77 protein-coding genes (1 of these 77 only partly in view) are annotated in these 89,988 nt (G+C 60.5%); 33 read left to right on the top strand and 44 right to left on the bottom strand.

Annotation, left to right across the window (positions count from 1 at the left end; all coding sequences use genetic code 11):
- Nucleotides 1-41: 41 nt before the first annotated feature.
- The 6 genes from I7X13_RS04835 to I7X13_RS04810 all read right to left on the bottom strand — a co-directional run bounded on the left by I7X13_RS04835 (nucleotide 42) and on the right by I7X13_RS04810 (nucleotide 8,110).
- A complete protein-coding gene (locus I7X13_RS04835; RefSeq protein ID WP_198074555.1) occupies nucleotides 42-974 on the bottom strand; it encodes a metallophosphoesterase in 933 nt (310 codons plus the stop codon).
- Nucleotides 975-1,284: 310 nt separating this feature from the next.
- Nucleotides 1,285-2,967: an LVIVD repeat-containing protein gene (locus I7X13_RS04830; RefSeq protein ID WP_198074554.1), complete on the bottom strand. Its 1,683-nt coding sequence runs from the start codon at nucleotides 2,965-2,967 to the stop codon at nucleotides 1,285-1,287.
- Nucleotides 2,968-3,118: 151 nt separating this feature from the next.
- Nucleotides 3,119-4,033: a hypothetical protein gene (locus I7X13_RS04825; protein WP_198074553.1), complete on the bottom strand. Its 915-nt coding sequence runs from the start codon at nucleotides 4,031-4,033 to the stop codon at nucleotides 3,119-3,121.
- 43 nt (nucleotides 4,034-4,076) lie between these two features.
- The gene (locus I7X13_RS04820; RefSeq protein WP_198074552.1) at nucleotides 4,077-5,573 is read right to left on the bottom strand and encodes a hypothetical protein; all 1,497 of its coding nucleotides are present in this window, start codon (nucleotides 5,571-5,573) and stop codon (nucleotides 4,077-4,079) included.
- Nucleotides 5,574-5,735: 162 nt separating this feature from the next.
- Nucleotides 5,736-6,977, bottom strand: a complete 1,242-nt coding sequence (locus I7X13_RS04815) for a Smr/MutS family protein (RefSeq protein WP_198074551.1) — start codon at nucleotides 6,975-6,977, stop codon at nucleotides 5,736-5,738.
- 134 nt (nucleotides 6,978-7,111) lie between these two features.
- Nucleotides 7,112-8,110: a DUF2279 domain-containing protein gene (locus I7X13_RS04810; RefSeq protein WP_198074550.1), complete on the bottom strand. Its 999-nt coding sequence runs from the start codon at nucleotides 8,108-8,110 to the stop codon at nucleotides 7,112-7,114.
- 197 nt (nucleotides 8,111-8,307) lie between these two features.
- Here I7X13_RS04810 and I7X13_RS04805 point away from each other — a divergent pair, with 197 nt between their 5' ends.
- Nucleotides 8,308-11,166 (top strand): DUF4961 domain-containing protein, encoded by a 2,859-nt coding sequence (locus tag I7X13_RS04805; RefSeq protein WP_198074549.1) that lies wholly within the window; start codon nucleotides 8,308-8,310, stop codon nucleotides 11,164-11,166.
- A gap of 129 nt (nucleotides 11,167-11,295) precedes the next feature.
- Here I7X13_RS04805 and I7X13_RS04800 read toward each other — a convergent pair whose 3' ends face one another.
- The 4 genes from I7X13_RS04800 to I7X13_RS04785 form a co-directional block, all read right to left on the bottom strand.
- Complete coding sequence (locus tag I7X13_RS04800; RefSeq protein ID WP_198068801.1) at nucleotides 11,296-12,150, bottom strand: N-acetylglucosamine kinase; 855 nt, start codon at nucleotides 12,148-12,150, stop codon at nucleotides 11,296-11,298.
- A gap of 311 nt (nucleotides 12,151-12,461) precedes the next feature.
- Nucleotides 12,462-13,256, bottom strand: a complete 795-nt coding sequence (locus I7X13_RS04795; protein WP_198068800.1) for a SusE domain-containing protein — start codon at nucleotides 13,254-13,256, stop codon at nucleotides 12,462-12,464.
- Nucleotides 13,257-13,322: 66 nt separating this feature from the next.
- Entirely contained in the window at nucleotides 13,323-14,939 is a 1,617-nt protein-coding gene (locus I7X13_RS04790; RefSeq protein WP_198068799.1) for a RagB/SusD family nutrient uptake outer membrane protein, read from the bottom strand.
- 25 nt (nucleotides 14,940-14,964) lie between these two features.
- Nucleotides 14,965-18,045, bottom strand: a complete 3,081-nt coding sequence (locus I7X13_RS04785; protein ID WP_198074548.1) for a SusC/RagA family TonB-linked outer membrane protein — start codon at nucleotides 18,043-18,045, stop codon at nucleotides 14,965-14,967.
- Nucleotides 18,046-18,688: 643 nt separating this feature from the next.
- Here I7X13_RS04785 and I7X13_RS04780 point away from each other — a divergent pair.
- From I7X13_RS04780 to I7X13_RS04725, 12 genes are all read left to right on the top strand, one after another.
- On the top strand, nucleotides 18,689-19,390 hold the full coding sequence (locus I7X13_RS04780) for a hypothetical protein (protein ID WP_198074547.1): 702 nt from the start codon (nucleotides 18,689-18,691) through the stop codon (nucleotides 19,388-19,390).
- A 3-nt stretch (nucleotides 19,391-19,393) separates the two neighbouring features.
- Nucleotides 19,394-20,611 carry an alpha/beta hydrolase gene (locus tag I7X13_RS04775; protein ID WP_198074546.1) on the top strand — a complete coding sequence of 406 codons (1,218 nt, stop codon included), beginning with the start codon at nucleotides 19,394-19,396 and terminating at the stop codon, nucleotides 20,609-20,611.
- A gap of 313 nt (nucleotides 20,612-20,924) precedes the next feature.
- Nucleotides 20,925-22,352 (top strand): anthranilate synthase component I family protein, encoded by a 1,428-nt coding sequence (locus tag I7X13_RS04770; protein ID WP_317191524.1) that lies wholly within the window; start codon nucleotides 20,925-20,927, stop codon nucleotides 22,350-22,352.
- Between the two features lie 15 nt (nucleotides 22,353-22,367).
- Nucleotides 22,368-22,937, top strand: a complete 570-nt coding sequence (locus tag I7X13_RS04765; RefSeq protein WP_198074545.1) for an anthranilate synthase component II — start codon at nucleotides 22,368-22,370, stop codon at nucleotides 22,935-22,937.
- 152 nt (nucleotides 22,938-23,089) lie between these two features.
- Nucleotides 23,090-24,085 (top strand): anthranilate phosphoribosyltransferase, encoded by a 996-nt coding sequence (gene trpD / locus I7X13_RS04760; protein ID WP_198074544.1) that lies wholly within the window; start codon nucleotides 23,090-23,092, stop codon nucleotides 24,083-24,085.
- Nucleotides 24,086-24,183: 98 nt separating this feature from the next.
- Nucleotides 24,184-25,005 carry an indole-3-glycerol phosphate synthase TrpC gene (gene trpC / locus I7X13_RS04755; protein ID WP_198074543.1) on the top strand — a complete coding sequence of 274 codons (822 nt, stop codon included), beginning with the start codon at nucleotides 24,184-24,186 and terminating at the stop codon, nucleotides 25,003-25,005.
- A 9-nt stretch (nucleotides 25,006-25,014) separates the two neighbouring features.
- A complete protein-coding gene (locus I7X13_RS04750; protein WP_198074542.1) occupies nucleotides 25,015-25,734 on the top strand; it encodes a phosphoribosylanthranilate isomerase in 720 nt (239 codons plus the stop codon).
- Between the two features lie 50 nt (nucleotides 25,735-25,784).
- Nucleotides 25,785-26,981, top strand: coding sequence for a tryptophan synthase subunit beta (gene trpB, locus I7X13_RS04745; protein ID WP_198074541.1), 1,197 nt, complete (start codon nucleotides 25,785-25,787; stop codon nucleotides 26,979-26,981).
- Nucleotides 26,982-27,006: 25 nt separating this feature from the next.
- Entirely contained in the window at nucleotides 27,007-27,786 is a 780-nt protein-coding gene (gene trpA / locus I7X13_RS04740; protein ID WP_198074540.1) for a tryptophan synthase subunit alpha, read from the top strand.
- Between the two features lie 134 nt (nucleotides 27,787-27,920).
- A complete protein-coding gene (gene aroF / locus I7X13_RS04735) occupies nucleotides 27,921-28,925 on the top strand; it encodes a 3-deoxy-7-phosphoheptulonate synthase (protein WP_198068788.1) in 1,005 nt (334 codons plus the stop codon).
- A gap of 261 nt (nucleotides 28,926-29,186) precedes the next feature.
- Entirely contained in the window at nucleotides 29,187-29,903 is a 717-nt protein-coding gene (locus I7X13_RS04730; RefSeq protein WP_198068787.1) for a phenylalanine-4-hydroxylase, read from the top strand.
- Between the two features lie 102 nt (nucleotides 29,904-30,005).
- Nucleotides 30,006-31,379, top strand: coding sequence for a helix-turn-helix domain-containing protein (locus I7X13_RS04725; RefSeq protein WP_233454655.1), 1,374 nt, complete (start codon nucleotides 30,006-30,008; stop codon nucleotides 31,377-31,379).
- A gap of 40 nt (nucleotides 31,380-31,419) precedes the next feature.
- Here I7X13_RS04725 and I7X13_RS04720 read toward each other — a convergent pair whose 3' ends face one another.
- The 9 genes from I7X13_RS04720 to I7X13_RS04680 form a co-directional block, all read right to left on the bottom strand.
- Nucleotides 31,420-31,890 carry an Mpo1 family 2-hydroxy fatty acid dioxygenase gene (locus I7X13_RS04720; protein ID WP_198074539.1) on the bottom strand — a complete coding sequence of 157 codons (471 nt, stop codon included), beginning with the start codon at nucleotides 31,888-31,890 and terminating at the stop codon, nucleotides 31,420-31,422.
- Between the two features lie 123 nt (nucleotides 31,891-32,013).
- Nucleotides 32,014-32,892 carry a dienelactone hydrolase family protein gene (locus I7X13_RS04715; protein WP_198074538.1) on the bottom strand — a complete coding sequence of 293 codons (879 nt, stop codon included), beginning with the start codon at nucleotides 32,890-32,892 and terminating at the stop codon, nucleotides 32,014-32,016.
- Between the two features lie 41 nt (nucleotides 32,893-32,933).
- Nucleotides 32,934-33,479: a hypothetical protein gene (locus tag I7X13_RS04710; RefSeq protein WP_198074537.1), complete on the bottom strand. Its 546-nt coding sequence runs from the start codon at nucleotides 33,477-33,479 to the stop codon at nucleotides 32,934-32,936.
- Between the two features lie 31 nt (nucleotides 33,480-33,510).
- Nucleotides 33,511-34,827, bottom strand: coding sequence for an ABC1 kinase family protein (locus I7X13_RS04705; RefSeq protein ID WP_198074536.1), 1,317 nt, complete (start codon nucleotides 34,825-34,827; stop codon nucleotides 33,511-33,513).
- A gap of 8 nt (nucleotides 34,828-34,835) precedes the next feature.
- The gene (locus tag I7X13_RS04700) at nucleotides 34,836-35,465 is read right to left on the bottom strand and encodes a TetR family transcriptional regulator C-terminal domain-containing protein (protein WP_198074535.1); all 630 of its coding nucleotides are present in this window, start codon (nucleotides 35,463-35,465) and stop codon (nucleotides 34,836-34,838) included.
- Between the two features lie 70 nt (nucleotides 35,466-35,535).
- On the bottom strand, nucleotides 35,536-36,861 hold the full coding sequence (locus I7X13_RS04695; RefSeq protein WP_198074534.1) for a cryptochrome/photolyase family protein: 1,326 nt from the start codon (nucleotides 36,859-36,861) through the stop codon (nucleotides 35,536-35,538).
- A 9-nt stretch (nucleotides 36,862-36,870) separates the two neighbouring features.
- Nucleotides 36,871-37,587 (bottom strand): SDR family NAD(P)-dependent oxidoreductase, encoded by a 717-nt coding sequence (locus I7X13_RS04690; protein ID WP_198068780.1) that lies wholly within the window; start codon nucleotides 37,585-37,587, stop codon nucleotides 36,871-36,873.
- A gap of 67 nt (nucleotides 37,588-37,654) precedes the next feature.
- The gene (locus I7X13_RS04685) at nucleotides 37,655-38,236 is read right to left on the bottom strand and encodes a hypothetical protein (protein ID WP_198074533.1); all 582 of its coding nucleotides are present in this window, start codon (nucleotides 38,234-38,236) and stop codon (nucleotides 37,655-37,657) included.
- Nucleotides 38,237-38,263: 27 nt separating this feature from the next.
- Nucleotides 38,264-38,869: a hypothetical protein gene (locus tag I7X13_RS04680; protein WP_198074532.1), complete on the bottom strand. Its 606-nt coding sequence runs from the start codon at nucleotides 38,867-38,869 to the stop codon at nucleotides 38,264-38,266.
- Nucleotides 38,870-39,045: 176 nt separating this feature from the next.
- Here I7X13_RS04680 and I7X13_RS04675 point away from each other — a divergent pair, with 176 nt between their 5' ends.
- Together I7X13_RS04675 and I7X13_RS04670 are read left to right on the top strand one after the other, a co-directional pair.
- Nucleotides 39,046-42,486: a pyruvate carboxylase gene (locus I7X13_RS04675; RefSeq protein ID WP_198074531.1), complete on the top strand. Its 3,441-nt coding sequence runs from the start codon at nucleotides 39,046-39,048 to the stop codon at nucleotides 42,484-42,486.
- Between the two features lie 123 nt (nucleotides 42,487-42,609).
- The gene (locus I7X13_RS04670) at nucleotides 42,610-43,950 is read left to right on the top strand and encodes a M20/M25/M40 family metallo-hydrolase (protein ID WP_198074530.1); all 1,341 of its coding nucleotides are present in this window, start codon (nucleotides 42,610-42,612) and stop codon (nucleotides 43,948-43,950) included.
- 91 nt (nucleotides 43,951-44,041) lie between these two features.
- Here I7X13_RS04670 and I7X13_RS04665 read toward each other — a convergent pair whose 3' ends face one another.
- The gene (locus tag I7X13_RS04665) at nucleotides 44,042-44,494 is read right to left on the bottom strand and encodes an META domain-containing protein (protein ID WP_198074529.1); all 453 of its coding nucleotides are present in this window, start codon (nucleotides 44,492-44,494) and stop codon (nucleotides 44,042-44,044) included.
- Nucleotides 44,495-44,593: 99 nt separating this feature from the next.
- Complete coding sequence (locus I7X13_RS04660) at nucleotides 44,594-45,415, bottom strand: transporter (protein ID WP_198074528.1); 822 nt, start codon at nucleotides 45,413-45,415, stop codon at nucleotides 44,594-44,596.
- A gap of 167 nt (nucleotides 45,416-45,582) precedes the next feature.
- On the opposite strand from I7X13_RS04660, the gene I7X13_RS04655 reads away from it, so the two are divergent.
- Together I7X13_RS04655 and I7X13_RS04650 are read left to right on the top strand one after the other, a co-directional pair.
- A complete protein-coding gene (locus I7X13_RS04655) occupies nucleotides 45,583-46,482 on the top strand; it encodes an alpha/beta hydrolase (protein WP_198074527.1) in 900 nt (299 codons plus the stop codon).
- Nucleotides 46,482-47,672 carry a hypothetical protein gene (locus I7X13_RS04650; RefSeq protein WP_198074526.1) on the top strand — a complete coding sequence of 397 codons (1,191 nt, stop codon included), beginning with the start codon at nucleotides 46,482-46,484 and terminating at the stop codon, nucleotides 47,670-47,672. Before I7X13_RS04655 ends, I7X13_RS04650 begins: the two co-directional genes overlap by 1 nt.
- Nucleotides 47,673-47,776: 104 nt before the next feature.
- Here I7X13_RS04650 and I7X13_RS04645 read toward each other — a convergent pair whose 3' ends face one another.
- Nucleotides 47,777-49,099 carry a leucine-rich repeat-containing protein kinase family protein gene (locus I7X13_RS04645; RefSeq protein WP_198074525.1) on the bottom strand — a complete coding sequence of 441 codons (1,323 nt, stop codon included), beginning with the start codon at nucleotides 49,097-49,099 and terminating at the stop codon, nucleotides 47,777-47,779.
- Nucleotides 49,100-49,286: 187 nt separating this feature from the next.
- Complete coding sequence (locus I7X13_RS04640; RefSeq protein ID WP_198074524.1) at nucleotides 49,287-49,580, bottom strand: hypothetical protein; 294 nt, start codon at nucleotides 49,578-49,580, stop codon at nucleotides 49,287-49,289.
- Nucleotides 49,581-49,668: 88 nt separating this feature from the next.
- On the opposite strand from I7X13_RS04640, the gene I7X13_RS04635 reads away from it, so the two are divergent.
- Nucleotides 49,669-50,130 (top strand): DUF6756 family protein, encoded by a 462-nt coding sequence (locus I7X13_RS04635; RefSeq protein WP_198074523.1) that lies wholly within the window; start codon nucleotides 49,669-49,671, stop codon nucleotides 50,128-50,130.
- Between the two features lie 9 nt (nucleotides 50,131-50,139).
- On the opposite strand, the gene I7X13_RS04630 is transcribed toward I7X13_RS04635, so the two are convergent.
- Nucleotides 50,140-53,538: a UvrD-helicase domain-containing protein gene (locus tag I7X13_RS04630; protein WP_198074522.1), complete on the bottom strand. Its 3,399-nt coding sequence runs from the start codon at nucleotides 53,536-53,538 to the stop codon at nucleotides 50,140-50,142.
- A gap of 43 nt (nucleotides 53,539-53,581) precedes the next feature.
- On the opposite strand from I7X13_RS04630, the gene I7X13_RS04625 reads away from it, so the two are divergent.
- Nucleotides 53,582-54,028, top strand: coding sequence for a hypothetical protein (locus I7X13_RS04625; protein ID WP_198074521.1), 447 nt, complete (start codon nucleotides 53,582-53,584; stop codon nucleotides 54,026-54,028).
- 4 nt (nucleotides 54,029-54,032) lie between these two features.
- Here I7X13_RS04625 and I7X13_RS04620 read toward each other — a convergent pair whose 3' ends face one another.
- On the bottom strand, nucleotides 54,033-54,446 hold the full coding sequence (locus I7X13_RS04620) for an acyl-CoA thioesterase (protein ID WP_198074520.1): 414 nt from the start codon (nucleotides 54,444-54,446) through the stop codon (nucleotides 54,033-54,035).
- 156 nt (nucleotides 54,447-54,602) lie between these two features.
- Here I7X13_RS04620 and I7X13_RS04615 point away from each other — a divergent pair, with 156 nt between their 5' ends.
- Together I7X13_RS04615 and I7X13_RS04610 are read left to right on the top strand one after the other, a co-directional pair.
- A complete protein-coding gene (locus I7X13_RS04615) occupies nucleotides 54,603-54,797 on the top strand; it encodes a cold-shock protein (RefSeq protein WP_068239330.1) in 195 nt (64 codons plus the stop codon).
- Between the two features lie 451 nt (nucleotides 54,798-55,248).
- Nucleotides 55,249-57,249, top strand: a complete 2,001-nt coding sequence (locus I7X13_RS04610; RefSeq protein WP_198074519.1) for a DEAD/DEAH box helicase — start codon at nucleotides 55,249-55,251, stop codon at nucleotides 57,247-57,249.
- Nucleotides 57,250-57,517: 268 nt separating this feature from the next.
- Here I7X13_RS04610 and I7X13_RS04605 read toward each other — a convergent pair whose 3' ends face one another.
- The 3 genes from I7X13_RS04605 to I7X13_RS04595 all read right to left on the bottom strand — a co-directional run bounded on the left by I7X13_RS04605 (nucleotide 57,518) and on the right by I7X13_RS04595 (nucleotide 60,231).
- Nucleotides 57,518-57,976: a PA2169 family four-helix-bundle protein gene (locus I7X13_RS04605; protein ID WP_198068762.1), complete on the bottom strand. Its 459-nt coding sequence runs from the start codon at nucleotides 57,974-57,976 to the stop codon at nucleotides 57,518-57,520.
- A 61-nt stretch (nucleotides 57,977-58,037) separates the two neighbouring features.
- Entirely contained in the window at nucleotides 58,038-59,312 is a 1,275-nt protein-coding gene (locus I7X13_RS04600; protein ID WP_317191522.1) for a BaiN/RdsA family NAD(P)/FAD-dependent oxidoreductase, read from the bottom strand.
- A 40-nt stretch (nucleotides 59,313-59,352) separates the two neighbouring features.
- Entirely contained in the window at nucleotides 59,353-60,231 is an 879-nt protein-coding gene (locus I7X13_RS04595) for a Rossmann-fold NAD(P)-binding domain-containing protein (RefSeq protein ID WP_198074517.1), read from the bottom strand.
- Nucleotides 60,232-60,418: 187 nt separating this feature from the next.
- Between I7X13_RS04595 and I7X13_RS04590 the strand changes: the two genes are divergently transcribed.
- Complete coding sequence (locus I7X13_RS04590; protein ID WP_233454654.1) at nucleotides 60,419-61,291, top strand: SDR family oxidoreductase; 873 nt, start codon at nucleotides 60,419-60,421, stop codon at nucleotides 61,289-61,291.
- Nucleotides 61,292-61,436: 145 nt separating this feature from the next.
- Here I7X13_RS04590 and I7X13_RS04585 read toward each other — a convergent pair whose 3' ends face one another.
- From I7X13_RS04585 to I7X13_RS04550, 8 genes are all read right to left on the bottom strand, one after another.
- A complete protein-coding gene (locus tag I7X13_RS04585; RefSeq protein ID WP_198074516.1) occupies nucleotides 61,437-62,309 on the bottom strand; it encodes a LysM peptidoglycan-binding domain-containing protein in 873 nt (290 codons plus the stop codon).
- A gap of 55 nt (nucleotides 62,310-62,364) precedes the next feature.
- Complete coding sequence (locus I7X13_RS04580; RefSeq protein WP_198068754.1) at nucleotides 62,365-62,664, bottom strand: YciI family protein; 300 nt, start codon at nucleotides 62,662-62,664, stop codon at nucleotides 62,365-62,367.
- Nucleotides 62,665-62,804: 140 nt separating this feature from the next.
- Nucleotides 62,805-63,326 (bottom strand): YkvA family protein, encoded by a 522-nt coding sequence (locus I7X13_RS22015; protein ID WP_394368573.1) that lies wholly within the window; start codon nucleotides 63,324-63,326, stop codon nucleotides 62,805-62,807.
- An 86-nt stretch (nucleotides 63,327-63,412) separates the two neighbouring features.
- The gene (locus I7X13_RS04570; RefSeq protein ID WP_198074514.1) at nucleotides 63,413-64,603 is read right to left on the bottom strand and encodes a hypothetical protein; all 1,191 of its coding nucleotides are present in this window, start codon (nucleotides 64,601-64,603) and stop codon (nucleotides 63,413-63,415) included.
- Nucleotides 64,604-64,634: 31 nt separating this feature from the next.
- Nucleotides 64,635-65,459, bottom strand: a complete 825-nt coding sequence (locus I7X13_RS04565) for a type 1 glutamine amidotransferase (RefSeq protein ID WP_198074513.1) — start codon at nucleotides 65,457-65,459, stop codon at nucleotides 64,635-64,637.
- A gap of 120 nt (nucleotides 65,460-65,579) precedes the next feature.
- Nucleotides 65,580-66,683 carry a carboxylate-amine ligase gene (locus I7X13_RS04560; RefSeq protein ID WP_198068746.1) on the bottom strand — a complete coding sequence of 368 codons (1,104 nt, stop codon included), beginning with the start codon at nucleotides 66,681-66,683 and terminating at the stop codon, nucleotides 65,580-65,582.
- 82 nt (nucleotides 66,684-66,765) lie between these two features.
- Nucleotides 66,766-67,962, bottom strand: coding sequence for an ATP-grasp domain-containing protein (locus I7X13_RS04555; RefSeq protein WP_198074512.1), 1,197 nt, complete (start codon nucleotides 67,960-67,962; stop codon nucleotides 66,766-66,768).
- A 60-nt stretch (nucleotides 67,963-68,022) separates the two neighbouring features.
- On the bottom strand, nucleotides 68,023-68,730 hold the full coding sequence (locus I7X13_RS04550) for an alpha/beta fold hydrolase (RefSeq protein ID WP_198068744.1): 708 nt from the start codon (nucleotides 68,728-68,730) through the stop codon (nucleotides 68,023-68,025).
- Nucleotides 68,731-68,929: 199 nt separating this feature from the next.
- Here I7X13_RS04550 and I7X13_RS21405 point away from each other — a divergent pair, with 199 nt between their 5' ends.
- Entirely contained in the window at nucleotides 68,930-70,429 is a 1,500-nt protein-coding gene (locus tag I7X13_RS21405) for an alpha/beta hydrolase-fold protein (RefSeq protein ID WP_317191521.1), read from the top strand.
- Nucleotides 70,430-70,845: 416 nt separating this feature from the next.
- Here I7X13_RS21405 and I7X13_RS04535 read toward each other — a convergent pair whose 3' ends face one another.
- The gene (locus I7X13_RS04535; protein WP_198074511.1) at nucleotides 70,846-71,472 is read right to left on the bottom strand and encodes an AlbA family DNA-binding domain-containing protein; all 627 of its coding nucleotides are present in this window, start codon (nucleotides 71,470-71,472) and stop codon (nucleotides 70,846-70,848) included.
- A 108-nt stretch (nucleotides 71,473-71,580) separates the two neighbouring features.
- The gene (locus tag I7X13_RS04530; protein WP_198068742.1) at nucleotides 71,581-71,994 is read right to left on the bottom strand and encodes a DUF3127 domain-containing protein; all 414 of its coding nucleotides are present in this window, start codon (nucleotides 71,992-71,994) and stop codon (nucleotides 71,581-71,583) included.
- A gap of 133 nt (nucleotides 71,995-72,127) precedes the next feature.
- Here I7X13_RS04530 and I7X13_RS04525 point away from each other — a divergent pair, with 133 nt between their 5' ends.
- Nucleotides 72,128-73,108 (top strand): isoaspartyl peptidase/L-asparaginase family protein, encoded by a 981-nt coding sequence (locus I7X13_RS04525; RefSeq protein ID WP_198074510.1) that lies wholly within the window; start codon nucleotides 72,128-72,130, stop codon nucleotides 73,106-73,108.
- Nucleotides 73,109-73,203: 95 nt separating this feature from the next.
- On the opposite strand, the gene I7X13_RS04520 is transcribed toward I7X13_RS04525, so the two are convergent.
- Both I7X13_RS04520 and I7X13_RS04515 read right to left on the bottom strand, forming a co-directional pair.
- Nucleotides 73,204-74,124: a cyanophycinase gene (locus I7X13_RS04520; protein WP_198074509.1), complete on the bottom strand. Its 921-nt coding sequence runs from the start codon at nucleotides 74,122-74,124 to the stop codon at nucleotides 73,204-73,206.
- 92 nt (nucleotides 74,125-74,216) lie between these two features.
- Complete coding sequence (locus I7X13_RS04515; protein ID WP_198074508.1) at nucleotides 74,217-76,055, bottom strand: M1 family metallopeptidase; 1,839 nt, start codon at nucleotides 76,053-76,055, stop codon at nucleotides 74,217-74,219.
- A gap of 390 nt (nucleotides 76,056-76,445) precedes the next feature.
- Here I7X13_RS04515 and I7X13_RS04510 point away from each other — a divergent pair, with 390 nt between their 5' ends.
- The 3 genes from I7X13_RS04510 to I7X13_RS04500 all read left to right on the top strand — a co-directional run bounded on the left by I7X13_RS04510 (nucleotide 76,446) and on the right by I7X13_RS04500 (nucleotide 80,564).
- A complete protein-coding gene (locus tag I7X13_RS04510; protein ID WP_198074507.1) occupies nucleotides 76,446-78,203 on the top strand; it encodes a L,D-transpeptidase family protein in 1,758 nt (585 codons plus the stop codon).
- A 418-nt stretch (nucleotides 78,204-78,621) separates the two neighbouring features.
- Nucleotides 78,622-79,425: a helix-turn-helix domain-containing protein gene (locus I7X13_RS04505; RefSeq protein ID WP_198074506.1), complete on the top strand. Its 804-nt coding sequence runs from the start codon at nucleotides 78,622-78,624 to the stop codon at nucleotides 79,423-79,425.
- A 953-nt stretch (nucleotides 79,426-80,378) separates the two neighbouring features.
- On the top strand, nucleotides 80,379-80,564 hold the full coding sequence (locus I7X13_RS04500; RefSeq protein ID WP_198068736.1) for a hypothetical protein: 186 nt from the start codon (nucleotides 80,379-80,381) through the stop codon (nucleotides 80,562-80,564).
- A gap of 124 nt (nucleotides 80,565-80,688) precedes the next feature.
- Here the strand turns inward: I7X13_RS04500 and I7X13_RS04495 are convergent, their stop codons facing one another.
- A complete protein-coding gene (locus I7X13_RS04495; RefSeq protein WP_198074505.1) occupies nucleotides 80,689-81,171 on the bottom strand; it encodes a hypothetical protein in 483 nt (160 codons plus the stop codon).
- Between the two features lie 121 nt (nucleotides 81,172-81,292).
- The gene (locus I7X13_RS04490; protein WP_198074504.1) at nucleotides 81,293-82,801 is read right to left on the bottom strand and encodes a DEAD/DEAH box helicase; all 1,509 of its coding nucleotides are present in this window, start codon (nucleotides 82,799-82,801) and stop codon (nucleotides 81,293-81,295) included.
- Between the two features lie 300 nt (nucleotides 82,802-83,101).
- Here I7X13_RS04490 and I7X13_RS04485 point away from each other — a divergent pair, with 300 nt between their 5' ends.
- Nucleotides 83,102-83,614, top strand: coding sequence for an NUDIX domain-containing protein (locus I7X13_RS04485; RefSeq protein ID WP_198074503.1), 513 nt, complete (start codon nucleotides 83,102-83,104; stop codon nucleotides 83,612-83,614).
- Nucleotides 83,615-83,697: 83 nt separating this feature from the next.
- On the opposite strand, the gene I7X13_RS04480 is transcribed toward I7X13_RS04485, so the two are convergent.
- Nucleotides 83,698-84,294 (bottom strand): hypothetical protein, encoded by a 597-nt coding sequence (locus tag I7X13_RS04480; protein ID WP_198074502.1) that lies wholly within the window; start codon nucleotides 84,292-84,294, stop codon nucleotides 83,698-83,700.
- A 227-nt stretch (nucleotides 84,295-84,521) separates the two neighbouring features.
- Here I7X13_RS04480 and I7X13_RS04475 point away from each other — a divergent pair, with 227 nt between their 5' ends.
- The 4 genes from I7X13_RS04475 to I7X13_RS04460 all read left to right on the top strand — a co-directional run bounded on the left by I7X13_RS04475 (nucleotide 84,522) and on the right by I7X13_RS04460 (nucleotide 88,286).
- On the top strand, nucleotides 84,522-84,749 hold the full coding sequence (locus I7X13_RS04475; RefSeq protein ID WP_198068728.1) for a hypothetical protein: 228 nt from the start codon (nucleotides 84,522-84,524) through the stop codon (nucleotides 84,747-84,749).
- On the top strand, nucleotides 84,746-85,669 hold the full coding sequence (locus I7X13_RS04470) for a UDP-2,3-diacylglucosamine diphosphatase (protein WP_233454652.1): 924 nt from the start codon (nucleotides 84,746-84,748) through the stop codon (nucleotides 85,667-85,669). The genes I7X13_RS04475 and I7X13_RS04470 overlap by 4 nt, the downstream gene beginning before the upstream one ends.
- Before the next feature lie 68 nt (nucleotides 85,670-85,737).
- Nucleotides 85,738-86,790: a glycosyltransferase family protein gene (locus I7X13_RS04465; RefSeq protein WP_198074500.1), complete on the top strand. Its 1,053-nt coding sequence runs from the start codon at nucleotides 85,738-85,740 to the stop codon at nucleotides 86,788-86,790.
- A 32-nt stretch (nucleotides 86,791-86,822) separates the two neighbouring features.
- Nucleotides 86,823-88,286, top strand: a complete 1,464-nt coding sequence (locus I7X13_RS04460; RefSeq protein WP_198074499.1) for a GH1 family beta-glucosidase — start codon at nucleotides 86,823-86,825, stop codon at nucleotides 88,284-88,286.
- A 102-nt stretch (nucleotides 88,287-88,388) separates the two neighbouring features.
- On the opposite strand, the gene I7X13_RS04455 is transcribed toward I7X13_RS04460, so the two are convergent.
- Complete coding sequence (locus tag I7X13_RS04455) at nucleotides 88,389-89,021, bottom strand: hypothetical protein (RefSeq protein ID WP_198074498.1); 633 nt, start codon at nucleotides 89,019-89,021, stop codon at nucleotides 88,389-88,391.
- A gap of 141 nt (nucleotides 89,022-89,162) precedes the next feature.
- Between I7X13_RS04455 and I7X13_RS04450 the strand changes: the two genes are divergently transcribed.
- On the top strand, nucleotides 89,163-89,988 hold the 5' portion of the coding sequence (locus I7X13_RS04450; protein WP_198074497.1) for a 3' terminal RNA ribose 2'-O-methyltransferase Hen1. Its footprint extends 671 nt past the window's final position; the window shows 826 of its 1,497 coding nt (coding positions 1-826); it begins with the start codon at nucleotides 89,163-89,165; its stop codon lies off the right edge, out of view.

Raw genomic sequence — 89,988 nt, 5'->3', positions numbered from 1 at the left:
GATGTAGGGGCAGGGGCAAGCCCCGCCCCTACATCGCGCGGCTAATGCCCATTCACCACGCGCACCAGGCCGGTGGGCGTAAGCGTCTGCTCGCCGTGCCAGCGGTAGCCTACCAGCTCGCCGCCCCGGGCCACGCTGTAGTCGAGGCACACGGAGTGGGGCGTGAGCAGGCGGGGCTCGCCCTTTAGCCAGTAGTGGCCGAAGAAAACGGGCGTCTCGTCCTGGTAGTAGCTGGCATTGGGCAGGGCGGCTACGTCCACGGGCTGACCGGCTAGGGCTTCAATGGGTTCGAGGAAGTAGTCGTTGTAAGTGGCAGCGGCGGGGTCGCGCCACCATGCGGTGCGCATTTTGGTGCGGCGGTGGCCGTCCTTGTCAAAGAAGTGGTGGTCGCCGGGCAGGTCGGTTTCGTGGCCTTTGAGGGTGATTTCTACGGCATCCATTTCCGCCGAGCCCTTGCGGCTGGCGCGCAGCAGGAACTCGGGCGTGAGGCGGTCGTCGGGCAGCCAGGCGCGCAGCCGGGCAATGTAGCGGGCATCCCAGCAGGCGTGCACCACGCGCAGGCCGGGCAGCTCCAGAAACAGCGGCAGCGTGTAGAACCACGCCAAGTAGTCCTGCCACTCGGCAAAAAGCTCCTTGCTGCGGAACTCCTTAATGGTTTCGAGATGCTGAATGATGTGGACCGGTTTGTGGGGCCGCAGGTGCCCGCCAGTGGGGTCGAAGGTCCAGAAGGCAAGCGCATTGTACTCGTGGTTGCCCATCACGGCCAGGGCCGCGCCGCCGTCCACCATGCCGCGCACAAGTTGCAGCGTCTCCCGTATGGCCGGCCCCCGGTCGATGAAATCCCCCACGAAAATGACCTGCCGGCCGCCGGCGTGGCGGTACACGCCAGCGGCGTCGGGGATATAATCAAGCTGCTCAAGAAGCTGGCGCAGCTCGGCAGCGTGGCCGTGGATGTCGCCGATGAGGTCATACATGGGGGAGTGGGTGAAGGAAAGTGGAAAAGGAAATGACCCGCGCAGGCTAGGCGGCGCATTGTTGGGCCTGCCTGCCCGCAATAGTAATTCAGGCAACAGGATTAGGAACAAGGGGCAGGCGGCTTTGGGGCGTTTTGTACGGGGCCCCGCCTTGTTTCGAGGCCGCTACCCCAGCTGGAATGCCGGCCGCATTGGCGCCAATATCAACGGACCCTCACTCCTTTTAGCTGGCACAAAACAGCACTGCGCCCATAAAAAAGCCCCCAGCCAGATGGCTGGGGGTGGGAGTTATTTACGTAAAGCTTTGGGCTTAGCGCCCAATCACAATCCAGCCCGAGCCGTCGCTCTGCATTGACAGGCGCTCACCCGAGCCGATAAAGGTGATGGTGGCATTGGCTACGTCGTCGTAGATGCCCCCGCCGCTCTGCACGCTCAGGCCGACGTTGGAGCCCGAGCCTCGGGAACTGATGATGACGTAGATGCGCCCCGGGCAGGTGCTGGCATCTGGAATGCTGATGTTGTTACAAGCTCCAAAGCGCCGCACCGTGTAGTGCGCCGCTGTGAGGGTGAAGGTGCCGCTGGTACTGCCGGTGGTGGTGTAGGGCAGCGCTACCGCACCACCCACCTGCAAGGGGCTGGTGAGGGTGCCGCTGGTGCCGAGGCCCACGCTGCCGCCCACCACGGCGCTGCCGCTGATGCGAAAGCTGGCGGCCTGGGCCGTGGCCGTCTGATTCTGGATGAAGTCGGTGCTGCTGAGCGTGGGCGCGCTGCCGGCGGTGCCGTCGGGGTTCACCACCACCGCGCGGGTGGGCTGGGTGAACACCTGCAGGTCGTTGGCGGCGCTGGCATTGGCGGCTAGTACCAGGGTACTGGTCACGGCCACGTTGTTGGCGCTGGCATCGAGGGCCGCCGTGCCGCGCAGCACGGCGCTGGCCCCGCTCACATCAATTATTTGTAAGGTGCTGCTGCCCTGGCAGGCCACGTAGGCCAAGCTACCGTTCAGGGCCACGCTCACGGGGTTGGCCGCAGTGGTGTAGAGGTGGCGCAGGCTGAGGGCCCCGGCGGTGCTCACGTTGTACGTGGCCAGTTCGGCGGTGGCAGGGTTCAGGGTGCAGAGGGTGGTGGTGCTGAGGGCCACCGGCTCGTCACGGCCGTTGTAGCCGCCGGCGGTGGTGCCCCCCACCAAGCCAGTGCGGGTGATGGCGGCGGGGTTGCTCACGTCGAGCAGCGCGGCGCCGGCGTAAGCATGGCCCACGGCCACAAAGTTGCCGGCCGCCGCCACGGTCTGCGGGGTGAAATAGCCGGAGTTGCCAGTGGGGCAGGTGGTGCAGGGCGCGGTCGGGTTCAGCAGGTTGGTGGTGCCGGGCGTGCTCACGTCGTAGGCGTAGAGGTAGCCGTAGGAACTGCTGCGGTCGAAGGTGGCGTACAGCATCGTGCCCGTCAGGGCAATACCACTGTAAGTCCCGTTCGACGACGCGGGCGGGGTCAGCGTATTCACCAGCGTCGGGGCCCCGCTGCCCAGGGTATAGAGCAGCACCGAGCCCGTGCCCGCGCTGCTGAGCACAGCGGCCGTGCTGCCACTCACGGCCACTTCCACCCCGGAGCTGATGCCCGTGGCCGTGCCGCGCAGCACCAGCGCGGCGGGGTTGCTGGCATCGTAGAGGCTGAGGGTGCCAGCACCTTTGTTGAGCACCACCGCCAGCGTGCCGCTTACAGCTACCAGCGGGTTATTGAGGCTGGTGACGGTGCTGGCCAGCGCCGGAACAACCGCCGCCGAAGCCGGATAAGCGGTGGCTGAGGGGCTGAGGTTGCCAGCGGCATCAACCTGCAACAGGCGGGTGTCGGTGCCGCCGAGGCTGCGCACGCGCAGGTTGCCGTTCACGTCGAGCTTCTGAGTGGGGCTGTTGGTGCCGATGCCCACGTTCTGAGCCTGGGCAAAGAAGGGCAGGGCCAGCAGCAGCACGCCGCCCAGGCGGGGGAAGATGTTCGTCATAATCAAGCAGGAATGAAATTGTCTCCCAGCTAAGGCAAAGGTACCGCCAGGTATTATCGCAAGCGGATGGGTAATGTGGTACCGTCCGATGCCCTGTGGGTGGGCTCGGAAGAAAAAATGCCCCCAGCCGGGCCACCGGGGCCGACGACGGCTAGTTACCGCTCCGAATAAAGGTCCAGTTGGTGCCGTCGGAAATGGCCGTAATGGTTTTGGTTGCGCCGGAAGTTTGCATGAAATAGGCACCAGCCGCAGCGGCCGTCGCCCCGCCATCGAATATGAGGCCACCCTGGGTGCCCACGTAGGCAATGTTGGACGAACTGTTGTTGCGCAGGTAATACACGCGGCCCACGCAGGTAGCGGCATCGGGCAGCAGGTAATAGTCGGCCCCGGTGGCAGGGCTCAGGCCCAGGTAGCCGCCACCCGTGAGCAGGGTGCCGCTGTTGTTACCAGCCACGTTCATAACCACGCCCACGGCATTGGTGCCTACCACCTGCAGCGTGCTAGTGGGGGCGCTGCTGGTGCCGATGCCCACGTTGCCAGTGCCCGTAATAGTGAGGTTTTTGCCACCCGTGGCAATGGTGGTAGCCTGCGTGAGGGTGCCGCCGAGCACAACATTCGACCCGGATTTTGTCAGGCCATTGCTGGCCGAGGTCACTGCGCTGGAACTAAGCACACTGATTTGTGAGCTCAAAGAGGTTGTCTGGGTACTCAACTGGCTATTCAAACTGCTTACGTTGCCATTGGTCACGGCCAGCTGCGACGAACTCACCAGCTGCAACCAGTTAGGACTGGTGGTGGTGCCTGCGTTGTAGTAATAGCCAGCAGTGCCGCCGGTTTGGTATACTACCAGGCCGGTAGCGGGGCTGGTCACATCAGTGGTAGCGGCCACGCGGGGCAGTAGCGCGCCCTTGGTGCCGCTCACCAGCTCAATAATGGCCGAGGCATCGGGCGCGCCGGTTGCGCCAATGCGCACGCCCTGCGCCTGGGCGGCCAGGCTGCTGGCTACCAGCAAAGCCGTCAGGGCCAGGCCCCGATAGAAATAAGCAGGAGTAAAAAGATTATTCATTAATCGTAAACGAGCTGAGGATAAGTCGGATGAGACAAAAAGGCTACTCCACCACGCAGCGGCTGGTGAAGCGGGTCGTGGCCGTGGTGTAGCGCAGCACGTAGCTGCCAATGGCCAAACCGGCCAGGGGCACTTCGCCGGTGGCACGGCCGTCTACTGCCAGGGTGCGCACGGTACGTCCCAGCAGGTCGAGCACCTGCAGGGTGCCAGCCTCGGCCGGACCGGTGTAGAGGTAAGTAGCGGCCTGCCCGGCAGCCACGTGGGTGGGGTACACGGCAAAGCCCGCCGCCTGCGGCGCCAGCGCCACCGAGCGAATGGGCGAGTAGCTAACCTCGCCGCTGGCATCCGTCTGGCTTAGGCGGTAATAGAGCACGGTCACGCTGCCGGGCAGCTTCGTGTCGAGCAGGGCGTAGTCGTGGCGGGTGGTGCTGGTGCCCGCCCCGGCCACCGTGCCAATGGCGGCAAACGAGCGGGCATCGAAGCTGCGCTCTACGGTGAAGCCGGCGTTGTTCAGTTCCTGGGCCGTGGTCCAGCTCAGGCGCACGGCCGCTGGGCCGTCGGCCTGGGCCGAGAAATCGACGAGGGTGACGGGCAGTGGGTTGGCCGCGTTGCTCACCGTGAAGCGGCTGAGCGAGGCGGGGTTCATCGAGATGCTGCGGCTGCTGGCGTTGGCCAAGGGGCTGCGCACGGCCCAGGGCTGACCAACGGCCGACTGCTGCCACACGCGGGCCTGGCTAAAATCGATGAGGCCGTTGTCGTTGTCGGGCAGCCAGCTCAGGGTGAGCTGCACGGCGGCGCTGGGCTGCGTGGCCGGCACCACCGTCCAGATGCGGTCGATGCCTTTGTAGGCGGTGTTGGCGAAGTTCACGCCGCGGCTCACGTCATCCGTGAGCAGGCCCGCCGTGCGGGTGATGGCCACGGTGCCCAGGTTGTTAGTGGTGGGGTCGAGCACGGCCCCGTGGCCGAAGTCCACGGCCGCGCCGCTCACGGCGTTGCGCGTGATTTCGAGGTTGCCCAGCACGTAGCGGCCGGAAGCCTCGCCTGCGAGCGTGGCCTCGTTGGGCAGGCGCAGCGTATTCACGGTGCTGCCGTTTTTGGTGGTGACGAGGCCGCTGGTCAGGCTGAGTAGGTTGCTCACCGTGAGGTCGCCGGCTAGGCGTAGGGTGTTGGCCCCGGCTGTGGGCTTGTTCAGCAGCAGCTGGTAGAAGGTGGCCCCGCCAGGGGTGAGCAACTGGTCGGCGGTGCCGCTGAAGGTGACCGGGCTGGTACCGGGCACGATAGCACCCGAATTGGCAAAGTCGCCCTTCACTTCCAGTGCACCGTTGCTCAGGTCGATGGTGCCGGCGTTGGCGGTGGGGCCGTCCACGCGCAAAGTGCCCTGGTTGGTGATGGTGCCGCCGGCCTGATTGCTAAGGCCGCCGGTGCCCACGTACACGGCCGTGCCGGACTGCACCGTGATGGTCGCGCCCGCATTGGTCAGGTCCTGGGCCGCGACGGGAGCCGCCAGCAGCAGGGATGCCGCAAAGTAGAGTTTGGTCATTAAATATGTCGTAGGAAAAAAAGTGGGATTGCCGGAATTACAAAAATACAGTCCCGCTGGTGTTTAATGGATGAAAAAAAGCACCCGTCCGGCCGTCGGGGCCAGATGGGTGCTTTTCCTCGGTAAACGGAAGAATGGCGGCGGGTTACCGAATGGTGTTGGCTACTTCAACCGTACCAGCGTGGCCCCGAAACCAAATTTCTCCTTGCGGGCATCCTCGAAGAACTTGATGTCCTTGTTGCGGCTCAGCTGGCGATGGATTTCCTTGCGCAGCACGCCGTTGCCCATGCCGTGGATGAACACGATTTCGTGCATGTTGGTGGCCAGGGCGCGGCTCAGCGCATCTTCAAAGGCATCGAGCTGGAGGCGCAGGATAGCGGTGTTGCTCAGCTCCTCCTTGTTGTCGGGGCGCAGGGCTTCGAGGTGCAGGTCAAGCTCGTGCGGCGGGGCCACCACCGGCGCAGCCGGTTTAGCGGGCGCGGCAGCCACCACGGCGGCCGGCTTGGCCGGGGCGTCGCCGCTGAGCTGGGCCTTGAGGGCGGCTGCATCCAAGCCGGCGGGTTTAGCGGGGGCGGCGGGAGCAGTTGCGGGTACTTCCTCAGCGAGCTTCTCGGGTGCGATGGCGGCGGCAGCTTTCTCATCCAGCTGGAAGAGATAGGCGTCCTTGCCAATAACCGGCGCGGGCTTCTGGCTGCCGTAGAACGTGCTGGCCTTGAAGGCCTGGCGCTTGGTGAGCAGCTCGTAAGCGGCATCGCCGTTCAGCTTAGTGGGCAGCAGCTGAAACACGACGGCGGGCCAGGCCTCAAAGTCCTTCAGGTGCAGGAAGGAGAGGGGCTTGGTGCTGGTTTTGGGGCCGAGCTTGTCAGCGGCCAGGGCCCGGTAGGGGCGGGCGGCGGTTTCTTCGCCGTAGGTGAAAAGCACGTCGGCCTCGGTGTTGTTGATGAGCGTGACGCCCAGCAGCTCCGGTGACTGGTGCACCAGGGCCAAAAACAGGCCTTTGGCTGCGGCCGGCTGCTTGCCGCTGGCAGCGGCGGCACCGCGGCTATCCGGGCCGGTGTTCACGGGCCGGGCCACGCCTGCTCCGCTCGACGCGGCGGCGGCCAGCGCCTCCTGCAGCGAGGGTTGCGCTAGCTTGGGGGCGGCCGGCTGGTGCTGCGGGCGCTTGCTGTTATCCTTTTTGCTGGCGTTGGCATTCTTGCCGGGCGTCTGGCCGGGGCCGTAGTCCACGGCGGTACGGTCGAAGTTCTTGCCTTCTTCCTGGGCCACCACCACCACTTCGCGGCGCAGCACAGGAATGGTAAAATCGTTGTCAATGGCCACTTCCACCAGCTCGCTGTCGAGCAGGCGGGTGACAATTCCTTCTTCGGTGCCGGTCAGGAGCCGGACTCTATCTCCTACGTTCATAATATCACGGATTTACGCCGGCAGGCGCTGTTGCTTGAGTTCGTAGAACAGCGGGCGGCATGGGGTGGGTTCGTCAAAAGTACGGGTAGATGGGGCGGAGCGGATGGATATTCCGTTTTTAGTCCCCGGTGGGCCTACATATAGAGCCCGTGGAAGCCAAAACCGTTGCGTGGGTTGTACTCCAGCGCCGGAGCCGGCAAATGGAAGATGCTGAGCGTGTAGAACACGCGCTTCAGCAGCACGCTGTGCGTGGGGATGCGGCGCAAATCCACGTCGAGCGAGAGGTAGAACTGGCGGTAGGGGCGCAGGCCCCGGGCGGCGTTGGTGCCGTCGTCGTTGTACACCATATCCTGGCCGCCGTAGCCGAAGGCAGGCTGCAGCCAGCGCGGCCAGCGGTTGCCGGGCTTGAGGAACGCGCCAACATCGGCACACAGCCAGTAAGTCTGGCCGTTGTAGTCCTTCAACAGGCGCTCGGGCACGGTGCTCCCCAGTACGTTGGGCCGCATCTTGGCGTAGCTGGTGAGGTGGAACGACCATTTGGGCATAATGCGGACATCGTGCCACGCCAGCTGCTGGGCCAGCAGCCCGGCCGAACCCAGAAAGTTGGCCGCCAGGTCGGTGGCCGAGGCGCCGTATTCGGGGTCCTGTCCGTCGAAGTATTCGATGGGGCTTTGCAGGGCAAACCCCACGAACGAGCCGTACCAAATGGCTTTCTTTTCGCTCAGGCCGGCCCAGCGCAGCATGTCCACGGCCCCGCGGCTTTCCTGAAAGGCGCCCCAGAAGTGGCCGCACTTGTCGAGCTGCTGCCACTCGGGCAGGTCGTTGAACCAGTGCAGGGGCACCCGCGCACCGGTGTACCACGAGGTGGCTAGGCCGGCATACACCGTCCCGTAGCCCAGCACCGAGCCGCCTACCAGCAGGCGCAGGCGGCGCTTGCGCCGCGCTGCCGAATCGGCCGGAAAATTACCGGGCGAGGAAGTGAGGGCCGTGGGAACCTGCGGGGCGGCCGCGCTGTCGGTACGAAGTGGGGCCTGTCCGAGGCCGGTGAGCGGCAGTGCCAGCGCACCGGACACCGCCAGCCCGGCCAGCCGCTGGCGGCCAATCAAATTCAAAACCAAAGAGACAAGCGCCATGCGGGCCATAAAAAGGGCCCAAAGGTACGCCCCGGAAAGCCGGCTGCTGGCCCCAATAGCGTATCTTGCGACTTGGTTTGCCAACAGAAATAATTAATTAAAGGCGCGGCAAACGTTTCGACAAGCTCCCGTTTCAGTCACTCCATTCCATTCCCACGTAGCTGTTTCCTAATCATTTCGCATCCTCAAAATTCCCAATGCAAACATTTCGACGCCTGACAGCCCTGCTGTTAACCCTTGTGGCCTGGACCGCCCAGGCCCAGGTTACCACCTCGCCGGTGTTCTTCACCGATACTACGCCCGTTACCATCACCTACGACGCCAGCCAAGGCAACGGGGCGCTGAATAACTTCACCGGCAACGTCTACATCTGGACCGGCACCGTGACCAGCCTGAGCTCCAGCAACACCAACTGGCGCAACGTGCACAGCCCCACCTTCGGTGCGGCCGACCCCACCGCCCTGATGACGCGCAGCGCCACCAACCCCAACATCTACACCATCACCTTCACGCCGCGCACCTATTACCCCATTCCGACGGGTGAGACGCTGCTGCGCCTGGGCATGATTTTCAAGAATGCCGACGGCTCCATCGTGGGCCGGAATGCGAGCGGCGGCGATATTTTCGTGGATGCGGCGACGTCCGCCCTGTCGGCCCGCATCACCAACCCAACCGCCAATGCCAACGGCAACCCGCTGTTCGTGAACCTGGGCGCGCAAATCAGCGTGACGGGCACGGCCTCGGCCACTGCCAACCTGGCCTTTAGCCTCAACGGCACGCAGGTGGCCAGCCAGGCCAGCGCCACCACGCTCACCACCACCGTGACGGCCGCCAGCGGCCGCAACGTGGTGCGCTTTACGGCGGTTTCGGGTGCTTCAACGGCCGTCGATTCGCTGATTTTTGTGGTGCGCCCGGCCGTGACCGTGGCCGCGCTGCCCGCCGGAGCCAAGGACGGCATTACCTATTTGAATGGCGGCACGTCGGTTATCCTCAACCTGACGGCTCCGAATAAGCAGTTTGCCTACGCCATCGGCGAGTTCAACAACTGGCAGACCACCAACGCCAGCTACATGAACAAGACGCCCGACGGCAACCGCTGGTGGGTGCAAATCAACGGCCTCACGCCAGGCCGCGAATACGCCTACCAGTACCTCGTAGACGGTACCCTGCGCGTGGCCGACCCCTACTGCGAGAAAATCCTGGACCCGAACGACGACCAGTACATCCCGGCCGTAACCTACCCCAACCTGAAAGCTTACCCCACGGGCCGGACCACGGGCATCGTGTCGGTGCTGCAAACCAACCAGACGCCCTACGTGTGGACGGCCACCAATTTCCAGCGCCCCAGCCGCACCAACCTGGTGGTGTACGAGCTGCTGATGCGCGATTTCATTGCCCGCCACGATTACCAGACCCTGCGCGACACGCTGAATTACCTCTCGCGCCTCGGCGTGAACGCCATCGAGCTGATGCCCGTCAATGAGTTCGACGGCAACGACAACTGGGGCTACAGCCCCGATTTCTTCTTCGCGCCCGACAAATACTACGGCACCAAGCAGGCCTTCAAACAGTTCATCGACGAGTGCCACCGCCGCGGCATCGCCGTGATTATGGACATGGTGCTCAATCACGCCACCGGCCAGTGTCCGATGGTGCAGCTCTACGGCAGCACGGCCGGCCCCACCGCCGACAATCCCTGGTTCAACGTGACGGCCCCGCACCCGTACAGTGTCTACAACGATTTCAACCACGAAAGCGCCTTCACCAAGTACTTCTCGAAGCAGGTGATGTCATTCTGGCTGCAGGAGTACCACATCGATGGTTACCGGTTTGACCTGGCCGGCGGCTTTACGCAGCAGCAAAGCACGCCCAACACCTACGGCAACTACGACCAGAGCCGCATCAACATCTGGCTGGATTACTACCAGCACATGATTGGCGTTGATGCCAACCTGTACCCCATCCTGGAGCATTTCCCCGAAAACCGCGAAGCCAAAACCCTGGCCGATGCCGGCTTTATGATATGGGGCAACGCCGTGACCAACTACAACGAGGCTACGATGGGCTACCTGTCCAACTCCAACTTCAGCTACGGCTACTACGGCAGCACCGCCCAGGGCGGCCGCGGCTGGAACAGCCCCAACCTGGTGACCTACATGGAAAGCCACGACGAGGAGCGCCTGATGTACAAAAACCTCACCTTCGGCAATTCCTCGGGCAGCTACAGCACCCGCGACCTCAACACCGCCCTGGCCCGCATCGAGCTGGCGTCGGCCTTCTTCTTCACTGTGCCCGGCCCCAAAATGCTGTGGCAGTTTGGCGAAATTGGTTACGACAAGTCCATCTTCATGTGCTCGAACGGCACGGTGCCCACGCCCTACGGCAACGACCAGTGCAAGCTGAGCGCCAAGCCGCCCGTGTGGAGCTACTACCAGGATGCCAACCGCCGCCAGCTCTACGACGTGCAGCGCGCCCTCATTGCCCTCAAAAAGCAGGAGCCCGCCTTCGCAAACCCCACCAGCTACACCCAGCAGCTGGCCGGCGCCGGTAAGTCCATCCACGTGAGCAACGCCACCCAGAACATCACCGTCATCGGCAACTTCGACGTGGTGAGCACCACCATTGACCCCGCCTTCCAGCGCACCGGCAAGTGGTACAACTACCTCTCCGGCGACAGTATCACCGTGACCAACGTTAATGCCCTCATCACGCTGCAGCCCGGGGCCTACGCCGTGTACACCACGCGCCGCCTCAAAAAGGCCACTTTGCTGAGCACCACTGCCCGCCGCACCGACGCCCTGCGCCTCGTGGCCGTGCCCAACCCCAGCAGCAGCACCGCCAGCCTGCAGTATGAGCTGGCCGCTCCGGCCGTCGTCACCGTCACCGTGCACAACGTGCTGGGCGCTACCGTGCGCACCATCAGCAGCCGCGCTACGCAGGCCGCCGGCGCGCACGAGCTCACGCTGCCTGTGCAGGATTTGGCCAACGGCATCTACGTGGTGCGCCTGAGTACCGGCCAGTTGACGCAAACTACCCGCCTCGTGGTGCAGCACTAGCGCTTCCCCAACGCAAGGCCACAAAAAAGGCCGCTTCCTTTTGGAAGCGGCCTTTTTTGTTGAGTGAATATTGAGAACGTCATGCTTCGACTACGCTCAGCATGACGTTCTAATTAAACATTCATGCCTCTAGCGCACCGGCAATTCGTCGTGGTACGCCACCAAATCGTCGATAGGGGAGCGGATAATCTTGCCCACTTCCATACCGTGGGTTTTGGCTACCTGCGTCAGCACGTCGCGGAAATTATAGCCCACCGAGCCCACGCAGTTAAAGGTGTATTCCTGAAAGCGCGGGTAATGCAGCACCAGGTTCTGGAAGAAGGTTTCGAAGCCTTCGAGCACGATTTCGCGGCAGTAGCTCACGTTGTTGTGGTCGTAGGCAAACTTGGCGAAATTGGCCAGGTAGCGGTTGGGCAGCGGCTGGTTGTAGAGGCGGTCCAGAATATCGTTGCGGGTGCCCAGCGAGTACGTTTCCTTGAAAATATCCTGCAGGCCATCGGGCAGCAGGCCGCGCAGGTAGTCGCGCAGCAGCCGCTTACCGAAGTACGAGCCCGACCCTTCATCGCCCAGAAAGTAGCCCAGCGAATCCACGTTGTAAATGATTTTTTCGCCATCGTAGAGGCAGGAGTTGGTGCCCGTGCCCAGAATGGCCGCGAAGCCGGGCTTGTGGCCCAGCAGCGCCCGGGCCGCCGCCAGCAGGTCTTCGGTCACGTGCGCCTTTGTTTTGGGAAATACCTGGCGCAGGGCCGCCGCAATCACCTCCGCCTTCTGCGCCGACGACACGCCCGCGCCGTAGAAATGCACATCGGTCACTTCTTCGCGGGGCAGCGTGCTGGGCAGGTTCTGGTTGAGCGAGGCCACAATGGCTGCCGTGTCCATAAAATCGGGGTTGTAGCCCTCCGTGTTAAAGTACACGCGGTTGTGCGCGTCGTCGAGCTGGCACCAGCTGCACTTTGTTGAGCCGCCGTCGGCAATTAGTATCATAGGAGAGGGAATGATGAAGGGGGCAACGAAAGTAATAATTCAGGTTGGAAAGTGGGGTTGGTTGCCAGACGGACAAACGATTGCAAAAGTGTTTTGGTGAAAAAAAAGGTGATTCAGGCCCGGAATGAACAAAATCTGCTCTGCGCCGGGCATTGTTCACCTTCGGGGGGCAGCTCGGCAACGACTTCCAAGGACCCGGAAACGCGATTTTTTGATAGTGCGGGAATTCTTATACACCCCGAAAAACAAAGCAGCCACCGGCCGAGGGCCAGTGGCTGCTTACGTACGTCAGGAAGTACTGACGGAAAAAATCAGGGGGTGATGGTCACCTTGCCGTCCACTACACCGCCGGAAGCATTGTGATTCACTTCCAGTTTGATGGTGTAGGTGCCAGCCGCTTTAACCCAGTTAAGGTCGGCGCCCGACGTGCTGAGAGCTACCCCTTTCGTGAAGTCGCCGGCGGGGCCGCCCAATTTGGTGGCCCATGCCTTATCCATGCGGAACAGGAAAGGGCCGGGCTGCAAATTCGTGGTGATGGTAAAAGCCCGCACTTTGCAATCGTAAGTCAACATCCGGTCGGTGGCAGTGGCGCCGGGCCAGCCATCAGCGGCCGGGCCAACGAGGCCCCAGGTTTCGGTGGGCAGCGTCACGGCCAGGTAGGGCGTAGCAGTGATGCTCTTGACTCCGGACATTTGGGCCGCAGCCGCATCGCCAACGCTCGATTTAACCCGCACATCCAGCGCCGTGGGCACCGACGTGAGCGTGCAATCGAGCGAGTTGTACACGTCGTTGAGCTCCGTCTGGTTGAAGGACTTGGACAGGGCATTGCCCACGTTGTAGTCGGCCGTATTGGCAAAGTTGGTACCTGCCTTGGCAAACTGCAGGGTGTAGGTCACGGCGGCCGGATAGTTAAAGTCGGCTGCCTTCCAGCTATACGTTACCGCCGGGCTGGTATCGTTGCGGTTGATGGTAGCCGTCGTGGCCGATGCCGTCAGTTGCGGTGCTGCATTAGCGCCCAGCACGGCTTGGCTTTCGTCCTTTTTACAGGAACCAACCGCCAGCAGAACTGCTGCACCGGTAGCAAAATTGAGAAACCAGTTTTTCATAAATAACAAAGAGAAAATTAAAACCATTGGGGCCGGCCCGAGAACATCGGGCCGGCCGAAAAAAGTTTAGTAGCCCGGGTTTTGGTGGCCAGCCAGGTTGGGGTTCGCCACCAGGTCGGTGGTGGGCAGCGGGAACAGCGCGCGGGTAGCGGGCACATCGGCACCGGCTTTCACACCGCCTTTGAAGGGCCAGTTGTAGTTGCTGGTAAACTTGCCAAAGCGGATAAGGTCGGTGCGGCGCTGGCCTTCCCAGAACAACTCGCGGGTTCGCTCGTTGAACACATCGTCCAGGCCGTCGCCGGTCAGGGCGGGTAGGTCGTTGGTGTGGCTGCTCAGGTTGCCGGTAGCACGGGCCCGCACTTGGTTAATCAAGGCCAGGGCGGTGGTTTTGTCGGGGCTGGCTTTGCGCAGCAAGCCTTCGGCCTTAATCAGGAGCACGTCGGCCAGGCGGAACATGGGGAAGTCAGTGTCCGGGAAGTCACCAACCGTATCGGAGCCAGGCTTGCCACCCGACGTCACGTTGCGGTACTTGGTGATGAGCGGGCCGCTGCTGAATACGCCAATCGTGTCCACGTTCGGGTTCTGGCCGCGGGTAAACACCATGTCCTTGCGCGAGTCGGTAGCGCTCGTGTTGTTGATGATGCTGGTCAGCTGCGGCTTGGCGCGCAGGCCGGCCCAGCCCCCGTTGATGCCCGCGCTGCTGGCCGATACGGCCCGGCCCACGGCCGCGTGCACGAGGTAGGTCATGCCCCCGTAGGTCTTGGTGCGCAACCCGTCAAACGTAATCGGGAAGATAATTTCGTTGGCCCCGGTCGTGTTGTTGTCGGCCAGGAACAGGTTGGCGTAGGTCGGCGTGAGGGTATAGCCGGCGTTGATGACGCTGTCGGCATACACCACGGCATCGGCCGAGCGGTCGGTGTTGGTGTACACCTTGGCGTTCAGGTACAGCTTGGATTGCAGCGTCCAGCGCATGGCGCGGTCGGCGCGGCCGTACACCTGGCGGGGGTTCAGCAGCACTTTGCCTTTGTCCAGGTTTTTCAGCTCATTCTCCACGTAGGTAAAGAGCTGCTGGCGGGTGTAGTAGGGCGGGTTCACGCCCAGGGCCGAGTTCTCGTCGGTGAAGGGGCCACCGCCAAACAGGTCGATGGCGTGCCAGTAGCTCAGGGCGCGCAGCAAGCGGGCTTCGGCGCGGTACTGACGGATGAGCTTGGCATCCGAATCCGTCACGCCGCGCTCGCTCAGGCGGGCATCGGTGGTCTGGCGAATGAACTCGTTGCAGAGGCCGATTTCGTAAAAAATCCGGTCGTAGGTGGCGCGCACAAACTCGTTGTCGGCGTTCCACTGCAGAGTGTTCACGTAGATGAGGTTACCATCGTTCCAGCCCAGAATGGCTTCGTCGGTGGTAATCTCCTGGAGCTGCCAGTACTGGCGCAGGTAGTTTGAGAAGCCTTCGTCGATGCCCGAAATGTCGGGGCTGCCGGCGGGGCCGGTCTGGCCGCTCACCGCGAAGGTGGCGTAGAGACGGGCCAGAACCTGTTCGGCGCTGGCCGCCGTTTTATACACTACCTCGGCGTTGGCCGAGTAGCTCGGAATCTGGTCGAGGTCTTTATTACAGGATGCAACCGGGAGCAGCATGGCACCAAGGGCCAGCATTCCAAGGGTACGGGTGAATTTTTGGTTCATGGTAAGGGAGGAATGAAGCCGTGATTTAGATACCAACATTGATGCCCACCGTGAAAGTGCGCGGACGCGGATAAATCGTGTTGTCGATGCCGCCAATTACTTCGGGGTCGAGGCCTTTGTAGTTGGTGATGAGGAACAGGTTCTGGGCGGCCAGCGACACGCTCACGTTCGAGCCCTTGCGGATAATCTCGCCGAAGTTGTAGCCCAAAGTCAGGTTCTCCATGCGCAGGAACGAGCCATTCTCCACGAAGTAATCGGAGAAGTATTGGGCGGCGTTGAAGCGCGAATCCAGGAATTCACGGTTGCGGTTCGGCACGAAGCCGTTGGTGCTGATGTCGTAGAAAGAGTTCGAGCGCACGTTGTTGTACACGTAGTTGCCCAGGTTGGCACGCAGCGTGAAGGCCAGGCTCAGCTTCTGGTAGGTCATGTTGGCACCGCCGCCGAGGATAACCGTGGGGCGCGACGACTTGTAGCGGTACCGGTCTTTGCTGTCGATGGTGCCATCGCCGGAGCGGTCCACGTAGATGCCCTGCAGCGGCTTGCCATCGGTGCCGTACACTTGCTGGTTCACGTAGAAGGTGTTGCTGGCGTAGCCCACCGTGTTAATTTGAATGTTGTTGCCGACACCGCCGGAAATGCCGCCCGTGGGCTGGCCCAGGTCGCCGGGAGCGTCAGCACCGGTGAGTTTGGTGAGGCGGTTCTGGTTGAACGTAGCGTTGGCGTTTACCGTGAGGTTGAACCGGTCCCCTTTCACGGCGTCCACGTTCGCAATTACTTCAACGCCTTTGTTGGTCAGCGAACCCACGTTGTAGGTACCGCCGTTCGACAGGCCCGAACCGGCCGAAATATTTACGAAGTTGAGCAGGTCCTCGGTTTTGCGGTTATACAAATCAACCGAGCCGTAGAAGCGGCCGCCGAAGAAACCGTAGTCCAGACCCACGTTGTAGGTAGTCGTGGTTTCCCAGGTGATGTTGGCGTTGTACTGGTCAGCCCGCAGGGTGCGGATGTAGCGGGGGGTGCCATCGGCGTTGTAGCCCAGCTGGTACGAGGCCGACAGGTTGCTCAGCGTCAGGTTGGCCAGGAAAGGGTAGTAGTTGCCGCCCAGGTCCTGCTGGCCGGTTTTGCCGTAGCCCACGCGCAGCTTCAGGTCCGAAATGGCGGTGGAGTTCTTCAGGAATTCCTCGCCCTTGATGCGCCAGGCAAACGCGCCCGACGGGAAGTAGCCGAAGTGGTTGGGGCTGAAGCGCGACGTACCATCGGCGCGGAAGGTGCCGGTGAAGAGGTACTTGTCCTGAATGTTGTAGTTCAGGCGGGTGTAGTAGCTCACCAGCACGTTGGTGTTCAGGTAAGTGTCCTGGTTCGAGTAGCTCAGCGAAACCGGGTTCAGCTCCGTGCCGTTGGCGCGGTAGTCGGCAAACACGTAGTTGCGGTTTTCAAAGCGCTGGTACGAATAGCCGGCCAGCAGCTCCAGGCGGCCCGGGCCCACGGTGTGCTCATACTTGCCGTAAGCTTCCAGAATGGTGTTGTTCAAATCCTGGGCGTAGATGTTGTTGACGCCCTGGCGGTTGAAGTTCGAAGCCGCTTCGGCCGGCACGAAGGTGGTGCCGCGGCCGCGCTGAATGTCGTAGCCCATGTTCAGGTTGGCGCTCAAGCCGTCGATGAAGGGCAGTTTGTAATCGAGCTGCAGGTTGCCGATGCTCCGCTTCACGGTGCTGCGGTTGCGGCTCTGGTTGATGAGGCCGATGGGGTTGCGGGGCGAGAGGGTGTTCAGCGAAATGGTCTTGTCGTCGTTGAGCTGGCTGAACTCGGTGTACCCGCCGTAACGGCTAATTTGGGCATTGGTCAGGCCGAAGGGGTTGCCGGCCGCGCCGTTGTAAATCGCGGTAGGCGCACCGGTGGCGTCCACCGTAATCGGCTGCGTGGGGTCGAAGCTCACGGCATTGCCCACGGCGCTCTGGTCCGAGAAGTTGTTGTCAATCCAAGTGCCTTTCACGTTCAGGTTCACGCGCAGCTTGCCGTCGAGCAATACCGGCGACAGGTTCAGGGCGCCGCTGAAACGCTTCAGGTCGTTGCGCTTCAGAATGCCCTGCTGGCTGAGGTAGCCGCCCGATACCCGGTAGGGAATTGCGCCGGCCGAACCGCTCACGCTCACGTTGTTGTCGCTGCTGAAAGCCGGACGGAAAATCTCCTTCTGCCAATCGGTGCTGGCTTTGCCCAGCGTAGCCTTTTGCGAAGCCGAACCGTACTGGTTCACCACGGCGCGGTAGTCGTCGGCGCTCAGCACCGGCACGTACTTGTAAGCGCTGGCCACCGAGTTCTGCGACGAAACGTTGACGTGCATCGCATCGCCCTGCAGGCCTTTCTTGGTGGTCACCAGAATCACGCCGTTCGAAGCGCGCACCCCGTAGATGGCGGTCGACGAAGCGTCCTTGAGCACGGTGATGCTCTCGATGTCGTTGGGGTTAATCAGGCTGAGGGGGTTGGAAACCCCGGCCAGGCTGGTATTATCCACCGGCACGCCGTCGATGATGATAAGTGGCGAGTTCGAAGCCGATAGCGACGAGCCGCCGCGAATCAGAATCTGCGAGTTCGAACCGGGAGCACCACCACCGGTGGTAATCTGTACCCCGGCTACCTTGCCTTGCACCAGCTGCTCGGGGTTGGTTACCTGGCCCTTCACAAACTGCTTCTCCGAGATTTGCTCTACGGCACCCGTCAGGTCCTGCCGCCGCTGCGAGCCGTAGCCCACTACCACAGCCTCGGCCAGTTGGGTGGTGTTCTCGGTGAGGCCAGTCGATACTTCGGCGTTTTGGCCGGCTACCACCGTCACGGGACGACGCACGGCGTTGTAGCCCACAAAGGAAATTACCACCGTGTGCGGACCTGCGGGCACGTTCTGAATGCTGTAGGTGCCATCTACGCTTGAAGAGCTGCCCAACGAAGTGCCTTCGATGAGGACCGTGGCGCCGGGGATGCCTTCGTTTTTGCTATCGGTCACGCGGCCGCTAACCGAACCGGTCGACTGAGCAAAGGCCGCCGAAGGGAGGAAGCCAAAGCCCGCTAACAATAGCAGAAACAGGAGCTTCGCTAAATAAGGGTGTCTCATGGGAAACTTCTTAAATGTGTTGATGGTGGGAAATTTTAAAAGATTGGGGCTGCAAGTTACCAAAATATTGCGTTACAGAAGGTTTAAAGGCGTTTTTTTAAAAAATCTGGTACTACGCAAATGCGAAAAAACGTTTGCTCAAATTCAGCTGTTTTTTGCGCATATTTAGTCAATATATCGTCTTGAAATGATGTTAATTTAAAGATTCAAGTACTGTATATTAAGCACTTAGCTATGGCATTTGCATTGGGTATAGGGGGGTGTGCAATGCAAACGATTCGTGGGTGATGCGCATAATGAATTAAAATTAGGCTTTTTTCGATGTTTTTCTGGATAAAATAAGTTTGAAAGGCATATTTTTTTTGGGTGTGTATCTACTCATCCAGGGTGTGTAGCTACTCATTCGGGCGGTTTACCAATCCACCAGTGCTTTCCTTTGCCCAAAGCCGCCGGGCACCTGCAAATCAATTGCTGAATAGCTGGCAGAGTGATGAGGGCGTTTGGCAATTCCGCATCAACCACCTTTGCCAGGGGTATAATCCGGCCCGGCCCGTCCTATAATGGCACTGTTTTCCCTCAACTGGCGCAGTAATTGCCTTGTCGGGCCATATTCTCCTCGTTACTTTTGGCTTTTCCTCAGAAAATGAAAAAGCACCTACCATTACTCGCGTTGCTATTGGCCGGTACGGTGACCGAGGCCATAGCCCAGTCCCGTCCTGGTTCGCGCAAGCCAGCCCCTAAAAGTGCGGGCAAGCCCGCGCCCGGTGCCCGTGGGGTGGTGAAACCGCCGCCGGTGTACACGCCCATCACTACGCAGCGCGCCACCGACAACGAGGATGCGCCACCGCCCTTGGTGGTGAGCAAGCTGAAGCTGAAAAAGCCGGTGCTGGTGTATTACGAGGAGCCCGCCCCCGGCAAAACGGTGCAGCAGCTCATCATGTCGGAGGAAAACCTGGCCCTGCTCAAAACCCTGGACCTGGAGCACCTTATGGCCCGCCGCGAAATATTTGTGGATGGCCTAGGCAACCTGACCCCGCCCGGGGCCGACGTAGCTAAGTACCGGCTGCTGGGCACCAGCGCCGTGGCCGAAACCACGCGCCGGCCGGCCGGCGACGGCCGCAGCTTTTTCTCGCGCCTGAAAGTGCCGTCGCCGGGGGTGCTGTACGTGGTGCGCGAATCGGCTGAGGAGTATCGGCACTTCGTGAAAGGCCCCCAGAAAAAGGGCGCCCTGCTGGATTTTCAGGCCAACGGCCTGCCGGGTATCGACTCGGTGCGGGCCGTGTACACCCTGCGCAAAACCGAAGCCGCCGAGCGCGGTGCCGGCAGCGGTGAAACCATTCGATAACCAATGAACCAACAATTGCTGTTGAAACGCACGGGGCTGCTGGTCAGTGCCCTGGGCTTTGCGTGGGGCACTGCTGGTGCCCAAACCATTCTGAAGCTAACCCAAGTGCCGGCCTCCACGCCGGCTAAAGACACGCTGTTCGTGGCGGGCTCTTTCAATAACTGGAACCCGCACAGCCGCGCCCATGCCTTGCAGAAGCAGGCCGACGGCACCTACCAAATCAGCCTGCCGCCCAGCCTGGGCAGCATCGAATACAAGTTTACCCGCGGCAGCTGGCCGACGGTGGAAGTGGACGGCAAAAACGACCAGATTGCCAACCGCAAAGCCGACCTGACCACAACCCGCGAAATCACTAACCAAGTGCTGGCCTGGAACGCCCCGAGCGACGCGGCCAAGAAGCACACCGCTACGCCGCAGGTGAGCATATTGTCGGCCTCCTTCGCCATGCCGCAGCTGGGACGGCAGCGGCGCGTGTGGCTATACCTGCCCGCCGACTACGCGGCCAACCCCGCCCGGCGCTACCCCGTACTTTACCTGCACGACGGCCAGAACGTGTTCGACGATGCCACCAGTTTCGGCGGCGAGTGGGGCGTGGACGAAACCCTCGACCGCCTGCGCAAGACCGGGCAGGACGCCACAGGCAGCATCGTGGTGGCCGTGGACAATGGCGACCAGTTCCGTTCCGACGAATACATTCCCTGGGCCAGCCCCGAACTCAAGGACCAGCCCCACCGGGGCGGCCAGGGCAGCGCCTACGTCGATTTCCTGGCCCTCACACTCAAGCCTTATATCGATGCCCACTACCGCACCCGGCCCGAGGCAGCGCACACCGGCATCGCTGGCTCCAGCCTGGGCGGGCTGATTTCGGTGTATGCCGCGCTGAAATACCCCAAGGTTTTTGGCGAGGTGGGCGCGTTTTCACCAGCCTTCTGGGTGTGCAATGACTCGCTGCGGGCCTATGCCAAAACTCACCCGGCGGCCCGCACGGCGCGCTTCTATTTCGTGTGCGGCCCCAAGGAGTCGAAAACCATGCTGCCGCTGATGACGCAGTGGCGCGATGAGCTGCGGGCCGAAGGCGTGCCAGCCGCCAACCTGGCTTTTTCGGCCCCGGCCGATGGGGAGCACCGGGAGTGGTTCTGGCGGCGGGAATTTCCGGCGGCCTATCAGTTTCTGTTCGGTCCGACAGTGAAAACCAGCACTTCAGGTCCGAAGCGGAAGTAGTATCGGAGCTTTGTGCCGATTTGAATATTGGTTAAAAAGGAACCGGAAGGTTACTGGTTTCGTATAAAAAATTGTTGTCAATTACACTAATTTCAAAATTGCTGCTTTACCTTTGCATTGCGTTTCGCCCGAAGCGCCTTTTCTAACATGAATTCGACGCGTATTTCTCAGGCTTGGTGGTGGCAGTTCCGAAACATCGGACCGGCCTGCCTGTGCGCCTTGTGAAGTCAACCTGATTTTACCTTGCAACCACGAAAAGCCCGGCCCATCAGCCGGGCTTTTTTCGTGGTTGCTGTTTCCATTTTTTCTCCTCGTGCCTTACCAACTCCTCACCCGCACCCGCCGCCTGCTCGCCGACACGGTGACGCCCGTGGGCCTGTTTTTGCGCCTGCGCGACCAGTATGCCAACTGCCTGCTGCTGGAAAGCGCCGACTACCACGGCCAGCAAAACGCCTTCAGCTACCTGGTGTGCGAGCCGCTGGCCACGTTTGAGCTGCGGCGCGGCGGCGTGCTACGTCAGCTGCTGCCCGGTGCGCCAGAGACTACTGAAACCCTGGACCAGCCCCGCGAGGCGCTGGCCCGGCTGCGCGATTTTGCCGCCGCCGGCACGCCCGATGCATCGGTCGAAAGGCTGCCCTTCATCAGCACCGGCCTGTTTGGCTACATGGGCTACGAGGCGGTGCAAAGCTTTGAAGACGTGCAGCTAAACCCGGAAAAAGTGCCGGCCGGCGACATTCCGCTGATTCGCTACGGCGTGTACCGCTACGTCATCGCCTTCAACCACTTCCGCCAGGAGTTGCACCTGTTCGAGCACAGCGTGGCCGGTGAGGCCCCGGCCGAGACCGACGGTCTCGACCGACTCGAAAACCTGGTGCGCCACCCCAGCGTGCCCAACTTCGGCTTTGCCACAGTAGGCGTGGAGCAGACCAACCAGACCGATGCCGAGTTTCTGGCGCGCCTCACCCAGGGCCAGGCCCACTGCCTGCGCGGCGACGTGTTTCAGATTGTGCTTTCACGGCGGTTCCAGCAGGGGTTTTCGGGCGATGAGTTCAACGTGTACCGGGCGCTGCGGTCCATCAATCCCTCGCCTTACCTGTTCTACTTCGACTACGGCGACTATAAAATCTTCGGTTCCTCGCCCGAGGCGCAGGTACTGGTGCAGGGCCGCGAGGCCACGCTGTTCCCCATTGCAGGCACCTACCGCCGCACCGGCGACGACGCGGCCGATGCCGCCGCCGCCCAGCGCCTGGCCGCCGACCCCAAGGAAAACGCCGAACACGTGATGCTGGTGGACCTGGCCCGCAACGACTTAGCCCGTCATGGTACCAAAGTAGAGGTGCGCACGCTGCGTGAAATCCAGTTTTACTCGCACGTAATTCACCTGGTAAGCAAGGTGACGGCCGAACTGGCTGATAATACCGATACCCTACAAGTGGTGGCCGACACGTTCCCGGCCGGCACGCTCTCCGGTGCACCTAAGTTTCGGGCTATTCAACTAATTGATAAGCTGGAGCCTACGGCGCGTGGCTACTACGGCGGCTGTCTGGGCCATCTGGGTTTTGATGGCAGCTTCAACCACGCCATCATGATTCGCTCTTTTCTGAGCACCGGCAACCAGTTGTATTTCCAGGCCGGCGCGGGCGTGGTAGCAGCTTCCAGCGTGCAGTCGGAACTGGAAGAGGTGCACCATAAACTGGGGGCCCTGCGCGCCGCGCTGCGAGCTGCTGAAGACGTTAAATAATTTCAGTCTATCGTCATGAAAATCCTCGTCCTCGATAACTACGACTCCTTCACCTACAACCTGGTGCACCTGCTGCGCGAACTCGGCCACGGCCCTAACATGACGGTGACGCGCAACGACCAACTGACGCTCGATGATGTAGCATCTTATGACGCCATCCTTCTTTCGCCCGGCCCCGGCATCCCAACCGAAGCCGGCCTGATGCCGGCCATCATCCAGAAATACGCGCCTACCAAGCGCATCCTAGGCGTGTGCCTCGGCCACCAGGGCCTGGCCGAAAGCTTCGGCGCGGAGCTTTACAACATCTCGGCCGTGCTGCACGGCGTAGCCAATGAGGCCGAAGTAACCGTAAGCGACGAGCGCCTCTTTGCCGGCCTGCCCGAGCGATTCCAGGTGGGACGCTACCATTCGTGGGCGGTGCGGCCCGAGTCGATGCCGGCGACGCTGGAAGTAACCGCCCGTGACGCCCACGGCGAGGTGCTGGCCTTTCGCCACCGCGAGTATGATGTGCGCGGCGTGCAGTTCCACCCGGAAAGCATTCTCACTGAGCACGGCGCGCAAATGCTGGCCAACTGGCTGAGCTAGTTCGTAGCAAATGCCAATTGGTCGTCATGCTGAGCGCAGTCGAAGCATCTCTACCATGTAAGTAATCAATTCAACGAAGCGGTAAAGATGCTTCGACTGCGCTTAGCATGACGTTCTAAGAGGACGGGGCTTTTTATAGAAACACAGACACTTTGAAACAGATTCTCACCAAGCTTTTCGACCACCAGCCCCTCACGCATGCCGAGGCTCACGCTGCTATGCGCCAGCTGGGGGAAGGCGGGGCCAACCCGGCCGAAACAGCGGCCTTCCTTGCCGTATATCGCATGCGGCCCATCACGGTGGCTGAGCTGGCCGGTTTCCGGCAGGCGCTGCTTGACCTCAGTCGCGACCCGGAGCTGGGCACCCACGAAGTCGTGGACATTGTGGGCACGGGCGGCGATGGCAAAAACACGCTCAACATCTCCACGCTGGCTTGCTTCATCGTGGCCGGGGCGGGCACGCTGGTGGCCAAGCACGGCAACTTCGGCGTGTCGTCGGTGTCGGGCGCGTCGAATGTGCTGGCGCACTTTGGCTATAACTTCGAGGCCGGCTCCGACCAACTGCGGCGGCAGCTCGACCGGGCGGGAATTTGCTTTCTGCACGCGCCAGCCTTCCATCCGGCCATGCGCCACGCCGGGCCGGTCCGGCGCGAGCTAGGCTTGCGTACCTTCTTCAATATCCTCGGCCCGTTGGTAAACCCGGCCCGGCCGGCGGCTCAACTGCTGGGCGTGTTCAGCCTAGAACTGCAGCGGCTCTACCACTACCTGATGCAGCCCACCGGCACCCGCTACGCCGTAGTGCACGCCCTTGATGGCTACGACGAGCTGGCCCTCACCGGCCCGGCCAAAGTAGTTTCCTCATTTGAAGGCGAGCGAATGCTGACGGCCGATGCCCTGAATCTGCCCGCCTGCACCGCCGACGACCTGGCCGGCGGCAGCACCGTAGCCGCCGCCGCCGAACTGTTCAAGCGGGTGCTCGATGGCGACGGCACCGCAGCCCAACGCACCGTGACCACCGCCAACGCCGCCCTCGCTCTGCAATGCGCCCGCCCCGGCCTGAGCTGGGCCGATGCCCTGGCCCTTAGCCGAGAGTCGCTGGACTCTGGCGCGGCCCGTAAGGCCTTCGAAACCATGCTTTCATTGAGTTAGAAGTTAAAAGTTATGAGTTAAGAGTTAGGTATGCTTATCCAATACCTGGTCTTGACTGCAATAACTCTTAACTCTCAACTCCTAACTCTTAATTTAATATGTCCACCATCCTCGATACCATCGTCGCGCACAAGCGCCAGGAAGTTGCCAGTCGCCGCGAGCTGGTGCCCGTCAAGCTGCTTGAAACCAGTCTGTATTTCAACTCGCAACCGCTGTCGCTGCGCAAGTACCTGCTGCGCGAGGGCGGCAGCGGCCTCATCGCCGAATTCAAGCGCAAGTCGCCTTCGAAGGGCTGGATTAATCAGTACGCGCCCGTCGAGCGCACCACGCTGGGCTACATGCAGGCGGGCGCGGCGGCGCTGTCCATCCTCACCGATGCCGAGTTTTTCGGCGGCAAAAATGAGGATTTGACTACGGCACGCAAATTCAATTTCTGCCCCATCCTGCGCAAGGATTTCGTGGTGGACGAGTACCAGATTCTCGAAGCCAAAAGCATCGGAGCCGATGCCGTGCTGCTGATTGCAGCCGTGCTCACGCCCGCCGAAATCGATACACTGGGTCGGCTGGCCCGCTCGCTGGGCCTCGAAGTGCTGCTCGAAGTGCACGACGGCGAAGAGTTGGCTCGCTCCATCAATGCCGATGCTGTGAACCTCATAGGCGTGAACAACCGCAACCTGCACGATTTCAGCCTCAGCCTCGATACTTCGATGGCGCTGGCCGAAGCCATTCCGAGTGAATTTGTGAAAGTATCGGAAAGCGGCATTTCCACGGCTGCGGCCATTGGCCAGTTGCGCGAAGTGGGCTACCGCGGCTTCCTGTTGGGCGAGGCGTTCATGCGCCATGCCCGCCCCGAGCGTGCCTGCGCCATGCTGGTGCAGGAAATTGCAGCCCTGCCGAAACCAGAAACCGCTGTTGCTTAGCTGGCCGAAATGAAAACGCCCCGCCCCAACTTATCCGATTTAGCCGCAACTCCTGGCGTGCCCGGCGCGGAAGCCACTGCGGCACCTGCTACCCCGTCGCGGCTACTCATAAAGGTGTGCGGCATGCGCGACGCTGCCGCATTGACTGAGGTGGCCGCATTGGGGCCGGACTTCCTGGGCTTCATCTTCGCGCCAAAGTCCCCTCGCTTCGTGGGCGACGTGCTGGCTCCGGAGCTGGTGCAGGCCCTGCCGCCAACCATCTGGAAAGTAGGCGTGTTCGTGAACGAAACCACCGAAAACATCCTCGCCACGGCGCAGCGGTTCGGCCTGGCGGCTGTGCAGCTGCACGGGCAGGAAACACCCGCGCAGTGCGAAGAGCTCAACGAAGCGGGCCTGCTGGTGATGAAAGCCTTTTCGGTAGGGGAGAAGATTGATTTTGCTCCCCTGCTGCCTTACGTACCGTATTGCGACTACTTTCTCTTTGACACCAAAGGCGCCGCGCCCGGCGGCAACGGGGCCACGTTCAAGTGGAATCTGCTGCAGTCTTACAACTTGCCCGTGCCCTATTTCCTGGCCGGTGGCTTGGGTTTGGAACACGCCGCCGAACTGGCCAACCTGCGCTTGCCCGGTCTGGCTGGCGTCGATTTGAACAGTGGTTTTGAAACCGCGCCGGGCGTGAAAGATGCCAAGCGAGTGGGGCAGATGCTGCAAGCACTGCGCCCGCTCTGAAGCGCTGGCACCAAATACCCAATACCTAATACCGACGACCAGATATTATCATGACCACATCCTATAAACAGCCCACGACCCGCGGCTACTACGGCCAGTTCGGCGGCGCCTTCGTGCCCGAAATGCTTTTTCCCAACGTGGAAGAACTGCGCACGCAGTACCTGGAAATCATGGCCGACCCGGCGTTTCAGGCCGAGCTGCAAGGGCTGCTGCGCGACTACGTGGGCCGGCCCACGCCGCTGTTTGAAGCCAAGCGCCTGTCGGCCAAATACAACACCCGCATATTTCTTAAGCGCGAGGACCTTTGCCACACCGGTGCCCACAAAATCAACAACACCGTGGGGCAGATTCTGCTGGCCAAGCGGCTGGGCAAAACGCGCATCATAGCCGAAACCGGGGCCGGGCAGCACGGTGTGGCCACGGCCACCGTATGTGCCCTGATGGGCCTACCCTGTGTGGTGTACATGGGCGCTATCGACATGGAGCGCCAGGCCCCCAATGTGGCCCGCATGCGCCTGCTCGGGGCCGAAGTGCGCCGCGCCACCAGCGGCAGCCAGACCCTGAAAGATGCCACCAACGAGGCCATCCGTGACTGGATTGCCAACCCCGTCGATACGCACTACATCATCGGCTCGGTAGTGGGCCCGCACCCGTACCCCGATTTGGTGGCGCGCCTGCAAGCTGTTATCAGCGAGGAAATGCGCAAGCAGCTGCTGGAAAAAACCGGCTCCGAGCTGCCCGATTTCGTGGTGGCCTGCGTGGGCGGCGGCTCCAATGCAGCAGGCGCGTTCTACCACTTCCTGGATGAGCCCGAGGTGCGCCTGGTTGCGGTGGAAGCGGCCGGGCACGGCGTCCACTCAGGCCATTCGGCGGCTACGTCGGTGCTGGGCAAGCCGGGCATCATTCATGGCAGCAAGACTTTGCTGATGCAGGACGAGCACGGCCAGATTACTGAGCCCTACTCGCTGAGCGCGGGGCTCGACTACCCCGGCATCGGGCCGCTGCACGCCTACCTGGGCGAGGTGGGCCGCGCCGAGTTCATCGCCATTACCGATGAGGAAGCCCTGGCGGCCGTGGCCGAGCTGAGCCGTCTCGAAGGCATCATCCCGGCCCTGGAAACCGCCCACGCGCTGGCGGCGCTGGGCCAGCTTGGAGCGGGTCCGGACGACGTAGTGGTGGTGAACCTCTCCGGCCGCGGCGACAAGGATTTGGAAACCTACCTCAAGAACATGGATAAGCTGATTTAGCCTGCGGCTTTCCAAAACGATTTATATGGACCGCATTAAACACGCCTTCGCGAGCAAGCACAATTTGCTCAATACTTATTTCACCGCCGGCTACCCCAGCCTGCACGACACCATTCCGCTGGCCAAAGCGCTGGTGGAAGCCGGGGCCGACATTCTCGAAATCGGCATGCCGTTTTCCGACCCGCTGGCCGATGGCCCCATCATCCAGGGCAGCAGCAGCGTGGCGCTGGCCAACGGCATGAACCTGCCTGTGCTGTTTGAGCAATTGAAAGGCCTGCGCGCCGCCGTGCCCGAAACCCCGGTGCTGCTCATGGGCTACCTCAACCCCGTGATGCAGTTTGGGGTGGAAGAATTCTGCCGCCAGGCCGCCGCCGTGGGCGTGGATGGCCTTATTCTGCCCGACCTGCCGCTCGATGAATACGAAGAATTCTATCAGGAAACCTTCCAGAAATACGGCCTGAACGCTGTATTTCTTATCACCCCGCAAACCTCGGAGGAGCGTATTCGCCGCCTCGACAGCCTCACCGAAGCTTTTCTATACTTAGTATCTGGCCCCGGCACCACCGGCGGCACCACGCAGCCAGATGCTGAGATTCAGGCCAAATACTTCGAGCGCATCGCGGCCCTAAACCTGCGCAATCCCCGCCTCATCGGCTTCGGCATTGCCGATAAAGCCGGTTTCGACCGCGCTTGTCAGCACGCCGAGGGCGCTATTATCGGCTCAGCTCTCATCCGAGCGCTGGAAGATGTGGCGGATGCGCCGGCTGAAGCTGCACGTTTCGTGCGGAGCATCAAGGCGGCATAATCAATCTGAAACAATCATTTAAGAACGTCATGCTGAGCGTAGGCGCAGCCGCAGTCGAAGCATCTCTACCGCTTTGTTGCAAGAGCATTGATTAGTTACACGGGCAAGATGTTCTGTTCTCTCTGACTCATTCCATGATAATCCAACTTGAAAAATCTGCTTCGGTAGCCGCCATCACCGAGCACCTGAAGCAGCAGGGCTACAAAGCCACCGAAGTCACGACCCAGCACGCCCATTACCTGGTGGCCATCGGCAAAAAAGACTTCGATATCCGCACCATCGGCCAGCTGCCGGGCGTGCGCGACGTGCACCGCGTGAGCGACGACTACAAGCTCGTGAGCCGCAAGTGGCGCGTGAAACCCACCGTGCTCGACCTCGGCGACGGCGTCACCATTGGCGGCAACTCGCTGGCTATCTGCGCCGGGCCGTGCAGCATCGAGAGCGAAGCCCAGATGGAAAAGGTGATGGACCACCTCGTGGCCAACGGTGTGCGGCTGATGCGCGGCGGCGTGTTCAAGCCCCGCTCGTCGCCCTATGCCTTCCGCGGGCTGGGGCTGGAGGGGCTGCGCGATTTCCACCGCATGGCCCGGGCGCGTGGCCTCAAAATCGTGACCGAAGTGATGCAGGTATCGCAGGTGGAGGAGATGCACGATTTCGTGGACGTGTTCCAGGTAGGCGCCCGCAACACCCAGAATTTCAACCTGCTGGATGCCCTGGGCGGCGTGGACAAGCCGGTGCTGCTGAAGCGTGGCATTTCGGGCTCGATTGAAGAATTGCTGTCTTCAGCCGAGTACGTGTTTTCGGGTGGCAACGAGAAGCTGATTCTCTGCGAGCGCGGCATTCGCACGTTCGAAACCGCTAGCCGCAATACTTTGGATTTGAATGCGGTGCCCATTCTCAAAGCTAAAAGCCACCTGCCCGTAATTGTCGACCCCTCGCACGGCATCGGCATCCGCGAGTATGTCCCCACAATGGCGTTGGCCGGCGTGATGGCCGGGGCCGACGGCATCGTGTACGAAACCCACGAAACGCCCGAAACTGCCGCTTCGGACGGGGCCCAGACGCTGGATTTCGAGGAATCGGCCCGCCTCATTCGCAACCTGCGGCGCGTGTATCAGCTGCGGCAGGAACTCGAATAAAGAAAAATTAATGTGGGCAAATGCTTGCATTCTCGAAATCGGTCCCTAAATTCGTCTCAATCATGCGCCACCAATTCGTCAATTGCATTAACACCCTAATGACTGCCCCCAAACAGGGCGGGTACGGGCTGCGATTGGCGCTAACGGAAGAAGAGGCATGACACCCAAACTTCTCTAGAAACCTTCGAAAGCCCGAATCCGTCAGGATATCGGGCTTTTTTTTCGCCCGATTTTAATCACGCTTACCTTTTTCGTTACGCTATGTTTACCAAACCCAACTCCGCCACCGCCGCCAGCCAGGACCAACTCATCTGGAAGATGCTGTTTGACCGCCAGACCGCGCTGCTGCACCGGCGGGCCGTGCCAGCGTTTTGGGAAGGATTGGCCCGGCTGGGCTTTCGGCGCGAAGCCATCCCCGACATCCGGGAGCTGAGCGCCACGGTGGAGGCCGAAACCGGCTGGCAGCTGGCCCCGGTGGGCCGTCCGTTTGAGCCAGCCGCGTTTTTCGCCCTGCTGGCCGAGCGTAAGTTTCCGATTGTGACGCGTATCCGGTCCATGCAGGCCTTTGATTTCAGCCCCCAACCGGACTTATTCCACGACCTGTTTGGGCACGTGCCGATGCTGCTCGATGAGGGCCTGGCCAACTTCCTGCACGAGCTGGGGCAGGCCTACGTGGCTCAGCCGGCGGGCTCGCCGGCGCGGGAGCAGTTGTGGGCGCTGTACTTCTTCACGGCCGAATTTGGCTTGGTGCAGCATGAGGGCAAGCCCATGCTGTATGGGGCGGGTCTGCTGTCGTCTGCTGGTGAAATCCACCACTGCGTGAACGAGTTAACTCCGCGCCCGGCCTTCGACCTGGCCACGGTGCTGCGCACGCCCGTGACCGGGGCCCGTTACCAAAACCAGTATTTCATGCTGCCCGCCTGGGAGCAGCTCACCGAATGCGTGGCCGAGCTGGCCGGCATGCTGGCGCTGAGATAGGGTGTGAGGGTAGGTAGGAGGGTAAGAGGTTGTTTCTGCTTTTCTCTCTTACCCCCATACCCTCTTAACCTCCCACCCTAAAAAACTCACTAGCTTCGCAGCATGCTGTTTGAGTTTGGTTTACACAGCGCACTGCTGCTGCCTTTTGTGGTGCCGGGGCTGGTACTGGCGGCGCATTTGCTGGTTCGGAATTTCCGTTTCGGCGCCTTGCCCGATGGGCTGCTGGCGTTGCTGCTGTTCCTGAATGTGCTGCCCGTGACGCAGTGGATGCTGGGCTTCGCCGGCTGGTACGACAGCCACGACGGCTACTCTACGGCCATGTTCTACGTGCCCTGGCAGCCCTGGCTAGCTTGGGGACCGGCCTTTTACCTGTACTTCCGCAGCCTCACCAATCAGGAGTTTGAGCTGCGGAAGCATTGGCAACATCTGTTGCCGGGGCTGCTGTTTGCGGGCCTGTACGCGGCGGCGGCGCTTTACGATTTGGTCTGGGGCCGGGCCGGGCACGGTTGGGCGCTGCCCTATCATTTTGGCACCAAAGGCGCCGCTGCTAATTTTCTCGATGCGCTGAGTGCGCCTGCTGAATGGCTAGGCTATGGCTTGATGCTGGGTTATGGGCTGGCCACGCTGCGGCTTTTCCGCCGCTACCGCCGCTACCTCGACGACAATTTTTCGGACACGGCGCGGCTGCGGTTTCGGGGGCTGCGCGATTTGCTGGTGGCCGCGCTGCTGGGTTTGTTATTGTGGGTGGGCTTTGAAGTGGTGAACCGCGCCGTTGGGCCGCTGGGCTATGGCGACTATTGGTACGCCTATTTCGCCAACGGCGCGCTGGTCTATTACCTGAGCATTGTGGGGTTGCAGGCCAACTTCGCGGCCGTAACTCCGCTGCGATTTGAACCCGCAGTGGCTGGCGTTGGCGAAGTTCCTTTTAATTCTGAGCCATTGATATCGGCTGAAATAGCGCCCGGGCCTGGTACAATAACCGAAGAAATGGCCACTGCGCCGGCCACTCCGGCTGTGGCTATGCCACCCGTTCCCGCTGTTGCCGTGGCAGATGCGCCAAAAGCGGCTGCCGTCGCTGCTACGCGGGTCGGAGGAGCATCAGAACGTGAAGCCACGGCCGACGCGCTGGCCCCCGAGCTGCACCCGTGGCGCGAAAAACTGCTGACTTTGATGGCCGAACAGCAGCCCTGGCTCGAACCCGAGCTCACCCTGGCCGAGCTGGCCCACCGCCTGCGCACCAACACTTCGCTGCTCTCGCACGTCATCAACACCGGTTGCGGGCAAAACTTCAACGACTTTGTGAACCGCTACCGCGTGGCCGAGGCCGAGCGCAAGCTGCAAGACCCGCGCTTGGCGCATTACTCACTGGTTGGCATTGCGTTGGAGTCGGGCTTTAACTCCAAGTCTACCTTCAACCGGGTGTTCAAAAAGCTGACGGGCCGCACGCCGGGCGAGCTCAGTCGGCCCAAGCCGTGAGGGACAATTTGATGGAAGAGAATGGCTTTATGCCTCCAAGTCAATACCCCCAGCCCAGCCGGCGGTACACGAAATGCAGCAGCCACAGTGGCCCAATCAGCAGAAACTGCAGGTCCTTGAGGAAACTGGGTTTCTTGCCTTCTACCTTGTGGCCCCAGAACTGGCCCACCCAAGCCAAGGCGAAGATGATGAGGCAAATAGCCCACAGCGGCAGCGCTGCCGCGCCCGCCACTACGCGCAGGGCCACTGCCATGGCCACCCACACCAGCACCATGCCCAGTGCCAGCCGCCCGCTCAGCCGCACGTAGTACACAAGGGCCAGCGTCATCACCAGCGTGCCCCAGTTCAGCCAGGGGCTGATTTGCTGGATGGCCGCCGGCACCGGCACCGACCACAGCAGGCCGATGAGCGAGAACATTATCAGCGGCACGCACACCCAGTGCACCAGTTTGTTGGTGGGGTTCTGGTGGCTTTCGCCGTATTCGGAGAGGAGGGCAGTGAGCGAGGCCATAGCAGTGGGAATTGGAGCAGCGCGAACTTTTAGTTGCGAGAAAGAGGGTGCAGGCTCACCAAAGTAGCACAAAAAAGCCTTCCCGGTTGGGAAGGCTTTTCCGTTTCAAACAAACCCCAAAAATTAGGCTTTCGATTTGAAGCGACCGCGCAGGTAGGCCAGCGCCTGGCCGTGGGCTTTGGTAGCGTATTCCTTGTTGAACTTTGGGTTCGACGGATTGGCGAAGGCGTGGTCGGCGTCGTAGTTTTCGATGGTGACGCTTTTGCCGGCGGCGGTCATGTCTTTCTTAAACTGGCCCACCACTTCGGGGTTAATCCATTTATCCTGAGTGGCAAAAATGCCCAATACGTCGCTGTTCAGGCTCTTGAGTTTGGAGGGGTCCTTTTCGGGCATGCCGTAATACATCACGCAGCCCACCGTTTGCTTGCCGCCGAGCAGGGCTTCCTGCAGGCTCCAGCCACCGCCGAAGCACCAGCCGATGCTGGCCAATTGGGCTTTGGGGCCGGCATACATTTGGGCCCCTTTGAGGATGGACACGGCGCGCTCAGTTTTCACTTCGCCCATGTATTTGCCGGCCTCTTCGGGCGTGGTTGCCACCTTGCCGTCGTAGAGGTCCACGGCAATGACGTTGACATCGGGCATTTCGTTGGCGAAGGTGGCGGCCTCCTTCTTGATGTAGTCATTCAGGCCCCACCATTCGTGAATCACGAACAGGTATTTGTTGCTGGGCTTGGCGCTTTTGATTTCGAAGCCGTGGCCAGGCGTGCCGTCCGGGGTTTTGAACTCTATCATCTTGCCTTCGCCGGCATACGAATAGGGCAGAGGCGCGTCGTGGCCGCCCGAAAAATCTTTGTCGCTGGCGAGCATGGCGAAGGCTTCGGTGGCCGAGGCCGACAGGTTAGCGGCGGGGCGGGCGCAGCAGCTGGCCATCTGTTGGGCCGAAGCCGAGAAGGAGAGGCTGAGCAGGGCCGCGCCAAGCGTGAGTAGTTTTTTGGTGAGCATGGGAATTGGTAAAAATTGAAACGAATGAGCCGGTGCAACAGCTAGCCCGGCAAAACTTCCCGCACAAGATTGCGAAGTTTCGGCAGTTCGCGCGCGGCCCGGCTGCGCAGCGCGGCCGAAGCGGTCGAGTTTAGGGCGGTTTCGATGGCGGCTACCACCTCGGCGGCCAACTCGGGGTAGGGGCCGGCGAGGCGGGCGGCGGCGGTGAGGGCGTAGGCCCGAATGGCCACCGGCTCGCGGGGCGCCCGCAGCAGCCCCAGGCAAGTGTCGAAGGCTAGGGCCTGCCACTCCTCGGGCACGGGCACAAATTGCAAGGCCCGCACCACGGCCCGCCGGATGGCCGGGTGCTGCTCCAGGCCGGGTTGGGCGGCGGCCAGCAGGCCCGGCAGGTGGGGCACCAGCCATTTGGGCCGGCGCTCGCCCACCCAGCCCAGCACGTCGGCGGCCAGCTGGCGCTCGCGCTCCGCGCCGTACCAGAACAGTTGCAGGAGTTCGGCCAGGGCCGTGGGGTGGGCGCAGGCGTATTCGGCCAGTCGCAGGGTCTGGCGCGCCGAATGTTCCCGCAGTAGCTCGGTCCGGAGGTTCATAACCGAAATGTAGCACATGCTTTCGCTTGGGCTACCTCATAGCCGGAATTCCGGTTTGAATGGAAGCGCCCAGCTCTGTGAGCAGTGCAAACAAGCCCACGTAGGTGCGGTTCAAGTAGATAAAATGCTCGGAGCCCCGCGGCTCGCGCTGCTTGCGCAGCTCGGGGTCGGCCATCAGGTCGTCGCCGAGGGCGTAGAGGGCGGCCATGTAAGTTGGGTCGCCGAAATCGAACGTGGCCTGGCGGAAGGGGCGGCCCACCAGCTCCAGCGATACCCGCATGGTGCGCAGGTAAAGCGCCTGCATGGCCAGTGCATCGGTGGCGCGGAGCACGCCGGCCTGGGTGAGCAGGGCTTCGAGGCGGGCTTCGTCGGCAATGGTTTCGGGAGCTAGCAAAGCGGTGAAGAGTTGGTACACGTCGGCGGGCACTTCCTTCACGCAGCCAAAATCGAGCACGCCGAGGGTGCCGCCGTTATTGGCGCGCATCAGAAAATTGCCGGGGTGCGGGTCGGCGTGCAGCTGGTGCAGCTCATTGAACTGGAACTGGTAAAAATCCCACAGCGCCTGGCCTATTTGGTTGCGAACTTCCTGCGCTGGATTGGTGGCCAGAAACTCCTTGAGGTGTTGGCCGGGCAGCCAGTCCATGGTGAGAATGCGGGCCGTGGAATACTCCGGATAGTAGGCTGGAAACTGCAAATTATTCAAATCCTGGCATTTAGCCGCAATCTCCTGGCCGCGCCGCAGTTCCAGCTTGTAGTCGGTTTCTTCGAGCAGGCGGGTTTCGACTTCCTCCAGATAGGGACGCACCTGCGCCTCGTTCAGGCCCATGATGCGCAGGGCAATGGGCTTTACTAGCCGGATATCCGACTTGATGCTGTCGGCCACTCCGGGGTATTGCACCTTCACAGCCAGTGCTTTGCCATCCTTGCGGGCAAAATGCACCTGCCCGATGCTGGCCGCCTGCCTCGCCTCCGGCTCAAACTCATCAAACAACTGAAACGGCGACTTCCCGAATGCATCCCGAAACGCCTTCACCACCAGCGGGCCGGACAGGGGCGGGGTCGAATACTGGGCCTGGGCAAACTGCTCGGCGTAGGCCGTGGGCAGCATGTTTTTCTCCATGGCCAGCATCTGGGCCACTTTCAGCACCGAGCCCTTCATCTCGCTCAGCGTGCCGTAGAGTTCGGCGGCGTTGGCCGCGTGCAGGTCCGCAGTGGTCGATTCTGCCCCGACGGCCTTCTTCGCGTAGTGCTTAATGTAATTGGTGCCCACGTTGATGCCGGTTTTGGCAAAGCGGGCGGCGCGGGCCACCTTGGTGGTCGGCAGCGAGGTTTGGGGTTCGTCAGCCATAAGCAGTTTTACTTCCGCACCAGAAACCGCACGAAATCCACGGCCGAATCGATGGTATTGCGGCCCACCAAATCGAAACTCAACGTCACGGCTTTTTCCACGGCGGCGTCGGTGCGCTCGAAGTTTACAGTATCATCCTTGGCAAAGTAGCCGAGCACGAAAAGCGCCTGCTGCCAGAAAAAGCGCGGGTAGCCGTCCTGCACCAGCGGGCGGTTGGCGATTTCGCCGGTTACGCGGCCGTCGCGCAGCAAGTCGCCCACGAAGTATTCAAAGTCCTGTCGGAAGTCGTCGAGCACGCGGGGCGACAGCGCCGGGATGCGGTGCAGCGAGCGGCGCAGGCTCATCAGGGCGTAGGAGCGGTTGTTTTTGAGGATTTCGAGCAGCGTGAAATAGAACGCCAGCAGCTTTTCGCGGCTGCCGTAGCCTTCCCACACGGGCTCAGTGGCGGCAGTTTCGCGCGCCTGCCGGCCAAAATCAGCCCAGATTTCGCGGTCGATTGCCTCGAAGTTGGCGTAGCTCTGGTAAAATTCCGATTCGGCCAGGCCCAGCTGCTGGGTGAGCTTAAACACCGATTGCGGCGGGTGGCCTTCGTTAAGCACGAAGTCGAGGTAGGCTTGTTTGATGCGGTCCTTTTCCATGGAATTACAACCGCTTCACCGGCCCCACGGTTCGGCATTCAGCCCATTAAAAACCTACAGTTTTTCAGCTTTAGCCGGCCGCGATGCGCGCCGCCCGAATAGCCTCCACCGCGCGCTCACGGCCAAACTTGTGCTCCACAATTGGCGCGGGGTATTTCGTTGTTCCAAACTCTGGCACCCAGCGCTTCACGTACTTCATTTCGGGGTCGACCTGCTCCAACTGGCTCTCGGGACTATACACCCGAAACCACGGGGACGAAATGGCCCCGGTGCCGGCCATCCACTGCCAGTTGCCCACGTTGTTGGCCATGTCATAATCAAGGAGCTTGTCGGCGAAGTACCGTTCGCCCCAGCGCCAGTCGATGAACAGGTGCTTGGTGAGGAAACCCGCCACGGTCATCCGCACGCGGTTGGGCATATAGCCGGTTTCGTTTAGCTGGCGCATGCCGGCATCCACCAGCGGGTAGCCGGTGCGGCCCTCGCACCACGCTCGGAACTCGTCCTCGTTGTTGCGGTAGTTGATGTGCCTCATCTTGGGGTCGTAGCTCTGGGTAGCAGTGTGGGGGAGATGCCAGAGCAGCATCATAAAGAAGTCGCGCCAGATAATCTCGGCCAGCAGCTTCGGGTTCAGCTCTTTGGCCTGGCGCATCACCTCGCGCACGCTCAGCGTGCCGAAACGCAGGTTCAACGACTCGCGGGTGCTGCCGTGTTCGTTGGCGGGCGTGTCGCGGGTTTTGTGGTAGTTGCGCACGATGCCCTCGGCCGGCAGCTTTACTGGCGGGAAGTATTGCTCCCGGCGCTCAAAGCCCATGCTTTTCAGCGTAGGGCGCGGCCCGGCTTTTTCCTGTGAAACGCGGTACGGATTTGCCTTCCGGAATAACTTTTCAGAATCACAGGGCTCCAGCAGCTCATCGGTCAGCCTGGCGGTGTAGGCCTTCAGGTAAGCCCCGAATACCTTGGGCACCGTGCCCGATTTGGTCATAATCTCCTCTTTGGCAAAAATAACCTGGTCCTTATAAGCGTGAAATTCCACGTCGTGCTGCTTCAGCATCGCAGCCACGGCGGTGTCGCGCCGGGTGGCGTAGGGCTCGTAGTCCTCGTTGGTGTGCACGGCGGCCAAGTCAAAATCTTTCACCAGCTGCTCCAGCACCGCCAGCGGCTGGCCGTAGCGGGCCAAGAAGGTGCCGCCGGCCACTTCGGTTTCGTGCGCCAGCTGCTCTACCTCATCGTGAATAAACGTGAGCCGGGCATCGGCTTTCTCGGGCAGGTGGTCTAAGATTTCCTTATCGTAAATGAACAGCGGGAGCACCGGCAGGCCGCTGGCCAGCGCCGCCGCCAAGCCCACGTTGTCGTGAATGCGCAGGTCGCGCCGGTGCCAGAAGATGCAGATTTTCATAATGATGACCTACTTCAATTTCCCCATGCCGCCGTCCACGGCCAGCACCTGGCCGGTCACAAACGAGCTGTGGTCCGACAGCAGGAACGAGGCCGTGTAGGCCAAATCCTCGGGCTGGCCGATGCGCTGCAAGGGGTGGCGCTTGCCGCCGGCTTCTACTTTCTCGGGCGAGCTGAGCAGGGCGGCGGCCAGTGGCGTATTGGTGAGCGAGGGCGCAATGCAGTTCACGCGCACGCCGCTGGCGGCGTACTCGGCGGCTAGGGCGCGGGTGAGGCCCTCCACGGCGGCCTTGGCGGTAGCAATGCTGGCGTGGAAACTCATGCCCGTATCGGCGGCTACGGTGCTGAACAGCACAATGGATGCCGTGCCTTCGGCTCTTTTCAGGCGCTTGATGGTGGCCTGAATGACGCGCACGGCTCCCAGCACGTTCAGGTCGAAATCGGCCTGGAAATCCTCTACGGGAATGCGCTCAAACGGGCGCAGCTTGATGCTGCCGGGGCAGTACACGACGCCGTGTAGCACCTCGGGCAGGCCGTCGAGGGCCGGGCCCACGGCCTGTGTGGCGTCGTAGTCGAAGTGCGTGGTGTTCAGGGCCTGCAGCTCCGGCGAGCGGTGGCGCGAAGCGGTAAACAGGTTGGCCCCGAGGCCGCTGAGCAGCGTGGCCGTAGCCAGGCCGATGCCCGACGACGCGCCGATGAGGAGAATGTTTTTCTGGGCGAAATCCATGGATGAAAACGAAGGCAGGCGTGCCTCGCTAACCCATTTTGGCCCCGAAGGTTTGGCACTGGCGCAGTTAGCGGCCTAGCTTCAGGTCGAAGCGCCCATCCTGCAAATCGGCCGCGGGCGCGCTGCCGGCCGCCGCAAAGCGCATGGTGAACGTGCCGCTGATGTGCTGGGTAGCCGGGTCCCAGGCGGTCACAACCACCTGGGCGGCCGGCTGAGCGGCGAGGGGCTGGCTGGGGCCGTTTATCCACTCTTTGTTGGCTGCGTCGCGGGTGTCGACCTGGAATACCGTGTGGCCGGGCACCACTGCGTAGCGCCCCACCCCTCGGAAATGCAGCAATTGCCATTCCAGCCCGTGTTGCAAGGCACCGGCCCCGATATAGTTCTGGTCATCGACCGCGCCGATGGCCACCGTGCTGTCGGGGTATAAAAAACCGTCGACCGGCAGCGACCGGCTGCCAAATGAGAAAATGGCAGAAATCAGCGAGCTGTAGTTATGCGCCACTACGGGCAAGCCGTTGAGCTGGTACGCCACGGTGTTGGTTTGTAAAACCGGCACGCTGGGCAGTGCCGGCTCCACGTCATCGGCCGTGAGGGTGCAGCCGGTCAGGCTGCTCAGCGCAAGTAGGAAAATCGGGAAGCGAGGGGTCATGGCAGCAATAAAAAACGGGTGCGCCGGCTACAAGTCCGCGCGCCGCAGTGGTGAAAGCCGGACGGAAACCGTAGCCAAGAGGCAAAAAACCGAGTGCTGTGGATTCAGATTGACCTGCCCAACCAGCCCAAACCGGGCATTCCCGTCGGCATAAGCCGCCGACTGCCAGCCCAGCTCCAGCGGCAGGCCGATGGCCTGGTAGTCGCGGTAAGCGTAGTAGTGCGTGGCATCGGAGGAAAGCAGGCCGCTTTTGCGCACGCTGTAGCGGTATTCGCCCAGTTGCCGCCCGCTTACGTAGGCCACGCCCGCCGCGGCATAAAAGTAGGAACGGCCCGCCGCCACGGGCACACCCAGTAGCGCTGCCACTTCGGTTTGCCGGGAGCTGGTGTTGACATCGTCTCCGAACAGGTGAGCTTTCGGCTCTTTGTCCGGCCCCCACCACTTGCCGCGCAGCCGGCCGTAGGCCAGCCAGTGCGGGGCATGGTACCCGCCGTATATCTCCGCCCCATTGCCGACGCCCAGCCCGATATACCACGCGTTGGCCAGGAATGGGGCGGGCGCCGTCGAAGCCGTTGGCTGCGCCTGTACCGGGCTGCTCAGCAATGCGGGCAGCAAATAATAAATACGTTTCATGGAGTGGAAGAAAGGACTGGCGAGGTAGCGCCGGGCCTGTCAAATATAACGGCCAACTGCGCTCTCCACGCGGGAGCTCAGCCTGTGCTTGCCGGTGGAATTGCAGGTAAAGGCTGGCATTGCAGCAGCCTTTGGCCTACATTCGCCGTATTCGCGCCTACCATCCCACCAGCTATATGAACATAACTAAACTCCTGGTCGCCAACCGCGGCGAAATTGCCATTCGCGTGATGCGCGCCGCCACCGAGCTCAACATCCCCACGGTGGCCGTGTACACCTACGAGGACCGGTACTCGCAGCACCGCTACAAGGCCGACGAAGCCTACCAGATTGGCCGCGACGACGAGCCGCTGAAGCCGTATCTGGACATCGAGGGCATCATCCGCATCGCGAAGGAAAACGGCGTCAACGCCATCCATCCCGGCTACGGCTTCCTCTCGGAAAATGCCACGCTCTCGCGCCGCTGCGCCGAGGAAGGCATTATTTTCGTGGGCCCACGCCCCGAAGTCATGGAGGCCCTCGGCGACAAAGTGCGCGCCAAGGAGGTGGCCCAGCAGTGCCAGGTGCCCCAAATCGAGAGCAGCGAGGCCGAATTAGTTGACTTTGAAACCGCCAAAACCGAGGCCCAGCGCATTGGCTACCCCGTGATGCTGAAGGCGGCCAGCGGCGGCGGCGGGCGCGGCATGCGCATCATCCGCGACGATGAACAGCTGGAAAAGGGCTTTTTTGAGGCGCGGAACGAGGCCCTGAATGCCTTTGGCGACGACACGGTGTTCCTAGAGAAGTTCGTGGAGCGGCCCAAGCACATTGAGGTGCAGCTGGTGGGCGACCACCACGGCAACCTCGTGCACCTCTATGAACGTGACTGCTCGGTGCAGCGCCGCTTCCAGAAAGTGGTGGAAGTGGCCCCGGCGATGAACCTGCCCGACCACCAGCGTCACCTTCTGTACGAGTACGCCCTGCGCATCGGGCGGGCCGTGGGCTACGATAACGTGGGCACCGTGGAATTCCTGGTGAACCCCGAGCAAGACCGGATTTACTTCATCGAAGTGAATCCGCGCATTCAGGTGGAACACACGGTGACCGAGATGATTACCGGTATCGACCTGATTAAAACCCAGATTTACATTGCCGCCAACCACAAGCTCAGCGACCCCGAAATTGGCCTTGGGCCCGAGGTGGTGCCGCTGCGCGCCGGCTTTGCGGTGCAGTGCCGCGTGACCACCGAAAACCCTGCCAACGACTTCAAGCCCGACTACGGCACCATCGTGGCCTACCGCTCGGCCGGCGGCTTCGGCATCCGGCTCGACGAGGGCTCGGTGTACCAGGGCGCGGTGGTGTCACCGTTTTTCGATTCGCTGCTGGTCAAAATCTCGGCCCACGCGCCCACGCTGCACGGCGCGGCCCAGAAAATGCTGCGCGCCCTGGATGAATTCCGGATTCGCGGGGTGAAAACCAACATTCCATTCCTGAAAAATATCGTCGGCAACGAGGAATTCCAGACCGGGCACGCCACCGTCGATTTCATTAAGGACCACCCGGAGCTGTTCCAATTCGAAACCCGGCAGGACCGCGCCACGCGCCTGCTCGGCTTCATCGGCGAGACGGTGGTGAACGGCAACCCCGACGTGCGCAACCTGCTCGACCCACGCGCCAACCCGCGCCGCCCGCACATTCCGCACTTCGAATTCGCCGCGCCTGCGCCCGGCACCAAGCAAAAGCTGGACGAGCTCGGCCCCGAGAAATTTGCGGAGTGGCTGCGCAATGAGCCGCTTATCCACTACACCGACACCACCCTGCGCGACGCCCACCAGAGCCTGCTGGCCACCCGCATGCGCACCTGGGACATGCTAAAAGTGGCCCGCGCCTATGCCCAGCAGCACCCCCAGACATTTTCGCTCGAAGTCTGGGGCGGCGCGACCTTCGACGTGGCCCTGCGCTTCCTGCACGAAGACCCCTGGGAGCGCCTCGCCAAGCTGCGCGAAGCCATTCCGAATATTCTGTTGCAAATGCTTATTCGCGGAGCCAACGGCGTGGGCTACAAGGCTTACCCGGATAACCTGACCGAGCGGTTTGTGCAGCAGGCGGCCGAAACCGGCGTGGACGTGTTCCGCATTTTCGACTCGCTGAACTGGATAAAAGGCCTAGAGTCCTGCATCGGCTTCGTGCGCAACAAAACCACCCGCCTGGCCGAGGCCAGCATCTGCTACACCGGCGACATCCTAGACCCGAACCGCACCAAATACACCCTCGACTACTACCTCCGGCTGGCCAAGCAGCTTGAAGACGCCGGCGCCCACATCCTCTGCATCAAGGACATGGCCGGCCTGCTGAAGCCGTACGCTGCTACGGAGCTGATTCAGGGGCTGCGCGATACCGTGAAGCTGCCCATCCACCTGCACACCCACGACACCTCGTCGCTACAAGCCGCCACCTACGCCAAAGCCGTGGAAGCCGGGGCCAACGTCATCGACGTGGCGCTGGGCTCGCTCTCGGGCCTCACCTCGCAGCCCAACTTCAACTCGGTGGTGGAAATGCTGCGCCACACGCCGCGCCACCGCGAGTTCAACCAGCATTCCCTCAACGAGTTCAGCAACTACTGGGAGGCCGTGCGCGAGATGTATTACCCGTTTGAGTCGGGCCTGAAAGCGGGCACCTCGGAGGTGTTTCAGCACGAGATTCCGGGCGGGCAGTACTCCAACCTGCGCCCGCAGGCGGCCTCGCTGGGCTTGCTCGATAAGTTCGAGGAAGTGAAGCAGCGCTTTGCCGACGTGAACATGATGTTTGGCGACATTGTGAAGGTGACGCCCAGCTCTAAAGTGGTGGGTGACATGGCCTTGTTCATGGTGAGCAATAACCTCACGCCCGACGACGTGATGGCGAAAGGGGAGGGCCTCAACTTCCCGGAGTCGGTGCGCGAGCTGTTCCGGGGCGACATCGGCCAGCCCGAAGGCGGCTGGCCCGCCGAGCTGCAAAAGCTGATTCTGAAGAACGAAACCCCGTTCACCGACCGGCCCAACGAGCACCTCGCGCCCATCGATTTCGACAAGGAATGGCCCGCTTTTCAGGAGAAATTTCCCGGCGCGAAGTTTACCGATATGCTCTCGTCGCTGCTCTACCCCAAGGTGTTTGAAGAGTATTGGGCCTTCCGCCAGAAGTTTGGCAACGTGAGCAAGGTGCCTACGTCGGTGTTTTTCTACGGCCTAAAATCGGGCGAGGAAACCATCATCGAAATTGCCCGGGGCAAGTCGGTTATCGTCCGTCTGGAGTCGGTGGGAGACATCAACGAGGAGGGCTGCCGCACCATCTTCTTCACCCTCAACGGCCAGACCCGCAACCTGCAGGTGCGCGACCAGTCGGTGGCCGTCACCAAAATCAGCAACGCCAAAGCCGACAAGGCCAACCCGCGCCAACTGGGTGCGCCGCTGCAAGGTATGCTGAGCAAAGTGCTGGTGAAACCCGGCCAGGCCGCGCCCAAAAACACCCCGCTTTTCGTCATCGAAGCCATGAAGATGGAAACCACCATCACCGCCCCGCAGGACCTGACCGTGGCCGACGTGGTGCTGCCCGAAGGTACCCGCGTATCGGCCGACGACTTAGTTTTGACCTTAAGCTAAAGTTGGCGGATGTAGATACGCCTATTTGCGTCTCCTCGTGTGGGCCGTTCTCATGGATAAGCCAACGACGAGACGCAAATAGGCGACTTTACACCTGCCCAGCGCTAATTATCAGTACACTAGATGAAACAAATGCTTCTCCTTGGAGCAATGCTGGCCACCGTGCCGGCCATTGCCCAGAAAAAAGCCGCTAAACCGGCCCCCAAAGCCGCCAGCGTATCGTCCGCCACGGTCACCCGCGTTATCCAGACCCTGGCGGCCGACGACATGCAGGGCCGCGGCACCGGCCAGCCCGGTGGCCTGAAAGCGGCCCAGTTTCTGGCCGCCGAATTCAAGCGCATCGGCCTGAAGCCATTGCCGGGCCAGGCTAATTTCGAGCAAACCCTCACCGTGTACCAGGGCCTGACCAGCCCGGTGGCGGCCGTCATCAACGACCAAACCCTGGCGCCGCTGCAGGCCGTGGCCATTTCTGGCGAGCCCACCCTGCGCTGGACCAGCGAAGATGCCCAGCCGCCGGCCGTGGTCGTCATCGGCCCCGAGCCCACCGAGCGCGGCAAGCTGTTCTCCTACCTGCGCCCCAAGGCTAATACCCTGGTTTTCGTTGATACGGCCCAGGCCAAAGTATTCCGTCAGCTGGCGGGCTACGTGGCGAAAGGCACCACCAGCGCCGAGCAGCCAAAACCTTTCTCAACGGTGTTTGTGCTGGGGCCCAAGCCGGCAACGCTCACCTACCGCATCAGCGCCAGCAGCGTGCTGCAGCCCGTAGAGCTACGCAACATCGTGGGCATGCTGCCCGCCCACGACCCCAAGCGGGCCAAGGAAAACGTGGTGTTCTCGGGCCACTACGACCACCTTGGCTACCTCAAGCCAGTGGCCGGCGATTCCATCGCCAACGGGGCCGACGACGATGCCAGCGGCACCACCGCCGTGGTGGCCCTGGCCGAATACTTCAAGAAGAAAAACGACAATGCGCGTCCGCTCATCTTCGTAGCCTTCGCGGCCGAGGAAGTGGGCGGTTTCGGCTCCCAGTTTTTCTCGAAACAGCTCGACCCGCAGCAGGTGGCGGCCATGTTCAACATTGAGATGATTGGCAAGGAGGCCAAATTCGGACCCAACACCGCCTTCATCACCGGCTACGAGCGGTCCGATTTCGGCAAGCTGCTGCAAGCCAACCTGGCCGGCAGCAAGTTCCGCTTCGAGCCCGACCCGTACCCCGAGCAAAACCTGTTCTACCGTTCCGACAACGCTACCCTGGCCCGCCTCGGCGTGCCGGCTCACACCATCAGCACCGACCAGATTCCGATGGACGGCCTCTACCATTCCGTCGATGACGAAGTGGAAAGCCTGAGCCTGGGCAACATGACGGCCGTCATCCAGGCCATTGCGCAAAGTGCCAGCGGCATCGTATCGGGCAAGCAAACGCCCACCCGCATTCCGCCCCTCACCGACGACAACCGACGCTAATTTGGCGGATTGGTGGGGGAGTGGACTGGTAGATGGATTGTAGCGGCGCTACCTGTTTATCATCTGCCAATTCACTTCCCCACCAATTCACCTACCGCAAATACACCGCCTCCAGCCGCGCCACTGGCGCATTGGTTGCATTAAATAGCAAGAGCGTGTCGCCGCTGATGCGGTAGGTGCTCGACTGGCCCAATGCGCGGGTAAACTCGTTTTCGATGGCAATGGCCGCACAGGCCATGCGCGTACTCATCAGCGGGCTGAACTTCAATTCGCCAGCCTGCTCACTGAAAAAAGTGCCCCGAAAGCGGTTGCAGCTGCCATTGCCTTCGGCCGTGCCATCTGCGCGGAGCAGGAGGTAAGGCTCCTGGGTATCGGCCGGCACGGCCACGAGCTGGCCGGCTAGCTGGCGTGGCACCCAGCGGGTTTCGCGCAGCCTGGCGTCGGGCGCCACGCGGGAAGGGGAGTGGGACGCAGCCGATTCCTGGGGTGGGCGGGCCTGGCAGCCAGCGGCCAGCAGGGTAAGCAGAAAAAAGGTGAAGCGCATAGCAAACGGGTTGAGAGGCTGATATTACGCAAAAAAGCCTGCGTTACTACGCAGGCTTTTTGCTGAGCGTTGTTTTTGGGTTAATCGCGCCCGTCGGTTCTACTTGCCCACTTTGAATGTGAGGCCAGCTCCCACCGTGGAGGTGCCGGCCGCTAGTCCGCCGACGGCTTGGCCGGCCGTGATGTCAAGGCGCATGGCCGGAATGGGGCGAAAATATACCCCCGCCGTGGTGCCGGTATTGAGGGTTTGGCGCCCGTAACCGTAGGCTTCCACAAAGAATCCGGCCTTTTCACTCAACGGGCCATTCAGGGCTAACGTGCCCATGAACTGGCCTTTTTCGATGTCTTTCGTCGTTAGGCCGCGCTGGCTGAAGCCGAAGTTGGCTTCGAGTCCGAACCGCTCCCCAATCTGCTCGCTCACCAGCAGGCGGCCGCCGGGGCCCCAAGTGGTGCCGCGCAGGCCCGCACTGCCCGTGCCGGGCACCGCCGATTCGACCAGAATGGCGACCTGCGTGCGGGTGTCGTAGTTGGGCGAAATCATGAACTTGGCACCCACCACCACCGGCGCCCAGCCGCTGGAATCGAGGCGCCCGGCCTCGGTAATGCGCGAGGGGCCACTGTGGAAGTAGGGCTGGCTCACGCGCAGCTCCATGCTGTTGAAGAAGCCGATGCGAAGCGTGGCCGCGCTCATGCTCTGGGCCAGGCCCACGCCCCCGAACTGCCGCTGGAAGCCCGTTTCGAGCTGAAGGCGGCCGGGACGAAGCACCTGGGCGGTGATGGTTTGGCCGGGACGGTCGGCACGAATGTTTCGCACGAACGGGGCATCCACGTTGGGATTGTTTTCGTCGGGCGTGTTCTGGGCCAGGGTGAGGCCGGGGCTGCCCAGCAGGGCGGCGGCGGCCAGCAGAGTGGTCTTGCGCATGACCTAAAGACCGTGGCCGGTACGGAATAATTCAAATTAGGTTGCAGGTTACAGGATTTTCATCTGATAGTGCTACGTGTTTGTTTAATAATGCCGCCATAAGACCGTGTGCCGTACTTTTGCGTACAATCCGCTATTCTATGAAAACAACAGCTACTATTGCTTTTATGGGCCTTCTGCTGCTGGCCTCCGGGCACCTTTTCGCACAGCAGACTTTCCCGATTTATACGGGCACCGTGCCCGACTCCAAGCCCAGCGCGGTGCAGGAAACTAGCGTCACGCTAGCCAACGGCGGTGTGCGAATATCCAACGTGGTGCAGCCCAACCTTACGGCCTTTCTGCCAGCGGCGGGCACGGCCAACGGCACAGCGGTTATCATCTGCCCCGGCGGAGGCTATACCCGGTTGTCCATCGACAGCGAGGGCTACGACGTGGCCAAGCGCCTGAACGAGTTTGGCGTAACGGCATTCGTGCTCAAATACCGCCTGCCCAACGATGCCAGCCAGCCCGATAAATCCATTGCCCCGCTGCTCGATGCCCAGCAGGCGCTGCGCCTTGTGCGCCAGCAGGCCGCCAAGTACAGCCTCAACCCCGAGCGCATTGGCCTGATGGGCTTCTCGGCGGGCGGGCACCTGGCGGCGTGGGCTGGAACTCAATTTGCCAAGCCGGTGGGCGATAATGCGGGGCCGACTTCGGTACGGCCTGATTTTCTGGTGCTTATGTACCCGGTTATTAGTTTCAGCGACACGCTGAAGCACACGGGCTCGCGCGAAAACCTGCTGGGCAAGACGCCCTCGGCCGCGCAAATCCGGCAGTATTCCAACGAGCTGCAGGTGACGGCCCAGACGCCGCCCACCTTTCTCGTACACGCCCAGGACGACAAAACGGTGCCCGTGAACAACAGCATCGTATTCTACCAGGCCTGCCTGCGCCACGGCGTCCCGGCCGAAATGCACCTATACCCCAAGGGCGGCCACGGCTTCGGGCTCAACAACAAAACCACCAAAGACCTCTGGACGGACCGCCTGCGCAACTGGCTCGACGCCAACGGCTGGCTCTCAAAATAATGCGCAATCTAGTGGCCGTTGGACTGCTGGCGTTGCTGGCAGGCTGCGAGCAAAAACTCCATTCTACCAAGTCGGATGTGCGGGCCATGCCCAGCGTGGCGGTTGCGCCTGCGCCCCTGCCCGCGCCGCCCGCCGCCCCGGTGCCCGTAGCCAAGCCCAAGCCGCCGCCCGAAATTCCCGGCTGGGCCCCGCCCGCCGTGGCCGATACCCTAGTCCTGCTCAACGGCCAGCCCTACCACCTGCTGCTGGCCGCCGAAACCGATTCGGCCCACCGCCTCACCGCCACCTACGAAGAAACGCCTGGCCACTTCAAGCGGGTGCGCGGCTTCGAGGGCTACTATACCGTGACGCTGCGCGAGCAATCCGGTCGCCAGATTTTCAGCCGCAAGCTGCGCAAGGCCGCTTTTTTTAAGAAGGCCGGGGCTGATATTGTGACCGAGAGCGAGGCCTACCTGCCGCAGTTCCTGGGCTATAGCCGGCCGCTGGGCGCCCTGGTGTTCACCCTCGATTTTATGGTGCCCGACAGCGACGTGGGCGGCCAGGTGGTGCTGCTACTCGACCTGGCCGGCAACGTGCTACGCCTGAGCGAAGGCCGTGGCCCCGGCGGTGGCCCCGAGTGCGAGCCTGCGCTCTCGCCCAATGGCGCGGCTCTGCTCACGGCCTCGGAGCTGCTGCGGCCCGGCCGGCCGCCCATGCGCTTCGAGCGGCCCGATGCCGAGCTGGTGGGCGCTTCTTTCCTCAGCGACAGCACCGTACTGGTGGTGTACGCGCCCGGCAAGGCGCACCCCATCCGCTTCGCCGATGGCATGGAGGGCTACGGCCGCACGCCCACCGCGCAGCAATTGCGCGCCCCCAATGCCTTCGTGCGCAACATCCGCACCGGGCGCGTGCTGCGCCGCTTCCACTACCACGGCTACTATGAGGAAATGGGCTACACCATTCCCAGCTATCAACTGAGGGCCACCGCCACGCAGTATCTGCTCGATGACAAGCGCGGTCTCTACCTGCTGCCCTTGGGCGGCACGGGCGTGCCCGTGGAGATGCGCTTTGCCGCCATGCCGCGCTTCACCCCACCCAAGCGCCTGGCCGAAGTGCGCTTTGAAATCAACAGCGCCGAAACCACTTTCGCGTTTTACGTGGATACCAGCAGCGTACAGCCGCGCATTCGCTACCAAAGACTGGCGGAGTAAATCAACGGGCTGTAGAGACGCAACATTTTGCGTCTCGGCGTTGCTGAGGTTGTCATGACCGCGTGGCAATGCTGTTCAACGCCCAGACGCAAAATCTTGCGTCTCTACAGCCCGGCCAACACCCGTTCAATCTCCGCAAACAGCGGCCGGTCCGCCACCTCCAGTGCCACGCAGCGCCGCTGCAAGTCCCACAGCGCCGCTATCGCCGCCGGAGCTTTGTCGGCTTCATCGCAATGCGTCAGTAATTCTTCCAGCAGGCAACCGAAGGCGTGCACTTCCAGCCGCTGCAGGGCCTGGGCGGTGGTCGCGTCTTCGGGATTGAAGAAGCTGGCCGCGCCGAAATCGCCCAGCAGGGCGTTGCCTTCGCGGGTGGTCAGGATGTTGTGGGCGTATAAATCGCCGTGCAGGATGCCCTGCGCGTGCAAGTGCCCGGCGGCCGCGGCAATTCCCCGGGCTATGTTCAGCGCCGTTTCCAGACTGAAAACGGTGCCGGATTTATATACATCGCGGGTGCAGCTGGCGAGGCTGGGCGGCCCGGCCAGGTTGCCAAAAGCGTCGTCAATCAGCTCCAGCACCAAGCCTTCGGCCTTGGCAGGATGGCCGGCCACGCGGCCCAGCACGGCAATCAGATTGGGATGCGCGCCGGCTTTGATGGTGGCCAGCATCTCGCAGTGGGGCAGGCCGTCGCTGGTCACGGCCCCTTTGAAGAGCTTCACGGCTACGTCCTCATCGTCCACGTTGGGCTGTTCCCAACGGGCGCGGTAAATTATACCCGAAGCCCCCTCACCCAGCTGTTGCTCAATGGTCAGCTTGCCCCAGTCAATGGCTCCGATAAGATGGTCGGCCTCCGCAGTCGCTTCGGCAGGGGCCGAAAAGATATTGCCGGCGTAGGCCAGCCACGAGAGGCGCGGCAGCGCCAGCAGCCACGGCGGCAGCCCAGTGAGGCGGTTGGCCGCAATGCGTAACAGTTCCAGCTTGGTGCAACTGGCCAGCGTTGCGGGCAGCGCAGTAAGGCGGTTGCCAGCCAGCATCAGCTTTTGCAGCTCCCGGCACTGGCCTATTTCTTCTGGCAATGCTTCCAGCTGATTATCGGTGAGGATGAGCCAGCGGAGCGCCGGCGTGAGTGCTGCAGCCGGCAGCCGCCGGATTTGGTTGGCCTTGAAGCCCACCATTTGCAGTCGGGGGCACTGGCCCAGCACGGCGGGTACCTCGGTAAACTGGTTATCGGAGCAGAACAGCACCCGCAGCTTATGCAGCCGTCCCAAATCATCAGGCAACGCGGAAAGTGCGTTGCCGGTCAGGTTAAGGATTTCGAGCGTATCGGCTAGCGCGAAGATTTCGCGGGGAAATTCGGTGAGTCCTTCGGCAAGGTCCAGGCGTTTGAGGTCGTGGAGCTGGCCGGCGCGCAGTTGGGCTAGGGTATGCATGGGGCAAAGGTCGCAGTAGCGCGGGCTCTGTGAGTCCACGCATGAATGAAACCAACAGAATTTTCGCCCATGCTCAGGCTCGAGTCCACGCTACAGTCCTAATAGTTCTCTTTCCGAAAGCCCAAGCTCCGTGATATACACCGTAACCTTTACGGCCTCGCAGACGCGCGCCAGCGGGGATTTGCCACTATAGTTCCGTGATTGTAACTGCTTCTGCTCTCAACAATAGGAAGTCAATAAGCTGCATGAAAATACTTGCTGCTTGAATTGGAGAAGCTAAATTGTCGAGGAAATAAACGCCGTCAGATTCAAGCGCAACTATCACGGGTGCCCAGTCACTTGTCGGCTCTGCCGCAGCATTTCGTAGCGCAAGCTCCAACGTTTCATTTTCAGTAGCCGCTACGATGAAGCGTTGCTCAAGAAACTGCCGGGTTGCTTGGGTATCGAGCTTCGGGCATTTGATAAAACATTCTTTGCCCATAATTAGAATGGCTTTTTTGAAGCAGTTACGGGGGGGAGTTGCGGGAACTGTGAAGCTAAATAATCTTCAAGACTTACACTTTTACCAAATGACACTCAAACACGAACTACTGCAAACTGCCGCTACACTCAGCTTATCATCTACTAACTTCCGGGCTGTTGGAATAACCGAATGGGAGCCAATTATGAAAAGAGTAGAAGATAAATTCGTTTCTGCTCGATATGATAAAGTGTTGTGGTGGTGGAATGGCTATTTAAAAGGGCCAGTACATTCAGTTTTGCTGCCTGGATGGCCAGTTGATTCATTGCACAAATTAATTCCGCTGCATGAGCAAGTTTGGTTTATCGCAGAAGATGATAAATTCTGGCTATTTGAAGGAAATATCGAATCTATTCAGCAAGTGTTAGCCGAAAGTCATTCTTTCGAATACTACCTCGTGTCGAAAAAATACGAGTGGCTGCTTTGCGAAAACCACCACGATGTATTATTCGGAGTTGGAGAAATTATTATCGAGAAATTAAAGCAGGTTGAGCGAGAACTATCTAAATAAAACGGGTGCTCATAACTCCACTACTTCCCCCGTCCCGAAATAATAAATAACGCCGCGCACCTCCGCGTACCCCAACTGCTCAAATAGCGTGGCGTAATTCCGCAGCAGGCGCTTGTGTTTCTCCTGCGGCGGGGGCAGGCGGAAATCCATCAGCGTGACACGGCCGCCGAGGCGGTGGTGGGCTTCGAGGGAGGGTTCGAGCACCACGCGGTCGGGCTTGTAGTCGCGCAGCTTCACACCGCCCACCAATATTTCACGCTCCGTTTCCACGCTCAGGTGCGGGGCGAAGTAGGGGGCCAGGCGCGGGTCGCTCACCAGCGTTTCGAGACTCTCCACCAGCGCGGGCCGCTCCTTGGCGCTCAGGATGCCCTCGGCCACGAGCTGGCTGGCCACCCGGCCCACGTCGGCGGCCGTGAGCAGGCGACGCAGGGCAAAGTGCAGCTTGCGATTCCACTCGCCCTGGGCCTTTTGCTCGTCAAAATCGAAGAGCGTGGTGGCGTGGCGGCGCAGCTTCAGGCGCTCCTCCCAAGGCGCGGCGGCCAGGTTGGTTAACTCATAAGTTTGAGATCTAAGCTCTTCGTTCGGAGTTCTGGCTTTAGCCGCCGGAGTGCCTTGCGAAATAATAAATGATACCTGTTCCTCCTGCCACTGGCCGCGGCTTTGGAGGTAGCCGAGGAGTAGGTCGGCCACGGTGCGGGCGGCCGCGGCGGGGGCGGCGTCCAGCTCGTCGGTTTTAGTGGTTTTCTTCTCGTCGGGCCGCTTGCTGATGACGTAGAGGCGGTGGCGCGGCCGGGTGAAGGCCACGTATAGCGTGTTCAGCCCTTCGAGGAAGGTTTTCTCCCGCTCCTCGTCGTACTGCGTCCCCAGGACCGTCTGCTGAATGCCCTTGCTCAGGCTCACCACCGCCACGTCGGGCATCAGCTCGGTGGGCTTTTCGCCGGCCTCCAGGTGGCCCCACAGCAGGGTGCCGCGGTGTGGCTCCAGGCTCCAGTCGGCAAAGGGCACAATCACCACGCCATACGCTAAGCCCTTGGCCTTGTGCACCGTGGTGATGGTGATGGCTGCCCGCCCGCCCGGCGCGTTGATGCTGATGCGCCCTTTGCGTTCCTCCCAGTGCGTGAGGAAATTGCCCAGGTTGTTGCCAAATTTCAGGCTGTATTCCAGCGTCAAGTCCAGAAAGCGAAACAGGTACTCGCTTTCTCCATTCCGCCCCAGCAGCCCAAACAAACTCAGCAGCCGCTCGGCCAGCTCGTAGAGGCCCAGGTTGCCGGTTTCGTGCTCCTGCACGTCGTAGCCCAGCGCCCGCAGCTCATCAAAAAACGACGTGCCGCCCGCCGCATTGGCCACCGTGGCAATGTGCCGGGCGCGGGCAGGAGTAGGAGCCAACCCGCGCACCACCTTGTCCACGAGCAGCAGGGCCTCAGCCCGCGCCAGTGTATCGGCGGGCTGGTGCAGCACCCTGAGTATGCTCACCAGCAAGTTCACCACCTCCGCAAATTCCAGCGCCAGCGAATCGGCCGAAATAATGGCGTAGCCCCGCTCTTTCAGGAACTTGGCAATGATTTTACTGGCGTAGCGCGTGCGGCACAGCACCGAAATATCCTGTAGCTCATAGCCGTCGCGCAGGGCCTGCTCCACCAGTTGCAGGGTGAGGTAGCAGGTGCTTTCGTCGTAGCCCAGCAGCGCCTCGGGGGCGTGGCCGGGGAGGGGCTCGGCAGTGTAGGTGCCGGTGGCAGGGTCAAAAATCAGCGCGGGCGCATCCTTTTGGGTGAATAACAACTCCACATGGCCCTGTTGGCCTGCGCGTTGCGAATCCGGTACCTGCTGCCCAAAGTGCGCGTCATAAATCCCCGTCACTAGCCCCAGCGCCTCGTGCCGCGCACTCACCGCTTCAAAAAATGAGTTGTTGAAATCAATAATTTCCCGCGCCGACCGGTAATTCACCTGCAAGGCCTTGGGCTCCAGCTTGCCGCGAAACGCCTCGTAGCGCCCCCGCAGCAGCTCGCGCATTTCCGGCTCGCGGGCCCGCGCCGCCAGCGCCTCCGTATTGCCCTGATGCAGGCGCAGAATCTGCTCCATCTCGCCCCCGCGCCAGCGGTAGATGGCCTGCTTGGCATCGCCCACCGCCAAGCTGCTGTGCCCATTGGCCAATGTGTTTTCCACCAGCGGCAGCAGGTTATTCCACTGCAAAACGGACGTGTCCTGAAACTCATCAATCAGAATATGCTCGTATTTCTCGCCCAGTCGCTCGTACAAAAACGGCACCGGCTCGGTGAGCACAATGCTGGCAATTCTTCGGTTAAATTCCGAAATCAACACCACATTTCGTTCGCGGCTGATTTGCTCGACAATCTTATTTAATTCACTTAATAAAGAAGCGTGAAATAAATACGGCTGCATGGCCGCCAGCAAAGTATAGCTCTGCAAATGCACCTCGCGTAATTGCGCTACTGCCGCTACAATGCTGCGCAATGATTCCTTTGTTTCGTCAACGCGTGCCCGGTCAGCTTCGGTTTTTATTTTGCCGCTATACCATTTATCGTCAGCCAGTGTGGCGTTGACGTAGCTGTTGGGCCCGGCATCCGGGGCCAGCAAATCCAGCCCTTTCTGCACGTAGCCAAAAATGCCGCGCTTGCCCTGAAAGAAGTCGCCTTCCGTGGCGCCGGCTTGCTCCAGCACGGCCACTGCCGCCTCTTTGGTCTTTACGAAATCGGCTTCAATTTCGGCCCGCCGCGCCCTAATTTCTTTGTCCAGCCGCCGGAAATCGGCCAGGCTCAACCTATCCAGCTGCGCCACCGCCTCCTGCACCGTCTCATTAAAAAGCACCTTGCCGAAGCCCGCCAGCTCCTCCGGCAGCCGGCTCCAGCTTTTGCCCTCGTCGGCCTGCCCCAGCGCGTATTCCGCCAGCGTCTGCGACAGCAGCTTGCTGTTCGGGTCGCGGTTCACCTTGTCAAGCAGCGCGGCCACCGCGCTTTGCAGCACCGCATCCGTATCCAATTCCACCTCAAACGTGGCCGGCAAGCCCAACTCCCGGGTAAACGCCGTCACAATCCGCTGCACAAACGAGTCAATGGTGCTCACCCCAAAGTCGGCGTAGTGGTACAGCACCAGCCGAAACGTCTCCGCCGCCCGCCGCCGCACCTCCGTTTCGGGCAGCTTCAGTTCGGCCGCAATATCGGCCAGCAGCGTATCCGGCTTGCCCTCCTGCGGATAAGCAAAATCCCGCAGCGCATCCACAATGCGGTGCTTCATTTCCCCCGCCGCATCGTTGGTAAACGTAATGGCCAGCACGTGCTTAAAATACTCTGGACTGTCAGAACCCAGCGCCAGCAGCAGGTATTCTTTCGTTAATTGGTACGTCTTCCCCGAGCCGGCCGAAGAGGAGTAGATGCGGAATGAGGGAGGCATGTATATTTGGACTTGGGTCTTCAATGCAGAATTCCTGCACAGTATGTATATTATGCTTGTTGCTAAAAGCAGTGCGAATTATAGCAGGCGCTATAGCTTAGTTATAATTGTCATGTATTTAATAATTATAACCGCTAACCAGTTTCCTTCGAATAAATATCCTGCACGCTTTAATATTGAGTCGTTGTCGATATTGGCTTGTATTACCTTTCTAGTTGCGTATTACTGGAAAAAGCGTGTTGAATCTGTTTCTGTCGAGGATGATGAAATTAAGGTAAAAAGCGTGAGTTGGCTTGGCCCGAGAATCAGAACATTTAAGCTAAGTGATACCAGTGGGCGGTTGGTTGAAGAGATTAATGAAACTGAAAGCTGCTATGTACTACAACTTTTCCGGTTGGGAAAAATGGAGTACAGTATATCAACGGCGAACGGCTTCAAAAAAAAGAAGCTTATTCGACTGGCGAATGCTTTATCAACTATGGTAAAATAGAGAATTAGGCATCATTAGTCAGCCACCCCACCATCTCCGCTGTCACTCGCACGGGCCGGCCGCTCTTAGGGTCGAGCAGCACCCAAGTAGTTTCCGCCTCGCACAGCAGCACACCATCGGCGGCGCGGGTGAGGCGGGTGTAGCGCAGCGACGTGGCCCCGCTGGTTTCGCCCACCCAAGTAGTGGCCCGCAGCGTCTCGCCCGCGAAGGCCGATTGCAGGTAGCGAATCCGGTGCTCGCGCACCACCCAGATAATCTGCTCGCGCAGCGCGGCCGGGCAAATGCTCAGCCAGTGCGCCCCCGCCACGTCCTGCACCCAGCGCACGTATTCCACGTTGTTGGCGTGGCCCAGCGCATCAATGGCACTTTCGGGCACCTGAAATTCGTGGGAGAAAGCGTGGGCGGGCGCGTCGGACATACTCTATAGTAGGAGGGTGAGCGGGCAAAGGTCGGCACGCATCGAAAAAAATACCTATCGACTTGGTGATTTGGAATTTCTGCCTATCTTTGACGCAACCTAAGAAACCAAGCCACGGTGGCCCAAACGCTTAGGGAAACTCCACAACCAACCACCATGCCCACCGGAACGGTAAAATTCTTTAATGACACCAAAGGTTTTGGTTTCATCAAAAACGACGAAACTGGCGAAGATATCTTCGTTCACATCAGCGACCTCCAGGTTAGCTCGATTCGCGAAAACGACAAAGTTCAATACGAAGTAGCTCAAGGCAAAAAAGGCCCGAACGCTGTGAAAGTGTCGCTGGTTTAATTCAGCCCAAGCTTTGCAATCTAAGAAAGCCCGCCTTTGGCGGGCTTTTTTTTGTGCCCAGAATGCAAACTTCGCCCGTCATCCGGAGCGCAGCGAAGTACCTTCTCACGAGAAAACGGGTTGCTGTAATCAAGTAGCGCAGACGTGAGAAGGTCCTTCGTTGCGCTCCGGATGACAGGCGAAGCGGGTGGCCGCCACGCGCTGCACGGCCACTTGGTTGCGCCATGTTATAAAAACTGTAGCTTTTCCAAAATAAAAATCCTACCTTTGCACCCGCATTTGAGGACGGCCTGAGTCCGCGTAAGCCTGAGAGAGGCGCTAACGCATTGGTCGCGTTGTTTTTTGGTTGTTTTTTCCCGCCTGATTGTGAAAGGTAGAAGGAGGGGAAACGTCGCTGAGTACGGCTGTTTTCGGAGCGAAGACTCTTTATCCCCTTATCAATTCCACATTCATGGAAGCTGAAAAAACTGTGGTTCGCTTTGACGAACTGAACCTCTCCGAGGAAGTGCAACGCGCCATCACCGAGATGGGCTACGAGGAAGCCTCGGCCATTCAGGCCGCCGCCATTCCCGTGCTGCTTTCCGGCAAAGACGTAATTGGCCAGGCCCAGACGGGTACCGGCAAAACGGCCGCCTTCTCCATTCCGGCCATCGACAACATCGATACCGATAGTCGCGACGTGCAGGTGCTGGTGCTCTGCCCCACCCGCGAGCTCGCGGTGCAGGTGTCGGGCGAAATCCAGAAGCTGGGCAAGTACAAGCGCGGTCTGATGGTGGTGCCTATTTACGGTGGCAGCCCCTACGACCGTCAGCTCCGCGCCCTGGAGCGCGGCGTGCAGATTGTGATTGGCACGCCCGGCCGGGTGATGGACCACATCGAGCGCGGCACCCTGCGCCTCGACAAAACCACGAAAATCATCCTCGATGAAGCCGACGAAATGCTCGACATGGGCTTCCGCGAGGACATCGAGTACGTGCTCAGCAAGATGCCCGAAGACCGCCAGACGGTGTTCTTCTCGGCCACGATGAGCAAGCCCATCATGGAGCTCACCAAGAAATATCAGCGCGAGCCGCAGATTGTGAAGGTGAACCATAAGACGATGACGGTTACCAACATCGAGCAAAGCTACTACGAGGTGCGCGGGCCCCAGAAAAAGGATGTGCTGACCCGTTTGCTCGACATGTACAACCTGAAGTCGACCATCGTTTTCGCCAACACCAAGCGCATGGTGGACGAAATTGTGGCCGACCTGCAAGCCAAAGGCTATTTCGCCGAAGGCCTGCACGGCGACATGGGCCAGCAGCAGCGCCAGAACACGCTTGACAAATTCCGCAAGTCGACGCTGGAAGTGCTAGTGGCTACCGACGTGGCCGCCCGCGGCATCGACGTGGACAACGTGGAGGCCGTGGTAAACTACGACCTGCCCGCCGACGAAGAATATTACGTGCACCGCATTGGCCGCACGGGCCGCGCTGGCAAGTCGGGCAAAGCCTTCACGTTTGTGAGCGGCCGCGACATCTACAAGCTGCGCGACATCATGCGCTTCACCAAGGCCGACATTAAATTGGCGCAGGTGCCGTCGTTCGCCGACGTATCGGAGGTAAAAACCACGCTGTTCCTGAACCAGATTAAGGAAATCATCGAGAAGGGCAACCTGGAGAAATACGTGGGCCGCGTGCAGCGCCTGCTCGACCAGGGCGACGAAATCACCTCGCTCGACATCGCGGCGGCCCTGCTGAAGATGACGATGAAGGAGGACAAGAGCGCCCAGCAGAGCCTCGACGCCAGCAAGGCGGCCGGCCAGGCCCGCCCCGGCTACACCCGCTTGTTCGTGACCATGGGCAAGAAAGACCGGATTCACCCCCGCGACATCGTGGACTTGATTTCGGAGTCGAGCAACCTGACCGGTGCCAAAGTGGGCGACATCGCCCTCTACGATAAGTTCAGCTTCGTGGAAGTGCCGTCGGAATTTGCCAATGAGATTGTAGAGAAACTCGGCCGCACCAGCATCCAGGGTTCGCCGGTAAGCTTCAGCATCGCCACGCCGGTGCAGGATGCTGCCGCGAAAGAAGAAGGCTTCAACCGCATGGGTGGTGGCCCAGGCGGCTTCGTCGGCGACCGGGGCGAGCGTCGTGCCTTCGGCGGCGAGCGCCGTGAGGGTGGCTACGGCGGCGGCTACAAAGGCAACCGCGGTGGCTTCGGCGGCGGTGAGCGCCGCGAGGGGGGCTACGGCGGTGGCTACAAAGGCAATCGTGACGGCGGCAGTGGCTATGGCAACCGCCCGAGCTACGGCGACCGCCGCGAAGGCGGTACCGGCAAGTCGGGTTATGGCAACCGCCCGAGCTACGGTGACCGTCCCAGCTACGGCAATAAACCGAGCTATGGTACGCCCCGCGAGTACGACACACGCCCCGCACCCCGTACTCCCCGCAACGAGAACTTCGACGAATAAGGACCGCAGATTTTAACGGATTTGACGGATAAGAACGGATTCGGTCGGATTGTCATAATCCGGCCGATACCTATCAGGTTAGTTATTTGTCAATTATATACTTATTGTTTGTTGGTGATAATTAGCCAAGCTATTTATTAAAGTTAGTGCTATAAAAAAGGCCCTTCGATTAATCGAAGGGCCTTTTTTTGATTCAATGGTTTTAATAAGAAAAGCGAATTTGTTAGAATCCGTTCTTATCCGTCAAATCCGTTAAAATCTGCGGTCCTTATTTCGACGAATCGCGCAGGGCTTTGATTTTGTCGTGGCCTTCCATCACGCCCTGGTACTGCTTTTCGATGACTGATTTCAATCCGGCGGGCAGGCCTTCGGCTTTCAGCGCAGTCTGGTAGGCTTTCTTGGCGTAGTCTTCGCCGCGCTCGCACTCGGCGAGGATGCTGTGGCGGTCCTTGCCGGTCACGGCCGATTTCAGGTCAATCCAGGCGCGGTGCACGGCACCGGTGATGGAGCCGCTGGCTCCTTCGTTGGTGTCGGGCTTAAGGTCCAGCTTGAACATCTGGTCCTCGATTTCATTGAGGTAGCTCGAACGCTGGGCGGCGAAATGCTTGAACGTGTCCTTCAGGTCGGCATCTTGCACGTCGACCATGGCTTCGGCGTAGCCTTTCTGACCGTCTTTGAGGGTTTCAACCAGTTCGTTGAGCAGGGCTTGGGTGGCTTTGGCTTCCATGAGGAAAGAGTATTTTGAGGTGAAAGATTATGCCTCGTTTACTGCTGAGCCGCGCGGAAGGTTACACCGCAACTGCCAATGATGCGGACATTGCCTGCCCGGCCAGGAAGCCGGTGGTCCAGGCAGCCTGGAAGTTGAAGCCGCCGGTGATGCCATCAATGTCGAGCACTTCGCCGGCGAAATACAGCCCGGGCACCCGGCGGCTCTGCATGGTTTTGAGGTCAACTTCATCGAGGACGATGCCGCCGCATGTCACGAATTCCTCCTTGTAAGTGGTTTTGCCGCGCACGGCCAGCGGCATTCGGAGCAATAATTCGAGCAGGCGGTTCTGGGCTTTGGCAGGCAGGTCGCTCCAGCGAATTTCCGCGGTGATGCCGGCCTGCTCGGTGAGGTTGCGCCAGAGGCGTTGGGGCAGGCCAAACTGCGGGTTGCTGGCCACGATTTTCTTGCCGTTGTCTTGCCGGAACTGTTGCAGCCAGGGACGCAGGGTTTCCTCGGTGAAGGTTGGTATCCAGTTGATAAGCGCGGTGCCCACGTAGCCCAGCTCGCTGAGCCGACGGGCACCCCAGGCCGAAAGTTTGAGCACGGCCGGGCCGCTCACGCCCCAGTGTGTGACGAGCAATGGGCCTTCGTATTGCAGCTTTTCGCCGGCCAGCACCACGCGAACCTGGGGCACGCTCACGCCCATAAGCTCGTTGAGAGGCGAGTTGGGTACGTTGAATGTGAAGAGGGAAGGGACCGGGTCGGCGATGCGGTGGCCGAGGGCACGTAGCCAGTCGTAGTTGCCCGATTTGGGATTGCCGCCGGTGGCAATGAGCAGCTGTGAAACCTGCAACGATGCGCCAAATTGTGCGCTGCCTGCGCCAGTGATTTTCAGGCTGAAACCGCCTTGCGGCAGTGGCTGAATCTCATCGACACTGGCATTGGTGACGATGCGAACGCCGGCCTGGCGAGCGGCTTCTTCCAGGGCGCGGGCAATGGTTTCACTGGAATCTGTGGTGGGAAACATGCGGCCGTCGGCCTCCGTTTTCAGCGTCACGCCGCGCTTGGCAAACCAGGCAATGGTTTCGGCCACGCCAAACTGCTGAAAGGCGGCTTTGAGTTGCTTGCTGCCGCGTGGGTAGTGGGCCACCAATTGGGCGGGCGTGTTGCAGGCATGCGTCACGTTGCAGCGCCCGCCGCCCGAAACGCGCACTTTGGCGAGGAGTTTCCCCGTCTTTTCCAACAATACAACGGAGACATTGGGGTTGGCTTCGGCGCAGGCGATGGCACCAAAAAAGCCAGCCGCCCCGCCGCCGAGGACGGCCACGAGGGGAGGAATTGCAGCAGATTTCACAAGGCAAAGGTAAGCCGCCCACCAGTGGGCCATCGCCGGACTAACAGTAGGCCAGCGAGGCCAGCACATCATCGTGCTTAAACTGATAGGGCACGAGGCTGCGCACCAAGCTACTATCAATAGTTTTGCCACTTACACCCTGCTCGTCCTTGAAAGTGGGTGCGCTCAGGTTGAGATATTGTGCGGCGGCGGGGTAAAAATCGCGGCGGCGCGGGTGCTGGTTGGCACACACGTTCAGGGTGTGGCCCCAGGCCCCGCGTTCGATGATGCAGGACAGCACGCCGACGACATCGGTCAGGTGCACGAGGTTTACGGGCGCATTGCCCTGGTCGAGGCCCTGGCGGCCCGCCAGGAAGCGGCCGGGAGCCCGGTCCGGGCCAATGAGGCCGCCCAGGCGCACCACGGTGCTTTTCCATTGGCCGTAGCGCGGCACGAAATGACCTTCCGCCCGCAGCACATCCGAGGCCGCGTCGCGGGTGCTGATGGCGTCGGTTTCGCGCATGAGGCGCGGCTCGTTCGGATACACGCTGGTCGAGCTCACAAACAGCACATGCGGCGTGCCGGCCGCAGCTACGGCCCGGTGGATGGGCCGTAGCAGCGTGGGGTAGGCCCCAGCGGCGGCGGCGCGGGGCGGCACGTTCAGCACCAGCACATCGGCGGCGCGGAGCAGGCGGTGCAGCAAGGCTTCGGTCGGGGCATCAAAGTCGGAGCCCAGCCGCAGCAAGTGGCCCTGGATGCCGGCGGCAGCCATTAGGGGAAGGTTTTCGGGGGTGGTGGTGGTGCCCAGTACGGGGTGGCCCGAGGCCGCCAGCTGCCGTGCCAGAGCCATGCCCAGCCAGCCGCAGCCCAACACTAATACGGTAGGGAGCCCCGCTCCCGAATTCGAGCTCGTGGAGCCCCCGGAAATGGAACTAGTCATGCCAATCAATCGAAATTAATGCCTTCAAGGCACGAAGGTGAGAAGAAAAAGGTGAAACACTATATTCGGCATTGAAAATAAATAATCCGGCCTCTGAGCTACGTTGGGCTAACATTCGCACCAGCAGGCTTGTACCTTCGGGTGGCGGACTGACCCGCTTATCCCACCCTTATTGTTTTTTATTCGGATGAACGCACCCTACACCCAGCCTATGCTGCGCGATAACGCCCTGGCGGGCAAAACCATCATCGTAACCGGCGGCGGCACCGGCCTGGGCCGGGCCATGACTACGTATTTCCTGCAGCTAGGCGCTAACGTCACCATCACGAGCCGCAAACTGGACGTGCTGGAAAAAACCGCTGATGAGCTCCGCCAGCAAACCGGCGGCAAAGTACTGGCCATAGCCTGCGACGTGCGCAAGTACGACGAAGTGGAGGCCATGCTGGAGCGCACCATTCAGGAGTTTGGCGGCGTGGATGTGCTGTTGAATAACGCGGCCGGCAACTTCATCAGCCCCACCGAGCGCCTGAGCCACAAGGCGTTCGATGTAATTGTGGACATTGTACTGCGTGGCTCATATAACTGCACATTGGCCGTGGGCAAGCGCTGGATTGCCGATAAAAAGACCGGTACCATCCTCAACATCGTGACTACTTATGCCTCGGTAGGCTCGGCTTTTGTGGTGCCTTCGGCCACGGCCAAGGCCGGTGTGCTGGCCATGACACGCTCACTAGCAGTCGAATGGGCCAAGTACGGCATCCGTTCCAACGCCATTGCGCCCGGCCCATTCCCAACCGAAGGCGCTTGGAGCCGCCTTTTCCCTGAGCCGCTTGCCAGCAAGCTTGACCCCGCCGCCAGTGTGCCCCTCAAGCGCGTGGGCCAGTACCAGGAACTGGCCAACCTAGCCGCCTATCTGGTATCGGATTTCTCGGCGTATGTGAATGGCGAAGTTGTAACTATTGACGGTGGTGAGTGGCTGAACGGAGCCGGCGAGTTCAACAAGCTCGAAATGCTGACGCCCGATATGTGGGACCACATTGAAAAAACCATGCGCCGCTAGACCACGGATTCGCTCGGATTTTTCGGATTTTGTAGACGATTTCAAACCAAAAAGGCTTGCTGATTGGCAAGCCTTTTTGGTTGAGATAGAAAAATTTTTGTTCACAAAATCCGTGCACTCCGAAAAATCCGAGCGAATTCGTGATTTAGAGTTTGTAGCCTTTATAATCCTTGGTGAATTCCTCCAGCGGAATGGGTTGATTCGGTATTACGTCCAGGAATTCAAATTTCTCAAACAGGCCTTTCTCATCGTTCACCTGCACCATGGTGGGAAGGTAGGTTTTGGGGTCGACGCAAAGAATAGTGCGGCGGCCGTAAGCATTGGGCACTTGCAGCACTTTACCTTCAGGTATTTTGTCGCCGATGCTCAGCCCGTTGCGTTCGATGATGCGAAATTCGCCGCACCCAAACCGCTCAGCTACCGTGCCGATGGTTTCGTTTTTGCCGGCTTTGTAGCTCACGTAGCGGTATTGCGGATAGTCGGAGCGGAGCACGTAATTGGTGCGGCCCAGCAAAGTGGTGTCGCCCACGTAGCGGAACGAGCGGCTGTAGGAGTTGTCCTGGCGCAGGCCGGTGGAGCGTAACAGGTCCGAAATAGTGCCAAAGCCGGCCTGCAGGGCCGTATGGTGCTGGCTGCTGCGCATCAGCTTACCGTTGGGGTCCAGGCTGAGGGTGACGTAAGGGAAGGCCGCCGGGTATACCCAGGCATCGCCGTTATTCTGACCCGCCAACCACAATACTTCCACGCCTTTCTGGTTCTTGATGTAGATGCGCAGCGGCTTGTACGTCAGCTTCATAATGCTGCGCGCCTGATGAATGCTGCCTTCGATGCGCTCCTGCGCCTTCACGGTGCAACGCAGGAATTTCAGTCCTTCAATAGCTGCGCTCATGCGCGCAGTGAGCTGCTCCGTGGTGATGGCGGGTGGGGTAGCGGGGGCCGAAGCGGCCATCAAAGCCAGTACTCCTGCTGGAATAGCGAAGCGTAACCCAATAGAACTCGTAACGGGAAAAACAGCCATAAAAGGATTAGAATGAGCGACTGAATACTTCGAAATTACGAAGCAAGAGCAGGCATTAATTGAGGTTGATGTGGGGGAAACGCGAAGCGGTACTGTCGAAAATGAACAGCTCATCAATTTCCACGCCGCGCAGGAAACGATAGAGCGGAAACCGTTCGACGAGGGCCTGAACGGCGGCGGCATCTTCGCCGTTCACGGTGACCCAGCCCCGGCTCCGGTCGCTGCTGATGGCGTATGATTCCACAATTTTTTCGTTCAGCAGGCGGTTGATGAAATCACGATGCCGCGGAATAACGGCGATAAATTCCTCATTAAAGGCATCGGGTAGGCGGAGGGTTACTACAAAAGTCGGCATACGGGCGGAGCGGCACAGCGGCGGGGGGTGGACCTTGCTAAAATTAATGGAAGCAACCGAAAACTGACGAAGCGAGGCCAGACAGCAGCACAACGAAAAAAGCCCCAGCCGGCGCTGAGGCTTCCACGGCAAAAGGCAATTTACGAATGCCCCAGCTCGGCCACGCTGGGCTGGGCCTGGTCGCCCCGGGCAGGCTCGGCGGCAGCATCCGGACTAGCGCTGCCATCGGCGGACCGGGCACCGGTTTGCTCCCACTCCCGAAATTTGAGAATTTCATCTTGGAATTTGCCCACAAACCAGCCAATCAAGCTCAAATCGTCCAGAAAGCCAATCACCGGAATAAAATCAGGCACCAGGTCGATGGGCGATAGCACGTAGAGCAGCACGGCCAGGCCCGAAATCACGGTGCTGGTGGAAATGTCGCGGTATGCACCGCTAACGAAGGCCCGCACCAGCCGCACCAGCGTCAGGGCTACGTCGAACAGTTGCTTGAATTTATTGTCTTTGCTATCCTTGCTGGCCAGCTTATCCGCTGTTTCGTTCAGGATGGTGACTACCTTGAATGGCTTGCCCAGTAGCTTGGTAGCGCGACCAATGAAGACGTTGAAAAGGGCGTTTTTGGATATTTTGAGGCCTTTTTCGGCCAGCGGAGACATGGGCATGCTAATGCGAGTGAAGGGGGGTTGGACGGGCTTTACGCGCAATGACTCCCTGTTGTTCATGTGGGCTTCATCCCACGCCAGCGGCGCTAACGCTCGAAAAGCGGCGTAGTGCCACCTACCCAGTCTTTGTTTTTATTAAAATCTACCCCAATCATCTCGCCCCGGCTCAGGCGGCTCAGGCCACAAACCAGCGTAGGCCGCGCCTGGTCGGGATGCCAGACATAGAGCAGCCGGATTTCGCATTTCACCAGTCCGTCAAGCGATTGCACCACGGGTTCGTACTGAACCTTCCGTTGCAATAAGTAATGCTCCTTATCGGTGATGGCATCCAAATCGGCGGCCGTGACGTGCAGGCGCACACCGGCCCCGGCAAAGGAAAACAGGGGCTTGAGCACGTAGTTTTCCAGGTCGGTAGGGTAGGAATTTAGCTCGTGCAGGTAGAAACTAGGCGGCACAAATGGCCCGCTGAGCAGCGGCAACGTGTATTTGCTAACGCGGAAAAACCAGTTGGGATGGCCCACCCAAACTACATCCACATCATTGGTCAGATGAAACTCGCCGGGTAAGTCCGGATAACGCTCTAATTCGTCAAAAATAACGCGGTTATAAATTCGCTTAATTGAAATTTGACGCCCGTCTTTTTCATAGAATAATTGACGGCCATTTTTGCGAATTTTGGTAAGGCAAACAGCATCAATTCCCCAAAATTCTTTCGTTAAAATGAAATCAATCCGAGTCTTTTGCTTTTCAGGGAAAATTTCTAAAAGAATAACGTTCTCCGGTGCTTCGTCGCCAAGTAAAAAACGACGCATTTCCTCGCGGTAATCAGCGACATCCGGCGAATTGAGAAAAGCAGAAACGGAGTTGGGAATAGGGAAATGCCTTTCAAAGATGCCAGGTAACCAGGCCTGAAAGGCATAGAGTGAAGGAAACCCCTGCATCTCAATCAACTGGGGCTCCAGGTTGCCGGTGGCGTTGCGGCACACGGCAAAGTCAAAAGTCAGAAATTCGGGCCGCCCTTCCTCACCGGGCACGCGCTGGTGCGCGGGGATTGCCCCCTCGGTTAATTCCTTGAAATTTTCCTGCTGAATTACGTCGATAATTGATTCGCCAGCGGCAATTAATTTGTCTCGTAAATCAGCCGGAATAAATACCGGCGTCTCGGCCACCCGAAAGTCTAGTTGCCCGGGAAATTGCTGGTTGATATCGGCCAGCATTTCCTGATATTTCGCGGTTGTGAAAGCGGCGTTGTAGCGGTGGCGGTACTCAGGAATCATAAGCAAAGGAGCAGCTGAATACGAGCAGAAATTAAGCAGCCGTGAGCTGGCCCAATTGGACTAACGCACGACGCAAGAAAGTAGGCAGAATGATGGATTCGGTGTATTCAATCGTGTCCGGGTCGGCCAGCAAGCGCACCATTTCGTGGTATTTAGCCTCGCCATAGGTGTTGATTACCTGTTGCTTACGTTCGTCGGTGAGCATGTAGCGCAGCATGCCCTCGCCGTCGGCCTCGGGGTGGAATTGGGTGCCGAATACTTCCGGCGAAAAGCGGATGGCCATCACGGCGCGGGCCAGGGGCACGTGGGGCCGCTCTTTTTCCAGGCACAGAATTTTGGCCCCTAATTCCTCAATGCGCGGCAGGTTCAGGTCTGCCAATTGATAATCGCGGGAATCGACGACGTAAAACGGGTCGGCTAGTCCCCGGAGGGTGGGCTCGGCCGCGCCGGCCGGCGTGAAATGCACCGGGAGCACGCCAAACGAAGTTGATTTGCGCCGGCTAATGGTGCCCACGCCCAAATGGCGGCTCACCAGTTGGAACGAGTGGCAAATCAATAACACATGCTTTTTCTGCTCATTTACCTGATTATGAGCAAATATTGAGTCAATCAGCTGGAAGTAGCGGGGTTCCCATGGCTCATCAGAAGGCAGCGGGCTACCGGGGCCACCGCTCGAAATATAAATATCGTAACCCAAACCGGGCAACTCGTTTTCAGCCCGGACGTTGAAGGTGTCGACGCGAAATCGGGCGCCGTTTTCCTCCGCGCTCCGCGCGAGCAACTGCCGAATGCAACGCATTCCTTCGTTGCGGGCATTATCATACATATCCAGAATCGCAATGCGAATAGCTTCCATATAGTAGCAATTAAATAGGCTTTTGCAACCAAAAAATAGAAAAAAGCCAAGCCAGGGCCGAGCTTAAAAATAAACAACGCCAACCGGAAGGCTGGCGTTGCGAAGGCAAAGATAAATCAGCTACAGGCCGAATGTAGTTTCGGCGAGAATGTAGTCGACTACCTTGCTCAGGTCGCCGGTTTCGCGGAAAACCTTGAGCTGACGGTCGGCGCCGGTGCCCATCTCCATCATTTTCAGTACGTATTCCACTTCGTGGCGGCTGCCGAGGTCGTCCACCACGTCGTCAATGAAATCGAGTAGCTCCAGGATGAGCTTGCGGGTGGGCACCTCCTCCTGAATCCCAAAATCAATCATGTTGCCATCGAGGCCGTAGCGGGCGGCGCGCCACTTATTCTCCTTGATGAGGGCGCTCCGGTAGATGCGAAAATTGAGGTTCTGGGCTTTAAGTTTATAAATTTTAGCCACCAGGGCCTGCATGATGGCGGCTACGGCAATGGTTTCGTCGGCGCGCATCATCATGTCGCAGATGCGGTACTCGATGGTATCGAAGAAGGGGTGCAGGCGCACGTCCCACCAGATTTTCTTGCCGTTGTCGATGCAGCCGGTTTTTACCAACAGCGCGATAAACTCATCATAGTCGCTGGCGCTATGGAAAAAGCCGGGAATGCCGGTGCGCGGAAAGCGTTCGAAGACTTTTGTTCTGAATGACTTATAGCCGGTTTCGCGCCCTTCCCAAAACGGGGAGTTGGTGCTGAGGGCGAACAAATGCGGCAGGAAATACCGCAGCGTATTCATCATGTAAACGCCCATTTCGCGGTTTTCGATGCCGACGTGGACGTGCATCCCGAAAACGAGGTTGGAGCGGGCCGCTTCCTGCAATTCCTCCACTATTTTATCGTAGCGCACATCGGGCGTGATGGGCTGGTCCTGCCAGCGCGAAAACGGGTGCGTGCCGGCCGCCCCAATTTTCAGGCCCTGCCGGTCGGCCAGCTCAATTACCTGGCGGCGCAGGTGCAGTACTTCGGTGCGCGCCTCGCCAATATTCTGGCAGATATTGGTGCCTACTTCCACCACGGCCTCGTGCATTTCGGCCTTCACCTGCTCATGGAGCGTGATTCTGCCGTTTTCGACGATTTGGGAGAGGTGCGAGCGAAGCTCCCGGGTTTCCGGGTCAATGGTCTGAAATTCTTCCTCGATGCCGAGGGTAAACACGGGGGTGGGCATGGATGGAGCGACTGGAAGCAGGAAGACAAAGACAAGAATAGCCGCGCCCGGAAGGGGGCGCGGCTAACTGGCGGGGAGGCTGTTAAGCCTTTTTAGCAGCGGGTTTTTTGGCGGCCGGAGCTTTGGGCGCGGTGGCTTTTTTGGCGGCCGGAGCTTTTGCTACGGGCACTTCGCCGGTGGGTGGCACGGGCTTGGGGGCATTGGCAGCTTTTTTCGGCGCGGCTTTTTTGGCGGCAGGTTTAGGCGCGCCGGTGGCACCCAGGTCGTTGGTCTCGGTCACGGCCTGGCCTACCTGCACGTCGCCTCGGCCAGTGTAGCGTTTTGCGGGGGCGGCCCCCACCGAGTCCTGCACGAAGCTGCCCCAGGTGAGGTTGGTTTTGCCCGCTTTATTGGCTTGGGCGCGCTCAATGGCCAGCAGCGCGGCGTGCTCTACTACCCACTCAAAGTTCTCCGCACCAACAGAGTTGATATCGGCATCGGGGGCGGGGTTACCGAAGTCGATGGCGATGGGCACCCCGCCGCGCACGGCAAATTCCACGGTGTTGAAGTCGTAGCCCAGGCCCTGGCACAGGCGCAGGGTATAGTCCTTAATGGTGTCGAGGAGCTGTTGGCCGGCCTCGCCCTGGGTTTTCATGGTGGTCTGGTAACGCTCGTGGGGGGCGTTGCGCGGCTCGTAGGGCATGATGAGGACGTGCTTGCCGCCCAGGCAGTAGCAGCGGAAATAGTCATCAAAATCAATGGCTTCCTGGTAGAGCATCACCAGCTGGCCGGTTTCGTCGTAGGCGCGCCAAGCTTCCTCGGGGTTGTCTACTTTATATACGCTTTTCCAGCCGCCGCCGGAGTGGGGTTTCATGAAGGCCGGAAAACCAATGCGTTCGAATGCCCGCTCCCAACTGAACATAGCCAGGTTGCGGAACGAGTTTTCGGTGGTGTCATCGGGGCGGGCCTTGCTGGGCAATAGCAGCGTTTTGGGCACCGGCACGCCCAATTGCACGGCCAGGGCGTTGTTGAAAAACTTTTCGTCGGCGCTCCACCAGAAGGCGTTGTTGATAACGGCCGTGCCAGTCAGGGCCGCGTTTTTCAGGTAGGCGCGGTAAAACGGCACGTCCTGCGAAATGCGGTCGAGGATGACGTCGTAGCCGCAGGGCACGGCCTGCTCTACCTGCTCAATCTTCACAAACTCGGCCGTGATGCCGTCCACGGCTTTCTGGTTCACGCGGTCGACGAAGGCTTGCGGAAACGTGTTTTCCTGCCCGAAGAGGATGCCAATTTTTTTCATAGGTTGGGGTGTTTGGTGCGTTTTCTGGGGTGAAGAATTGGGGAGTCGGAAGGGGAAGACTTAGCCGATAGTAGCTAAATACTGGGGAAACATTTCGCGCCACACGGGCCAGTCGTGGTTGCCGAACGGCTTCACGTCCAGGGTGTAATGGATGCCTTTTTCGCTGAGCAGGCGGGCCATCTGGAAGTTGGCCTCTTTACAGAAATCATGCTCGGCAGTGCCCAGAATGATGTTCATCCACTGAAAATGCTCGTTGTACGCGCCCGGCAGGTATTCGGGCGGGTTGTTATAATACACGTTGTCGTCGTGGTAGCCGTCCACGAACTGACGGATATCGAAGGCGGCGCCCATCGTAAATAAGTGCGCCACCTGGTTGGGGTGGCGAAAGGCAAAATTGAGCGCGTGGAAGCCGCCGAAGCTGCAGCCGGCCACGGCAATCTTGTCGACATGACACTCCCGCTGGAGCATGGGCACGAGCTCCTCGCTCAGAAACTGGTCGTAAAAAACGTGGTTTTGAACCCGAATACGCGGCTCCAGGTGCTTGGCGTACCAAGAATGCTGGTCGATGCTATCGATGCAGAAAAGCTTGACCCGGCCGGCTTCCACCAGCGGGCGGGCGGCCTCGATGAGCTTGAAGTCGCGGGCCTCATATTCGCGGCCGCCGGAGGTGGGAAAGATGACCACCGGGTAGCCCCAGGTGCCAAAAACCAGCATATCAATATCCTGGCCGAGGTGGTGCGAGTAAAAGCGGCGGTGTTGTTCCTGCACGGGATGGGGGGAAAGAAGGGCGGGGAAATGGTTGAAGAGCGGTGCGGCAAACTAGCAAAGAAATCATGGACCGGCTGCATTTATCCGGTTTTAATTTGATTAAGAAGCTCATTCCAACCGGGCGGTGTTACTTTGTTTGATGCTTGCAGACTCCACCAGCCCCATAATATCATCCGTTAGCACCCGCCTTTGCCGGGAAGTGCTACCGTCCAGCTTTTTGGAGCGGCAAGTAGAATTGAGCATTCTGCTGCCGCCGGCACGCCTGGCCGCCGATGCTCCCTATCCGGTGCTGTACCTCAACGATGGGCAGGATTTTGAGCGTCTCCACCTGCAAGCCACCCTCGATGCGCTGTATGCCCAAGGGGCAGTGCGGCCCTTTGTAGTAGTCGGAATGCACGCCAACGAGCTGCGGGTGCAGGAGTATGGCACCGCCGGCCACCCCGATTTCAACGGCCGGGGCAGCCTGGCCGGGGCGTATGCCCAGTTTGTGCTGGAAGAGCTGTTGCCCTTTGCCCAAGCCAATTATCAAGCTTCGGCTAGTCCGGCCGAGGCGGTGATGGCCGGTTTTTCGCTCGGCGGTCTGTCGGCGTTCGATTTGGTGTGGCACCACCCAGAGGCGTTTGCGCGGGCCGGGGTGTTTTCGGGCTCGTTCTGGTGGCGACAGAGGGCCGTGGGGGCCGGCTACACGCCCGCCGACCGCATAATGCACGGCCTGGTGCGGGCCGGGGGCCTGCACCCCAGCCACCGGTTCTGGTTGCAGGTGGGCACGCTGGATGAACGCGGCGACCGCAACGAAAACGGCGTTATCGATTCGGTAGAAGACTGCCTGGATTTGATAGACGAATTGATAGCCTGTGGATTAGATGTCCAGAAAGCCCTGCGCTACGTGCAGGTAGAAGGCGGCCACCATCATCCCGACACTTGGGGCCGGGTAATGCCTGATTTTCTGATTTGGGCGTTTGGGCCGGTGGCAGGCCCGTCCGTGCTTCCCGCTCCGCTGCCGGTGGTGCGCCTGCAACTCGACCCGAAGCTGGCGCCTGCTATTCTGACGCCTTCGGCTCCGCCGGTCGTGCCAGCTGCCGCCGCGTTGGTCCTCCAAACTTCCGAAAGTGCCGCCGGGCAACCCCTGCCGACCGCGTTATCCCTTGCCACTCACCCAAACCCCGCTCCTATGTCCTTAACCCGCCCTGCCGATGGCGACTTCCTGCCTTACGCCGCCGGCTACATCAACTTAGTGCCGGCTGATGCCGACCCGCGCGAAGTGCTGCGCGCCCAACCCGCCGAAATTCACGCTGTTTTTGCGGACCTGAGCGAAGAACAGGCCGAAAAAGCCTATGCCCCCGGAAAGTGGAGCCTCAAAGAAATGCTGCTGCATCAGATTGATTCTGAGCGCGTATTTGCCTACCGCGCCATGCGTTTTGCCCGCAACGATGGCCAGAATCTGCCCGGATTCGAGCAGGACGACTACGTGGCACACAGCGGGGCCAACGCCCGTTCCATCGTGAGCCTGCTGGCCGAGTACGATGCGACTCGCGCGGCCACCGTGGCCTTGTTCGATAGCTTCACTGAAGAGCAACTGGACCGGCGGGGCACGGCCAACGGCGGGCCAGCCACGGTGCGGGCGCTGCTCTACATTGTGCCCGGCCATGAGCGGCACCACCTTAACATCATTCGCGAGCGGTATTTGCCCATTTTGTAGGCGATTTTCGGTAAAACTTCTACCTTCGCTCACCACAACGCGCCGGCCCGGCCGTGCGTTGAAATCCCCGAAACCTAACCCCTCACCTAAACTTCTTTTCAACCATGGCCAAAGCCCAAGACGCCCGCAAAGAGAAAAAGAAAGAGCCCGCTAAAACCATGAAGGAAAAGAAAGCGGAGAAAGAGGAGAAAAAAGTTGCCCGTGCCCGCAAGCAGGAATAGACTGTCTGAACCACGGATTCCTGCGGATTTTTCGGATTTCACGAATTTCGTAGACTGCGTAATTCTAAAAAACGAAACCAAAAGGCCCTGCTCACCGAGCAGGGCCTTTTGGTTTTGGAAGCGCACTCATACAATCGGCAAAAAAAGCCGTCCACAAAATCCGTGGAATCCGAAAAATTCGCATGAATCCGTAGTTCAGACGGTATAGTATGGCTCTTTCTCCTTGTCGTGGTGCCGGATGTAGCCGTGTAGCACCAGCTTTATGAGTGTCTGGTAAGCGCGGCGCTTGCCAAAATTCACCAGCTTCATGAACTGAGCCAGGGTGATGCGGGGATGGGTTTTCAGGTAGTCGATAACGGCCAGCTCCTGCTTGTTGAGCGGAATTTGCTCGAAGCGGGATTCAGGCTGCTGGCGTTCCAGTACTTTCTCAGTGAGGCCGCTGGTTTGCACGCTGGCGTCGCGCACGCGCACGTAGCCGCGCCAGTCGTTGGGGGCTACCTGGGCGCGGTGGGGTTTGCGGGGGCTTTCGGGCACGGTCACGATGAGGACCGTGCGGCCTTCTTCTTCTACTTCGTGGAAGTGCAGGCCGGCCAGGGGCGGGGCAATGTAGTTTGCGGCGGCATCGCGCAACACGAATAATTCTTCCTCGGCATCGCGCACGCCCAGGATGCGGCCGGCATCATCTACGCCCACCAGCACCTGCCCGCCCCGGGTATTGGCCAGCGAAACCAGGGTGCGCGAAATGCGGTGCGGGTGCGTGGTTTTCTGCTTGAATTCCAGCGCCTCGCCCTCGCCCCGTGCTATCAGCTCGTGTAAATCCATGCAACATTATACGTAAAGCGCGCATAAAAAATGCCGCTTCCAACACATGGAAGCGGCATTTTTGAAAACGTAGGCCAGTAGCTGTGCTAGCGGCACAAATGGCTGGCCTTAGAAGGGCAGGTCGTTGTCGTCGTCGCTGGCGATGGGTGCGGCCGAAGGCTGAGCGCGCAGCGTGGGGTTCTGGTTCTGGGCAGCGGGGCGGGGGGCCGCCTGCTGCTGGCCACCACCGCCGTAGTTGGCAGCGCCGGCGGGCTCAATTTTCCAGGCTTCCAGGTTGGTGAAGTACAGCATCTGGCCGTTTTTGTTGAAGCCACGGCCGCGCAGGTCGAAAGTTACTTTCACTTCGTCGCCCATTTTGAAGGATTCAACGAGGCTAACTTTATCCTGCGTCAGCTGAAATTTAATATGTTGCGGATACTGGCCGTCCTGGACTTCCAACACGAACTCGCGCTTGCGAAACTTTTCGCTTACCTGCTGTTCGTCAAATATTTCGTGCAGCCGGCCGGTTACGTCGTATGCCATAAAAATGGGGTGTTTTTGTATGTGTAGACTTGAACATCAAACCTACGAAAAAAAACGCAAGCGGCCCCGCCGCCGTTCCCTCCGGCTACCTTTGCGGGCGTATTTCTCCCGACTTTCTTACTCCTTATAATATATGTTCGCCCTTGCCATCCACGGCGGTGCCGGCACCATTGCCCGCGCTTCGCTTTCACCCGCCGATGAACTGCTCTATCGTGCCGCCCTCGATGCAGCCCTGAGCACGGGCTACAACCTGCTACGCGACGGCGCCGCTGCCCTCGATGCCGTGGAAGCCGCCGTGCGCAGCCTCGAAGACTGCCCGCTGTTCAACGCCGGGCGCGGGGCCGTGTTCACCCACGACGGCCATCACGAAATGGACGCCGCCCTCATGAGCGGCCACAACAAACTAGCCGGCGCCGTGACCGGTGTGCGGCAGGTGCAAAATCCCATTCGGGCGGCGCGGCTGGTGATGGAAAAAACCGAGCACGTACTACTGGGCTATCCTGGCGCCGATGAGTTGGCGCTTGAGTACGGCCTGCCGCTGCAGCCCACGGAGTATTTCTTCACCCAGCACCGCTACAATCAATTGCAGGAAGCCTTGCGCGAAGGCCGCATGCGCCTCGACCACAGCCAGGCCCGCCCGGCTCCGGTAGCGCCGCTCGATGAGCCCGACACCTTTGTGGGCGTGGCGGACCCGAATTGGAAAAAGGGCACCGTAGGGGCCGTGGCCCGCGACCAGCACGGCCACCTGGCCGCTGCCACCAGCACCGGCGGCATGACCAACAAACGCTACTCCCGCATCGGCGACACGCCCCTCATTGGGGCCGGCACCTGGGCCGATGCGCGCTGCGCCATCAGCTGCACGGGCAACGGGGAGTATTTTATCCGCGCCGTGGCGGCTTACGACGTGGCTTGTCTGATGGAATACAAGGGATTATCGCTGGAAGAGGCCGCCCGGATTGTGGTGCAGGACAAGCTTGCGCCGGTGGGCGGGGAAGGCGGATTGATTGCAGTAGACGCAGCCGGGAACATTACGCTGCCATTCAATTCGGATGGCATGTACCGCGCCAGCCGCGTTGAGGGAGGGGAGGCGCTGGTGGCTATTTATAAGGAGTAGCTATTGGCACAGCGGCGCAACACAGCCGGAGTAGAAAGTAAAAGCCCGCTCATTTGCGTAATGAGCGGGCTTTTTTGAGTGAACTCCAGCAGGCTTTATGTAGCGGGCGTAACATCAATCGCCACGCTTGGGGCCACGGCGGGGGCCAGTACATCTTTGCTGGGGTAGAATTTCCGCTCGCGCATGTTGTACACGTTGCCTTTGGCCAGGACGTGCATGGTCACGTTTTCGATGGAAAGCACGGTGCCCTTTTTGGCAGCGGCAGCGTTGTTGTGCTGGATGTTGTGGCCGTCCATGATGATAACCAGGTTAGAACCAATGGTTTCGACCAGGTTGCCTTCGGTGATGAGCACGCCGGTGTCCTCGCCCAAGCCAATGCCAATGAGCTTGGGGTGCAGCGCCACCGACTCGATGAGCCGGCCAAAACGGCCGCGCTTCACAAAGTGCGAGTCGATGATGGCGGCGGGCAGCAGGCCCAGGCCGGTGCCCATTTTCACGGCCCCTTTCAGCAGGGCATCGGGCACCGAGCCGCCCCGAATCATGTGGTGCGACATGGCCATGGCCCCGGCGCTGGTGCCGGCAATCACAAAATTCGGCTCGGCGTAGTAGCGCTGAATCATGCGGTCGAGGAAGTCGGTTTCGCCGAACATCTCGCGCAGGCGCGACTGATTGCCGCCCGAAAACATGACCACGTCGGCGGCCAGCAGGCGCTCCAGGTACTCGGGCTGGCGGGCGTCCTCGGGCGTGCGAATGTCCATGATGCCCACGTTTAGGCAGTTGAGCATGGCAAAGGAACCGGTATAAATTGGTCCTACTTCCTCCGGAATCATGGAGGCGGTGGTCACGACTTCAATGCGCGGGTCGGTTTTGCCGGTTTCGAGCACAATGCGCTTCAGGATGCCCAACTCGAAAAAGTTGAGGTAATACTTGCGGCGGGTCCGGGGGTTGGGGTAGGTGCCCTTGTCCTCGTTGCCGCCCACGGCGATGAGCTTGCCGAGCGGAATGATGGTTTTCAACGGATGGCGGAGATTACGGAGTGATGCAAAAACGAAACGGCCGGACGGTAGCCCGGCACCAGGTCCGAGGCAAAGTTCGGGCCGGATGGGGATTAATGACGCTCGGCCCGGGTGGCCAGCAGGGCATCAAGAGTGCCGGTGGTCACGGAGTGGTAGTTGGGCCGGGCTTCGGTATAGATGGCGTGGGCTCGCGCCGGGACATCGGGCGTGGCCAGCAGGGCCTGGTAGAGCGGCACCACAAATTTGCGACGGCCTACGTGAAGCAGAAATTTTTTCACGGCTTCGCCGGCCGGCGCGTAGCCGGCCCGCAACGTGTGCGGAAACCAGGCGGTCAGAATTTCGGCATTGCCGGAGGTGGTTAAATGGAAGGTCGCATCCAGTGCCGCCAATTGCTCAGCGGCTAGGGTCGGGGAGAGGCGGTGCAGAAAATGAACCCACTCATGGCTGCTCCACCCGGTGGTGGGCGGGAGGAGGTCGGCCGGTGCGGTGCCGGCTTCCAGACGGGCCAGCACCTGGTCGACTTTGGCGAACCGCTCCGAAGTTGGCGTCGGCGCGTTGGGCGGGAGTCCGGGGCCGTCGACCCAGGCGGCCAGGTTCAGGCGAGCTTCGAGGCCGGGCTCCTGGTCCAGCAGCTCGGCGCGGAGGTAGTGCAGGAAGCTCGCGGTGTCCATTGCCTGAAAACTGAAGCGGGCGAAGTACTCCTTAATAAAGGCATCGAGCCGGGGCCGGCCGACGAGCGACTCCAGCGTCAGGAGCAGGGCGCAGCCTTTCTCGTAGGCAATCTCGGTGAGGCCTTCGTCGGGGTCGCGGCCGGCCAGGGCCAGGTGTAGATGGGTATCGCGACTAGCCGCGCCAATTTCTTCGATGGTGTGATGCAGCGCCGCCCGGCCCAGTACCTGGAGCATGTCGGCGTATTCGGGGCCATACAAATGTTCCATGATGCGGCGCTCGAAATAGACCGTAAATCCCTCGTTCAGCCAGAAATCATTCCACGTTGCATTTGTAACGAGGTTGCCCGACCAGGAGTGGGCCAGCTCGTGGGCCACCAGACTGGTCAGGCTGCGGTCACCAGCAAGGATGGTGGGTGTTACAAATGTTAACCGAGGGTTTTCCATGCCCCCGAAGGGGAAGGAGGGGGGCAGCACCAGCAAATCGTACCGTTCCCAGCGGTAAGTCCCGTACAGCTGCTCGGCGGCAGCCACCATGTTTTCGAGGTCGGCAAACTCGTGGGTGGCCACCGGCAGCGTGGCCGGCTCGGCATAGATGCCGGTGCGGCCGCTGAGCGGGGCAAAGGCCAGGTCGCCCACCGCCAGCGCCATGAGGTAGGCCGGAATGGGCTGCGCCATGTGGAAGCGGTACTCGCCGGTAGGGCTGCGCTCCTGCGGGTTCTCGGCGCTCATCAGCGCCAGCAGGTGGGCGGGCACGCGCACTGTGGCTTCGTAAGTGAAGCGAATGCCCGGCGAGTCCTGGCACGGCAGCCAGGTGCGCGCCAGAATGGCCTGCGACTGCGTGAAAAGAAACGGTTCGGTGCCCGCCGTCTGTTCCGGTTTCAGCCACTGTAAAGCCGCCGCGTGCGGGGCCGTCCGGTATTGGATGCGGACGGCCGCGGTTGCAGGCGTCAGGACCACGCGCAGCGCCTGGCCTAATATGGCATCGGGCGAGCCCAAGGTGAAATCAGTGGGTGTGGCTAGGCCTGCGGCGTCGATAGCCTCCACGGTTTCGACAGTCAGGTCGCGGGTGTCGAGCACGAGTTCGGCTGCCGCCCCGGGATTGGCGAGGTGCCAGGTGGCGGTGCCGGCCAGGGTGCGCTGGTCGAAGTCAACGGTCAGAGCCAAGGCGAGGTGGCGCACCCGCACCGGACTGTTGCCTGCGTGGCTATGTGGGTCGATGGGGAGGACAGTGGGTAAGAAGTCGGATGCGAGAGAGGCCATGCGGGAAATGATGAAGAGAAATTCAGAAAGACCGGGACGGATATCGGAGCGCCGTGCCATCCAGGGCTTCGCTAAGCGTCGGGCCGAAATAACAACCAGGCTGGGAGATTGGACCCGGAAGCGGAATTTAACTGCCACGGAAGGGCTTCCGGAAGCCGGCTCCACCCGGTAAACAAAGCTATCCGGGCCGACCTTGCTTACGGAACAGAAATTTTTGCCTGGAATTGGCACGATTACGGCCCTACAGCAACATGCTGTGCCCCGCAATGGCGTACTTTGCAACCGGACTGCCCGCGGGCGGCCCGGCGCAACCCTGCCAGCAGCCCGGCAGTACAACGCCCAACCTCCGGCCACGGTCGGAGTTGTTTTTCGCCCGCTTTATTCCCTTCAATGAATTTTCTCCTTCGAATTACTTCCCTGCTGTGGCTGCTTCTGATGGCGGCCCTCGGCAGCACTACCCTTGCTTCCTGCGGCTCATCCGACTCGCAGAACCAGACTGCCGGACAAACGGTGGCCGACTCTTCAGCGGCGACCACTGTGGCCGGCCCCCAGCCCCTGCTTGATAGCACGGAAGTCATCAAAGCTTTTCAGGCCGAGCCCAAGTTCAAGGCGCAGCTGCTCCCGGCGCGTCGCTTTTACCGGGAGCGGGGCTTCAAGTTGGGGTGGTTTAAGGACCACCAGCCGGTGGCCCGCGTCAAGACCCTCGAGGATATTATTGCTAAAGCTGGCAATGAAGGACTTAACCCTAAAGATTACCAGGTTAAGGACATATCCAAAATGCTAGCTGAACTGGAAAAGGTTCGGGGCGACTCCGTGCGCCGCAATGCGCTGGAGCGCCAGGTAGACATTGCTCTGACCGGAACGTACATGAAGTGGGCCAACGACTACTACCGGGGCGTGGCCAACCCGCACGATAAAAAAGACACTTCCTGGCTGGTCAAGCCCAATAAAATCAAGCTCAATAAGGCCCTGCTTACCTTTTTGGGCGAGCGTAAAAGCCGTTACAACTACTACGAGTTTGCGCCTCTTCACCCCGAGTACGACCAGCTGAAAAAGGCGCTGGCTACCTATCGCGCTCAGGAACGCGCCGGTGGCTGGCCCACCCTGCCAGCTACCCTCAACCTGAAACCCGGTGCCACCTCGCCGGCCGTCGCCGCCCTGCGCAAGCGCCTGCTCGATAGTGCCGGTGGAGCCGCCGCCAGCGCGCCCGCTCCGGCTCCCAACCAGCCCGGCACCCCGGCCGCCGCTGCGCCGGCTGCGCAGGTTTACGACCCAGAACTGGTGCAGGCCGTCAAATTATTTCAGCAGGATGCCGGACTGAAGCCGACTGGCATCGTTAGCGGCGAGACGCTGAAGCAGCTCAACGTGCCCATCGGTACGCGCATCGACCAGCTTATTCTGAACATGGAGCGCTGGCGCTGGCTGCCCAAAAAGTTCGAGCCAAACTACCTCCTCGTGAACATTCCCGAGTTCACACTGCACGTCATCGAAGCCAACAAGGAGGCCTTCAACATGCGCGTTATCGTGGGCAAAGTGCTGCACGAAACCCCGGTCTTTAGCGACAAAATGGAGTACGTGGTGCTGGCACCTTACTGGAACGTGCCGTTCAGCATCATCGATAATGAGCTGCGGGAAAAACTCGTGGCAAACCCCAACTACCTCGACCGTCTCGATATGGAGGTGGTGAAAGGCTACGGCCGCAAAGCTACCGTAGTGGACCCGGCCTCGGTCGACTGGGCCAACGTGACGCAGGAGACGTTCAAATACACGCTGCGCCGCCGGCCCGGACCCAAGAATGACCTGGGCGATGTGAAGTTTATCTTCCCCAATTCGAACGATATTTACCTGCACGACACGCCCCACGACGAGCTGTTTTCGCAGAGCAACCGCAGCTTTAGCCATGGCTGCGTGCGCCTTTCCGAGCCCATCAAACTGGCCACCTACTTGCTGCGCGACCGGCCCGAATGGAACCAGGCCACCATCCTAGACTCCATCGCTACCCGCCACGAAAAGTATATCACCCTCAAGGAAAAGTTGCCCGTTTACCTGGTCTACTTCACGGCCTGGGCCGATGCCGCCGGCCACCCGCACTTCCGCGACGACATCTACGGGCTGGATAAAAAGCTCGCCCGCGAATACTTCGACTAGCCAAAATGCCGTCACTTCAGCCCCCCTGCGTGGGGAGTTGATGACCCAAAAGGCCCGGTAACCGAGGAGGTTATGGGGCCTTTTTTTATGTCGATGTTACGGGGAGAATAGGCCGAATCAAGCGTTTGAACCAAGCTGACAATAACTCATCGTTGGGCTGCAGAAACATTACGCCAGACAGTAATCTAGGAGAGTAACGCATTGTTGCCAGTATTAATCCAGACGTATGAGAGTTACGGTATTCACAGTATTTGCTCTGATTACATTTGTTTTTCGAGTGATTTGAGGCAAGTAGATTATTAAAGTGTTACAGATGTAAACAAATGTTATTGGTTCGTTTAAATACAATTGTAATCACAGGTTTTTAAGTTGCTTTTAGACCCACTTGATTTCATGCGCTACATTTGTAACTAAAATAATGACTATGGTTGAGCGCATCAGAACCCTTTTAGAAAGCCGGCAGCTTACGCCTACGCAGTTTGCGGATGTTATCGGCGTGGCGCGGCCCATCGTCAGCCACATTCTATCCGGGCGCAACAAGCCTAGTCTTGAGGTCGTCCAACGCATTCTGGCTGCTATGCCCGATTTGGCCATGCCATGGCTGCTCAACGGGACCGGACCTATGCTGGCTGCTGACGGTGCCCATACTGCGGCGGTGCCTCCCGTGCCGTCAGTGGAAGCAATAACACCAGTTATGCCAGCCGTGGCTGCTACGCCAGCACCTGTTAGGGCTGAGGAGCGCCGCAAAACAGTTGTTGAGGCTGTTGTCGAGGCCCCAAAGGCGCCTGTTTCAGGTAGTAAAACCACTGAAAAAGAAAATGTTGCAAGCGCTTCGCCCAAGCCAGTGCCACTGCCTGCCAATGTGCCTGATTCGAGTCGCGGACGGGTTATGCCCAAGCGCTTTGTAGGCAATGCCGCCGTTTTGGAGGCGTTGCCCCAACTTCCGGATACTACTACTACCCCATCCCAGCCGTTGGCGGTGCCATCTGAACGGCGCCCGGCAGTAGCTCCGGTACAGGGTACTGCCCATACTGCACCCGTTCCCATGCCCACCCCTATGGCCGAGGTGGCTGATAAGACGGTTTCCCCTCAATCAGTGCCCGCTGATGAAGCGCCGGGGGCAACATTGGCTTCGGCGCTATTTGCGGGAGGCGACAAGCCCATCCGTCGGATTGTAATTTTCTATCGCGACGGTTCCTTTGCCGATTATCAACCCGAGTAGGTTCCGAGGCAAAGGGTGGTGCTGTTTTCGATTCTCCCATCTCGTTGTAGATGGTTGTTGCCCATCATTGCCGGGCGTTAGGCCTGAACCCGCTGGTCTCAATTTGGCGTATGTAACACATACGCGGGCCAGCAAAGCGGCGCCATGTAGGGTGTTTGTATTACTCTATCGGCGGGCTCTCACTTGAACGCACCTGCTGAAACCTGGCCGACTTCAGACTTCCGATTGTTAAACCTAGGAAGTGTGAGCGTATCATCATTATTCAATTTGTCATGTGTCTGGGGCTGGTGCATGTATGCTTTTGTAGGTTCCGCCAGGTTAAACTGAATGTTCTTTGGAACCGCAATATTTGATTGTATAGGCTGCTAACTTTTATAGGGCTGATCGGCAAGGCTCCTATAGAAAGATTTTATCGTACATAAACAATTGTTTATCAACAAATTAAATTAAGCTAATGGAAGTAGTAGTTTGGATTGATTGATGGATTTTTTAGGTCTTGAATTGATAATTTTCAGCCCATTGATTCTAGCTATTTGAGCAGATGTACAACCGGTGTTACACCGAAGGGTTGCATGCTTCTGCTAATGGAGTTGACATCCCAGGTAAAATAAATGACATTGCTAAGTGCAATATTGGTTTGACTTCAAAATCCGCTTGTACTAACATAGTGAGATGGATTTTTAGAGTATGGTACTGTCATTGGAAGGCGCGGCAACGGTTGAGTAGAATGCTGTCTGATGCCACGATGCTATGCTAGGCATAGTAAGCAAGGGGAACCGTTGCATTTGGGCTGGCTTGCTGGCGTGTTGTCAATTGTAAATGGAGCGGGGGGACTGTTTCCCCAAACTCATTGTTGGGTGAAAGTGCGCAAGGGCAGTCCGAAATGCATTAGGCTGTGTGGATGGTCTGCTGGTTGGGTTGTTCGTTTGGCGGCCGTAGGCTACCTTCGTGGCATGAAACTGACCCGCACGAATCTTTGGTTGGCCGCCGCAACGGCCATGCTCCTGACGGCCTCTTGTGCCCAGGCCCCCGATGCCGCTGAGGCTGAAAAAGACCCTTCCGCTGATGCCGCTTACAAACGTGCCCATCGTGCCGAGGGATACCGCGAAGCTCAGCGCTCCAACGTTACCCGCAACTAAGGTCAGCGGCTGGCTTCGCCGCTGCGCTTAATCAAGAATAAAAAAGCCCCCGCCAAAAATCTGGCGGGGGCTTTTTGTGCGCCTTTGGTTTTGCCAACCACAATGAACGTGGCGGCCGGAATGGTCAGCGGGCGGCTAATATCGGAGCTGGCACCAGGCCGTCGAAGCTCGGCAGGCTGATGCCGGCCAACAAGTCGCGCTCCAGCAAGTCGGCCCAGGTGCGGAGATAGAGCACTACATCGTCGCGCTGGTTGTGACGGAGGGCGTCGCGCCGCTCAAACGGAATGGCGGCCCGGATGGCGGGGTCGGAGATGCGCTCGAGGTGCGTGAGGTCGCGGCGGCTGAAGCCGAGGGCCAGCATCTCGTCGATGGTCTGGTCGATGGGTAGGCCGCTGGTGGGGCAGTAATCGGTAATCTGCCGCTCCCAGTCGCCGTAGCGCTGCATGGCCCGGGCGTGGATTTCGGCCTTGGTGAGGCGTGTAACGGTTTGGGCGAGGTGGCCGCAATTGCAGCTGCCCATGTGGCCCCACTGGTAGGGGGCCTGGGTGGCGAGGCGCTGGGCCGTGTCGCGCAGGGCCTGAATAACGGGGAGCGTGGGCTGGGCCATGATGAGGATGGAATAATTCGCGAACGAGCAAGTAATCAGCCTTGAAAAGCACAAGGCCCCGGAAAAAGTTTTCCGGGGCCTTGTGCTTTTTGTTTGTCTGGTGTGGCCCAAAGGCCCGTGCTTAGAACGAACCCCGACGCGTGCCGCCGGCATCGCCCCGACGACGGCCGCCCATGTCACCGCCTTCGCGGTTGCCGCCCACATTCACGCGGGCCCCGCCGCTGCCGAAGCGACGAGCGGTATCCGATTGGCCGTTGCCGGCCGGCCGGCTGCGCTCGCCGCTGGGACGGCCACCGCCGCTACGCTCGCCGCTGGGGCGGTCGCCGCCACGGCCGCCACCCGAGCGACCGCCGCCGCCCTGGCCGCCGCCCGAACGACCGCCGCCACCATTGCCACCCTCACGGGGACCACGGGCCGGACGGCCAGCCGGGCCTTTGGGCCGGATGATGCGCTCGTTGCCGTGCAGCATCACTGGTTTGATGCGGCCCGACACGAACGGATGCTCCGCTTCCACGTCAATCTGGCGGCTGATGAGCTTCTGAATATCCTGCAGGTAGGCGCGCTCCTCGTCCTCTACAAAGGAGAAAGCCGTACCGAAAGCACCGGCCCGACCGGTGCGGCCGATGCGGTGCACGTAGGTTTCGGGCTCGTTGGGGATTTCGTAGTTGATGACGTGGGTCAACTCGTCCACGTCGATGCCTCGGGCGGCGATGTCGGTAGCCACCAGCACGCGGGTGCTTCCGGCTTTGAAGTTGGACAGGGCACGCTGGCGGTGGTTCTGGCTTTTGTTGCCGTGGATGGCTTCGGCCTGAATCTGGTTGGCGGCGAGGGCTTTCACCACTTTGTCGGCCCCGTGCTTGGTGCGGGTGAAGACAAGCACGCGCTTGATGTCCTTGTCCTGCAGAATGTGGCGGAGCAGGGCGGGCTTGTCGTTGTTCTCCACTAGGTACACCGATTGCGTCACCGTGTCGGCGGTGCTGCTGACGGGCGTTACGGCCACGCGCACGGGGTTAGGGCGCAAAATGGTGGCGGCGAGCTCCTGAATCTGGCCGGGCATGGTGGCCGAGAAAAACAGGGTCTGGCGCTTGGTGGGCAGCTTGGGCAGGATGCGCTTGATGTCGTTGATGAAGCCCATGTCGAGCATGCGGTCGGCTTCGTCGAGCACGAAAACCTCGATTTGGCGCAGGTCCACGAAGCCCTGGTTCATGAGGTCGAGCAGGCGGCCGGGCGTGGCAATTAGTACTTCCACGCCGCGCTTGAGGGCCTGCACCTGCGGGTTCTGGCCCACGCCGCCGAAAATAACGGTGTGGCGAATCTGGCTCAGGTGGCGGCCGTAGGCGCCGAAGCTTTCGTTGATTTGGATGGCCAGCTCACGAGTGGGCGTGAGCACAAGGCAGCGGATGGCACGCGAAGAATGATTCGAAACCTGGGCGGTGCGGTGCAGCACCTGCAGGATGGGCACGGTGAAGGCCGCCGTTTTGCCGGTGCCGGTCTGGGCCACGCCGAGGAGGTCTTTGCCCTCCAGCACGTGGGGAATGGCCTGCTCCTGGATGGGAGTAGGGGTGGTGTAGCCTTCTTCTTTGAGGGCTTTGAGAATGGGGTCAATCAGGTTTAAATCGTCAAACGTCATAGGTTGGGTTTAGTACCGGGTACTTGAGTACCGTGTTGGCAGACAGCGGTCCGCGTATTACGTGGTTGAGCCTGCGAGGCTGCACAGGCGGTCATGGCCACACCGGACGAGACTAGGCGTGGGCGGGGTTTGAAGGCTCGTCGGAGGCCGTCAGATTCCCTGAATGAAGAGGAATTGGGGTGAGGTGCGCTTACTTCGCGGAGACAGCCGAGGCGCGGGGCTTTGCCCGACGCGGCCGGGCAGCGGGCTGCTCCGACGGCGGCCCTGGTTTCAACAAAGGTACAACACACAACTCCGACCATGCAGATTATCGAGCGCACCCGGGTTTTCAATGGCCATTACAAAGTCAACCAGCTAATCGTTCAGGACGGCGAGCACCGGCTCCGGCGCGAGCAGTTCGCGCCCGGCCGGGCCGTGGCCGCGCTGGTCTATGACACGACCCGGCAGGTGTACGTGCTCACCCGCCAGTTCCGCATCGGCCCGGAAGCGGAGATTCTGGAAATTGCCGCCGGCATGATTGATGGCAACGAGGCCCCCGAAACGGCTGTGCGCCGTGAGATTCACGAGGAGCTGGGCTACGAGGTCGATAAGCTGGAGGAAATCGTGTGCATCTGGCCCTCGCCGGGCACCAGCTCCGAGGAAATCACCGTGTACTACGCCGAAGTGAGCCACCGCCCCGGCGCAGGCGGCGGGCTGGCCGAGGAAAACGAGAACATCGAAATGGTGGAGCTGAGCTGGGAAGCGCTGGTAGCCGAGCCGCTGCGTGATGCGAAGTCAATAACTGCCGTACAGTGGGTGCGGCTGCGGCGGTAGAAGCACTATTAAAAAACACCGGGGCGGCAACTCGTTACTATGAGTGCCGCCCCGGTGCAGTGACCAAGTTATAAATTCAATGCCTACTCCGTGGCAGCCGCCGGCAGCGCCAGCGTGTAATCAAACGTCTGGTAGAGCTTCGCGTCGCGGATGCTGACGTTGAGCTCCTGAGGGTCCATTCTGGGGAAGGGGATGACGGCTTTGCCTTGGTAGAGGTCGCGGCCGAAGAAGCGGCCGGTGGCGGGGGCCAGGGTTTGGGTGAAAACTTCCTTGCCGGCTTTGTCGGTAGCGGTGAGGGTGAGGTTGGACATTTCCACGCCTTTGGGACCCTGGCGGTGCACGATGACCACGAGCGTGCCACCGGGCGGAATGGCGGCCACGCGGCGCTGGTAGGTAGTATCGGCCCAGTCGTGCAGCTTTTTGAGGTGGGTTATTTCCGTCAGCAGGTCGGTGTAGGAGCGGTAGCCGAGGCGGGTGAAGGAACCGTCGACGTCCTGCTCTTCGTCGGTGTTTTTGGTGAGATTCTTAACGTAGGGCGACTCCGAGTCGCGCTGGGCAAAGGTGTAGCGGCTGCGGCCTTTGGCAGCCTTGCCGGTGGGCTGAGCCAGGGCGGCCCCGGCGCACAGCAGGAGCAGGGCTACGGCGAAGAAATGGCGGGCCAGACGGGGTAGAAACTGCATAATAAGCGGTAAAATGAGGAATGAAATAAGGCGATGTCAGCCTACCGGAAATTGGGTGAACAAAGAAACGGAAACCCGGCCGAAATACCTGAAATTCTGGCGCGCCAGAATTGGACTGCGTAATTAATATCAGCCTTTATTTAACCTTAATATGGCCGTAATCAAAGATTAACAGTAGCCGGGGACCTTTGAAAGCAGGATTTTCACTGGTTATAACCGTTCCTGCTATGTACTTCCCGGCATTGATTTCGGGGCTGCGCCGTTTGGGGCGCTGGCTCGTGTACGAGTTGTTTCAGATGGCGCTGTGGGTGGCGTATGCGTTGCACACGCTGGGCAGCCTGCGCTCGGCGTTGGGGGGCGAGTTTGGCCGGCGCACGGCGGGGCCGGCCATCCGGCCGCGCCGCTCGGTGGGGCCGGCGCGGGGAGGGCGTTTCACGCAGTCGGCCGCCGCATGAGCGTAGCAACGATGGCATTGCCCGAAAATCCGCCGATTATTCCCGCCCGGCCCGCTGCCCGCCGCAAGCGTCGGGTGCAGGTGGCCGTCATTTCCGATGTGCACCTGGGCACGTATGGCTGCCACGCCCGCGAGCTGCTGCGCTACCTCAAGAGCATCCGGCCGCAGGTGCTGGTGCTGAATGGCGACATTGTGGACATCTGGCAATTCAGCAAAAACTACTGGCCGCCGGCCCACATGCGGGTGGTGCGCTACCTGGCCGGCCTAGCCGCCAAGGGCGTGAAAATCCATTACCTGACCGGCAACCACGACGAGCTGCTGCGCAAGTTTGCCGGTCTGAAGCTGGGCAATTTCCGGCTCGATAACAAGCTGGTGCTCGACTTGCCCCACGGCAGCACCTGGCTATTTCACGGCGACGTGTTCGACGTGACCATGCGGCATTCGCGCTGGCTGGCCAAGCTGGGCGGCCACGGCTACGATTTACTGATTCTGATAAACCGCTTCGTGAACTACGGGCTGGCCAAGCTGGGCCGGCCCCGCGTGGCGCTGAGCAAGCGGGTGAAAGAGCGGGTGAAATCGGCGGTGGCGGCGGTGAGCAATTTTGAGGAAACGGCCGCCACCATCGCCGCCGATGAAGGCTACCGCTACGTGGCCTGCGGGCACATCCACCAGCCCGAAATCAAGGCTCTGGATACTGAAAAAGGGGAGGTGACTTACCTGAATTCCGGCGATTGGGTGGAAAACCTGACGGCACTGGAATACACCGCCGAGGCCGGCTGGCAACTCTATTATTACAACGACGACCCGGCCATGCAGCAGGCAGCGGAAGCCGATGCCACCGATGCTGCCGAGGAGCTGGCCGATGCCAACCCGGCGCAGCTGCTGGAAGGATTGTTGGCCGAGTTTAAGATTAGGGCGTAAAAGATGTAGAAATTGACTGTCATGCTGAGCGCAGCCGAAGCATGACAGTCTGATAATTCAAAATATAAATGTCCCGACTTCTCTATGCAATCCAGGGTACCGGCAATGGCCACCTGAGCCGGGCGCTCGATGTGGTGCCGCTGCTGCAAAGCCGTTGCGAGCAGCTCGACGTGCTGGTGAGCGGCCCACCCGCCGATTTACCGCTGCCGTTTGAGGTAAAATACAAGGCTCAGGGCATGGGGTTTGTGTTCGGCAAAAAGGGCGGCATCAACTTCGTGAAAACGTTCGGGCAGTTCAATTCAGCCCGGTTCCTGCGCGAGGTGCGGCACCTGCCGGTGGAAAGCTACGATTTGATAATCAGTGATTTTGAGCCGGTGAGCAGCTGGGCCTGCAAAATGCGGCACGTGCCCTGCGTGGCGCTCAGCCACCAAAGCGCCGTGCTGCACCCCGCCGCCCCGCGCCCCGACCGCGAAGACCCGGCAGGACGCGCCGTGCTGAAACACTACGCGCCCAGCACGGCCCAGTACGGCTTTCATTTTCAGCGGTATGCGCCAGAAATTTCTACGCCCGTTATCCGCCAGCAGGTGCGCGAGCTGAGCCCGACCAACGAGGGACACTATACGGTGTACCTGCCGGCCTACGAGGAAGAAATTCTGGTGGAGCGGCTGCAATACCTCAGCCGCAGCGTGCGCTGGGAGGTGTTCAGCAAGCACAGCCAGCAGCCCGCCGAATATGGCAACGTGCGGGTGTGGCCCGTGAGCGGCCCGGCGTTTCTCGATAGCCTGGCCCGCGCGGCCGGTGTGCTGTGCGGCGCCGGTTTCGAAACTCCGGCCGAGGCGCTCTACCTGGGTAAAAAGCTGCTGGTGATGCCCATGAAGCAGCAATACGAGCAGCAGTGCAACGCCGCCGCCCTGGAAAAAATGGGCGTGCCCGTCATCAAAAACTTCAAGGACAAAAATCTGGACAAGGTGGACCAGTGGCTGCACCAAGACCAGGTAATTCCCGTTGACTACCCCGACCAGACGGCCGCCGTAATTGAGCAACTGCTGCGGGAGCAATTGCCGGAAAACGGTGTTGGGCCGGTACACCGTAAACAAGAGCGTCACGCGTGGCGTGCTTAATTCATTCGTGCTGAATTCTTCGCGCCCCGCGCATGATTAAACTTCCCCCCAGCTATTCCGAACCGCTGCCGGCGGCCTTCTACCCGGCCTCGGCGCCATTGCCATTTTCGCGGGCCGATTTTGGTCCCGATTTTCAGTGGGGAGCCTCGGCGGCGGCCTACCAGACCGAGGGCGCGTGGCAGCACCAGGGCAAAGGCCCCAGCATCTGGGACGATTTTACGCGCCGTAAGGGCGCCATCCGGCGCAACGAGCACGGGCGGGTGGCGGCCGATTTCTACAACCGCTACGAAACCGACCTGGACCTGGCCAGCAGCTTGGGATTGACGGACTTCCGCTTCTCGGCTGCCTGGTCCCGGGTGCTGCCCGATGGCGCCGGGGCCGTGAACCGCCGCGGCCTCGATTTCTACGACCGGCTGGTGGATGCCTGCCTGGAGCGCGACCTGCGCCCCATGCTCACGCTCTACCATTGGGACCTGCCCAGCGCCCTGCAGGCGCGCGGCGGCTGGGCCAACCGCGACATCGTGGGCTGGTTTGCCGATTATGCCCAAATCATGGCCCGCCGCCTCGGCGACCGGGTGCCCCAGTGGTGCGTGCTGAATGAGCCCATGGTGTTTGTGGGTGCGGGGCACCTGCTGGGCATCCATGCACCCGGGCGGCGGCATTTGGGGGCGTTTCTGGCGGCGGCCCACCACGCCACGCTGGCCCAGGCCGAAGGTGGCCGCGTTTTGCGCGCCGCGTTGCCTGCTTCGGCCCAAATTGGCACCACGTTTTCGTGCTCCTACCTCACGCCGCACCGGCCCGGCAATGCCTACGACGAAGCCGCCACCCGCCGCGCCGACGCCCTGCTGAACCGCTTTTTTGTGGAGCCTACCCTCGGCCTGGGCTACCCCACGGCCGAGCTGCCCGCCCTGCGCTGGCTGCTGGAGCGCTACCAAAAGGCCGGCGACGAGCAGCGCATGGCCTTCGATTTTGACTTTTGGGGCATTCAGAACTATACCCGCGAGGTGGTGAAGTTCTCGCCCTGGCTGCCGCTGCAGTGGGCCGCGCTGGTGCCCGCCAAGCAGCGCAGCGTGCCCTACACCGACATGGGCTGGGAGGTGTATCCCGAGTCGATTTACCACATGTTGAAACAGTTCGCCGCTTACCCAAATGCGCCAACGCTGCTCGTAACCGAAAGTGGCTCAGCCTTCCCGGATGTTGCTACGGACGGCCGGGTCCCCGATGTCGCCCGCCGGGCTTACCTGCAGGCGGCCATCGGCCAGGTGCTGCGGGCCCGGCAGGAAGGGGTGGACGTGGGCGGCTATTTCGCTTGGAGCCTGACCGATAATTTCGAGTGGGCCGAGGGCTACGGGCCCCGTTTCGGCCTCATCCACGTCGATTACGAAGCCCAGGAGCGGATTGTGAAGGACTCGGGGCGCTGGTACCAGGAATTTCTGGGCGGAGCGGTGGTGGAGAACAGGGCAGCCGTGGCTATGCAGGCCGGAACATCGCGCTAGCAGGATGTAGAGACGCGGCACTTCGCGTCTCGGCGTTGAACGACATCCCAACGACGCGTATGCCGGGACGTGAAGTGTCGTGTCGCTACATCGTTCCAGCCACTACAGCAGCATATCACGGCAGCTCACGAAATGCTCAATCAGCCGCTCTGGCTGCTGCTCGTCAAACTCCCCAAAGCCCAGGATGAAAGCTGGCGCGGGCTGCACAAAATGGATGGCCTCGTTCACCGTTTTGAGATAGGGGCTGATGCGGTTTTTGTCGCCCTCGGCGGCGGCGAACTCCTTGTCCCAACGCAACAATTCCGGGTCTTTGCGCACCAGAAATGGGATGACGAAGGGGACGAAGCGCCCGAAAATCGGGTTTTCGTCGGTCGTCAGCCGGGTGTCGGGCCAGACGTGGAATTCGGCAAACGAAGCTGGTGGCACTACCACGAAGGAAGCCTTCTCGACCGTCATTTCCGCGAACATTTCGAGGCGGTTGGGCTGGGCGTAAAACTGCGCGTAAGCGGCGTACCACACCGAAATGCCGGCCGGATTCACCAACTGATAGGGGTGGAAAGTGCTAGCAATGCCCAAGCCACCGTGGTCGCCGATTACGAGGTTGTAGAGTGCGCCAAATTTCGTTAAATCAGCCGATTGCTGGTAGGGCTGGCTGGTGAGGCCGTAGAGGTAGAAACTGGCGAAATCATTCAGCGAAGGGCCAGTAGGGGAAGCGGGAGGAATGAAATCGGACACGGAAAACGGCGCGGGTGAGAGGAGGGAAGCGGGCCGAAAAACGGCTTTGCCCACTGCAAACCTACTTCGCAGCCCGCAACCTTTCCTTGTATCGGGCATGCCCGTGCTACATTCGGCTTCCTGAATTTCCGCATCGCGTCTATGCTTCTCACCATTTCCACCACCTACCAGCCCGCCACCGACCTCGGCTACCTGCTGCACAAGAACCCCGCGCGCCTGCAAAGCATCGAAGTGGCCGGCGGCCAGGCCCACGTGTTCTACCCCGAAGCCACCGCCGAGCGCTGCACGGCCGCCCTGCTGCTCGACCTCGACCCCGTGGGCCTCGTGCGCGGCAAGGGCGGCGCGTCCGGCGAAGGCTTCGCCCTGGAGCAATACGTGAACGACCGGCCCTACGTGGCCTCGTCCTTCCTGAGCGCGGCCCTGAGCAAAGCCTACGGCACGGCCATGAACGGCACCTGCAAAGACAAGCCCGACCTGCCCGCCCAAGCCCTGCCGCTGGCCGTGAAAGTGGCCGTGGTATCGGCGCCCGGCCCCGACTGGCCGCGCCGCCTCTTCGAGCCGTTGGGCTACGAAGTGGACATCGAAACCGCCCCGCTCGACCCGACAGTGCCGGAATGGGGCGACAGCCGCTACTACACCCTGCACCTGCGCCACGAAGGCCTGCGCCTGCAAGACGTCCTCACCCACCTCTACGTGCTGCTCCCGGTGCTCGACAACGACAAGCACTACTACATCGGCGAGCACGAGGCCGAGAAGCTGTTGCACCGCGGCGGCGACTGGCTGCCCCAGCACCCGGAGCGCGGCTTTATCACGCGCCGCTACCTGCGCTACCTGGCCGCCTACGTGAACCCCACGCTGGAGCGGCTGATGGAAGGCGATGAAATCAACGACTCGGCCAACGAAACCTTACCCCCTGGCCCCCTCTCCCGCGGAGAGGGGGCACCGGCTATGCTCGATGTGGAATCGT

The organism is Hymenobacter negativus, from assembly GCF_016056375.1.
GTDB classification, from domain to species: Bacteria; Bacteroidota; Bacteroidia; order Cytophagales; family Hymenobacteraceae; genus Hymenobacter; species Hymenobacter negativus_A.
Note: the sequence above shows the minus strand (reverse complement) of the source record. Positions and strands in the feature narration are given on the sequence as shown.

Coding starts and splice junctions, on each gene's coding strand:
- I7X13_RS04835 (WP_198074555.1), bottom strand. CDS start 974: ATGTATGACCTCATCGGCGACATCCACGGCCACGCTGCCGAGCTGCGC.
- I7X13_RS04830 (WP_198074554.1), bottom strand. CDS start 2,967: ATGACGAACATCTTCCCCCGCCTGGGCGGCGTGCTGCTGCTGGCCCTG.
- I7X13_RS04825 (WP_198074553.1), bottom strand. CDS start 4,033: ATGAATAATCTTTTTACTCCTGCTTATTTCTATCGGGGCCTGGCCCTG.
- I7X13_RS04820 (WP_198074552.1), bottom strand. CDS start 5,573: ATGACCAAACTCTACTTTGCGGCATCCCTGCTGCTGGCGGCTCCCGTC.
- I7X13_RS04815 (WP_198074551.1), bottom strand. CDS start 6,977: ATGAACGTAGGAGATAGAGTCCGGCTCCTGACCGGCACCGAAGAAGGA.
- I7X13_RS04810 (WP_198074550.1), bottom strand. CDS start 8,110: ATGGCGCTTGTCTCTTTGGTTTTGAATTTGATTGGCCGCCAGCGGCTG.
- I7X13_RS04805 (WP_198074549.1), top strand. CDS start 8,308: ATGCAAACATTTCGACGCCTGACAGCCCTGCTGTTAACCCTTGTGGCC.
- I7X13_RS04800 (WP_198068801.1), bottom strand. CDS start 12,150: ATGATACTAATTGCCGACGGCGGCTCAACAAAGTGCAGCTGGTGCCAG.
- I7X13_RS04795 (WP_198068800.1), bottom strand. CDS start 13,256: ATGAAAAACTGGTTTCTCAATTTTGCTACCGGTGCAGCAGTTCTGCTG.
- I7X13_RS04790 (WP_198068799.1), bottom strand. CDS start 14,939: ATGAACCAAAAATTCACCCGTACCCTTGGAATGCTGGCCCTTGGTGCC.
- I7X13_RS04785 (WP_198074548.1), bottom strand. CDS start 18,045: ATGAGACACCCTTATTTAGCGAAGCTCCTGTTTCTGCTATTGTTAGCG.
- I7X13_RS04780 (WP_198074547.1), top strand. CDS start 18,689: ATGAAAAAGCACCTACCATTACTCGCGTTGCTATTGGCCGGTACGGTG.
- I7X13_RS04775 (WP_198074546.1), top strand. CDS start 19,394: ATGAACCAACAATTGCTGTTGAAACGCACGGGGCTGCTGGTCAGTGCC.
- I7X13_RS04765 (WP_198074545.1), top strand. CDS start 22,368: ATGAAAATCCTCGTCCTCGATAACTACGACTCCTTCACCTACAACCTG.
- trpC (WP_198074543.1), top strand. CDS start 24,184: ATGTCCACCATCCTCGATACCATCGTCGCGCACAAGCGCCAGGAAGTT.
- I7X13_RS04750 (WP_198074542.1), top strand. CDS start 25,015: ATGAAAACGCCCCGCCCCAACTTATCCGATTTAGCCGCAACTCCTGGC.
- trpB (WP_198074541.1), top strand. CDS start 25,785: ATGACCACATCCTATAAACAGCCCACGACCCGCGGCTACTACGGCCAG.
- trpA (WP_198074540.1), top strand. CDS start 27,007: ATGGACCGCATTAAACACGCCTTCGCGAGCAAGCACAATTTGCTCAAT.
- aroF (WP_198068788.1), top strand. CDS start 27,921: ATGATAATCCAACTTGAAAAATCTGCTTCGGTAGCCGCCATCACCGAG.
- I7X13_RS04730 (WP_198068787.1), top strand. CDS start 29,187: ATGTTTACCAAACCCAACTCCGCCACCGCCGCCAGCCAGGACCAACTC.
- I7X13_RS04725 (WP_233454655.1), top strand. CDS start 30,006: ATGCTGTTTGAGTTTGGTTTACACAGCGCACTGCTGCTGCCTTTTGTG.
- I7X13_RS04720 (WP_198074539.1), bottom strand. CDS start 31,890: ATGGCCTCGCTCACTGCCCTCCTCTCCGAATACGGCGAAAGCCACCAG.
- I7X13_RS04715 (WP_198074538.1), bottom strand. CDS start 32,892: ATGCTCACCAAAAAACTACTCACGCTTGGCGCGGCCCTGCTCAGCCTC.
- I7X13_RS04710 (WP_198074537.1), bottom strand. CDS start 33,479: ATGAACCTCCGGACCGAGCTACTGCGGGAACATTCGGCGCGCCAGACC.
- I7X13_RS04705 (WP_198074536.1), bottom strand. CDS start 34,827: ATGGCTGACGAACCCCAAACCTCGCTGCCGACCACCAAGGTGGCCCGC.
- I7X13_RS04700 (WP_198074535.1), bottom strand. CDS start 35,465: ATGGAAAAGGACCGCATCAAACAAGCCTACCTCGACTTCGTGCTTAAC.
- I7X13_RS04695 (WP_198074534.1), bottom strand. CDS start 36,861: ATGAAAATCTGCATCTTCTGGCACCGGCGCGACCTGCGCATTCACGAC.
- I7X13_RS04690 (WP_198068780.1), bottom strand. CDS start 37,587: ATGGATTTCGCCCAGAAAAACATTCTCCTCATCGGCGCGTCGTCGGGC.
- I7X13_RS04685 (WP_198074533.1), bottom strand. CDS start 38,236: ATGACCCCTCGCTTCCCGATTTTCCTACTTGCGCTGAGCAGCCTGACC.
- I7X13_RS04680 (WP_198074532.1), bottom strand. CDS start 38,869: ATGAAACGTATTTATTATTTGCTGCCCGCATTGCTGAGCAGCCCGGTA.
- I7X13_RS04675 (WP_198074531.1), top strand. CDS start 39,046: ATGAACATAACTAAACTCCTGGTCGCCAACCGCGGCGAAATTGCCATT.
- I7X13_RS04670 (WP_198074530.1), top strand. CDS start 42,610: ATGAAACAAATGCTTCTCCTTGGAGCAATGCTGGCCACCGTGCCGGCC.
- I7X13_RS04665 (WP_198074529.1), bottom strand. CDS start 44,494: ATGCGCTTCACCTTTTTTCTGCTTACCCTGCTGGCCGCTGGCTGCCAG.
- I7X13_RS04660 (WP_198074528.1), bottom strand. CDS start 45,415: ATGCGCAAGACCACTCTGCTGGCCGCCGCCGCCCTGCTGGGCAGCCCC.
- I7X13_RS04655 (WP_198074527.1), top strand. CDS start 45,583: ATGGGCCTTCTGCTGCTGGCCTCCGGGCACCTTTTCGCACAGCAGACT.
- I7X13_RS04650 (WP_198074526.1), top strand. CDS start 46,482: ATGCGCAATCTAGTGGCCGTTGGACTGCTGGCGTTGCTGGCAGGCTGC.
- I7X13_RS04645 (WP_198074525.1), bottom strand. CDS start 49,099: ATGCATACCCTAGCCCAACTGCGCGCCGGCCAGCTCCACGACCTCAAA.
- I7X13_RS04640 (WP_198074524.1), bottom strand. CDS start 49,580: ATGGGCAAAGAATGTTTTATCAAATGCCCGAAGCTCGATACCCAAGCA.
- I7X13_RS04635 (WP_198074523.1), top strand. CDS start 49,669: ATGACACTCAAACACGAACTACTGCAAACTGCCGCTACACTCAGCTTA.
- I7X13_RS04630 (WP_198074522.1), bottom strand. CDS start 53,538: ATGCCTCCCTCATTCCGCATCTACTCCTCTTCGGCCGGCTCGGGGAAG.
- I7X13_RS04625 (WP_198074521.1), top strand. CDS start 53,582: ATGTATATTATGCTTGTTGCTAAAAGCAGTGCGAATTATAGCAGGCGC.
- I7X13_RS04620 (WP_198074520.1), bottom strand. CDS start 54,446: ATGTCCGACGCGCCCGCCCACGCTTTCTCCCACGAATTTCAGGTGCCC.
- I7X13_RS04615 (WP_068239330.1), top strand. CDS start 54,603: ATGCCCACCGGAACGGTAAAATTCTTTAATGACACCAAAGGTTTTGGT.
- I7X13_RS04610 (WP_198074519.1), top strand. CDS start 55,249: ATGGAAGCTGAAAAAACTGTGGTTCGCTTTGACGAACTGAACCTCTCC.
- I7X13_RS04605 (WP_198068762.1), bottom strand. CDS start 57,976: ATGGAAGCCAAAGCCACCCAAGCCCTGCTCAACGAACTGGTTGAAACC.
- I7X13_RS04595 (WP_198074517.1), bottom strand. CDS start 60,231: ATGACTAGTTCCATTTCCGGGGGCTCCACGAGCTCGAATTCGGGAGCG.
- I7X13_RS04590 (WP_233454654.1), top strand. CDS start 60,419: ATGAACGCACCCTACACCCAGCCTATGCTGCGCGATAACGCCCTGGCG.
- I7X13_RS04585 (WP_198074516.1), bottom strand. CDS start 62,309: ATGGCTGTTTTTCCCGTTACGAGTTCTATTGGGTTACGCTTCGCTATT.
- I7X13_RS04580 (WP_198068754.1), bottom strand. CDS start 62,664: ATGCCGACTTTTGTAGTAACCCTCCGCCTACCCGATGCCTTTAATGAG.
- I7X13_RS22015 (WP_394368573.1), bottom strand. CDS start 63,326: ATGCCCATGTCTCCGCTGGCCGAAAAAGGCCTCAAAATATCCAAAAAC.
- I7X13_RS04570 (WP_198074514.1), bottom strand. CDS start 64,603: ATGATTCCTGAGTACCGCCACCGCTACAACGCCGCTTTCACAACCGCG.
- I7X13_RS04565 (WP_198074513.1), bottom strand. CDS start 65,459: ATGGAAGCTATTCGCATTGCGATTCTGGATATGTATGATAATGCCCGC.
- I7X13_RS04560 (WP_198068746.1), bottom strand. CDS start 66,683: ATGCCCACCCCCGTGTTTACCCTCGGCATCGAGGAAGAATTTCAGACC.
- I7X13_RS04555 (WP_198074512.1), bottom strand. CDS start 67,962: ATGAAAAAAATTGGCATCCTCTTCGGGCAGGAAAACACGTTTCCGCAA.
- I7X13_RS04535 (WP_198074511.1), bottom strand. CDS start 71,472: ATGGATTTACACGAGCTGATAGCACGGGGCGAGGGCGAGGCGCTGGAA.
- I7X13_RS04530 (WP_198068742.1), bottom strand. CDS start 71,994: ATGGCATACGACGTAACCGGCCGGCTGCACGAAATATTTGACGAACAG.
- I7X13_RS04525 (WP_198074510.1), top strand. CDS start 72,128: ATGTTCGCCCTTGCCATCCACGGCGGTGCCGGCACCATTGCCCGCGCT.
- I7X13_RS04515 (WP_198074508.1), bottom strand. CDS start 76,055: ATGGCCTCTCTCGCATCCGACTTCTTACCCACTGTCCTCCCCATCGAC.
- I7X13_RS04510 (WP_198074507.1), top strand. CDS start 76,446: ATGAATTTTCTCCTTCGAATTACTTCCCTGCTGTGGCTGCTTCTGATG.
- I7X13_RS04505 (WP_198074506.1), top strand. CDS start 78,622: ATGACTATGGTTGAGCGCATCAGAACCCTTTTAGAAAGCCGGCAGCTT.
- I7X13_RS04500 (WP_198068736.1), top strand. CDS start 80,379: ATGAAACTGACCCGCACGAATCTTTGGTTGGCCGCCGCAACGGCCATG.
- I7X13_RS04495 (WP_198074505.1), bottom strand. CDS start 81,171: ATGGCCCAGCCCACGCTCCCCGTTATTCAGGCCCTGCGCGACACGGCC.
- I7X13_RS04490 (WP_198074504.1), bottom strand. CDS start 82,801: ATGACGTTTGACGATTTAAACCTGATTGACCCCATTCTCAAAGCCCTC.
- I7X13_RS04485 (WP_198074503.1), top strand. CDS start 83,102: ATGCAGATTATCGAGCGCACCCGGGTTTTCAATGGCCATTACAAAGTC.
- I7X13_RS04480 (WP_198074502.1), bottom strand. CDS start 84,294: ATGCAGTTTCTACCCCGTCTGGCCCGCCATTTCTTCGCCGTAGCCCTG.
- I7X13_RS04475 (WP_198068728.1), top strand. CDS start 84,522: ATGTACTTCCCGGCATTGATTTCGGGGCTGCGCCGTTTGGGGCGCTGG.
- I7X13_RS04470 (WP_233454652.1), top strand. CDS start 84,746: ATGAGCGTAGCAACGATGGCATTGCCCGAAAATCCGCCGATTATTCCC.
- I7X13_RS04465 (WP_198074500.1), top strand. CDS start 85,738: ATGTCCCGACTTCTCTATGCAATCCAGGGTACCGGCAATGGCCACCTG.
- I7X13_RS04460 (WP_198074499.1), top strand. CDS start 86,823: ATGATTAAACTTCCCCCCAGCTATTCCGAACCGCTGCCGGCGGCCTTC.